Genomic DNA, 112,796 nt, shown 5'->3' with positions numbered 1-112,796 from the left:
AAGCTGCAGGCCGAATTCCTGACCCACCTGCATTCCGATCATATCGACGGGCTGGGTGAAGCGCTGCTGCAGGCCTGGATCGCCGGTTCGCGCGGGGCTCCGCTGCCGGTCTATGGCCCGGAAGGGACCGACAAGGTGGTGGCCGGCTTCAACGCTGCCTATGCACTGGACCAGGGCTACCGTGTTGCCCACCACGGGCCGAAGGTGGCGAACCCGGCGGGTGCGGGCGGCGCGGCGCAGGTGATCGCCCTGCCCGACGGCGTGGACAGCCAGGTGGTGTGGGACCAGCAGGGCGTGAAGATCACCGTGATCCGGGTCAACCACGCACCGATCAGCCCGGCCTTCGGTTACCGCGTCGATTACAAGGGACGCTCGCTCAGCATTTCGGGCGACACGGTCTATTCGCCGGCCTTCGTCACCGCCTCAAAGGGGGTGGACCTGATGTTCCACGAAGCGCTCAACAAGCAGATGATCGCGGCGATGGGCAAGAAACTGGGCGAACGCGGCCAGGCCAACACCGCACAGATCATGACCGATATCCAGAACTATCACGCCAGCCCGGAAGACGCCGCGCGCTCGGCCAAGGAAGCGGGTGTGCAGGCGCTGGTGCTGTATCATCTGGTCCCGCCGGTGCCCGCCACGCTGATCGAGCCGCTGTTCCTGGGCAATGCCCCCAAGCAGTTCGGCGGCACGCTCAAGCTGGGTCACGACGGCATGATCGTCAGCCTGCCGGCGGGCGGCAAGCAGGTAAAATTCAGCGATGCATGGTAGAAGGAAATTCCCAAGTGGCGCGAGTGACGGGGCTCGAACCCGCGACCTTCGGCGTGACAGGCCGACACTCTAACCAACTGAGCTACACCCGCGCAGCCACTTGGGAGAGGCGCCACTAGGCCAGCATCGAGAGGCTGTCAACTGCCTAAGCGCGACTCTTTTTCGCAGGGCTGTGCGGGCTGGCGAAACCATCATGATCGGGCCATTTCCGGGGTGCGATGGCCCGTCCACGGCCACCCCGCTGGCCCTCTGTTAACCATATATTTGCCGCTCTTTGCGACAAGCCGCGTCGTTGTGTCCCGCCGGGGATGCCAATGGGGGCTTGTCTTACGTGAATCACCGTCGCTCGATCCTGAACCTGGCCGTCGCGCTGGCGCTCGCCGTACCCGCGGCCGCGCTGGCCGCCCCGCTGATCGCGCTCGACAGCGCGGTCTATGTGGAAAAGGTCAAGCCCGGCAAGGGCCGCATGCTCCAGCCCGCTGGCCGCCTGACCCGCGGCGACCGGGTGGTCTATGTGGTCAGCTGGTACCGGATGGGCGGCGATGGCGCCTTCACCGTCACCAACCCCCTGCCCCGCAGCGTCTATTACCAGGGCAGCGCCGATGGCGCGGAAGAAGTCTCGGTCGATGGCGGCAAACGCTGGGGCAAGCTTGAGCAATTGCGGATCGGCACCCGGATCGCCACGCCCGAAGACGTGACCCACGTCCGCTGGCACGTTCCGGCCAGCCAGGCCGCGCGCGGATCGGGCGAGATCACTTACAGCGCAATCGTGCGCTGATCAGCAGTTCTCGTATTTCCAGTTCCGCTTTTTCCCATCGGCCAGCCATTCGATCGCCTGGGCAATCCGCTTGTCGCGGGTCTCGGGCCGCTTCGCCTCGCTGATCCATTCGACATATTCGCGCCGGTGTGAGGGCGAAAACCCCTCGAGCGCGGTCTTGGCCGCAGGATTGGCGGCCAGCGCCGCGGCGAATTCGGGCGGGATTGGCAGTTCGGGCTTGGCCACGCGCGCGGCCGACTTGGGCTTGAGCGCGGTTCCGGCCTGATCGATCCGCTGGGCAGCCTCCGCCAGCTTGCTCTTCAGCACATTGTCGTCCGGCAGGTCTTCCAGCCGGGTGATCTTGCCAAATTGCCCCATCGCATCGCCCTGGCGGCCATCGCCGTGGATCATGAAGGCGGCATGGGCCTTGAACGCCGACATCCCGGCCAGGTTCTTACCCTTGTGGAGGAAGTGCGGCATGCCCCATTTGAGCGCCTCGTCGAGGCCTTCGACGGCCTCATGCACCAGCGCGCGCAGGTGGTTGAGGATCGGCTGGGCAAACGGCGCGGCCTTGGCGATGTAGGCATCGACTTTCGGATCACGCGCCATCATGCTCCTCCCTAGTCCGCCAGCAGCAGCACCGGTGTTTCGATCAGCCGCTTGACCGCCTGAACAAAGCTGGCCGCATCCCAGCCATCGACCACGCGGTGATCGCAGCTGATCGACACGTTCATGGTCTTACGCTTCTCGATCCGCTCACCGCCCATGCCATCAGGCACGTACATCGGGCGCTCGACGATCCGGTTGGGGCCGATGATCGCCACTTCGGGGCGGTTGATCACCGGGGTATGCGCCACACCGCCCAGCGGGCCGAGCGAGGTAAGCGTGATGGTCGAGCCCGACAGCTCCTCGCTCTTGGCAGTGCCATTGCGGGCAGCGTCAGCCAGGCGGACAATCTCGCTGGCCAGCTGCCACAGGTTCTTGTCCTGGGCATTGCGGATCACCGGCACCATCAGCCCGGCATCGGTCTGCGCCGCCATGCCCAGATGCACCGCGCCCGAGCGGTGGATCACCCCGGCCTCGTCATCAAAGCGCGCGTTGAGCATCGGGAAATCGGGCAGCGCGCGGCAGATCGCGGTGATCAGCAGCGGCAGCATGGTCAGCTTGGGCCGCGCCCCGCGCGCGGCGTTGAGCTGCGCGCGCATCTGCTCCAGCGCGGTCACATCGCATTCCTCGACATAGGAAAAGTGCGGGATATTGCGCTTCGACGCGGCCATGTTCTCGGCAATCCGGCGGCGCATGCCGATTACCTTGATCTGCTGGTCCACCGCCCGTGACCCCGGCGCGCGGAACCCGCCGCCGGCGTTGTAGGCCAGGAACGCGTCCAGATCGGAATGCCGCACCCGGCCATCCTCGGCCGGCTTCACCTCGCCAAGATCAATGCCAAGCTCGGCCGCGCGGGCGCGAACGGCGGGACTGGCGAGGACCTTGGCGTTTGCGGCTGGCGCCGCCACGGGCTTGGCCTCAAGATCCTCCCCCGCAGGGGGAGGTGCCGAGCGCAGCGAGGCGGAGGGGGCTTGTTGCCCGTTCTGCTCCCCCTCCGTCAGCGGCGAAGCCGCTGCCACCTCCCCCAGGGGGGGAGGATCTTGTGCAACTGGCTCATGACCGGTGCCCTCGGCCACATCACCCTCGGTCTCGATCACCACCAAGGGCGATCCGATCGCGATCATGTCGCCCTCCGCGCCCGCCACCGAGAGCACGACGCCCGAAACCGGGCTTTCCATCTCGACCGTCGCCTTGTCGGTCATGACGTCGGCGATCTTGCCGTCTTCCTCGACCCGATCACCCACCTTGACGTGCCAGGCGACGATTTCGGCCTCGGCAATGCCTTCGCCGATATCGGGGAGGTTGAATGTGAACTTGCCCATCGGATTACGCTTTCAAGAGCCGGTCAACCGCCTCGCCAATGCGGACGGGTCCGGGGAAATATGCCCATTCAAGGCTGTGCGGATAGGGGGTATCGAACCCGGTTACGCGCTCGATCGGGGCTTCGAGGTGATAGAAGCAGCGCTCCTGCACCAATGCCGACAGCTCTGCCCCGAAACCGCAGGTGCGGGTCGCCTCATGCACGATCAGGCATTTGCCGGTCTTCTTGACCGAAGCCTCGATCGTTTCGATGTCGAGCGGGACCAGCGTGCGCAGGTCGATGATTTCGGCATCGATGCCCTTTTCGCGGCAGACCGCTTCGGCAACGTGGATCATCGTGCCATAGGCCAGCACGGTCATCGCCTCGCCCTGGCGCACCACCCGGGCCTTGCCCAGCGGGATCCGGTAGTACCCTTCGGGCACCTCTGCCGCCTCGTGCCGCGACCAGGGCTCGACCGGCTTGTCATAGTACCCGGTGAAAGGCCCGTTGTAGATCCGCTTGGGTTCGAAGAAGATCACCGGATCATTGTCTTCGATCGCCGCGATCAGCAGCCCCTTGGCATCGTGGGGCGTGCTGGGGATCACGGTCTTGAGCCCGGCGACGTGAGTGAACAAGGCCTCGGGGCTCTGGCTGTGGGTCTGCCCGCCGAAGATCCCGCCGCCAAAGGGCGAGCGCACCGTGATCGGGGCAATGAATTCCCCGGCCGAGCGATAGCGCAGCCGCGCGGCTTCGCTGACCAGCTGGTCCAGCCCCGGATAGATATAGTCGGCAAACTGGATTTCGGGCACCGGGCGCAGGCCATAGGCCCCCATCCCCACCGCCGCGCCGATGATCCCGCATTCGTTGATCGGGGTATCGAACACGCGGTTTTTGCCGTACTTTTTCTGAAGGCCAGCAGTGGCGCGGAACACCCCGCCGAAATAGCCGACGTCTTCCCCGAACACGACCACGTTCGAATCGCGCTCCATCATGATGTCGAGCGCTTCGTTGATCGCCTCGATCATGTTGATCCGGCGGCTGGGGGCCTGGGCGAGCGAAAGCGGCGCTTCTTCCAGCGTCATCATTCGTACTCCTTCCAGGTGGGCCACTTGATCCGGCGCTCGCGGATCGCCTGTTCGGCCTGCTCCTGCAGGTGCCAGGGCAGGTCTTCGAACACGTCTTCGAACATGGTGTGGAACGGATGGTGCAGCCCGTGGCCCAGCACGCCGTTCTTTTCGGCATCCTTGGTCGCGGCCTTGACCTGTTCGGCCAGTTCCAGGTCCATCACGGCGTGCTGGTCCTCGCTCCATTCGCCCAGCGCGATCAGGTGCTGCTTGAGCCGCATGATCGGATCGCCCAGCGGCCATTCCTTCTGCTCGTGGGCCGAGCGGTAGGCGCTGGGATCGTCAGAGGTCGAATGGCCTTCGGCGCGGTAGGTGAAATGCTCGATCAGGGTCGGCCCCTTGCCCGCCCGCGCCCGATTGGCGGCCCAGCGCGCGGCGGCATAGACCGCCAGCGCATCGTTGCCATCGACCCGAAGGCCGGCAATGCCATAGCCGATCGCGCGCGCCGCAAAGGTTGAGCGCTCACCCCCGGCAAAGCCGGAAAAGCTGGAGATCGCCCACTGGTTGTTGACCACGTTGAACACCACCGGGGCGTTGAACACTGTGGCAAAGGTGAAGGCAGCGTGGGCATCGCCCTCCGCGCTCGATCCCTCGCCGATCCAGGTGCTGGCGATCCGGGTATCGCCCTTGATCGCGCTGGCCATCGCCCAGCCGGCCGCCTGTGGATACTGCGTCGCCAGGTTGCCGCTGATCGTGAAGAAGTTGTGCTCGCGGCTGGAATACATGATCGGCAGCTGCCGGCCTTTCAGCTTGTCCGCCCGGTTCGAATAGATCTGATTGATCATCTCGACGATCGGATAGCCGCGCGCGATCAGGATGCCCTGCTGGCGATAGCTGGGGAAGACCATGTCTTCGTTGTCCATCGCAAAGGCCGAAGCGACACTGGTCGCCTCTTCGCCGGTGCACTTCATGTAGAAGCTGGTCTTGCCCTGGCGCTGGCCGCGGTACATCCGGTCATCGAAGGCGCGGGTCAGCGCCATCACCCGCAGCATCCGGCGCATGGTTTCGGCGTCCAGCTTGGGATCCCAGGCGCCGACCGCGCGGTGATCCTCGTCCAGCACGCGAATCAGGCCGTGGCACAGCGGGTGCGTTTCCTCGGTCGCGCAGCCTTCATCCGGCCGGGCGAATGCACCCGCCGCAGGGATCTGGAGAAAGCTGTAGTCGACCGGATCGCCCGGACGAAACGGCGGTTCGGGGACATGCAGGCTCAGCGGCGGCAGGTTGCCGCCCGCAGTTCCGGCACTGGCAGGCCCTTTGGCCATGAAGCGCTCTCCCACCTTGCTCAAGCTTTGGAAGCAAATTTTAGATGCGCGACATATTATTTCAAACTGGTTACATCGTCAACCAAACCCTCGGCAGGTTATCGACTGCGGACAGCTGCGGCGCAAGCCTGGCTTGCCAATTCACTCCTTGCAATCGCACCGCAGCTTGCCGATGCTGCGGCCAGCTGCAGCGCAGATCTGCCGCAATAGGGTGAGAAAGCCAATGACAGCAAGAGCATGGGCGATTTCCATCGTTGCATTGTGGGCGGCCTGGCCAGCCCTGGCGCAGGAACCGCAAGGCCCTGAGCAGGCACCGGACGGGTCTGCGGCGGCGCAGGAGGCGCAGGCGCCGCTGCCGGCGCCGACCGCGCCGGCGGCCGGACAGGAACCCGCAGGGCCCTATCCACCCTCGGACGGGCCGATCGGCTACACCGCCGAAGAATATGCCGCGATCGAAAACGATCCTGAACGCGCCTACACCCTGCTGCCCGGCCCGCCCGCCTGCCGCGACCAGTGGCGCTGCCCCAACCCGCTCAAGCTTGACAGTGCCGAGCTGGCCGAGGCGGACTTCATCGACCCGCCCGATGGGCCACCGCCGGTCATCAAGAAGAAGGGTCGCAATTACCGCCCGGTCAGGGTCGGCCGGGGCTATCGCGCGCCCGATGGCAGCGCCCCCTACATGGCGCAATTGCAGCGTCCGCCGCGGCTGCCCCAGATAACCCAGCGCGCGCTGGGCTGGGACGATCGGCTGGCCTGCGGCGGTGCCGTCATCAAGCCGGGGTGGGTCCTGACGGCGGCGCATTGCCTGGTCGATCAGGGCAGCGATATCGTGGCCGGGGGCTATCGCATCCGGCTGGGCCAGAGCGACATTCGCAACGTGCAGAGCGGGATCGGCTATCGGATCGTCCGGACCATTTCCCATCCCGAATACAATTCGAAGACCTACATGAATGATATCGCCCTGATCCAGTACGCCCCGGACGACAAGACCGAGCGCGATCGCCGGGTCTGGGTCCAGACAGTCAAGATCGGTCCCGAAAATCCGAAGACTGTCGCGCTGAACGGAAAGCCGGCCTATTTCTATGGCTGGGGGCTGACCGAAGGGCAAAGCCCCTCGGCCCCGCTGCTCTATGGCAAGGTCAAGATCCAGCCGGATTCAGCCTGTGCGCAGAGCAGGATCGCACTGTGCGGCCTGGGCCTGGATGCCGCCGGATCGACCCAGTGCCACGGTGACAGCGGCGGTCCGCTGATCTGGTTCGACCAGCGCCGGCCGACGCTGGTCGGGGTGGTCAGCCACAATGTCGAACGCGCCGAATGCGGCAAGCAGAAGCAGGCCGGGGTGTTCACCAGGGTCGCCAGCTATCGCGAATGGATCGAACGCTATACCGGGCCGCTCCCTTAGGTTCTGTGGGCCCCAACGGCAACGGGGCCACGCCAGGTCCTGCCCGGCGCGGCCCCGCGTTGACGTCAGTCAGCTTACGGCTTGATCGGATTCCCGTTGGGATCGACCGTGGCGGCGGCGGCGGCATCGGCCGCACCGGCATCGCTGGCAGCAGCGGCAGCATCACTGGCACCCGCCGCAGCATCGCTGGGCGCAGCGGCTTCGCTCGCTTCGGCTGAGGCTTCAGCCGCGGGTGCAGCTTCCTTGTTGCATGCGGCCAGCGAAAGCGTGGCGGCGGCAATCAGCATTCCGGTGGTCAGTTTGCGCATTTCAACATCCTCCTGTTTCCCGGTGGCCGATTATGCCAGCCCCAGCCTTGAAAGCAATTGCGCAAATTCCGGCGCCTGGCGCAGCGGATCGAGCATCGGATCGGTCGCGGCCAGCAGCAGTCCGGCATCGCGCGCGGCGGCGGCCTTGCCCAAACGATCGAGCGCGCCAGCCGCATCGCCCCATTGCGCCAGCACCTGCGCCTGCTGGTAATTCGAATTGCTGCCGAAATCGCGGGTCAGCTGGTCGAGCGCCTGTTGCGCGCCGGCAGTATCACCGGCCTTGCGCTTGAGGATTGCCTCACCCTGGAGCCGGAACAGCGCGAGCGGTTCGGCGGCAAAGGCGCTGGCCGCCTCACCGCTCTGCCCGGCGAGATAGAGCGCTGAACCGATTGCGGAATTGGCGGCGCTAAGCTTGGGATTGAGTTCCAGCGCCTTGCGCATCTGCACAAGCGTTGCGGGGAAATCGCGGCGGGCAAAGGCAATATAGCCGGCAGCGCGGAACGCGCCGGGGTTGAGCGGATCGAGCGTCAGCGCCATCTCGATCGCCTCTGCGGCTTCCGCGGCGCGGCCGGTGTAGGCACAGTAGAGCGCGAACGTGCGCAGCACGTCGGCGTCCCCCCCGCCAAGCTCGCGCGAGCGGTCATAGGATGCCCGTGCGCCCCTGGGATCAAGCCGCCCGTTGTAGATCGCATAACCCAGTGCCGAATGCGCTTCGGCCAGCTGCGGCGCGGCCTTGACCGCAGCCTGCCCCGACGCCACCGCACGATCATAGAGCTGCGGAACTTCGCTGCTCTTGCCGGTTTCGTTGGCGATTACCGCGAGGATCTTCGACCGCGCCGCCAGGGCCGAGGCATAGCCGGGATCGCGCGAAATCGCGGTATCGAACTTCGCCAGCGCAGCCCGATCGCTGGCTTCATCCTCGCTCACCTCGACCAGCGCCTTGCCGCGCAGGTAGGCATCGAAGGCATCGGCGTTGGCGGTGCCGCCGATCTGCTGCAAATCGCCCGATCGGCCGCGCGCGATCGCCTGGGCACTGATTTCTGCAAACAGCGCGCGGGCCACGATCGAGGCAATCTCGACCTGCATCGCCAGCACATCGGCCAGCTTGCGCTCCAGCGTCTGGGTCCAGGCCAGCCGCGCGTCCTTGCCGTCGAGCAGTTCTACCGTCACCCGCACGCGGTCGGTGCCGTGACGCACGCTGCCGCGCAGGATATGCGCCACGCCCAGCTTGCGGGCGATGGTTTGGACATCGGTTACGGCATCGCGGAACTCACCCGCGCTGGTCGGTGCGGCGATCCGCAGCATCTGGTTGCGGGCCAGAGTAGCCCGCAGCTCTTCCGACAGTCCGGCAGAGAAATAGGCATCGCCTGCAGCGCCCAGATTGGCAAAGGGGATGACCGCAATGGCATTTTCGGCCGCACCGCCGGCAACAGGCTTGATCAGACGCCACCCGACCAGCCCGGCCAGTCCGGCCACTGCCACCCCGCCCCCGATCAGCGTGGCCCGGCGCGACAGGCCCTTGCGCGCGGCGGGCCGCGGCACCGCCGGACGGTCTGACAGCGCCTGGATCGCACGCACCACCGCCTGCAGTTCGGGCGCATCGGCCTTGCCGCGCCATTTGCGGATATCGATCACCTGAAACTGGCGGAACCCCAGCGGCGCCTGGCTGCCATCGAGCGACAGCGGCACCAGGCACTGGCGCTCACGCCCGCGCGTGGCCTCATCACGCACCCAGTTCGATTCGACCGAAGTTGCCGACCACAGCACCACCACCGCATCCGCACTTTCGAGCGCTGCCTCGGTGGTCGGCAAATAGACCTCGCCTGCTCCCAGCAGGCCATCCCACCAGACCTTGATCCCGGCCTGCTCCAGCGCGGCGATCACCGGCCTGGCCCGCTTGGCGTCCGCCCGGGCATAGCTCAGGAAGATGCTGGGCCCGTCATGGGCCCGATCAGCCATGCCTTTGCCCACCGTCATGGTGCATTTACTGTCCCCCGCGCGACCCGAAGGCTCAGACGCTGCACGCTACGCGCAAGCGCCGGGATCAACAAGCCCGCCCGCTACACCGCCACCGGAGCCGCGATGTGGTCTTGCGGGGCATAGCCGCTGACCGCGAAGTCCTCGATCGTGTAATCGAACATGCTGGCCGGTCGCCGCGCGATGCCCATGGTCGCCGTGCCCGCTGGCTGGCGCTCCAGCTGCGCCTCGATCAGATCGCCGTGATTGAGGTAGAGGTGGGTATCGCCGCCCAGCCAGACCAGCTCGCCCGGTTCAAGATCGCACTGCTGGGCCAGCATCCGCGTGAACAGCGCCGCGCCCCACAGGTTGAACGGCAGGCCTAGCGCCACATCGCAGCTGCGCTGGTAAAGCACGCAGTTCAGCCGGCCCGAGCCGACATGGAACTGGTAGGTCTTGTGGCACGGCGGCAGGGCCATCCGGTCCAGCTCGGCCACGTTCCAGCCTTCGACGATGTGGCGGCGGCTGCCAGGATTGCTGCGCAGGCTTTCGACCACCTGGGCGACCTGGTTGATCCCCGGCCCTTGCCGGAACAGCCCCTCGCCCGCCGGCTCATAGGTTGGCCAATCGACCCATTGCTTGCCATAGACCGGCCCCAGATCGCCCCACTGTGCGGCGAATTGTTCGTCTTCGGCGATGCGGGTGACGAAATCGTCGAGCGACAGCGCCTCGCCCGTCGCCTTCACATAGTTGGCGTGCGGCCACTCGTTCCAGATCCTGACGCCCTGCAGCACCAGCGGACGGATGTTGGTTTCGCCGGTCAGGAACCACAGGAATTCGCGCGTCGCGGTCTTCCAGTAAACCCGCTTGGTCGAGAGCAGCGGCATCGCCCCGCCCGACAGGTCAAAGCGAATCTGGGCCCCGATCACCGAACGGGTGCCGATTCCCGTGCGGTCGATCCGCTCGTCCCCGCGCTCCCAGATCTGGCGCATCAGATCAAGGTATTGCCATTCCCAGTGGCCAATGCGCCCGGAAGCTGCGGGAGAATCGTGGGGAATCGGCTTGCTGGACATGAAAAGACCCTAGCGCGAGATTGCCCGCTTGCCACCTTCGGAATCGCTCTCTATAGGCGCGCTCCTGCCTTGGGTGCCCTCGGGTACCCACGATCGGTCGGGGAATAGCTCAGCCTGGTAGAGCACTGTCTTCGGGAGGCAGGGGCCGGAGGTTCGAATCCTCTTTCCCCGACCAAATCGTTCTTTAACCGCCGCGTAGCAACTGCACGCCCCAATCGCGTTCGAACAGGTATAGCAGCAGCCGCGCCGCCTCGCCGCGTTCGCCGGTCAGGCCGCCGTCGCGCTCGATCAGCAGGCGGGCATCGTCGTGGGCCAGCGGCAGCAGCCGGGTGATCTGGTCAAGGCTGGCGACCCGGAACGGGGTGTCGCCCGATTGCCGGGTGCCCAGCAGTTCACCCCCGCCGCGCAGCCGCAGGTCTTCCTCGGCCAGGCGGAAACCGTCCTGCGTCTCGCGCATCAGCGCCAGCCGTTCACGCCCGGTTTCGCTCAGTGCCTCGCCGCGCAGCAGCAGGCAGGTGCTCTTGCCCTCGCCCCGGCCGACCCGGCCGCGCAGCTGGTGCAGCTGGGCCAGACCAAAGCGTTCGGCCTGCTCGATCACCATCAGGGTGGCATTGGGTACATCGACTCCAACCTCGATCACGGTGGTCGCCACCAGCAGGCTGGCCTCGCCGCGGGCAAAGCGCTCCATCGCGGCGTCCTTGACCTCGGGCCTGAGCTGCCCGTGGACCAGCACCACCGTATCGCCAAAGCGCTCTTTCAGCGCGGCATAGCGGGCCTCGGCGGCGGCGATGTCCTCGCTCTCCAGCTCGCGGACCATCGGGCAGACCCAATAGGCCTGATGCCCGCTTTCGATGTGCCGGCCCAGTGCGCCGACCACATCGCCGATCCGTTCCACCGCGACCACCCGGGTATCGATCGGCTGGCGGCCCGGCGGCATCTCGTCAAGCCGGCTGACGTCCATCTCGCCATATTGCGCCAGGGTCAGCGTGCGCGGGATCGGGGTGGCGGTCATCGCCAGGCAGTGCGGAGTTCGCTTGCCCTTTTGGTTGAGCATCAGCCGCTGCGCCACGCCAAAGCGGTGCTGCTCGTCGATCACCACCAAGGCCAGGTTCCGATAGGTGACCGCGTCCTGGAAGATCGCATGGGTGCCGACCACGATCTGGATCGACCCGTCCATCAGGCCCATCAGGATCGATTCGCGCGCCTTGCCCTTGTCGCGGCCGGTCAGCAGCGCGATGTTCACCCCGGTGGGCGCGGCCATCCGGCTGAGCGTTTCGTAATGCTGGCGGGCGAGGATCTCGGTCGGGGCGAGCAGCGCGGCCTGCGCACCGGCTTCGACCGCCACCAGCATCGTTTCCAGCGCCACCGCGGTCTTGCCCGATCCGACATCGCCCTGCAGCAGCCGCAGCATCGGTGCGGGCTGGGCGAGGTCGGCCTCGATCTCGGCAATTGCGCGCTGCTGCGCCCCGGTCAGCTCGAACGGCAGTTGCAGCCGCGCGCGCAGCGATCCGTCGCCCGTCAGCGGGGTGCCCTGCTGGCGACGGTTCGAATTCCTCACCAGCATCAGCGCCAGGCTGTTGGCCAGCAATTCGTCATAGGCCAGCCGGTCGCGCGCGCCTTCGTGGCTGCCCTTGTGCGCCAGTTCCAGCGCATCGCGCCAGCTGGGCCATTGCATCTTGGCCAGCAGCCCCGGCTCGATCCATTCTGGCAGGCCCGGCACCCCCGCCAGAGCCTGATGGATCAGCGCCGCAATCCGGTTTTGCGTCAGCCCTTCGGACAGCGGATAGACCGGCTCGACCAGCTGGCCGAGCGACTGGGCGCTGTCATCCGAGACATGGTCGGGATGGACGATCTGCAGCATCTGCCCATACTGGTCGAGCCGCCCGGCAATCCAGCGCGGCTCGCCCAGCGGCAGCTGCTTCTTGCCGGTATACGATGCCCGCCCGAAAAAGGTGATCGCGGCCACGTTGCCGGCTTCATCGCTGGCCAGCACGCGAAACGGCCCGCGCCCCGCCGAGGCGCGGTATTCCAGCGGGGTCAGCTTAACCACGATGTTCTCACCCACGCTTGCCTCGTCCAGATCGGCCACAGCGCGGCGCATGACGAAGCGATCGGGCAAGTGATAGGCAAAGTCGCGCACCCGCCCCAGCCCCAGCCGCTCAAGCGGGCGCGCCAGCCCGGGGCCGACGCCTTTCAGGCTGTCGGCGGCAACGAACAGGGGATTGAGCCGTTCAGGACGCATGGTGGAGTGATAGGTAATCGAACCACTGTCGCCAAATCGAAATTCGTTCGCTCCGCCAGAGGAGCGCGATTGCCGGGATGGACCTATTCAGCCGCCTGCACCCTGGCCCAGGCGCTGCGCACCGCCTCGATGGTGATCGCGGCATCCTCGTCGGTGGTGGCGATCGAGCAGACCGACATGCGCATCACCAGCCGCCCGCGCCACAGCGCGGTGCCCATGAAGGCTATCGCATCGCGCTGGATCTGATCGACCGTCGCCTGGGTCAGCCGGTCGGCCACTTCAGGGCCGTGCTCTTCACCAAAGCGGACCACAAACTGGTTGAGTTCGGGCTGGTTGAGCACGCTGACGCCGGGGATTTCAGCCATGCCGCGCGCCATGACCTGCGCCAGCCGCACGTCCTCTTCCACCATCCGGGCGACCCCCGCACGGCCCAGCCGCCGCATCATTGCCCAGGCCGCGAACCCGCGCGAGCGGCGCGACAGTTCGGGCACATAGGCGCCGGGATGGCGGAAGCTGCGATCATCGCGGGTCAGATAACTGGCCTGCATGTCCATCGCCTGGCGGTGCGCCGCTTCGTGGCGGACGATCACGAAGCCGCAGTCATAGGGCGTCTGCAGCCATTTGTGCCCATCGGTCGCCCACGAATCGCACTGCTCGATCCCGGCCAGCAGATGGCGATGCTGCGCGCTGGCCCGCGCCCACAGCCCGAATGCCCCATCGACATGCAGCCAGCCGCCCGCCGCGTGGACCAGCGGCGCGGTTTCGGCAAACGGATCGCTGACCCCGGTGTTGATCTGCCCGGCCTGGCCGATCACGATCAGCGGGCCGCTATGCCCTTTCAGCGCGCGTTCCAGATCGGCGGGAAGCATCCGTCCCAGATCGTCAGTGGCGATCCTCTCGACCCGCTTTTCGCCCAGCCCCAGATAGCGCAGCCCGGAAAAGACCGTGTTGTGCGCATCGGCGCCCACCAGCACGCGCAGCGGCGGCGCGCCGTAAAGCCCGTCATCCTCGACATTCCAGCCGGCCTTGCGCAGCTGTTCACCGCGCGCGGCGGCCAGGCCCACCGTGTTGGCGATCGTCGCGCCCGAAACCAGCCCGACCGAGCTTTCGGCCGGCAGGTCAAGCAGTTCAAGCAGCCAGCGCGCCGCCACCGCCTCTACCGCCGACCCCGCCGGGGTCATCGGGATCCCCGCGCAGTTCTGGCCCCAGGCCGAAGTCAGCCAGTCAGCCGCGACGCCCGCCAGGTGCGAGCTGCCGTTGACCCAGGCATAGAACCGCGGCGCGACGATCGGGCGCAGGCCATCGCGCGCACCGCGATCGAGTTCCGCGATCAGGTCAAGCGCGTCGCAGCCCTCGTCGGGCACCGGCCGGTCAAACCGGGCGTGGACCTCGCCATAACCCACCGCCGGATTGGCCGGAGCCGCAGCCACGGCGCGGCGGTATTCGGCGGCCAGCCGCGCGGCCAGGTCCAGCGCGGCAAAGTCATTGTCATTCGAACGCACGATGTTCCTCCCTTGGGCCGGTGCCTTGCGGCCCGGTCCCCTCTCCCCTAAGCGCCAGACATGAGCGACACATCCCGAATCAAGCGGCTGAAATTCCGCGCCTGGCATCGCGGCACGCGCGAGGCCGATTACATGATCGGGTGCTTCTTCGATGTCCACCACCAGGGCTGGACCGAAGCAGAGCTGGCCTGGTTCGAGGCGCTTCTTGACGAAGAGGATGTCGAAATCATGGCATGGGCGCTGGGCACCATGGACGTGCCCGAGAAATACCAGGGCGCGCAGATGGATGCGTTCCGCAAGCTCGATTTCGTTGAAATCCCGCGCTGAAGCGCTAAGGCACCGCTTCCGAATCCCCACCCCGCTGGCCGCAAAAACGGCACGCGGGGCAATTGCCGTTGCGTGAGTGATGCCCGATTTCCAGAAAATCCTGTCCGCCAAGACCCCGCTGACGCTGGCCGCGCTGGCCCGGGGCGCGCAGCCGCTGGTGCTGGCCGACCTGGCCCGCGCCGCAAAGGGCCGCGCCGTATTCATCGCGCCCGACGAAGCGGCGATGCAAGGGATCGCCGATACCGCGCAGTTCTTCGCGCCCGAGCTGGACGTGATTGCCTTCCCGGCGTGGGACTGCCTGCCCTATGACCGCGCCAGCCCGGCCCTGTCGGTCAGCGCGCGGCGGCTGGCGGCGCTGCAGAAGCTGCAACTGCCCAGAAAAGGCCCGCAGCTGTTCGTCACCACGATCAACGCGCTGCTGCAACGCGTGCTGACCCCGTTCCGGGTGCGCGAGAACGTGCGGGTGCTGAAAGCCGGGATCGAGATCGGCCGCGAAAGCCTGATCGCGCTGCTGCAGCGGCAGGGCTATTCGCGCACCGATACCGTGGCCGACGCCGGCGAATTCGCGGTGCGCGGGTCGATCTTCGATATCTTCCCCTCGGGGCTCGACATGGGGCTGCGGCTCGATTTCTTTGGCGACGAGCTGGAAACGCTGCGGCTGTTCGATCCCAACACCCAGCGCTCGACCGGAGTGGTTGCCGAACACGTGCTGCTGCCGGCCAGCGAAGTGCTGCTCGACGAGGACAGCATCAAGCGCTTCCGCAGCCGCTACCGCGAGAAATTCGGTGCCAATGCCACCGGCGATCCGCTGTACCAGGCGGTCAGCGACGGACGCCGGCTGGCGGGGATGGAGCACTGGCTGCCGCTGTTCGAGGACCGGCTGGTCAGCCTGTTCGACCACCTCAGCGCTGACGACACCCTGCTGATCGACAGCGCGGCGCTGGGCGCGGCGGAAGAGCGGCTGGGCGATGTGGCCGACTATTTCACCTCGCGCACCGAGAGCAGCGGCAAGGCGGCCGGCTCCTACCGGCCGATGGAGCCTGACGCGCTTTACCTGTCGCGCGGCGAATTCGATGCCGCGCTGGCCGGCCATCCGGTTCACCGCGCCGATATCTTCGCCCAGCCCGAAGGCCCCGGCACGCTCGATTTCGGCTTTTCCGGCAGCCGCTCGTTCGCGCCCGAACGCGCGCGCGGCGATAACGTCTATGAAGCCGCCGCCCGCTTCCTGACCGGGCAGGCCGCGCAGGGCAAGAAGGCGCTGATCGCGGCCTATTCCGAAGGCAGCCGCGCGCGGATCGCGGCGATCCTGGGCGAAGCGGTGCGCCCTGCCCCGGTCCTCGCCGATACCTGGCAGGAAGCGCTGGGGCTCGCCGCCAAGGGATCGCCGGTGGCGCTGGTGCTGCCGTTGGAAAGCGGGTTCTCCAGCGCCGAGATCGAGCTGGTTACCGAGCAGGACATTCTGGGCGACCGGCTGGTCCGCCGCAAGAAGCGCCGCAAGGGTGCCGATGCCTTCCTGGCCGAACTGGCCGCGCTGACCCCGGGCGATCTGGTGGTCCACATGGAACACGGGATCAGCCGCTATATCGGGCTGCAATCGATCCCGGTCGGGCAAAGCCCGCACGATTGCGTTGCGCTGGAATATGCCGGCGGCGACAAGCTTTATGTCCCGGTCGAGAACATCGATGTCCTCTCGCGCTATGGCTCCGATGCGGAATTCGTCGCGCTGGACCGGCTGGGCGGCGAAGGTTGGCAGAAACGCAAGAGCCGCCTGAAAGAGCGGATCCGCGAGATTGCGCACGAACTGCTCAGGACCGCGGCCCAGCGCGCATTGCGCACGGCGCCCGCGCTGCTTCCCGAACAGGGTGCCTATGACCAGTTCGTCGAACGCTTCCCCTGGCAGGAAACCGAAGACCAGGAAGCCGCGATCGAGGATGTGCTGGGCGATCTGGCCGAGGGCAAGCCGATGGACCGGCTGGTCTGCGGCGATGTCGGTTTCGGCAAGACCGAGGTGGCGCTGCGCGCCGCCTTCGTCGCAGCCATGGCCGGACAGCAGGTGGCGGTGATCGCCCCCACCACCCTGCTCGCGCGCCAGCACTACACCAATTTCACCGAGCGCTTTGGCAATTTCCCGCTCAGGGTCGGACGGCTGTCGCGGCTGGTCGGGGATCGTGAGGCCAAGCTGACCAAGGAAGGGCTGGCCGAAGGCACAGTCGATGTGGTGATCGGCACCCATGCGCTGCTGGCAAAAAGCCTGAAGTTCAAGCGGCTGGGGCTTGTTATCGTTGACGAAGAACAGCGCTTTGGCGTGGGACACAAGGAAGCGCTCAAGCAATTGCGCGCCAATGTCCACGTGCTCACCCTTACCGCCACGCCGATCCCGCGCACCTTGCAGATGGCGATGAGCGGGCTGCGCGAACTGTCCACCATCCAGACCGCGCCGGTCGATCGGCTGGCGGTGCGCACCTATGTGATGGAATGGGACCATATGGTGATGCGCGAAGCCCTGCTGCGCGAACACCATCGCGGCGGACAGAGCTTCATCGTCGTCCCCCGGATCGCCGATATGGACGAGATCGAGCAGTGGCTGCGCGATACCGTGCCCGAAGTGCGCTTCGTCACCGCCCACGGGCAGATGGCAGCGGGCGAAGTGGAAGAGCGGATGAGCGCCTTCTACGAAAAGAAGTACGAAGTGCTGCTATCGACCACGATCGTCGAAAGCGGGCTGGACATCCCCAGCGCCAACACGATCATCATCCACCGCGCCGACCGGTTTGGTCTGGCCCAGTTGTACCAGCTGCGCGGGCGGGTCGGCCGCTCGAAGCTGCGCGCCTATGCCTACCTCACCACTCCGGCCGACATGCAATTGTCCGAAGTGGCGGAAAAGCGGCTCAAGGTACTGGGCGATCTCGACAGCCTGGGCGCGGGGTTCCAGCTGGCCAGCCACGATCTCGACATTCGCGGCGCGGGCAATCTGCTGGGCGACGAGCAGTCCGGGCATATCCGCGAGGTCGGGTTCGAACTGTACCAGTCGATGCTGGAAGACGCGATCCTGGCGGCCAAGGCGGGCGATCTGGGCATGGCCAAGGAACGCCACGCGCTTTCGCCGCAAATCACTGTCGATGCGCCGATCATGATCCCCGAGGACTATGTGCCCGACCTGGCGGTGCGCATGGCGCTCTATCGCCGCCTCAACGATGCCGAGGACCAGGCCGAGATCGAGAGCATCTCGGCCGAAATGATCGACCGCTTCGGCCCGCTGCCCGTCCCCACCGCCAACCTGGTCAGGCTGATTCAGATCAAGCGTCAGGCGATCGAGGCGAACATTGCCAAGATCGACGTCGGCGCCAAGGGTACGCTGGTCAGCTTCCACGAGGACAAGTTCCCCGATCCGGCCGGCCTGATCGCCTATGCCGCGCGGCTGGAAGGCACGATCAAGCTGCGCCCCGACAGCAAGATCGCGGTCACCCGCGCCTGGGGCAGCGCCGAAGCGCGCCTGAACGGGCTGTTCCAGCTGACCAAGGGGCTGAGCGCGATTGCGCGGAAGGCGAAGTAAGGACCTGCTTCTTCCCCCTTGATGGGGGAAGGAGCTGGATCTATCCCCGCGCCAGTTCGAGGAATTCCGCCGCGCCCATCGGCTGGGCACGCAGGAAGCCCTGATAGAAGGCGCAGCCCTCGCTCGCGGCCAGCGCGCGCTGGGCTTCGTTTTCGACCCCTTCGGCAATCACCTTGAGGTCAAGCGCCCCGGCCATGGCCAGGATCGCGCGCAGCACCGCCAGGTCGCGGGCATCGCCGGCCACGCCTTCGATCATCGAGCGGTCAAGCTTGAGGTAGTGCAGCGGCAGCAGCTTGAGGTAGCGGAAGTTGCAGAAGCCCGCGCCGAAATCGTCGAGCGCGATCCGCATCCCCTGCCGCGCCAGCTCGCCCAGCGCCAGCGAGGCATGGGCGACATCGGCCAGCAGCACCTGCTCGGTCACTTCCAGCGTCAGCCGCCAGGCGGGAAACTTTGAACGCTTAACCAGCGCGCCGAAATCCAGCGCGAAGGCCGGGCTGGCCAGATCATTGGGCGTGACGTTGAGCGACAGGCGCAGATCCATCGGCCAGTCGCGCGCGCCCTGCAGGGCCAGCCGGGCGATATGCTGCGATAGCTGGGCGACATGGTCGGCCCGCTCGGCAATCGCGAACAGCGCCCCGGCGCCGATCCGCCCCAGGCTGGGGTGGTTCCAGCGCGCCAGCGCCTCGCCTCCGGTCAGCCGATCGTCGCGGCACGAGAACTGCGGCTGGTAGAACACCTCGATCTCGCCGCGATCGAGCGCATGGAGCAGGTCGGCCTCAAGCTGCGCCGCGCTGAGCCCAGAACGGGTCGCCTCGCCATCGGCCCAGACCAGCCGCCGCGCCGACTGGCCCATGGCCTGATCAAGCGTCTGGCCCAACCGGTCGAGCACGGTGGCGGCGTTGTCACCCTCGATCCCGCGCAGCAGCGCGCCGCGCGGGGACAGCCGCATGGTGCCCCAGCTGGTCGCGATCGGCCGGGCCAGCGCTTCGAGCAATTGCCCGGCGGCCAGTTGCCAGCGTTCGCGGCTGCACGGTTCGGTGGCCAGCAGCAGGAATTCATCGCCGCCGCTGCGCGCCGCCAGCCACGCGCCTTCAAGTTCATCGGCGGCAAAGTGCTTGAGCCGCTGCGCCACCTCGCCCAGCACCATGTCGCCCGCCGCAGTGCCATAGGCCAGGTTCAGCGCGTCGAAGCGGCGAAGGCCGATCAGCAGCGCATGCACCTTCTCGCCGTGGCCCAGCCATTCCCCCAGCCGCGCAGCCGCGGCCTCGCGCCCGGCCAGGCCGGTCAGCGGGTCGCTTTTCGCCGCGAAATGATCAGGGTGCATGGCGCTCATCGTGCCCGGCCTTAGCAGCGATTGCCTACCAAAGTGTTTGGCCCGCGCGGATTCGTGCCGTAATGCCTGCGCCGATGCCCAAGCTGCCCCGCCTTGCCCTGCTGGTTTCGGACACCGATCGAGCCCAGGAAGCCGCCGACGCGCTGCGTGCGGAGAACGACTTCGTGCCGTTTGACGAAGCCGATGTCGCGGTGGTGATCGGCGGCGACGGGCAGATGCTCCACGCGCTGCACCAGATGATCGACGCCGGCCGGGTGATCCCGGCCTATGGCCTGAACCTGGGCACCGTGGGCTTTCTGATGAACCGGCCCAAGAGCGCCCGTCCGCTGGCCGAACGCGTCGCCCGGGCCAGGGGGCTGGCGGTCACCCCGCTGGAAATGACCGCGACCACCGGCAGCGGCAAGCAGGAGAGCGTCTGCGCGATCAACGAAGTGTCGCTGCTGCGCGAAACCCGCCAGACCGCGCGGCTCGAGATTTCGGTCAATGCCAAGGTCCGGGTGCCCGAACTGCATTGCGACGGCATCCTGGTGGCGACCCCGGCGGGATCGACCGCCTATAACCTTTCGGCCAATGGCCCGATCCTGCCGCTTGGCTCGGCCATGCTGGCGCTGACCCCGATCAGCCCGTTCCGCCCGCGGCGCTGGCGCGGGGCGATCATCCCCGATCATTACGAGATCGAATTCCGCGTGCTCGACCCTGACAAGCGCCCGGTCGCGGCGGTGGCCGACCAGAAGGAACTGCGAGATATCCTGTCGGTCAAGGTCAAGGTCGCGCGCGACAAGCAGCTGACCCTGCTGTTCGACCCCGGCAAAACGCTGGAAGAGCGAATTTTTGCCGAACAGTTTCAATTTTAGTCCGCAGACCCGCTTGCCAAACGGAATCGCGCTGTTATAGGCGCACCCCTGCCTGACGGGCTGCTCCCCGATAGCTCAGCGGTAGAGTAGGTGACTGTTAATCACTTGGTCGTAGGTTCGAATCCTACTCGGGGAGCCAGATTTTCCAAAATCGCCACAGGCCGATCAGGCCAGCAGCTGCTTCCACAGCAGCTGCCCGCCTGCCCAGATGGTCAGCGCGGCGGTAAGCCAGCGGATCATGCGTTCGGGCAGCAGGCGGATCGCCAGCTGGCTGCCCAGCTGACCACCCAACACCACGGCCACCAGCAGCGGCAGGGCCCCGCCCAGCGCTTCGCCGAACACGCCCGCGCCATGCTTGCTGGCCTGGCCATAGAGCCCGGCGAGTGAATTGATCAGGATGAACAGGCTGGTCGTGGCGGCGATCGCCTTGCCCTGCGCCCAGCGGGTGAAATGCAGCAGCGGGGCCAGGAAGATCCCGCCGCCGATCCCGACCAGCCCGGCCAGATAGCCCAGCGGCGCAGAGGCCAGCCAGACCCAGCGCGCGGCGGGTGCTGGTCCGCTCGCCGCATCATCGGCGCGCGGCAGGAACAGTGCCAGGCCCGCCGCAATCAGGCTCAGCCCCAGCAGAATCAGGAAGGTCGCTTCCCTGATCGGGGTATAGCCGCCCAGGAAGGCCAGCGGCGCGGCAATCGCCGACAGCACCAGCGCGCCCTTCCACGGCACCACCCCGGCCCGGGCAAAGCGGATCGTGCCGCCGCTGACCACCACCACGTTGCAGCACAGGCTGATGATCGGCAGCAGGCGATAGTCGAACCCGGCCAGGCTCAACAGCGCATTATAGGTCGATCCCCCGCCAAACCCGACCGAGGCATAGAGCAGCGCGGTCGCGAAGAAGGCGGGGATCAGCCAGATCGTCATGGCTGGGGCTTAGCCGGCAGCCCCGTGGCAGTGCTTGTACTTCTCGCCCGATCCGCACGGGCACGGCGCGTTGCGCGACAGGCCCATGTCGGCATAGGGATCCTCGCCGGGCTTGGCCAGCATGGCGCTCGCCGCCGAAACCTCGGCTCCGCCCAGTGCGCTGAGCATGGCCGCCGCGCCAGGCGTTGCCCCATCGTTCTCGCCGGTGAAGGGATCGATGTGGCTGGTCAGAAACTCGGGCAGCTCGGGCAACTCAACCGGTTCAGGCATGCGCAGTTCGCTGTTCATCAGGATCTTGGTGACATCGACCCGGATCGCCTCAAGCATCTTTTCGAACAGGCCAAAGGCTTCCTGCTTGTATTCGTTGATCGGGGTCTTCTGGGCATAGGCGCGCAGGAACACCACCTGGCGCAGCGCGTCGAGCGTGGCGAGGTGTTCCTTCCAGTAGTGGTCGAGCCGGTCGAGCAGGATCTGCTTTTCGACCTGCCGCCAAATCGCGCTGTCCTCGCCCACCTTGGCCGCCATCTTGGCATCGGCGGCCTCGGCAATGCGCTGTTCGATATCCTCGGGCTCGATCCCGTCCTGGCTCAGCCAGTCCTGGATCGGCAGGTCGAGGCCCAGCGTTTCAAGCACCCGCTCGCGCAGGCTCTCGATGTCCCACTGTTCGGGATAGGATCCCGGCGGGCAGGCATCGCCGACCAGCGTGTTGACCGTATCGTGGCGCATGTCCTCGACCACGTCTTCCAGCGCTTCGGCATCCATGATGTCGGCGCGCTGTTCGTAGATCACCTTGCGCTGGTCGTTCATCACGTCATCGTATTCGACCACCTGCTTGCGGATGTCGTAGTTGCGCGCCTCGACCTTCTTCTGCGCGGTCTCGATCGCCTTCGACAGCCAGCGCGAACCGATCGATTCGCCGTCGGCCAGGTTCGAATTCATCATCTTCGAAAACAGCGTGTCGGGACCAAAGATCCGCAGCAGGTCGTCTTCGAGACAGAGGTAGAACTTCGACATGCCCGGGTCACCCTGACGCCCCGAACGGCCGCGCAGCTGGTTGTCGATGCGCCGGCTTTCGTGGCGCTCGGTGCCGATCACGCAGAGCCCGCCGGCGGCCAGCACCTGGTCCTTCTCGGCCTCAACCTCAGCCTTGATCCGTTCGATCGCGGCTTCGCGCTCGGCGCCCTCGGGCATGTCGCGCAGTTCATCGTCGATCCGGAATTCCACGTTGCCGCCCAGCTTGATGTCGGTCCCGCGGCCGGCCATGTTGGTGGCCACGGTCACCGCGCCAAGCCGCCCGGCCTGGGCGACGATGTGGGCTTCCATTTCGTGGAAGCGGGCGTTCAGCACGTTGTGCTTGACCCCTTCCTTCTGCAGGAATTCGCTCAGCAGCTCGCTCTTCTCGATCGAGACGGTGCCGACCAGCACCGGCTGGCCCTGCTCGCTGCGTTCCTTGATCAGCTTGGCGATCGCACCAAACTTGTCGTGGGTGTTCTTGTAGAACTCGTCTTCCTGGTCATCGCGCTTGACCGGGACGTTGGTGGGAATGGTCACCACGTTCATCTTGTAGATGTCATGGAATTCGGCCGCCTCGGTGGCGGCGGTGCCGGTCATGCCGCCCAGCTTGGGATACATCCGGAAATAGTTCTGGAAAGTGATCGAGGCCATGGTCTGGTTCTCGGGCTCGATCTGGACCCCTTCCTTGGCTTCGACCGCCTGGTGCAGCCCGTTCGACCAGCGCCGGCCATTCATCTTGCGGCCGGTGAATTCGTCGATGATGATCACCTTGCCGCCTTCGACCACATAGTCGATGTCGCGCCTGAACATCACCACCGCCTTCAGGCTCTGGTCAAGGTGGTGAACGATCTGGGTGTTCTCGACGTCATAGAGGTTCGAGCCGACCAGCAGCCCGGCTTCCTCCAGCCGGCGCTCGGCCCATTCCACCCCGTCTTCGGTCAGGGTGATGTTCTTGGTCTTCTCGTCCATCTCGTAGAGATCGGGGGTGAGCTGCTTCACGACGGCATCGACCGCCATGTACTGGTCGCTCTTGTCGTCGGTCGGGCCGGAAATGATCAGCGGGGTGCGCGCTTCGTCGATCAGGATCGAGTCCACTTCATCGACAATCGCAAAGTTGAATTCACGGTGCACCATCTGGCTGCGCTCGTGCTTCATGTTGTCGCGCAGGTAGTCGAAGCCCAGCTCGTTGTTGGTGGCATAGGTGATATCGCTGGCATAGGCCTCGCGGCGCACGTCCTCGGGCAGGTCGGGAACGATGATCCCCACGGTCAGCCCCAGGAACTTGTAGATCTGCCCCATCCATTCGGCGTCGCGACGGGCCAGGTAATCGTTGACCGTCACGACATGGACGCCCTTGCCCTCGATCGCGTTCAGATAGACCGCCAGCGTCGCGACCAGGGTCTTGCCTTCGCCGGTGCGCATTTCGGCAATCTCGCCGCGATGGAGCACGATCCCGCCAACCATCTGCACGTCGAAGTGGCGCATGCCCAGCACGCGCTTGGATGCTTCGCGCACGGTCGCAAAGGCTTCGGGCAAGATCTGGTCAAGCGTCTTGCCCTCTTCCAGCTGGCGGCGGAACTTGTCGGTCTGGGCGGTCAGCTCGGCATCGCTCAGCGCCTCCAGTGTCGGCTCGAAAGCGTTGATCTGGTTCACGATTTTGAGAATCTTGGCAACGTAGCGGTCGTTGGACGAACCGAAAATGCGCTTAGCAATGGCGCCGATCATAAGAAATTCCTGCAATTTGAATGGGGTATGATTACGGGTGTGCGGCGCCGGAAACGGCGTCGCGGCCTTGTGATCAAGGCGAAAGTCTGGGCGGCGCTATTCGCGGGCGCGGTCAGGGCCCAGGCGCACGGCCGGGGCAAATGCCGACACCAGCGGCAAGGCATCGGGTACCGGAACTTCGGCCCGCACTTCGCGGCGGGGTTCGGGCCGGAACGGCTCAGCCGCCTGGACCGCCACGATCCGCGCGGCCGGCTTGAACCCCAGCGTCGCGCCAATCTCAACCTTGCCGCACAGCCGCGCCTCGGCAGGGGCAACCTGCGCGGCGAGCCCTGCAAACAGGGCGAGAATGGCCAGGACAATCCGGTTCATTGTGGGGCGCATATAAGCCCAGCCATGCTTAACGTCCAGTGGACGCGGTTGATCTTGTTCGCACAAGCTGTTGTAAGGCGGCAAAGGACAGGGGGTTGGCATGAGCGAAGCAGGCATCACGGCGCATCCGGCGCGGATGTTCCAGCTTGACGGGCTGCGCGGCGTGGCCGCCTTCATGATTGTCTTCTACCACCTCGACATCGTTTACGGGATCGGCGGGCCGTTCCAGCGCGGCTACCTGTTCGTTGACCTGTTCTTCCTGCTTTCGGGCTTCGTCCTGGCGGTTTCGACCGAAAAGAAGCTGCTGTCGGGGATCGGCCCGATCGAGTTCACCTGGGCGCGGTTCAAGCGGCTGTGGCCGCTGGTCGCGGTGGGCGCGGGCGTTGCGGTGGTGCGGGCCTTCTATATCGGGATGGCCGATCCCCTGACGCTGCTGTGGTGGCTGGCGCTGGACCTGGCGATGATCCCCAGCCTGACCGGCGCGGGGCCGTTCTATCGCTACAACGGACCGCAGTGGACGCTGTTCTATGAACTGCTGGCCAATTTCCTCCACGCCCTCGCGCTGAAGAAGGTGCCGACCTGGGCGATGGGCCTGCTGGCCGCCGTGATGGGCGGCTGGCTGGTCTACACCGTGCAGCTCCACGGATCGGACACCATGGGCGTCAATGCGCCGACCGCCAAGACCTGGTGGTGGGCGCTGCCCCGTGTGGGCTTCTCCTATGTGCTGGGGGTGTGGATCGGGCGGCTCTACAAGGGCGGGCTGCGCACCCCGTCGCTGCCCTGGCAGCTGGCGCTGGTGCTGCCGGTGGCCGGTATCGCCGCTGTTCCCTACCTGCCGCTGGGCAAGGTCTGGGGCGATCTTGCCTTCGTGATGCTGTTCCTGCCGGTGATGATGTGGCTGACCGCGATGTGCCGCCCGCCGCAAAGCCTGAAAGCGCCGCTCGAATGGCTCGGCAACTTCTCGCTGCCGCTCTACTGTGTTCACCTGACCGTGCTGGTCTGGACCAAGGAACTGGCCGGCAGCAACAGCGGCGCGGTGGCCGCGCTGGCCGTGGCCATTGCGCTGGCGCTGTCGTGGTTCTTCTCGAGAGTGGTCTCGTTCGCGAGCAAGCCGACGGTGGCGAAGGGCTAAGCGCCCTACCCGCGTTATAAGCAGGCAAACAAAAAGCCGCGCCGACCCGAAGGTGGCGCGGCTGTTTTGCGACCCGGCCGCGAGGCGTGCGGCCTGGGGGTCAGTCTTAGTTGACGGCGTCCTTCAGGCCCTTGCCGGCCTTGAACTTCGGCTGCGACGAAGCCTTGATCTTCATCGGTTCGCCGGTGCGCGGGTTGCGGCCGGTCGAAGCCTTGCGCTTGGCAACCGAGAAGGTGCCGAAGCCGACGAGGCGAACTTCGTCGCCCTTCTTGAGCGCGCCGCTGATGGCGTCAAACACGCCTTCGACAGCTTTGGTCGCATCGCTCTTGGTGAGGCCGCTGGCGTCGGCGACTGCGCTGATCAGATCGTTCTTGTTCATGTGGGAACCCCCTACCTTTCTTGATGTTGGAAACTTTGTGATTCGCCTCAAAGATGGCGGCGAATTGAGCGATTTTTCCAGGGCCTGTCAAAGCCAAAAGCCGCGATTCATCGCAGATTATCCACGTTTTTCCGCCGTTCCGGTTCGACCTGGCGGCAAGTGCAACGCAGCAAGGCGCGTGCCGCAATGCAGCACGCGCCCGCTGGCTGAATGATTCGCCTTGACGCTACGGCAATCAGTGCGCGGTGGCGCCGGTCCCGGTCGCCCCGCCCGCGCCGGTGGCGGGCTGGCTGGCCAGGTCGTCTTCCTCGCTCCACTCGATCGGAACCAAGGGTTCGACCAGGGCCCGCGCCAGCACTTCATCGACATGGGAAACCGGAATGATTTCCAGCCCTTCGATGACATTCTGGGGAATTTCCGCGAGGTCCTTGCGGTTGTCCTCGGGGATCAGCACGGTGGTGATCCCGCCGCGCAGCGCGGCCAGCAGCTTTTCCTTGAGCCCGCCGATCGCCAGCACCCGCCCGCGCAGCGTAACCTCGCCGGTCATCGCCACGTCCTTGCGCACTGCAATACCGGTCAGCGTCGAAACGATCGAAGTGACCATGCCGATCCCGGCGCTGGGTCCATCCTTGGGCACCGCGCCTTCGGGCAAATGGATGTGGACATCCTTGCGCCCGATGAGGCTGGGCTTGATCCCATAGGCCGGTGAGCGCGCCTTGACGAAGCTGAAAGCGGCCTGGACCGATTCATTCATCACCTCGCCCAGCTTGCCAGTGGTCTTGATCCCGCCCTTGCCGGGTACGGTAACGCTTTCGATCGTCAGCAGTTCGCCGCCGACCGAAGTCCAGGCGAGACCGGTGACCGCGCCAACCTGGTTCTCTTCCTCGCCCATGCCGTGCTTGAACTTCTGCACCCCGGCAAAGTCGCCAAGGTTGTCCGGCGTGATCATGACCGACTTGGCCTTGCCTTCCAGGATCTGGCGCAGGCTCTTGCGGGCAAGCTTGGCAATCTCGCGCTCCAGCGTGCGGACCCCGGCTTCGCGGGTGTAGTACTGGATCAGCGCGCGCAGCCCTTCGGTGGTGAGCGTGAACTCACCCTTCTTGAGGCCGTGGGCCTTAACCTGCTTTTCGACCAGATGCCGTTCGGCAATCTCGACCTTTTCGTCCTCGGTGTAACCTTCGAGGCGGATGATCTCCATCCGGTCAAGCAGCGGCTGCGGCAGGTTGAGGCTGTTCGCCGTGCAGACGAACATCACGTCCGACAGGTCGTAATCCAGTTCCAGATAGTGATCCTGGAACTTGGCGTTCTGTTCGGGATCGAGCACTTCGAGCAGCGCCGAGGCCGGATCGCCGCGGAAATCCTGGCCCAGCTTATCGATCTCATCCAGCAGGAACAGCGGGTTGCTGGTCCCGGCCTTCTTGAGGTTCGAGACGATCTTGCCCGGCAGCGAGCCGATATAGGTGCGGCGGTGGCCGCGGATTTCGGCTTCGTCGCGCACCCCGCCCAGCGACTGGCGGATGAATTCGCGCCCGGTCGCCTTGGCGATCGACTTGCCCAGGCTGGTCTTGCCCACGCCCGGCGGGCCGACGAGGCACAGGATCGGCCCCTTTAGCTTGTTGGTGCGGGCTTGCACTGCCAGGTACTCGACGATCCGGTCCTTGACCTTGTCGAGCGCATAGTGATCGGCATCGAGCACGGCCTGCGCCGCGGCGATATCTTTCTTGAGCTTGCTCTTCTTGCCCCACGGCAGGCCCAGCAGCACGTCGAGGTAATTGCGGATCACGGTGGCTTCCGCGCTCATCGGCTGCATGGTCTTGAGCTTCTTCAGCTCGGTATTGGCCTTGACGCGGGCTTCCTTCGACAGCTTGAGCTTGTCGATCTTGTCCTGCAGCTCCTGGATCTCGTTGGCTTCCTCGCCATCGCCCCCGCCCAGCTCGCTCTGGATCGCCTTGAGCTGTTCGTTGAGGTAATATTCGCGCTGGGTCTTTTCCATCTGGCGCTTCACGCGCCCGCGGATCCGGCGCTCAACCTGCAGCACGCCCAGCTCGCCTTCCATGATCGAATGGACCATTTCCAGCCGCTTGAGCGGATCGGGCTGGCTGAGCAGCGCCTGCTTGTCGGCCACCTTGGCCTGGACATGCGCCGACACCGCATCCGCAAGCAGCGCGGCTTCGGTGATCTCGGCCAGGTTCTCACCGGCTTCCTGCGGCAGCTTCTTGTTGAGCTTGGCGTATTCCTCGAAGGTTTCGACCACCTGGCGCATCATCGCCGAAACTTCGCTGCCCGAAACGCTGACCGCTTCAAGCGGTTCGACCTGGGCCACCACCATCTCGCCATTGGCGGTCTGTTCCAGCCGCAGCGATTCCAGGCTGGCGCGCTGGCGCGCCTCGACCAGCACGCGCACGGTGCCATCGGGCAACTTGAGCAGCTGGAGCACCGTGGCGACCACGCCGATATCGTACAGGTCATCCTCAACCGGATCGTCGCAGCCGGGATCAAGCTGGGCGAGCAGGAAGATGTCTTTCTCACCCTCGGTGGTCATCGCCGCTTCCAGCGCCGCGACCGATTTTTCACGCCCCACGAACAGCGGGACCACCATGCCCGGAAACACGACGATGTCGCGCAAGGGGAGCAGCGGGAGTAGTTTCATTGCAAATCCGTTCCTGCGGGGTGAATCCCGCCTTTGCCGCGGATATGGGGTCGGCATGGCGGCTGTGCAATGGCCATGACGGCTGTGGCTGTGGAAGGACAGCCGGTTGCCAAGCGGCATTGCCCCGCGCAGACTGGCCTCCGACAGGAAATGCAGGAGGGATTCGGGTCCATGCGCAGCTTCAAGATTGCCCTGGCGGCCAGCGCCGCGGTGTTCGGCCTTTCAGGGCTGACCGCCCTGTCCGCGGCTGAAGCCGAACCGCAGCAGACCGTGATTACCGCTGCCCGGTACCTTGATGTCGCCAGTGGCAAATATGTTGAGTATCCGGCAATCTTCGTTGGCGCGGACGGCAAGATCACCGGGATCGCCGATGCCCGCACCGTGCGCTGGGGGGCGAACGTCAAACATATCGACATGGGCGGCAAGACACTGCTGCCCGGGCTGATCGACATGCATGTCCATCTGGACGGACCGGCCGACATCGGCGGGTGGAAGGGGCTGGAATATACCGACAGCTTCTTTGCGATGACCGCGGTTCCCAATGGCCGGGCGTTGCTCGACGCGGGGTTCACCACGGTGCGCAATGTCGGCTCGGGCGATCGCAACGATATCGGGCTGCGCCAGGCGATCGAGGGCGGCTATGTGATCGGCCCGCGCGTGGTGCCGGCCGGCTATGCCCTGGGCGCGACCGGCGGCCACTGCGATGAAACCGGCCTGCCGCCCAGCATGGAACGCCCCGGCAAGGAAGAAGGCATCGGCGACACCCCGGACGAGCTGCGCCACCAGGTCCGCCGCCAGCGCAAGTATGGGTCGATGGTGATCAAGGTCTGCGCCACCGGTGGGGTCTTCTCGCACAATACCGAGCCTGGCCAGCAACAGCTGACCGTGCCCGAACTGACCGCGATCGCCGATGAAGCGCATATGTGGGGTCTGCGCGTTGCCGCCCATGCCCACGGCGCCGCCGGGATCCGGGCCGCGATCCAGAGCGGGATCGACACGATCGAACATGCCAGCCTGGTCGATGACGAGGGTATCCGCATGGCCGTCCAGCGCCCGCGCCCGGTGTGGTTCGCGATGGACATCTACAACACCGATTACACCCAGGCCGAAGGCAAGAAGAACGGCGTGCTGGAAGACAACCTGCGCAAGGATCGCGAGATCGGCCAGCTGCAGCGCGACAATTTCCGCAAGGCCCACAAGGCCGGGGTGCGGATGGTCTTTGCTTCGGATGCCGGCGTGATGCCGCACGGGCTGATCGGCCGCCAGTTTGCGGTGATGGTCCAGTACGGCATGACCCCGCTCGAAGCGATCCGCGCGGCCACGCTCAACGCCGCCCAGGCGCTGGGCTGGGAAGGTCAGGTCGGCACGATCGCGGTCGGGCGGTTTGCCGATCTCGTGGCCGTGGACGGCGATCCGCTGGCCAATGTCCGCGAACTGGAAAGCGTTGACGGGGTGATTAAGGGCGGCGTGCTGATCCTGCCGGCGCGATAGAAGGATTGCTCGATCCTCTCCATTTTCGCAAAGCGCAAATGGGGAGGTGGCATTTGCCCTTCGGCTTGCGGCTTAGCAGCCGCGCTCAGGATAAACTGCACCAATGGTGCAGCAAATGACGGAGGGGCCTCTGCCCTTGCGCCATTCCCCCTCCGTCTCGTCCTTCGGACGATCCACCTCCCCGTTTGTGGCATTCGCCAAAAACGGGGAGGATCTATAGAACTGTCAGGGCTTGGGCCGCCCCGAAAAACCTGCTGCCGCGCGCAGTTCATCGGCGTTGAGCAGCTTGCCGTCCATCATCACCCAGCGGGTCTGGCGCAGGTCGCCCATCCGCTTTTCCGGATCGCCTTCGACCAGCACCAGGTCGGCCGCCTTGCCGACCCGGATCGATCCGGTCTGCTTGTCCTTGCCAACCAGCCGCGCCGGGACGATGGTGGCGGCGGCCAGCGCCTCGGCCGGGGTGAAGCCGGCCTGGAGATAGATTTCCAGCTCGTGCACCAGCTCGATCCCGAAACCGTCAGTTCCGCTGACAATCGGCACCCCGGCCTTGTGCATGATCCCCAGCAGTTCGACCATCTTGGCCCAGCTGGCGCGATAGTCGGCACGGGTCAGCCCGGCCGGAACCGCGAAACCGCCCGATCGCATCGCGCGTTCGGTGCTGGGCGGCAGGGTGCCCATGAAGGCCGCATAGGACGGTGAAATGTCACCGTTCTCGGGAACATAGAGCCCTTCGAAGGCGACCATGGTGGGATCGGAATAGATCCCCTTGCGGGCCATGGTGCCGATAAGCCCTGACATCGCCGGGCTGCGCAGATCCATATCCTTGGCATAACGGCCCGGCCCTTCGAACCGCGCGATCCCGTTGCTTTCGGGCAGCACGCTTTCGGGTACGCCTTCCATCACGATCCAGTTGATGTGGGTAATCTCGTCATAGCCGTGCCCCACCGCCACGCTGGGCCGGATGCCATGCGGGATATGCCCGTGGACATGCAGCCCCAGCTTATGCGCCTCGGCAATCGCCGCAGGCAGCCAATGGTAATCGAAGGTGCCATAGAACTTGACGCCCTTCATGCCCTTGGCCTTGGCTTCGCGCACCCGCTCGATCGCTTCGGCCTCGCTCGCGGCGACATTGGCGACCTGGGCGGTGTACTTGCCCTTCCCGTCGATCAGGGAACTGGAATAGACGTGCGGCATCAGCAGCTGCCCGGCCGCCGCGCGCTTGCGCCGGTCGATCGTCTTGACATCATCATTGCCGGGATCGCGCACCGAAGTGACGCCCAGCGAAAGCTCCTGCGGGCCGGTGTAATCATCGCCCACGTGCATGTGGTTGTCCCACAGCCCTGGAACCAGCGTCTTGCCCTTGCCATCGAACACCCGCGCGCCCTTGGGCACGCGGACCCTGGCCGCCGGGCCAACCGCGCTGATCGTCTTGCCGGTTACCACCACGGTCTGGTCGTTCAGGAACCGCTTGCCATCGGCATCGAACAGCTTGACGTGGGTGAAGGCAACCGGCCCCTTGGGCAGGTTGACCAGCTTCTTGTAAAGTAGCGGCGCCTGCTTGCCCAGTTCGGCGGTCTGCACCTCCTCCATGCGCTTTTGCTCGCCAGCATAGGCTTCGGGCAGCCAGGCCATGCCGTTGGTCATGGCAAAGAACTTGCCCTGGGCATCGGTCCAGATCGGCGTCGGCGTGTTGTTGAGCCCGAAGACCTGCCACAGCGTAACGGTCTTGGCGCTGGCGCCCGAACCGACCTGCATCGTGGTAAGCTTTTCGGCGCGCGCTTCCCCCCCGGGCAGCAGCGCCAGCCGGTTGCCGGGCGCGGCCACCAGCCGTTCGATCAGCCAGCCATTGGCGTCCATCGGACCGCCGTAGGCCACATAGAACCGGCCCGCCCCGCCAGCAGCCCCGCCCTTGTCCACCGGGCTTTGCCACTGGGCACCGGTGGTGGTCAGTTCAAAGGTTTCGGCAGCATCGCCCTGGGGCGTGACACCCCGGATCGTCATGCTGACGGGCATGCCATCGGCGCCGGGCTTGCCGGCATAGTCGAATTCCCACACCTGACCGCGCAGGTTCATGCTGAAACGGGCCATGCGGGTGCCATCGGGCAATTGCCAGACCCATTCGTCGCCGTGCTTGCCGCCGGTCGATTCGATCACGAAATGCGTGGCATCGGCCGGCGGGGTGGCCAGCTGGTCCTTGGGAACCTGGGTGTGCGCACTGGAAGCCAGCAACACGGCGGCAAGCGACAGAACGGCAAAACGCATAGGAAACTCTCCCCTGATTGCGACCCGTCCGATGGTGCTCCCCCGCTTATCCGGGTGTGAGCGCAATTCGATCAACCGGCGATGCGCCCGGTCGGGCAGCCTACATCCCGGGCAGCTTGAAGCCCGGCGGCAGGCCCATGCCGGCCTGCATCTTGCCCATTTCCGCGCCCGAAACGGCATCGGCCTTGGCGCGTGCGTCGTTGAAAGCGGCGGCGATCAGGTCTTCGAGGATGCCCTTGTCGGCCGGGACCAGCAGGCTGTCGTCGATCGCGACGCCCAGCACGCGGCCCTTGGCGCTGCAGCGGATCTTGACCAGCCCGCCGCCGGCCAGGCCCTCAACCTCGATCTCGTCGAGCTTGCCCTGCATTTCGGTCATCTGCTTCTGGATGGTCTCGGCGGCCTGCTGCGCGGCCTGGAGCATCTCTTCCATCGACTTCACTTCAATGTCTCCACTTGCTGCCCCCGGCGACGCGCGCATCGGGGCTTTCGTCAATCAGTTCGGCCTTGGGAAAGGCGGCAAAGGCGGCTTCGACCATCGGATCGGCCAGCATCTCGGCACGGGCGGCATCGCGCTGGGCCTCGGCGGCTTCACGTAAGGCCGGCTGGGCATCGCCTTCGATCCGGCTGACCTGCCAGCGTTCGCCCGTGGCGCGCAGCAACGCGTCGCGCAGTTCGGCGCTGGGATCGTCGGGATAGCCCGGGACCAGGGCATAGGTCAGCTCACCCGGCCTGAGATCGGCGATCCGGATCCAGTCGTGCATCACCTGGGCCAGCCGCAACTGGCCCGAATGCCTGACCTGTTCGACCAGTTCGGCCCAGGCCACCGCCCCGGCGGGCGCGGCCTGTGCGACTGGGCCGCTGGCCGACGCGGAACCAGACGGCGCGGCAATCGCCCCGCTGGCGACCATTTCTTCCAGCTTTTTGGCCAGCGTTCCGGGATCGGGCAGGTCACTGGCGTGCTGGACCCGCAGCAGCGCCATCTTGGCCGCCACCAGCGGATCGGGCGCGGCGCGCACCTCGTCATGGCCCTTGAGCAGCAATTGCCACAGCCGATGCAGCTGACCCGGCGAAAGCGCCCCGGCCCACTGCTCGATCGCCTCGCGCTCTTCATTGGACATCGCATCGGCGCTGCCCTTGCCCAGCTGGGCCACCGTCACCCGGTGGGTCAGCTCCAGCGCCGAGCGCATCAGCGCCAGCGGTTCCACGCCCAATGCAAATTGCTGATCTACCATGTCGAGCAGGTCTGCCCCCTGCCCGCCCAGCAAGGCGGCGAACAGGCGGCGCTGCGCCGACTTGTCAGCCAGGCCCAGCATGTCGCGAACCTGTTCGGCCGAAACATTGCCCTGCCCGCCCAGATCGGCATGGGCGATTGCCTGATCCAGGATCGACAGGCCATCGCGGACCGAGCCTTCGGCCGCGGCAGCAACCATCGCCAGCGCCTCGCCTTCGGCCTCGACGCCTTCCTTAGCGCAGATATTGGCGAAATGTTCAGCCAGCAGCGGGGCCTGGATGCGGCGCAGGTCGAACCGCTGGCAGCGTGACAGCACGGTGACTGGCAGCTTGTCGACCTCGGTGGTCGCGAACAGGAATTTCACATGCGGCGGCGGCTCTTCCAGCGTCTTGAGCAGCGCGTTGAAGGCATTGCGGCTGAGCATGTGGACTTCGTCGATGATGTAGATCTTGTAGCGGGCGGAAACCGCGGCATAGCGCACCGCCTCGATGATCTCGCGCACGTCGTCCACGCCGGTGTGGCTGGCGGCGTCCATCTCGATCACGTCGATATGGCGGCCTTCGGCAATCGCCTGGCAGGGTTCGCACTGGCCGCACGGGTCGATCGTTGGGCCGCCCTGGCCATCGGGTCCGATGCAGTTGAGCGCCTTGGCGATCAGCCGCGCGGTGGAGGTCTTGCCCACCCCGCGCACCCCGGTCATCAGGAAGGCATGGGCCAGCCGGTCCCGCTTGATCGCATTGCCCAGCGTCTGGACCATCGCGTCCTGGCCGAGCAGTTCGGAGAAAGTCTGCGGCCGATACTTGCGCGCCAGCACGCGATACGGCTGCGCCGGAGCGGACGGCGCAGCCGGAGTAGGCGCGGGTGCGGGCGCGGCTGCAGGTGCGGGTGCCCCGAACATCGATTCCTGCCCCGCAGCCTCAAGTTCGGCTGCGGAAGGCGCTTCGTCTTCAGGCTCGTCGCCGTACATTTCAGGGGAATCGGACATTGCGACGCAGGTTAGGCGTTGGCGCGACGAAAGTCGAAGGGGTTTCAGCCGGAAGTGCTGTGGATTGGCTCAGGCCGGAGCGAAAATTCCGGAATTCGAGAACCGGCGCGCATCCTTCGACAGGCTCAGGACAATCGGGTTGAAGTCGGAATCGCAGAAGGCCGGGATTTGCAGCCCGGCATGGGACAATCCACAGCACTTCCGAAGGAGCCGGCCGACCCGCCGCAACCCGTTGTGGCTGCTTCCTTCCGGACCTGACCAGGTTGGCGAGCGCAAACGTCCGACCGACTCCCGGCGGCGCATATGGCGGCGCTGTCGCGTTTGCGCAAGTCCGGGGTGACGAATCGCAGTATTCGGGGCTTCGACATGCTCAATGGGGGCAGTCGAAACGGCCATTTCCCTCCGGAATGGTCACGGAGCGGGTACTGCGGGCGCCTAATGCGCGACCCAGGCGGATCGCGGGACCCGCTCCGATTTCCTTAAGCTTGCAGCAGTGCGCTGATCGCCTCCGCGATCAGCTTGCAACACCAGCCCGCTCCCCCGGCCCGACCACCCATAGGGTATCCTGTTGCGGGTGGTCGGGCCGGGGGAGCGGGCTGGTGTTGCAAGGACAGGCGCATGCCTGTCCGCACCGGCGTGAGCCGGATATTACCGAAAATTATCGGCGTAGGCCTGGAGCTTGAGCCGGCGCGGCGGGACGCTGTGCACTTCGGCGGCGATCCCGTGCTTGGCGGCATAGGCCTGCGCGGCTTCGAGGCTGGGGAACTTCAGCTGCACCTGCGCCTGGGTATCGCCCGAGCCGGTCCAGCCCATCAGCGGATCGGCCTGGCGCGCTTCGGCGGGCACGAAATCGAGGATCCATTCGCCAAGCCGGGCCTTGCCGGACTGCATGGCGTTCTTCGGGCGCTGATAGATGCGTGCTGACATGCAGGCGCAGTGCGTCGAATCGGGCCGGAAATCAAGTCCGGTTAAACGCGTTCTTGGTCTTCAGGCTCGCTACCTCGGCCCAGGGCTCGTCGGGCCAGCGGTGTTTGGGATAGCGGCCCTTCATGTCGCGCTGGACGTCCCTCCACGATCCGCGCCAGAACCCGGGCAGATCGCGCGTGGTCTGTAACGGTTTGCCGCCCGGATCGGTCAGCTTGAGCAGCAGCGGCTGCGGCGGCTTGCCGAAGGTGGGCTGGGCATCCAGCCCGAACAGCGCCTGCACCCGCAGTTCCACGGATGGCCCGCCCGGATCGTCATAATCAATCGCATGGCTGGTCCCTGCCGGCGAGGCGAACTGCGCCGGGGCCAGCCGTTCCAGCGCCTGCTGCGCCGGGTAGTCGAGCCGCGAGCGCAGCGCTTCGTGAAGCTGCCCCGGATCGAGCTGGTCAAGCCGCCGCCCCAGCAGCGGGCCGAGCCAGTCATCGAGTTCATCGCGCAGCGCTTCATCGCCAAGCGCCGCGATCCCGGCATAGCGTGCCCGGCGCAGCAGCGCCTGGCTGGCCTTCGACAGCGGCAACAGGTCAAGCCCGTCGCTGCGCAGCCGGTCCACCAGGAAGGCGCGGATCGCAGCGGGATCGGGCGCAGGATCGGGACCGCGCGCCAGCGTGACCGCGCCGATCCGGCTTTCGAGCAGCGCCTCCACGCGGTTGTCCGTCGCCACCCAGCGCAGGGTCGAGCGGCGCTCGATCCGGTGCGCCAGCCAGCGGGTCACTTCGGCCTCGTCAAGCGCGATTGCCCCGGTGATCCGCGCGCCCTTGGCCTCACCCTGCGCCTCACCCACCGCCAGCCATTCGGCGCGGGCCAGCGAGCTGGCCGGATCGAGCCGCAGCCCCCTGCCCCCGGCGGTCAGCCAGACCTCACCCGAAGGATCGCGGCGGCGGGCAAGATTGTCGGGATGGGCTTCGGCCAGCAGCACACCCAGCGGCGGTGCATCGCCGGCTTCAGGCTTGACCAGCCGCTGCGCCAGGCCCGCCCAGCGCTCGGCCAGCTTGCGCGAGGCCGCGGCCCGGCTTGAGCCATCCCGCTCCCACCGGTCAAAGCGCTGCGCCAGGTCTTCGCCGCGACCACCCAGCCCGCGTTCCTGCAGCAGCAGCGCCAGTTTTGCTGCATCCTGTGCCGCACCATGCTGCGCAGCATAAAGCAGCATGTGCGCCAGCGCCGGCTCCATCGGCAGGCGCGCCATGTTGCGGCCATGCTGTGTGATCTTCCCTGCAGCATCAAGTGCGGTAAGTGCTTGTAATGCCGCCGTTGCCGCAGCCAACGCAGCAGCTGGCGGTGGATCGAGCCAGGGCAATGCTGCAGGCTCTGCCGCGCCCCATTGCGCCAGGCTGAGCAGCAAGGGGGCGAGGTCGCTGGTGAGCATTTCGGGCGGATCAAATGCTGCACGCCCGGCATGGCTGGCCTCTTCCCACAACCGGTAGGCCACCCCCGGCCCCTGCCGCGCCGCGCGGCCGGCGCGCTGGGCGGCGGCGGCCTGCGAGGCGCGGTGCGTGACCAGCCGGGTCACCCCCGCCGCCTTGTCGAATTCGGCCCGGCGCGACAGCCCGGCATCGACCACCACCGATACGCCATCGAGCGTGAGCGAGGTTTCGGCAATCGCGGTTGCCAGCACGATCCGCCGCCGGCCCGCGGAATCGCGCTTGATCGCAGCGCGCTGCGCTGCAGGTTCGCACTGGCCATGCAGCGGCAGGACCAAAGCCGAGGGCAGCTTTTCGGCCAGCCGCTCGCGGGTGCGCTCGATCTCGCCCACGCCGGGCAGGAAGGCCAGCACATCGCCCTGCTCCTCGCGCCAGGCGGTCAGCACGGCAGAGGTCATCGCCTCCTCGATCCGCTGTTCGGGCCGCGCGCCCAGCCATTTGATCGCCAGCGGGTATGCCTTGCCCGCGCTTTCAACCACGGGCGCATCGTGGAGCATCCCGGCAAAGCGCGTGCCGTCGATCGTCGCGCTCATCACCACCAGCCGCAGGTCCTCGCGCAGTACCGCCTGGCTCTCGATCGCCAGCGCCAGCCCCAGGTCGCTGTCGAGGTGACGTTCATGCGCCTCGTCGAACAGCACGGCGGACACACCTGCCAGTTCCGGGTCGTTCAGGATCGTCGCAACAAAGATCGCCTCGGTCATCACCAGTACGCGGGTTTTGGGACCGCGCTTGCTGTCGAGCCGGGTGAGATAGCCGACGGTTTCACCCGCGCTTTCGCCCAGCAGCTCGGCCATCCGCTCGGCCGCGGCGCGCGCCGCAACCCGGCGCGGGCTGAGTACGATCACCTGCCCGCTGCACCACGGCTCGCCCAGCAAGGCCGGCGCGACCGCTGTGGTCTTGCCCGCCCCCGGCGGCGCGATCAGCACCGCCGAACTGCCCACGCGCAGGGCGTCGAGCAGGTCTGGCAGGACCGCGTGGATCGGAAGCTCGGACAGGACGTTACCCTTCATCGCCGCCCTGAACGCACTTCAGGGTTCGTTTCACCAAACAGCGGGCTTGTCCTTGGGGCACAATGGGCCCTGAAACAAGTTCAGGGTGACGGCGGCGTGGGTGCGGCCGAAGGGTTGGCCTGCACAGGCTCAACTGGAAGCGGAGCCGCAGGCGCTGGATCGGGAGACGCTGCCGGCGCCGATGCCGGAGCCGGAGCCGCAACCGGTTCTGCCTTGGTATCCCCCGACAGCTGGTTGCGGCACTGTTCCAGCAGCTGCGGCCCTGGTCCGCGCCCATGCAGCGCGTCAATTTCGGCCTGGCGCTTTTTCAGGTAATAGGCCCGCGTCGCCGCATAGGGATCGTCAGCCGCCTGCAGCGCCTTGATCTGGCAATCGAACTCCACGCGGCGGTCAAGCGAGCGGATCGTGCCGTTGGGGATCGTGTAATAGGGTTTGTTGAACGGCGCGCCGATGCCCATCGGCAGGACCAAGCCATCGACCGCCCCGCCCACCACATCGCGCAGCGAAGTCGATCCGATGCCCGGCAGATAGAGGTACGGCCCCGGCCCTACGCCATAGAAGCCCAGGGTGTTGGCAAAGCCATTGTGCCGGTGCGGCAGGTTGAACGGCTTGCCCTTGGCCACATCGATCAGCCCGCCCAGCCCCAGGGTGGAATTGATTGCAAAGCGCCCCAGCGTCTCGCCCGCCTTGCCCGGTTTGAGCTGCAGCAGAAAATTGAGCGCCACCACCGGTTCGCCAATGTTGCGGATGAAATTGTGCAAGCCGGCGCGCGCAGGCTTGGGCACCAGTTTCTTGTAAGTTTCGGCTGCCGGGCCAACCAGCTTGTTGTCAACCTGCTGGACCAGTTCGAAGCTGGCCTGGTTGACCGCCTGAGCCGGATCGCTTTTGGGCCGGGCGGTAACGGTGATCGCCTGACCATCGACCGGCTGGGTAGGAGCCGGGGCCGCAACCGGCACCGGAACCGGCGTTCCCGCAGCCGCCTCTGCCGCCGGGACGGCGAGCGGCGCAGGCTCGGGCGGAGCCACAGGAATGTCGATCGGCTGGCCGCTCGCCCAGACCAGCGCAACCGCATGCAATACAGCGCCCAAGAATACCCTCCGCGCGACCCAAGCCAGTCAGTCCTGGCACCAAAACGCTGGCAATCTAACCACTTGCCGCATAGCGCCATGCGGCCAGTCGAAGCTGCGTTGCGGCCAAAGTCACCCCATCGGGTAACGGATCTCCTTCGACACCCGGTTAATCGCCCGCATCACTTCATCAGGCAGTACCAGATCCTTGGCCGCGAAGATCGCGCCAAGTTGCTCTTCGTTCGACACGCCGACGATCGTGGAGGCCACAAAATCGTGCTGCTTGGACCAGGCCACCGCCATGGCGACCGGATCGATCCCGGCCTCGCGGGCGATTTCGTGGAACCGTGCGGTCGAGGCGAGCGAGCGTTCGTTGACGAAGCGCTTGCCCATTTCGGCCTGGCGCCCCTCCATCGCCAGATAGCGGCTGAAACGCGCGCCATCGGGCCGGGCACCATCCTGGTACTTGCCCGACAGCACCCCGCCGGCGATCGGCGAATAGGGGATCAGGCTGACCCCTTCCATTCGGCAGACCTGCGCCAGTTCATCTTCGAAGCGGCGGTTGTTGAGGCTGAAATTGTTCTGGATCGTGTGATAGCGCGCGGTGCCCAGCCGTTCGGCCACCTGGATCGACTTCATCAGCCCCCAGCTGGTCTCGTTCGAGCAGCCCAGCACCCGCACCTTGCCGGCCCGCACCAGTTCATCGAGCACTTCCATCGTCTCGTCATAGGGCAGTTCGTGATCGGGCCAGTGGGTCTGGTAAAGGTCGATATAGTCGGTGCCCAGCTTCTGCAGGCTGTCCTCGACCGCGACCATGATGTTGCGCCGGTCGAGCGCGGTCATCCCTTCGCGCTTGGGGCTGCGGAACCAGACGTGGCTGGGGCCGGAAACCTTGGTGGCCAGCACGATTGCATCGCGCGGCTTGGTCTTGAGCCATTTGCCGACAATCTCCTCGGTCCGGCCGACCCATTTGGGATCGGGCGGCACCGGATAGCCTTCGGCGGTGTCGTAGAAATCGATCCCTTCATCAAAGCACTTGTCGAGGATCCGCAGCGACGTGGCCTCGTCGGTCTGGCTGCCAAAGGTCATCGTGCCCATGCAGATGTCGGATACGACAATCGCGCTCTTGCCCAAACGGCGACGGTCCATGCGGCAATTCTCCCGGAGATTCTGGTTTCGACTTGAAACCGAACGTGCCGGGTTGCGTGGCGCTGGTCAAGGCGGAGTTGGCTAGGCGTACATGGTGCCGCAGACGGGCTTTCCCTCCCCTTGCGGGAAAGCCCGTCCAGAGCTGCCCGATCGCTCAGGCTGCGACCAGCTCGTGCGCGCGGCGCTGGGCGCGGCGGCGGGTGCTGCGGTCCTGCTGTGACCAGGCGACGCGCAGCCCGCGTACCCCGGCGCGGTCCATCGCGTGTTGCCACGAATAGAACTCCTCAAGGCTGAGGCTGTAGCGGTGCATCACTTCGTCAAGGCTCATCAGACCGCTTTGCACGGCAGCCACCACCTGTGCCTTGCGGCTGGCCACCCAGCGGGTGGTATTGGCCGGCGGCAGGTTGTCGCGCGTCAGCACTTCGCGGTCCGGCCCGATAATCCGCAGGGGGCGGGAATTGGTGTATTCGATCATGTTACGGCCCTTCGTTTCGTCTCCAAACGAGTGGCCCCCAAAGCCAGAACACAGTCAGCCCGGCGTGGTTAAATCGGGGTAAATTCCAGCCGCAGCTCACCGCGCCGGAAGGGCGGGTGACGGTGGGTTGTGGCTGGTTGGAGATAAGCGGCAGCAGACCACCCAGAGGATGCTGCTCAGGCCCGGACGGGATGGATCGAACCTTTCCTACACGGCCCCGGCCTGTCATTCTGCAGCCCGTTCTTTGACATCGTGCAGATCACCGACCGATCCCATCACCAAGCCGCGCCCCCAGCGCGGCTTTGGTGCATCCGGGGCATCGCTTTGGGAAATTCATCAGGTGCGCCGGGGATGTGTTTCCTCAACTTGCGTTTTGCGCAAGTCAGGTGCGATTGAGTTAATGTGTTGAAATAACGAATGAAAACACGCCTTGCCCGGCAAGGCAGTGAAAAGTTCGATCAAATGGTATTGAACAAACCGGTTCGAACTGGCGTTCAAAAAGCGTCGGAAATGCCGCTCAGGCCCGGCGGGTGACCGCGAATTCGGCCGCTTCGGCCATGGCGGCGCGGGCTTCGTTGGCGGGGAAGCCGGCGATCGCGTCGATCGCGCGCTGGGCAAAGTGGCGGGCGCGGTCGCGGGTGGCGCTGACGGCATCGTGGCGCCGGATCAGCCGCACCGCATGCGCCAGGTCCTCGTCCGAGCTGCGGTGACCCAGGATCGCGTCCTGCCAGAAGCGGCGTTCCTCATCGGAACCCCTGGCATAGGCCAGGATCACCGGCAGGGTCATCTTGCCCTCGCGGAAATCGTCGCCCTTGCCCTTGCCCATCTCGCCGCTGTCGGAATCGTAATCCATCGCATCGTCAACCAGCTGGAAGGCGATGCCCAGGTTGCGGCCATAGTCTTCGAGCGCGCGTTCTTCCGCCTCGCTCTTTTCGGCAACCACCGCGGCGATCCGGGTAGCGGCGGCGAACAGCGCGGCGGTCTTGGCACCGATGATGCCGAGATAGCGTTCCTCGCTGGTTTCGATCTGGCGAGCGGCAGTCAGCTGATCGACCTCGCCCTCGCTGATCACCGAGCTGGCGTTGGAGAGGATCTTGAGGACCTTCAACGAGCCGTCCTCGACCATCAGTTCGAAGCTGCGGGTGAACAGGAAATCGCCGACCAGCACGGTCGCCGGATTGCCGAAGATCAGGTTGGCGGCGGCCTTGCCCCGGCGCAGTTCGCTGCCATCGACCACGTCATCGTGCAGCAGTGTGGCGGTGTGGATGAATTCGACCGCAGCGGCCAGCTTGTGGTGACGGGTGCCCTGGTAATCGACCAGCGCCGCCCCGGCCAGCGTCAGCATCGGCCGCATCCGCTTGCCCCCGCCCGCGATCAGGTGGCCGGCCAGCGCCGGGATCAGCGGGATCTCGCTCTGCATGCGTTCCAGGATCACCTGGTTGACCGCATTCATGCCGCTGGCAGTCAGCGCCATGATCGGGGCCAGCGAAGGCTCGCTGGCGCGCGGCTTCAGGGGGATCACGTCGGCGCTCATCTTGACGCCGCCTTGCTCACCTTTGCGATCAAGCGCAAGTGCAAAGCGGGCAATGGCCCCTACATAATATGCAATCGCCATTTTGCATGCTAGCGACCGATTCATGTCCGAGACCCAACCCGACCCCGTCCTCGCCGGCTACCGCGCCTCGATCGACAACATCGACGCCGCACTGATCCATATCCTGGCCGAACGATTCCGGATCACCAAGGCGGTTGGCGCCTACAAGGCAGAAAACGCCTTGCCCGCCAGCGATCCGGGGCGCGAGGAGCGCCAGATTGCCCGGCTGCGCAAGCTGGCCGAAGAAGCCCAGCTTGATCCCGAATTCTCGGAAAAGTTCCTGCGCTTCATCATCCAGGAGGTGATCCGCCACCACGAACAGGCGGCGGAGGGGAAGTAGCGGGTCAGCCAGCCCTCGGTAGCCGAAGCTTGACCAGCAGGCCGCCAAGGTCTTCGCTTTCATCTAGCGTCACGCCGCCGCCATAGATTTCGGCGACATCGCGGACAATCGCCAGCCCGAGGCCGGTGCCGGGCTTGCCGGTATCGAGCCGGGCGCCGCGATCGAAGATGCGGGTGCGTTCTTCCTCGGGGATGCCCATGCCGTCATCCTCGACCCAGATCTCGCACCAGCCGGGCTCGCCGGTCGGATCGAGCGTGACAAAGACCGAGCCGCCGCCATATTTGGCTGCATTCTCGATCAGGTTGCCCAGGATCTCGTCAAGGTCCTGCCGCTCGATCGCCACCTGGGCCTCGCGGTTGCCATCCAGGTCGAACCGGGTCCTGTCGTAAAGCACGGTCACCGCGCGCAGCACCGCCTCGACGCTTTCACCCAGGGTGGCGCGGGCCTGCCCGACAGCGCGGCGGCCCACGGCGCGGGCACGGGCCAGGTGGTGATCGACCTGGCGGCGCATCACTGCTGCCTCGCGGATCACCGTATCGGCGAGGTCAGGCGCATGGGCGGTGGCGGCGTTCATCACCACCGTCAGCGGGGTCTTGAGTGCATGGGCCAGATTGCCGGCATGGGTCCGCGCCTCTTCCGCCTGCTTTTCGGTGTGGGCCAACAGCGCATTGAGTTCCTGCACCAGCGGCTGAACTTCCAGTGGCAGCGGCTCGGTCACCCGGTTGCTGCCAACCCCGCGCATCTTCTGGATCGCCCGCTGCACGCCGCGCAAAGGCCCCAGCCCGTACCAGGTCTGCAGCGCCGCCATCACCAGCAAGCCAAGTCCCAGCACGGCAAAGCTGCGGAACAGGATCCGCCGGACCCGCTCGATCTGCTCGTCAAGGTTGCCGCGCCGCTCGGCGACCGAGAACCACCAGACGGTATCGCTGCCCGGCAGGGTGACCGAGCGTTCCATCACCCGCAGGGTTTCGGCGGGGAACTGACGGCTGTCGTAGGTGTGGACCTCCTTGTCAAAGTGCCCGGTCTGGACGTTGAGCGAACGGTCCCACAGCGAGCGTGACGGAAAATCCTCATGCCCCTCGCCGCGGATTTGCCAGTAAAGGCCGCTGTTGGGTTCAAGCAGGCGCTGGTCGCCCAGCGGACGATTGAGGAACACCTCACCATCCAGCCCGACTTCAGCCGAGGCGATCATGCCGTTGAGCATGTAGCTGAGCTGGGCATCGAAATTGCGCGTCACCAGCCCGGTCAGCGTCTGATCAAGCGCGATCCCGCCGCCCAGCAGCAGCACGCTGATCCAGCCGGCTGCGATCAGCATCATCCGGCGCGAGAGCGAGCCGGTATGCAGCGGGGCGCCTTTCGCGGGCGTGGCTGACAACGCCTCGCTCATCGGTTGACCTTATCCGCGGCTGCCCGTCGCAGGGTCATCAAGGCTGTATCCAAGCCCGCGGATCGTGGTGATCACGTCGGCGCCCAGCTTCTTGCGGATGCGGGTCACGAACACTTCGATCGTGTTCGAATCCCGATCGAAGTCCTGGTCATAGATGTGCTCGATCAGTTCGGTGCGGCTGACCACTTTGCCTTTGTGGTGCAACAGGTAGGACAGCAGCTTGTATTCCTGCGCGGTCAGCTTGACCGGTTCGCCATTGAGCGTGACCCGGCCCGAACGCGTATCAAGCCGCACATCGCCGGCGATCAATTCGCTGCTGGTGTTGCCCGAGGCACGGCGGATCAGCGCACGCAGCCGGGCGATCAGTTCTTCGGTCTGGAACGGCTTGGCCAGGTAGTCATCAGCCCCGGCATCAAGCCCGGCAACCTTGTCGGACCAGCTATCGCGTGCGGTCAACACCAGCACCGGGAACTTGCGGCCTTCCTTGCGCCACATGCCCAGCACGGTCAGCCCGTCAATTTCGGGCAGGCCCAGATCGAGAATGACCGCGTCATAGTCTTCGGTCGAGCCCATGAAGTGCCCATCCTCGCCATCAACCGACAGGTCGACCGCATAGCCATTGGCCTCAAGCGTGTTCTTCAATTGCTTGCCGAGGGTCGGTTCATCCTCAACGATCAGGATGCGCATGCGTAAAGTTCCCCAAAAGTCCGGATTTTCAAATGGGCCGAAAGCCCGCGAGCGTCAAGCCGGGGGTCAGCGCGAACGGCGGATCGTTTCACCGGTGCGGGCATCGACATCTACGAAGATCACGTGCCCGTCGCGAATGAACTTGAGCCGGTAGGCCAGCGCCGCCGGATCGTATTCAAAGCCCAGGTACTGCGCGCCCGGCATGGTCGGGATCACCCGGCCTTCGATCTCGCGCGGCGGACGAATGGTGCCGGCACGCAGTTCCTTACGGGCCTGCTGCTGGGCATTGCCACCCGGATCGGCCTGAAGCGGCAGAGGCGATGCGGCCAGCAAGGCGATCAGGGGAAGGAGAAGTCGGTTCATGGTGACTGGCGATCTATCGGAACAGGTTTGAACGGCCCGTGAATGGTTTAGCCGGCCTTGAGCAAGGCAATGTAGCGTTGGCGCAATTCGGCGGTCCGGGTGCCGGGGCCGCCATTGCCGATCGGTTTGCCGTCAACCTCGACCACGGGGGTGACCAGCGCGCCGGCTGAGGAAATGAAGGCTTCGCGCGCAGCAAAGAGCTCATCCGGCGTGAACGGCCGCTCTTCGACCTCCAGCCCCATCGCACGCGCGATTGCAACGACGTTGATCCTGGTCACGCCTGGCAACACACCATGATCGACCGGATGCGAAACCAGCACGCCGCGGGCATTGATGATATGGGCATTGGCGCTGGTCGCTTCGGTGATCACCCCGTTCTCGACCAACCAGGCATCGTCATAGCCGGCGTCGCGCGCGGCTTCCTTGGCCAGCACGGCATAAAGCAGCTGCGTGGTCTTGGCCGAACGCAAGGCCCAGCGCCCGTCGGGATGCAGAATCACCCGCAGTCCCTTGTGCGCAGCGGGGTTGTCGATCAGCGCTGCAACCTGGGTAAAGGCGAACCGAGTGGCCGGGACTGGCTCGTGCGGGGAGAGGAAATCACGATCGGCCGGTGCGCCGCCAGTCACCTGCAGGTAAACACGCCCTTCGCTGAGCGAATTGCGCGCAATCAGTTCGGCAATCACCGTGGGCCAATCGGTCTGATCAGCAATCCGTGCCGTGGCCATCGAGCGCGCCAGCCGCGCCGCGTGGTGCGGCCAGTTGCACGATCGGCCATCGATCACCGGGGTCACTTCATAGACCCCCTGCCCGAACAGCAACGCACGATCGAAGATCGGCACTCTCGCCTCGTCTTCGGGAAGGAACTCACCATTTAGCCAGACGGTGCGCATTGGAAGTTCACAAACCTCACAGGGTTCAGGAAAACAAAAACCGGCCGAATCCCGGTCGCGGCGGCGACATTGGCAGATGGACGCGGGGTAGGAAAGACGCCGCGTCAGGTTCGGCCCGCTTGTCATTGCACCGCACCCGGCCTAGGGCGCCGCGATCATGGCGGCCGCACCAATCCTTGCCTGGGAAGAATTGAGCCTGATCCAGGGGTCGGGCTGGCTGTTCCGTGATCTCGACCTGTTCATCGCCCCGCGCGATCGGCTGGCGCTGATCGGCCGCAATGGCGCTGGCAAGACCACGCTGCTGCGGCTCATTTCGGGCGAGATCGAGGCCGACAAGGGCCGCCGCTCTATCCAGCCGGGCACCAGGATCGTGATGCTGGAACAGGATCCGTTCTTCACCGGCTTTGATACGCTGATGGATTTTGCCCTGTCCGGAAAGGATGCCCCGCCCCGGCACGAGGTAGAGGCGATTGCCGGCCAGCTGGGCATCGATCTGAGCCGCCCGGCGGACAGCGCCAGCGGCGGCGAACGACGCCGCGCCGCGCTGGCCCGCGCGCTCGCCAGCGAGCCCGACCTGCTGCTGCTTGACGAGCCGACCAACCACCTTGATCTGGCTGCGATCGACTGGCTGGAAGACTGGCTGAGCCGCTACAAGGGCGCCTTCGTGGTGATCAGCCACGACCGTACTTTCCTGGAGCGGCTGACCAAGGCCACCCTGTGGCTCGATCGCGGATCACTGCGCCGCAAGGAAATCGGCTTTGGCGGCTATGAGGCCTGGATGGAGCAGATCTATGCGGAAGAGGCGCGGGCCGCCGACAAGCTCGATGCCAAGCTGAAGATCGAGGCGCACTGGCTGGAACGCGGGGTCACCGCGCGGCGCAAGCGCAATCAGGGGCGGCTGGAGAAGCTGTGGGAAATGCGTGCCCAGCGCGCAGCCATGCTCAGCCCCCAGGGCACCGCCAAGCTGGGTCTGGCGGTGGACGATGCCAAGTCCAAGGCCGTGATCGTGGCCGACCGGGTGTTCAAGAAGTTCGGCGATCGCCCGATCATCAAGGACTTCACCTTGCGGATCACCCGCGGCGACCGGATCGGGATCGTCGGCTCCAACGGTGCGGGCAAAACCACGCTGCTGAAACTGCTGACGGGCGAAATCGAGCCGGATTCTGGGACGGTCACCCTCGCCAAGACGCTGCAGGGCGTGCTGATTGACCAGCAGCGCAGCCTGATGCAGCCCGAAAAGCGGGTGCGCGATGTGCTGGCCGAAGGCGGTGACTGGATCGACGTCCGGGGCACTCGCAAGCACATCCAGGGCTATCTCAAGGACTTTCTGTTCGATCCCTCGCTGGTTGATGCCAGGGTCGGCACCCTTTCTGGTGGCGAGCGTTCGCGCTTGCTGCTGGCCCGGGAATTCGCCCGCAAATCGAACCTCCTGGTGCTCGACGAGCCGACCAACGATCTCGATCTCGAAACGCTCGACCTGCTGCAGGAAGTCATCGCAGATTATGACGGAACCGTGCTGATCGTCAGCCACGACCGCGACTTCCTCGACCGCACGGTAACCGTCACGCTGGGGCTGGACGGTTCGGGCAAGGTCAATGTGGTTGCCGGTGGCTATGCCGACTGGGAGAAGCAGCGGCAGAAGCGGAATACCCCCGGCAAGGTCAGCCGTTCCGCCGAGCCTGCCCCACCTTCCCCTCCTCCGCCGCCGAAAAAGGCCAAGCTGTCCTACAAGGACCAGCGCGACTACGAGCTGCTCCCGACCCGGATCGAAGAATTGCTGGCCGCAATCGCGCGCGACGAAGCGGCACTGGCCGATCCGGCGCTCTACACCCGCGATCCGGCGAAGTTTGCTGCGCTGACCAAGGCGATCGAAGCGGCCCGCGCCGAAAAGGACGCTGCCGAGGAACGCTGGCTGGAACTGGCGGAGCAGGTAGAGGGATAACTACCCCTTCGCCAGCCGCTCCTTGATCCGTTGATCGATCCGCATATCGAGCATCGAAAGCGGCATCACGCCCTCCTTCAACACTTCGTGGAACCAGTGCAGCGAGAACTTCGTGCCCAGCGCTGCTTCGGCCTTCTGACGTTGTTTCAACCAGGCCATGTGGCCGATCTTGTACGAACAGGCCTGGCCGATCTGGGTGCAATAGCGTTCGACTTCACGCTGGCAGCGCGGGCGGGCAAAGCCGGTGGTGTGGACCATGTAGTCGGTCGCCTGCTCGCGGCTCCAGCGCTTGGCATGGATCCCGGTATCAACCACCAGCCGCGCGGCACGGAACAGGAAGCTTTGCAGATAGCCGGCGCGCTCGATCCCTGAAAATGCCCCCAGCTCGTCCGCCAGCTGTTCGGCATAGAGCGCCCAGCCCTCACCATAGGCTGACAGGAACATGTTCCGCAGCAGCATCGGCAGATCGCCCGAAAGCTGGGCATAGGAACCTTGCAAGTGATGGCCCGGCGTCCCTTCATGATAGGTCAGCGCGGGCAGTGAGTATTTCGGCCAGTCGCCTGTATCCTTGAGGTTGATCCAGTAGATCGCCGGCCGCGATCCATCGAGCGAGGCACGGTTGTAGTACCCGTTCGAGGCCCCATCCTGGATCTCGACCGGCACGCGCCTGATCTCGAGCGGCTGGCGAGGGATATCGGCGAAGGCCCTGGGCAGGCGCTGCCACATGTCCGCCACCCCGGCATTGAGGCTGTCGATCAGCGCCTTTCGACCCTCGTCAGTGTTGGGATAGAGCTGCTCGGGCCGTTTGTTGAGTTCGGTCAGACGTTCGGCGACGCTGCCTTGGGTCAACCCGGCCTGCTTGAGGATCGCATCAAGCTGGCCGCTGATCTCGGCGACCTGGGCCAGCCCGGCACTGTGGACCTGCTCGGGCGTCATGCTGGTGGTGGTCGCCTGGGCCAGTGCGGCGGCATAGATTTCATCACCGCGGGTCAGCCGCCAGGCGCCGTCCCCGGCGCGGGTTTTGCCGCGCAGTTCGGTCATCAAGGCGATCTGGCGATCGAGTGCGGGATAGACCGCACCTTCGATGATCTTTGCCGCGCGGCCCTGCCAGTCGCCCGCGATCCCCTTGGCCTTGGTCTTGTCACCCAGGTACTGCGCCATCGTGGTTTCAGCAGCGGCGGGCGAGCGCAACTTGGCGATCTGGCCCAGCGTCAGGTTGAGTGACCAGCCTGGGGCAACAAAGCCGCGCGCGGCCTGGGCCCGCTGTTCGGCGCTGTCTTCATCGAGCTGGCGGGCAAAGGCGCTGAGCCGCGCAAGATAGGCCTCGGCATCCGCAGCATCACCGACCGGGTGGGTGGAGGTAAGGAAATCGGGCACTTCGAAGTAGGACCCGCCCTGCTGGAAGATCGGATAGGGCCGCTGGACCGAACCGATATCGAACTTCTGCGCGGCGATGCTGCGTTGCTGCAACTGGAAGATCGCCAGCGCGCGATGACGCTTGCCGGCCTCGCTGAGGCCGACCTCCGGCACTGCCCTGACCTTGCCCAACCATCGCTGGTTGCGCGCCAGGTCGCTGCGCCGCTCTGCTGCGGTGGCCGGCGAAAGCTCGCTACGCAGGTGCGCGAGCTTGCCCTTGTCGAGCCCCAGCGCGGTGGCGAATTCGGGCGAACGGGCAATGCCATCGTTGAAGATCGCATCCAGCAGGCCGTGCAACTGCTTGTCCCCGCCGGCACCCTTACCTTTGGCAAAGCCGGGTTCGGCGGCAAGGGTCAGCGCGGCAGCACCGGTCGAGGCAAGGAATTGACGACGATCCATGGTTTGCTCCCCAGTCCATTGGGCTTTGTGCCAGTCTGGACGGGTTTGTCATCGATCGTCACACCAATCGACGAAGGACTGCCGCACGCCGATGAAGGACTATCGGCCGATCCGGTAGTACCCTGCGACCCGATCGAGCGCGATACCCAGCACCAGCTTGCCGCTGCGGGCCGGCCAGGCCAGCGCGCGCTCGGCACTGGGCAACCCCTCCCCCGCGCAGACCACCCGCCAGAGAATGTCCGACAGCCCGGGTCCGGCCAAAGCAATCGCCCCGCTGAACCGCTCGCGCGCGGCGATCTGACGCTCACTGGGGTTGAGCGAATGATCCGGTCCGCCGCCTTTCACCCGTACCGGATCCCAGCGCATGGTGACCCCCGCTGCCAGTTGCGCCCGTTCGAAATCGCGGCGCAGGCATTCTCCAGCGGCAAACTGCGCGTCGCTGAGGTGACCGCGCGCATAAAGCCAGCCCAGCACGCTTTCCGCAAGGTTGACCGTAACGCTGCGCTTGCCCTTGCCCGGGGTGCGGCGCGAGGGGCCTTCACTGGTAAGTTCGCGCTCGACGAGTTGTTGTTTCATGGCATTTCCCCTTGGCGGTTCGAGTCGCCACAGGCTTGCCAAATCAGCGATATTGTAGGAAAGCGATAAAACCAATTTGGTTACCGGAAGTCTCAGCATGATCAACCGCATTCGCGATATCCGCCGCCAGAAGGGTCTGACCCTGGCCGACGTGGCTGAGCGTTGTAGCCCGCCGACCACGGCCCAGACGATCGGACGGCTGGAAACCGGGATGCGCCAGCTTTCGCTGACCTGGATGAACAAGATCGCCGCAGCGCTGGAGGTTGAGGCCGAGCTGCTGGTGCGCGGTGAAGAAAGCGATGCGCCGAAATATGTCGCGCGCCTGACCGCCGATGGGGCCGAGGCCCTGCCCGCACCGCGCGATGCCATTCTGCCGTCGGTGCTGGGCGGAGAGACCGGGCTGGTCGCGCTCGATATCGAACACGGCGCCGGCGAATATCGCGCCGGCGACCAGTTGTGGCTGCGCCAGCATGGTCCGGACGACTATCCCCGCCTGCTCAACCGCGATGTCCTGGTGCCGCGCCCCGGCGGGCGTTTTGCCTTCGGCCGGATGATCGACCGTGACGATAGCCGCGTGGCGATCCTGGCTCCGGGCGCGGGCACACGGCAGGTTGTGGTCGAACATCCGGCCTGGATCGCGGTGGCCGAAATGCTGGTGCGCAAACTGTGAGCCGATTGCGCGTCCTGTCGATTTCGACGCTCTATCCCAATCCGGCTAACCCCAATTTCGGGGTCTTTGTCGAGCGCCAGATGCAAGCGGTGGCCAAGCGCGGTGATGTCGATCTGGTGATGGTAAACCCGGTCGGCCTGCCGCCCTTCCCGCTTTCGCTCCACCCGCGTTATCGCGCGGTGGCGAATTTGCCTGAGCGTGAGGAGCGCGGCGGGGTGACTGTGCTGCGCCCCCGGTTCCGCCTGCTGCCGGGCATCGGTGGTCGGTTCAATGCGCGCGCCGTGGCACGTGCGGTGCTGCCGCTCGCCCGCCGCCTGCATGCGGAACTGCCGATCGACCTGGTCGACGCGCAATTTTTCTACCCCGATGGGCCGGCTGCGGTGCGGATCGCCAGAAAGCTGGGACTGCCCAGCTCGATCAAGGCGCGCGGGGCCGATATTCATCACTGGGGTTCGGCACCCGGCGTTGCCGGGCAGGTGCTCGCAGCGGGGCAACAGGCCAGCGGCCTGCTCGCGGTTGCCCAGGGTCTGGCAGACGATATGACCGCGTTGGGGATCGATCCGGCAAAGATCACGATCCACCGCACCGGGCTCAACGCCGATCTGTTCCGTCCGCTCGACCAGAAGCTCTGCCGCGATGAACTGGGTCTGCCGCGTCAGGCCAAGGTGCTGGCCTGCGTCGGCGCACTGATTCCCCGCAAGGGCCAGCGCTATGCCATCGAGGCAATGCCCTTGCTGCCCGAAGCGACGCTGGTACTCGCGGGCAAGGGCGAGGATGAGGCCATGCTCAAGGCGCTGGCCAAATCGCTGGGCGTAGAAGATCGCGTGCGCTTCCTGGGCGCGGTGCCGCATGATCGCCTGCCGATCGTGCTCAACGCTGCCGATGTTTTCGTGTTGCCAACCGCCAGCGAGGGCCTGGCCAATGCCTGGGTTGAGGCGCTGGCCTGCGGGACTCCGGTGGTCACTACCCCAATCCCCGGCGCAGTCGAATTGCTGACTGACCCGGCCTGGGGTGCCTTCGCCGCGCGCGACAAGCTGGCGATCGCGATCGAGGTCAGCCAGATCCTGGCCGATCCGCCCAGCCGCGAGGTCGTGCAGGCAGCGACCGCCGGGTTCAGCTGGCAAGCCAACGCGGCAGCGCTCGTCGAATACTGGAGGCGGCTGGCCGCCAGGTAATCAAGTTCCGTTGATCAGGCCTGACCGCGCGCGAGCTTTTCCTGCCGATCCAGCTCGGTTTCGACCGGAACGAAGCTGGCCGCAGTGACCTTGAGCCAGATCAGGATCGGCGCCGCCATGTAGATCGAGCTGTAGGTCCCCACGAAGATCCCCAGCGTGATTGCCGCGGTGAACCCGAAGATCACGTTCGGCCCCAGCAGCAGCAGCGACGCCAGCGTGATCAGCACCGAAAGCGAGGTGACGATCGTCCGGCTGAGCGTTTCATTGACCGACAGGTCAAGCAGCTCTGGCATCGGCATGCGGCGGTACTTCTTCAGGTTTTCGCGGATCCGGTCATAGACCACGATCGTATCGTTGAGCGAATAGCCGATCAGGGTCAGGATCGCGGCAACGATGTTGAGGTCAAACTCCATCTGGGTCAGCGCAAACAGGCCCAGGGTCAGGGTCACGTCGTGGACCAGCGCGAACAGCGCGCCGACCCCGAACTGCCATTCAAACCGGATCCAGATGTAGATCGAGATCGCCACCATCGCCAGGCCAAGCGCAATCATCCCGGTGCGAAACAGTTCGCCTGAAACCTTGCCCGAAACCGAATCCACACCGTCGATCCGCGCATCGGGATGCGCGGCCTTGACCGCAGTGGTGATCTTGTTGGCCATTTCATTGGCCAGCCCGGTGTTCTGGTCAGCCCCTTCGGGCAGCTTCATCCGGATCGAGACCTCGTTGGGCTTGCCAAACTGCTGGATGGTCGGCTCGCCATAGCCCAGCTTGGCCACGCTTTCGCGCAGTTCCCCGACCGGGGCATCCTTGCTTTGAACAAAGGTCACGCGGATCATCTGGCCGCCGATGAAATCGACCCCCAGATTGAGTCCCTTGGTGAAGACCAGGCCCAGGGATGCGGCCATCAGCAGGATTGAAATCACATAGAACGGCACGCGCCAGCGCAGAAAGCCGATGTTGGTGTTGTCGGGAACCAGCTTGAGCAGTTTCATCGGACAGGCCCCTTACAGCACAAGATCGTTGGGCCGCGCCTTGCGCAGCCAGTTGGCGACCCACATCCGGGTCAGCGTAACAGCGGTGAAGACCGAGGTAGCGATACCGATCGCCAGCACCACGGCGAAGCCCTTGACCGGTCCCGAGCCGAAGAAGAACATCAGCACGGCCGCAATCACGTTGGTGATGTTGGCGTCAAAGATCGCGCGGCTGGCTTCCTTGTAGCCCATCTCGACCGCCTGGACGACCTTGCGGCCCCGCGCCCGTTCTTCGCGAATACGTTCGTTGATCAGCACGTTGGCGTCAACCGCAGCACCGATCGTCAGCACGAACCCGGCGATCCCGGGCAGCGTCAGCGTGGCGTTGATCCCGGCCATGATCCCCAGGATCAGCAGCGTGTTGATGATCAGCGCCAGGCAGGTGTAGACCCCGAACCGGCCATAGGTCAGCAGCATGAACAGCATCAGCGCCAAGGTGCCGACGCCCATCGCGATCATGCCCGACTTGATCGAATCCGCGCCCAGATCCGGCCCGACCGAGCGCTCCTCGACCACCTTCAAGTCAACCGGCAGCGCGCCGGTGGCCAGGTTGATGGCCAGTTGCTGCGCGGTTTCGGCCGTAAAGCTGCCGGAAATGCGCGCCTGGCCGCCCAGGATCGGTTCATTGATATTGGGGGCCGAGATCACCTTGCCATCGAGGATGATCGCAAAGGGCTTGCCGACATTTTCGCTGGTCAGCTTCGCGAACTTGGCGCCGCCCTGCTGATTGAAAGCGATTTCGACGATCGGTTCGTTGGTCTTGGGATCGTTGCTGGCCTTGGCGTCGGTCAGCTGGTCACCCACAATGCCGCCCAGCCGGAACACCGCCAGCGGCACGATGCCGTCCTTGGTCGGGTTCGCGAACGGAACCAGTTGGGTCCCCGGCTGGGCGATGCCCTGAGCGCGATCGGCCTGCGTGGCGTTGACATCAACCAGCTTGAATTCAAGCTTGGCAGTCTGCCCCAGCTGGTCCTTCAGCTTCTTGGGATCGGTAAGCCCCGGCACCTGCACCACGATGCGGTTGCCGCCCTGGCGGATGATGGTCGGCTCGCGCGTGCCCATCTTGTCGATCCGGGTGCGGACCTTTTCCACTGCGCCGCCCATCGCCTGATCAATCGCCTGATTGATCCCGGCCTGGGTCGGGGTCAGCACCACCTGCCCCTGGTTGACCTGAAGGTCCCAGTCACGCTGGCCGGTAACCCCGGCCCCATAGGTCAGCGTCTGCAGCGCTTCACGCGCGGCGTCGCTGCGGCCGGGATCGGCCAGGAGGACCGATACCTTGCCATCCTTGGTCGAAACCTCACCCACTTCAATGCGCGGTTCGGCCTTGGCCAGGCGCGAGCGGACGTTCTCCTCCATCTGCTCAAGCCGCAGCTGACGCACCTGGTTCTGGTCCGCCTCAAGCAGAATGTGGCTGCCACCGGCCAAGTCCAGGCCCAGATTGACCTTGGGATCGGGCAACGCCGCGGGCCACGATAGGCCGGCTACCGATGCGATCGATGGCAGGGCCATAGCCGCGCAGGCAAGCGTGATCAGCCAAAGAAAGGCCTGCCGCCAGGGGGGGAAATCGAGCATCTTGGAGCTTTCGCTGGGAGCGCCGCAGCGCTGATAATCAATCGTTCGCGGGGGTCGTGCCGCCCGGCGGGACAACATCGGCAATGGTCGACTTGAGCGCCTTGACCTTCACATTGGGGGCCAGCTCAAGCTCGGCATAGTGTTCGTCAACCTTGACCACCTTGGCCAGGAACCCACCGCCTGTCAGTACCTGATCGCCCTTCTTGATTCCGCCGATCTTGGCCTGCAATTCCTTTTGCCGGCGCATCTGCGGACGGATGATCAGGAACCAGAACACCGCCACCATCAGGATCAACGGCATGAACTGGACCCAGGCCGGCGGAGCTTCGGCGGAAGCGGCGGCAGACGAAAGAAGCGGAATAAGCGAAGTGGTCATGGATCGGCTTTCGGCACCTGATTGCGACACGCACCTGCAAAGGGCAGGCGAATTGCGCGCGCCTAGCAGCTAAGCGCCGCAGGTGCAACGCGCCGCCCCCCGCAGCGCTCCCTCCAGATGGCGCTTGTTCCACAGCCTTCAAGAGGCCGCATGCAAATTGCCAAGTCACGCTTGCCAGAGCCTGCACAGCTGCCTATAGGCGCCACTCCCTGCCCGGCCGCGCGCCGGGCCGAAACGGTCGGGACGTAGCGCAGCCTGGTAGCGCATCACACTGGGGGTGTGGGGGTCGGAGGTTCGAATCCTCTCGTCCCGACCAATATTTCAAGCACTTAGATCGAATTTCTCGAAACCGCATCACCCCAAAATCGCTCTGGTGGTGCGCTGGTGGTGCAGATAGTGCCACGATGTTCTCATCGCGATGCATCGCAGAGCATCGAATATGGACACCACGCCCCCCTTTTTCCGAATTGAACGACGGACTGATTCCCCCTAATCCGAGGGGACGGATGCAGGAGCAGTTGCCCCTCAGCCCCGCCGAGTTCGTCAAAATCCGGGACGGCTTCATTGCGTTTCTCAAGCAACCGGCTGGGACGCCCATAGAGCTGATCATTCCGCAAGAGGTTCTCGGCGCGATGGCTTCGGCGGCGCGACTTGGACGCACGCGCCAGCGTAAACTCGATTTCCTGCGCAGCATCTCGTTCCTGGTTGCATCGACGGGCGCAGTTCTTGGCGCGGTCATGAACCCCAGCATCATTGGCGTCGCGATGCTGTTGGCTGGTGGCGGGGCATTCGTCTGGGCGCACAATCGGAGCAAGGTCCGAAGCGAGCCCGAGATCGACGAGCTGATTGCTGAACCGAATGAGACGCTTCAACGCAACCTGCGTGCGCTTGAAGACTTCAAGGGCCTGATCGCGAACGGGGACATAATCTGCGAGGAACGCTTACCCGACGGCACGGTCAAACCCCTGTCGCCGAAGGCGCGAGCGGCCTTCTTGGCCGATCACGGCTCGCTCCTCGTCGTCAGCCGCGATCAGTCGCTATGGCAGTGCAATCCGCATCGGCCAATTCCGATGAGCGCCTTGTGGGTCAGGCTTGGGGGGCGCGTTGCTCCAGTCTTCGTAACTTCGCGCACGTTGCTGGATACGGCGGATCGCGAGTTGTTCAGTCGGCGGGTCGAGTGGTTCCTCTCGCAAGCCGACAAGGCGGGTTCAAAAGCCAATTCGTTCCGAGCCGCCGTTCAGATCATCGTGGCACTGCGGCGTCCCGATCTCGTAGGCTTAACTTTCGAAGACAAAAAGGAAAGGCTGGCGGCTGAAGGGTTGAGCAACAGCAGGATGGAGAAGCTCCATGCGGGCATCTATCCGGCGTTCAACAATTTTCTGCGCTCGCTGCCGATGCATGAATTTCCGTGAATGTGGAACTGAATTCACTCTGACGCCCCGATTTGCCACGTCCTGCATTCCAGCGAATGAAAGGACCATGCAATGCCTCCGAACCGAGACCAACTTCTGACCGTATCCGACGTGCTCAACGTCACTGGCTTCAAGTCACGCACCACATTGTATCGCCGTGCGCGCAGCGGGGCATTCCCATGCCCCTGCCATATCGGCGCGGGCAAAATCCGGTGGCGCTCGGGCGACATCGAAGACTGGCTGAGCAACCTACAGCCCCGTCGCTATTGACCTGACCAAAAGGCGCAGCAGCCGCGCTTGATTGCTCGGCGACGCGCACCTCCCCTCACCTCCATGAACCCCAGCAATCGCGATTTCGCGAAAGGATGCCCCATGTCTATTTTCCATCGCGCCTTGGATCGGCTCGCTGATTTCATCTGGACTGGCCGCAAGGTCGATCTGCGCTTCACTGCCGAATACCGCACCGCCTGTTACGCGGTGCCGATCATCAAGAAGCTGCTTGCCGAGGGCGCGGACGGCGACGCCTACCGCGTCGCACTCATTCCCTGGCACGAGGCGGAAAGACCGCCGCATGCGACCTATGAAGGCGACACGTCCCGGTGTCGGATCGACGGGCCGTTGCAGGAAGCTGGCACGCATTGGCTTCCGCTTGGCGGACTCATTCTCTCCCCCGGTGTGACCGCACATCTCGATCCGTTCGAGGCTCGGGCGCTGCACGAGAAGATGCAGCAGGCGATTGAAGCCGTCATTCGCACCTGGGTCCGGGACCATGATTTGGCGGCGGGACCATCCGTCCCGGAACATTTCGACAGGCGCAGAGCCGACCGCAAAGCCAAGGCGATGATCGCAGCCTGGGCGTCTGAAAACGTTGCTGCTGCCCTGCCTTTCGACCCCGACAATGCCGACAAATGCTGTTCTGGTGAACACGCGGACGCGCCCTGCAGCGCTTGCCGGAAAGGACCAGGCCGTGACTGATCCAACGCCCCCAAAAGCCGATGTTGCAGGGCTGCGATGCTACGCATCGCAGAAGGATTTTAGCCACAGACCCTACGCACCGTCCGTGCCGGATTTCCGCCAAGTTCCTGGGAGGCCATGCGCGCGCCTAGCCAAGCATCCCCGGGCAATCCCAGCAATTCAGCCAAGTTTGCAGCGCGCGCATGGCGCGCTGCGGGAGGTGCTGCCATGAATCGCATCAAGCTCTCTATTCGCATCCCTGCCGAACAGGAAACCCTGATCCGGCACATCGCCAAGACGCGCGGGATGACCCGCTACCAGGCTTTGCTACGGGTAATCGAAACCGGCCTTTCGTCGATCACGGGAGGTGCGCAAGTGCGCTCGCAACTGGCGAGCGATGAGGCCCTTGCCGGGATCGAATCCCGCCTCGCTTCAATCGAATCCCTCACCGACCGCAGCCTGTTCACGGCCAGCGCGGCCTACGCCTATTCGCGCCGGGCGGCGCTGCGCAATGACAGCGATGCCGACCGGGTTGACGCGGCTACCAGTGATGCAGCTCAGGCCGCCTATCGACGCCAGCGTGCCCTTGCAGCGGAGGCGCTGTCATGAGCCGCGATCACGACAATCTGCTGCGGGGACAGGGCCTGTTTCGGCAGGCCATTTCGGGTTTCATGGCGCGGTGGAAGGCTTACGCCTGGACCACCGCCGGGACCGCCGCGTTGGGCATGTGGTGGAACCTGCAAAGCGTGGAGCCTTGGCAATATATCTGCGCTTACCAGCACGGCCAGGGCAGCCTCGTCACGGTCTTTGCCGGAGGCAGGACCGACCCCGAAATCACCGTCAATGTCGGTGGAAGATCGGGGCACCTGCCTGCAAGCATTCTGGCCAATGATCCGGTCTGGCAGCGCTGCTGGGACGACATCGAAACGCGGATGATACTGGGTGGCTTGCTCGGTGGTCTGTGCGGCCTTGGCTTGTGCTTTGGCCTAGCTGTGTGGATGCGCGATTGGGGCCGCAAGGCGGCGCAGGATCGTGTAGTCGCAGGTACCCGGATCGTCAGCGAACGCGAACTGCGCAGCCTTACAAAGAAGGCCACGGACAAACGCTCGCTCCACATCGGCACGGTCGGCATTCCGGCCTGGCTAGAATGCCGCCACTTTGCGATCCTCGGCACAACCGGCGCGGGCAAGACGACGGTGCTGCGGCAGATGCTCGATACAGTTGAAGCGCGCGGCGAACCTGCCTTGGTCTATGACACCAGCGGCGAGTTCGTGGCGCACTATTACCGGCCCGAACGCGGCGACATCATCCTCAACCCGTTCGACAGCCGCTCTGTCTATTGGTCGCCATTCCTGGAAATTGCCCACCCCGCTGATGCCGATCGCATCGCCCGCCAGCTCGTTTCCGAAACGGGCGAGCGCGATGACGATGTCTGGCTGGAAACCAGTCGCATCCTTGTCGCCAATGTCCTGCGCGTGCTGAGCGCCGAAGGCCGCACCACCCTGCCCGACCTGCTCAACGCTTTGCAGGCCAAGACCAAGGAAGAAATGAAGGTATGGCTCGCGGGAACATCGTCGGCCCGCACCTTCGAGGATGATGCCGACCGCGCCACCGGCTCGGTGCTGTTCATGCTCGCCAAGGCATCGAACCTCCTGCAGTTCCTCTGGCGCGAGCCGGGCGACGCCAGGAGCCTTTCCTTCCGCGAATATTTCGCCGGAGTAGACAAGCGGAACGGCCCCAAGCCGTGACCGCGCGGTCAAATCTGCACTGGCGTTCGCCGAACGCCATGCCGCCGCCACCCGGATCAGGCAGGACGGCATTGTTGAGCGGATTCAAACCGGCAATCTTGTTGTCGCCAGCTTTCGGCACGACACCAGCCGGGCGCAGGACCCCCAGCTCCACACCCATAATGTGATCATGAATGCCACGCGCGACGCCGATGGCAACTGGCGAAGCTTGGAGCCGCGCGCACTCTATCAGCTTCAGAAGGCTATCGGCGCGGTCTACCGGCAAGAGCTGGCTGTTGGCGTGCGGGCGCTTGGCTATGAGATCGAAGCAGGCAAAGACTCGCTGTTCGAGATCAAAGGCGTGTCGCCCCATGTCATCCGGGCGTTCAGTGAGCGCACAGCCCAGATCGAGGCTCGCCTTGCCGAACGCGGCCAGACCACCGCGACAGCATCGCCGGACGAAAAGCAGGTCGCCACCCTCGAGACCCGCGAGGCCAAACGGGAGGTAGATCGGGGCGAACTTGTCCGGGACTGGCGCGCGACTGCCGATGCCGCAGGCTTCAATCAGGAAGGGCGGCAAGCACTGGTAAACCAGGCCGAGACCACTGCCGCACAGGCCGATCACGCCGCGCTGATTTCAGCGCAGGGTGAGTTGCTAGCCCATCGCGCGGTTGCCTTCGCCGCCGAGAAACTCGGCGAGCGGCAGGCAGTGTTCTCCGACGCTGATTTGGAGAAGGAAGCGGGGCGGTTCGGGCTGGGTAAAGTCAGTGCAGCGCAGATCGGCGCGGCCATCGACCGGTCCAATCGCGCAGGCGAACTGGTTCCGCGCACCTTCCTCGATAAGCGCGGGGCGGAATTCGCGGGGTTCACGACGGCGACGAACATTGCAAACGAGCACCGCCTGTTACGCGCCGAGCTTGAGGGACGCGGCGCAGTCAAACCGATGCTTTCGCCAGTTCAGGCGGCGAAAGCCGTCGCGCGCACCGCGCTCCAATCAGACCACCCCTGGAATTCCGGCCAGCGAGAAGCCGCTAGGGCGCTGCTCACCAGCACCAATCGCGTGACTGCCCTGCAGGGCTATGCGGGAACCGCCAAGACCACGACGGTTTTAGCGACGCTGCGCCAATGGGGCGCGAGTAAAGCTGAGGTCTTCACCACACAGCCGCTCGCCATCATGGCGGGCGATCGCATCCAGTTCACTCGGAATGATCGCGAGCTTGACCGCATCAACGGCGGACATGGAACCATCACCGCAATCGACCAGCAGTCGCGCACTGCCACCGTTCGCGGGCCGCGCGGCCAGACCCAGACGCTCAATCTGGACAACACCCGCGACCAGCACATCCGCCACGCCTACGTCGAAACCGCCTTCGCCGCCCAGGGCCGCACCGCCGATCACGTCATCATCCACGCCGACAGCAAGGCAGCCAATCTGGTCGATCAGAAGTCGTTTTACGTGAGTGTTTCGCGAGCACGAGAGTCAGTGGCGATCTATACCAACGACCGGGCAAAGCTGGTGTCTGCGATCAATGAGCGCGCGGGACTTTCTCATACCGCGGTTAGCGAGGCGGCAATTGCAGCGCCCGCCGCTGGCAAGAGCCTAGGTGCGGGTTTGGGCTGAGTGGTCTGTCCTAGTCGAAGGCGTAGGAACCGTCGTTTCAAGGCTGGATCGGGTGTTAGTTCGGAGCAACAGGTGATTGGCGCGGGCATTGATAGAGCTAGCAGGTTCCATGATTGACAAATTCAGCGCAGAGCAGGCAAGCTATTGCGGGCGACCATAGGGGGAAGGTCTAGATGTACGATACAGAAATGGCAGTGGGGATTTCGGTTGTCGCTGCCATACTTGTAGGGTGGCTGGTATCGTTAGACGTCTACGGACTTCTCGTCTCTCAGCGCGCAATATTCAAGATCGAGGCTTACCATAATTCTCGACGAAAATTGGCGTTCCTGCATGCCTCTGTCCATTCTGGCGCATTCTTTGTTTACTCGGTAATTTTGTCGGGACTGATTGATTTTCCGTCTTTGATTGGCCAAACTTTGGCATGGCTAAACATTAATTGGCAATTGCCGTTTGACGGCAAGGCTCTTTCTGCAACTATGGGGCTTTTGTCATCGGTGGTTATCGTGCTCTTTGTCTGGGCGACCTATTCGGCAAAAATTTCAGAAGATCATAGTGAAAAGCTTGACCCGAAGGTGTTAAACGGCCTGCGTTTTGACATAAGAGCGTTTTATTATTGGTGGAAAAATAGAGCAGCGTCAAATTACAGAAAATTTCAAATGGCAATGGCCCTCCTTGTTGCTGTAGATATGCTTGCCGTTACTTCATTCATACGTGTATTTTTCAAGTTTGCGAAAGGCAATTATATACTTTACTTAGCAGGCCGATGATGGCATACAGGCTGCACAAGGAACGCAGCCATGAATATCAATATCACCAACCCCATCTTTCACGACGAAGCCAAGGCTCTTGCGCACCTTGAAGCCTCGCGTTGGGCCGATGGTGTGATCTGCCCCCATTGCGGTTCGGATCGTGTCCACCGCATGGAAGGCAAAACTCAGGCTGGCATGTTCCTTTGCAATGCCTGCCGCGACAAGTTCACCGTGCGCACTGGCTCGGTTATGGAGCGCTCGCACGTTCCTCTGCACAAATGGCTGCTGGCAACTCACATCATGGCAGCGTCAAAGAAGGGTATGAGCGCCCTGCAAATGTCGCGCATGATCGGCGTTACCTACAAGACCGCTTGGTTCCTCTGTCACCGTATCCGCGAGGCTATGGACCAAGCCGATGGTAATGGACCCCTTGGCGGTCCTGAAACCGTTGTAGAGGCCGATGAAACCTACGTAGGGGGCAAGGCCAAGAACCGCGCCACCCGTAAGCCTGCGCCCAAGAAAGCCGTTGTCGCCCTTGTGGAGCGCGACGGTAAAGCCCGTTCGTTCCACGTCGCCAACGTCAACGCCAAGCATCTGCGCGGCCTGATCGTTACCAATGTTGACCGCAACGCCCACCTTATGACCGACGAAGCCCCTGTTTACACCCGCGTTGGCCGCGAGTTTAACGGTCACTCGGTCGTCAATCACTCGGCCAAGGAATACGTTTCGACTGGCGGCTTCAAGCACTCAAACACCGCTGAAAACTTCTTCTCCATTTTCAAGCGCGGCGTGATCGGCACCTATCACCACCTGAGCGAAGCCCACCTTGGTCGCTACTGCCGCGAGTTCGATCTGCGCTACAACACCCGCGAGATGAATGACGGCGAACGCGCTGACCTAATCGTCAAGGGCTTCGTTGGTCGCCGCCTCACCTATCGGCGGACTGCTCTCGCAGCCTAAAACTTGGAAGCCTCCCGTTGAACGCGGCGAACGCCGCAAGCGGTGGACTCGCGGCTAGAGTCGTGCGCTTATGTATCTCACGAAACAGGAGGTTCCGATGAAAGCAGACGATCTAGGTCATCTAAAGAAGGCAACGGCAATCTTAACCGCTTGCGTCGTTCAAACTCTGAATGAATCCGATCCATCCTTTCAAGAGCGGTTCCTAGAACGCCTTGCTCGCGCTTATCGCGAGTTGAAGGACAATACGGACGGGGATGTGCAGAATGAAATGGAATTGCTCGCATGGACCCGAGAGCTCCTTACCGGCTTCAATATGGTGAGCGGGAAAGGAGAGCCGTTCCTAGGCGGCTAGTCCTTCCCCTTCTTTTTGTCGTTCGCGCCTCTATGCGGCTTGTGCGGGGTCGCCAGCATCACCTTGAGCGCCGCCTCGCGGCGGGCTTCGGTTTCAGCTTCGGTGTAGGTTTCAGCTTCAGAGGGCTTGGGCATGAATGATCCTCACTATGCAAATCGCATCGCGCAGATAGGCAACATCTGCGTCCAATGGTCCGCCCTAGAATACCACACAGCCATTGCCATTTGGAACCTTGCCGGGGTGGTAGATCAGGAAATTGGCAAGATACTAACCGCCAATCTCGACCTTAAGCAACGCGTCGGCATGGCCTTCGCTTTGGCGCATACCGTGAATGCTCCGATCCCCTTCAAAAATGCGATCAAGGCGCTTCAGACCGCCCTGCAAAATGAAGATCTAATACACCGCCGCAACCAAGCTGTGCATGGCATACACTTCCAAATCGACGAGCCTGGTGCAGCCGGTATCGAAATGCACAGAGGCAAAGGTGGACGCGTCCAGCGTATCCAGCGGGACAAGGATTTAAACCAACTTGGCGCAAGGCTTGCAGAACTGAGGGACAGCTTCCTACTGGCCCTCACAGCATATGTTGCCAATCTTCACGCGGACGCCGTGGCATCCATCCCCTCGGTCAAAGAGGCGCTAGCCATTATCGAAAACATCGCTTCAACAAACTCGCGCGGCGACGACAAAGGGCCAGAGTAGAACTCTGAATCATATTCAGAGAACAGCGCAACACCCGCGTCTATCACGGACGGTGCGGGCTTCAGCGTAATGTCGGCCTGTCTCGAATCGTGTAGGCCCATAATTCTGCTCACTCAAGTATATAATTGCCTTGCGAAAGATGCGGCTAGCACCCATCCTGATAGTCATGTTACAAATATTCATTTTGAATTTTATTTATCAAATATTGGCATACCGATATTCTTCGACTACCTGATATTTGCGTTATTTATTTTCTCAGTTGTTTTTATTAGATCTTATAGCGCAATTAAAGATGGCATAGAGCTAAACGAATTTGAGAGTGCCAGCGGAGAAATCCCAGAAATTATGCTCAAAAAGCTTAAGGATCGCTTATTTAGAATACGAATTATTGAAGCTTTTCTTGTAATGTTTTGCCTTTCAATGGCAATTCTACACTTTTTTGGCCCGGCCATTGCATTGCCTTCGTCAGTCGTTTCGAGATTACTTATTTTAATCGCCCTCAGCGCGATATTAACAGGAATGCTTATTTTTTATAACGGGGGAAGTGGGGCCATAAGGCAGTGCGTTGAGCGTGGCCTCGTGGCGCCACAAAACGCCTTTGCTGATATGGCGAAGTGGGACGCAACGAGTAAGATTAACAAGCGATTTGTCTGGACCGTTAGTGTAGCCCTACCCGATCCCACCCAGTTTATCATGCCCGGCGTGCAGCCGGTCAGCCTGGGCGAGCGTTTGCAGTTCCAGGCCGGGCTGCCGATGCAGCCGCGCCGGGGCCAGAAGCCGCTCGATATCGGCTTCTGGGATCCGATGCGCGATCTGTTGGTGCTGTTCTGATTGAGGATGAGAAATTGCGGCCCGCCCACGGGCGGGCCGCGCATTCCGATTTACTTTCGGCTCAAGCAGCCAAATGCGAAGGTGACGGCCTTCGCGTGGTTGCAACGCGCGGGCCGACCGAAATCTTGACCCTGACATCGCGGTTAAGCCGGTCGAGGACACGCATCAGCCGATCAACAGTAAACCGGTCGAGCTTGGACTGACGGATGCGCGAAAAATCAGCCGCCGCAATGCCGGTGCGCGCCTCCGCATCGCGAACGGTCAGCCGCTCCTTATCGAGGGTCTTGATCACTTCAGCGGCAAGGATCGCCCGAAGCTGGCGCAGGCTCGCATCGGGCGCGTCGAAGTCAGCAAAGACATTGCCGGACCCGCGCACCAGCTCGATGTCGTCGGTTTGATCGGTCATGCCAGCATCTCCTTCAGCCGCTTGATCCTGTCGCGCACGAGGTCGATCTCATGGCGCGGCGTTGAAATTCCCTTGGTCGACTTCTTCTGGAAGGCATGGACCACCCAGACATCGTCGCCCAGTTGCAACGCGTAAACGACCCGATAGGCGTCGCCACGCTCTTTGATTGCCAGCTCCCAGACTCCGGTGCCAAGTCCGGCAAGCGGCTTTGCCACATCCGGCGTTCCGCCATCTGCCACGATCGTCAATGCATCAAGCGCCCGATCGATCGCACGGGCCGGAAACGCCTCGAAATCCTTCCGCGCCGCCTTGATCCAGGAAATAGTCCGAAGCGTGGGGCGAGGCATCGCCGTTTGTAGTCATATTTGCCTACATCTGTCAAGTCGTGCGATGTCCAGGTCTCTGCCTGACCGCACTAGCTCCTGCCCTTGATTGACGGACCTATGACCGCTTTTCGCCATCCTCGCGCAAGCAAAAAACCGGCGCGTACCGCGCCTGCGGTTTCCACGAATGGAGCCTCCGCTTTTTGGCTTGCGCGCGGACGACGCGCGGCCCCACCAAGGCCGTCAGGACAGTTCGCCTGGCACGATCAGGAGAAGCACCATGCAGAACATCGCCGAATTTCACATCATCGGGCGCATCGGCAAGATCGATGCCGCCAAAGATGTCACCCACATCTCGGTCGCCGCCAACTACAATCGCCGCGACGGCAACGAATGGAAATCCGATCCCCATTGGAACCGCGTTACCTTGTTCGGCAAGCTACGCCGCCTGACCGAGAAAGCAACGACCGGCGACCTGGTGCGGATCACCGGACGGGTCCGCCCGACCAGATATGAAGCCGAGGGCATGACCCGCTACTGCGTGGACATGATCGCCGATGGCTTCGCAGTGCTCGCCAAGGGGAACGGCAAGCTATAGGAAGACTTGCCGTTAGGTTCGAGAAAACCGGGAAGACACGACCGTGCAGCGCGAATGGCTTGGCGTGAAGGGAAGCGGGCGTTAGACACAAAACATTGGATGGAGAATAACTTGTGAACAGGCTTTGGACGCTAATCTGGCCCGAGAATCTCGATGCCGCTGTTGCACTTATCGTCGCCCTAGCAGTTACAGTATATGCCGTGTTAGGCGGCACCAAAGCCGAATATATCTCTGCTGCCATGCTCCTGACGCTCTCATTGATAGCGTTCGGACTTCTGAAGGACAGAGTCGCTAGGTCGAAACAGCAACAAAGTCTTGACATCATTATCGGATCGCAGAAAATTCTGCCCGCAGATCGTTTCTTTAAGAGCAAATCCCCGGAAGACGATGTCATCCGATCCGCTCATTCGTCGATAATCATGATTCAAGAGACTGGGAGTCTCGTCACCGAGCATTCGCAGGCTGGCATCATAGATTTCGTGAATCGAGGTGGGAGCCTGAAACTCGTCGTCTCTTCGCCTTCCCCGCTTCCAGCGTTGAACCTCGCCTTCCGTAACGAAAATCTCCAAAGTGACAGTTCAATACTGAAACGAGCCGACCTTTTTCTAAGTCAGATGTCTTACATATCGTCGAAGGTCGGCCCGAGGTCGGAGAATATTACGGTTCGATACAGTGAGTATGATATCGGCTATACGTCGACCGTATCGGATGGGAGACATCCTTCGTTCGTTTCCAAAGGAATTGTTCGAATTGCTGGATTCAGAATACCATTCGCAAAGAAACTTGATTTCGAAATCGACTCTGAATTTTCCCCCAGAGTCGTGTCTCACTTTTGCGATGAATTTGATACGCTGTTTGAAAGCTGCTCTAAGTTCATACTTTTGAGTGGATCCCCCCGCTCTGGTAAGACTACGATCATCAATAGATTGATCGATCAGCTTCGATCAAGCAATCAGCACGTTTACTCGGTTGTTTCCCGGGAAATCATGCGCGAAGGAGAGCGTGCTGGCTTCGAGATTGTCATAAACGGGGACGAAGGCACAACCAGGCCGTTCGCCCTAAGAAAAGAGGGCGCCCAGAAAGACATAAGTGGTATTCTCAACTATGATTTCGAGACCGCCGTTTGGGACGAGATAGCCGACGACGTCCGGAGAGAATCTAAAGGCGGCAAGATCATCATCCTTGACGAAATCGGCGAGATGCAGATTTCGTCGTCTCGATTCAAAGACGCAATAAGCGAGCTTTTGAAAGATAGCGCATCGACGGTGATAGCGACAATATCCGTTGCATCCAATCCGTTCCTACAATCGGTCAAAGAGCATTATCGCACTAATATCGTGCAACTAAGTGAAGCGAACAGAGATGCCGTCATGGACTCTCTCTTGAGCGAGGTGGCCGCCAGCGTGCGGCGCGCATCTTTTCTGGACGGTCAGGCGCAGTGAGAGACTATTTGAAAAACTTCGTAGGTGAGCAAGCAACCTTCCGCAGCCGGAAGTGGGGCAAACTTACGGTGATATCAGAGACCTTCACCGATGCGATCGATGGCGACCTGGTGGTCATGGTGGGCAATCCGACGCAATCACAGAGTCCGCTAGTGCGAATCCATTCAGAATGCGTTTTTGCCGAGGCTTTCGACAGCGAGCTTTGCGACTGCAAGGATCAACTAGAACTCGCTCTGGGTCGAATGCAGAGCGCCGGTGCTGGAATCCTGTTTTATCTCAGGTTAGACGGCAGGGGGATAGGACTTGCGGCGAAGGTCAAGGCGACCGCGCTTGAAGTCGAGGGAATCGATACGTTCGAATCCCGTCGATTGATCGGCGAGCCTCCAGAATGCCGCAATTTCAGATCCGTTGGTGATTACCTCAAAGGTAAAGGGTTCGAACGCATTCATCTCATGACTAATAACCCTGAGAAGATTGCAGATGTTGAAGCTGCTGGGATTTCGGTAACGCCGGAGCCTCTATATTCTAACAATGCCAGTATCCACATCACCAGACTATACGACACAAAACGGCGAAAGTTTGGTCATAATATTCCTTACAATTCATCCGATAGGCAGCTCAATCTGGATTTAAACGATGAGCAAAATGATAATAACGTTTAGCGGGTTATGCGGGGTTGGTAAGACCGACGTCATTCGATCGGTAGCCAAGCTCATCCCCGCAATGTCCGTATCGCTTGGAGATGCAATCAGAAATGAAATTCGTAGCCGCGGGTGGGAGGCTTCCCCGTCGGTGGAACGGCAAGTCCAGATCGAACTTCGCGAAAAATACGGGCAGGCAGCGGCGGCGATCGCCTTGAAACACTCGATCATTGGCGCCCTCGGATCTTGCGACCTCCTCTTAATTGATTCGGTTTGCAGCCCATCGGAACTGGACCAAATCTCCGGACTAGGAGAGAGAACCTACGCATTCTCCATCCATGCGCACCGTCATCTTCGTCTCGAGCGTCTGGCGAACCGAAATAGTCGATCGATGAGTGCCGAAGACATGATGCTTCGCGACAATCTGGAGCTCTCTGAGTTGGGGAAGGGAGTTACCCTGGGTAGAGCTGAGTATCAATTCACGAACAATACGGATCTGCCCTCGATCACACGCGCCGTCTCAGAACAAATCGCCGCTCTCAAACTCGTGTGAGACGATGTTCGACGGTAACGGCCAGCCTTGGTCAATCTCCAACACGATGCCAAGCGCAACCGATACAATTAATCGGCTTCAACGAACTATCGAGAGAACCTTGGCGCCGCTCAGCGCCGCCTCTCTGGCCTCATCGAGCACTTCGACGGCCTTCAGCTTGAACTCCGGCGCGAGATGAGCGTAGCGGAGCGTCATCGTATAGTCGCTATGGCCCAGCAGCTCGCGGATCGTGTTGAGATCGACGCCACCCATGGCCAGGCGCGAGGCGAAATGGTGGCGCATGTCATGCCAGCGGAATTCGGCAATCTGTGCGTCCTTGAGCAAACGCCGCCATGACGAATTCGCACGATCGAACCGCTCCCCCTGTTCGTTGACGAACACCAGCCCGGAAGTATCCTCGCTCTGCGCGCGCCAGTTGAGCAGGACCGACATGGCTTCGCGGTTGAGCGGGATATGACGCGTCCGGCGTGATTTCGCCGTTGCCCCGGTCACCGTCAGGATACGCCGGTCAAGATTGACGTTCGACCAGGTGAGGTCGAACAGCTCTCCCCGGCGACACCCAGTGTTGATCGACATCAGGATCAGCGGCTTGACGTGATCGGTGAAGACCGAATCGCGCAGGCTGGGTAGCAGCACATAACCGCGCTCTGCCCGCCAGCGGTTGGCCGTGTCGCGTTCGGCGCGGCGACGCTCTTCCCGTTCCTCGATTGCTGCGCGCAGCCGTGCTTCCTCGGCTTCGCTGAGATAGCGAACCTTGAGGCAATCATCGACCCGCGCCTTTCGGACCTTGGCCAGAGGGTTCGCGGGAAGAATGCCCCAATCGACTGCGCGGTTGAAACAGGCCTTGATCGAGGCGATGTCCCGGTTGATTGTCTGGTTGCTGAGGCCGCGTTCGACCTCTTTGGCCCGCCAGCGCTCGACATCGAGCGCCGTAATCTTGTCGAGCGACTTTTTGAGCAGCGCCTTGAATGCGGTCTTGAGCCGATTGAGGTTCTGCGCATGGGCCTTCTGGCTGGACTTTGCCCAATCCGCGTAGTCGCCATCAAGATAGTCGCCAAAGGTGGGCATCTCTGCCTTTGGCTTGCGCGCCTCGATCGGATCGATCCCTTGAAAAACTACAGCGAGGATTGCCCGCGCGCTTTCACGCGCCTCAGTGACACCAAGGACATCGGCACGACCCAGCCAGACGCGCTTGCCCCGAGCGAACTCACAATACCATGACTTCGAACCGCCGGGCGTCACCCGCAAAACCAGTCCCTTGAGGCGGGTGTCGCGATGCTCGACGGGACGCTGCGTCGGTACGATTCTGTCGACAGCCAATTGGGTTAATGCAGCGCGCATAGCGTGACCTCACCGGTTTGCAGAACTTGAAATCCCGTGGTGCTGTGGTGGTGCAAAATGATGAAACGGGGTGGAACAAAACGGAACAATCTGCACCACCACAGCACCACGGAGATACCCAAGAACGCCCGGAAAATCAAGGTTTTCTGTTGATTTTCGGTGCGTTAGCGACCGCCCAATTTTCCGGCTGGGGGTGTGGGGGTCGGAGGTTCGAATCCTCTCGTCCCGACCAATTTTCTCTCCGAAACGGTCAACCCGGCAACTGCCGCAGCAGGCTGATCAGCTGCGCCTGGCGGTTGACCTGCGTCTTGGTGAAGATCGAGCGCAGCTGGACCTTGGCGGTGTTGTAGGCGATGCCCAGCGCTTCAGCGGCTTCGCCCAGCGATTGCCCCTTGCCCAGCATTGCGCAGAGGCGTCCTTCGGCTGGCGTCACGCCCAGCAGCGCGCTGATCGTTTCGGGGTCCTGCAGGCGCTCGTCCCAGGGGCGGGCCAGGAACAGGGCCAGTGCGCCAGCGCCCGAATGGGTCGCGGGCAAGTCAATCGCGCGCGCGGTCACCACCAGATCGCCATGTTCGGGCCGGGCGACACGGAACCGCGCGATTCCCAGTGCGGCCCCGCCGTCCAGCAGTTCGGCAAGCCGTTGCCCCGCTTCCGCAGCGGCAAAGCGTAGCTTGCCGCCCGCCAGCCGCACGCCCTCCCCTTCGCTCAATAGCCGTTCCGCGAGGTGGTTGGCGCTGACCGGGCGCAGTTCGCGATCCAGCACCAGCAGTGCCAGCCCCAGGCCATCGGTGGCACTGCGATAGACGCTGTGCTCGGCCCGGGCGAATTCCAGCCGTTCGAACAGTTCCACCGCAGTGCGCAGGTGCGGAACCAGTTCCTGCAGGCGGGCGCGGTCCTGCGCGGTGAAATTGTCGCGCTCGCTTCTGCGGGTCAGGCGAAAGCGCGCTTCGAAGCGATTGGGAAAGCGCAGGTCAACCGCAAGCACCTGCTCACCCCCGGCAAGCGCGAGATACTCGCGGTATTCGGCCAGTTGCTCAGGCTCGCGCTGCGCCAGAAATTCGGCAAAACTGGTTACCCGGCCATCGGGCAGGTCGCGAAACGGATCCTGGGCGAAGAGGCGCTCCATATATTCGGCAACGCGTGCCGGATCCGCGCCGGGCGAGACAAATGTTCCCGGCAAGGGACGGCCGCGAGCAGCAATGATCAGAGTCGCGAAATCGGCTTGCAGCCAGTCAGCCAGTGCTTCGAGGAAGGATTCCCACGGACGTTCGGCATCGATCCCGCCATAGAGCCTGGCCAGCAGCGATGAATAGCGGGGATCAAGCACGTGCTGCATCCCCGCCCTGATAGCCCAGCTTCACCCCTTGCGGAAATGCGGGATGACCTTTTCCCCGATGTTGCGGATCGTTTCCATGATCACCTCGTGCGGGATTCCGCCCATCTGGAACATGAACAGGATCTCGTCCGCCCCAGCGTCGATCAGCCTCTGGACATAGCGGATGCAATCGTCGGGAGTACCATAGGCATCCTGGGCGATCGTGTAGTTTGACAGGTGCTCATCGCCGACCGGGATCGCCTCTTCGGACAGGTAAGCGATTGTCGCCTGCTTGCCGGCCTCGAGGACCTGGGCGTGCTCGTCCGCGCTGGTATCCTCGTCAACTGTCGGGCGCGGCCCGCCCTGGTACCAGTAGGCGATGCTTTCAGCAAAGAAGCGCTGGCCGCGCAGCCCGATCTTGCGGGCCTTTTCGCGGTCGTCCAGCACGGTTGCGGCGCACAGGGCGGCCAGGTGCTCGGTCGGGCGAAAGCCCACCTGGTCCTCGGCCTTGCGATTGCGGAAAGCCTCGCGGTAGATCGCGTTTTTCTTGGCAATCTCGTCCGGCCCCGAGAAGCCCAGCACCAGCGCACCGATCCCGCGTCCGCCGGCAGCCAGCAAAGTCGCCTCGCGGGTGCAGGCCATGTACATCGGCGGGTGCGGATCCTGGTAAGGCTTGGGATGGATCGGGCGGCGCGGGATCTTGATGAACTCGCCGTCGTGCTCGATTTCATCCTGCACCATGATCTTGGGGATCAGGTACATCGATTCATCAATCATCGGCCCCAGGTCGTTGAGGTCATAGCCGAAAGTTCCGGCCTCCTGCTGGGTCCCGCCCTTGCCCACGCCGAAATGGAGCCGCCCCTGCGAAAGGATATCAAGCGTCGCGATCCGTTCCGCCACCTTGACCGGATGGTTCATCGCTGGCGGCAGGCAGACCACGCCGTGGCCAACGTGGATCCGGCTGGTCGCCCCGGCGATGAAGGCCAGCACCGTTTCGGGCGCGGACATGTGGGCATACTGGGTCAACGCGGTGTGTTCGACGCACCAGATGCAATCAAAGCCATGCAGTTCGGCATACTTGGCCTGCTCGACGATCTGCAGGAACACCGCCTGCTCGTTGGCCCGGCTGGTATCGACCATCTGGGCTTCGTAAATGATCGAGAATTTCATTCAGGTTCTCCCGCTTATATCTTGTTCTATATGTCCTTCAGGACGCGAACTCGAACTCGCTCATGACCGGCTTGGCCATCGCCTCGGCGAATGCATCATAGCTCCAGGGCCAGCTTGCCGGAACGCCTTCATCGTCGAGGTACCAGCTCGAACAACCCGAAGCGAAAATCGTCTTTCGGGCCGCGTCGATCCGCCGCTGTTCATAGTCGGCGAAGGCCTCTGCGGTCGGGACCACTGCGCGGGCTCGGCCGGCCCGCAGCTCTTCGATCAGCTGATCGATATAGTCCCACTGCCGCTCGGCAATGTCGATCAGCGAGAAGTTGCCGACCGGTCCGGTCGGGCCGTTGAGCATGAAGAAGTTGGGAAAACCCGGGATCGTCATCGCATAATGCGCGCTGGGCCGAACCTTCCAGGCCTCGTCGAGCGTCGCTCCGCCCTGCCCGCTGACCGTGGCCGGGCGGATGAACCGATCGGCCTGGAACCCGGTGGCCAGCACCAGCGTATCAAGCGGGTGGAACGTCCCATCCTCCATCCGTACACCCTGCGGCTCGACCCGCGCGATCCGGCCGGTTTCGACATGGACAGCGGGGTGCTGGACTTCCTCGTAGTACCCCCACGAATAGATCAGGCGTTTGCAGGCCGCGCGATAATCAGGGCGCAGCTTTTCGCGCAGTTCCGGGTCGCGAACGCTGGTTTCGAGGTTCTGACGACAGATCTCCTCGATTTCGGCCATCTTGGGTCCGTCGATATCGGTGATCGCGTCGGTAAAGCGGATGATCGCGCCGATGTAATCATCGCTGTAACGGATCGCATCCATCAGCGCGGGATCCTTGCGGAAGCCCGCGCGATCCTCATCGGTATAGTCGAACTGCGGCACCGGCATGATCCACTGCGGCGAACGCTGGAAATGGACCAGCTTGTTCACCACCTTGTTGATCGCGGTAACGATCTGGACCCCGGTCGAACCGCAGCCGATCAGGCCGACGTTTGCGCCTTCGATCGGAGCGCTGTCATCCCACCGGGCGGTGTGGAAGGCAGGGCCGGCAAAGCTGTCCAGCCCCTCGATTTCAGGCAGGCGCGGGTGATGCAGGACGCCGGAAGCGACGATAACCACATCGGCTTCGACCTTCTCGTCGCTGGCCAGGGTCAGGGTCCAGGTTGCGCGTGAATCGTCATAGACCAGGCCGCTGACTTCGCAGCCGAAGCGGATCGCCGGCATGATCCCGTATTTTTCCGCAACCATTTCAAAATACGTCTGAATTTCCGCGCCGGTGGCATAGTAGGAGCGCCATTCGGGATAGGGTTCAAACGAATAGGTATAGGCGTGCGCGGGCACATCGCAGGTCAGCCCTGGATACCGGTTTTCGCGCCAGGTTCCGCCAATTTTCGTTGCCTTTTCAAAGACGGTGAACTGCTCCCCGCGCTGCTTCAGCTTGATCGCGGCCAGGATGCCGGCCATCCCCGCACCAATGATCGCATAGCGCAGCTTGCGCCCTTCTTCTCCCATCGACCTGTCCTTCCGCATACACTCAACGCGCACTTGACTGTCACCACGTTGACACACCAGCATCACCCAAAAGGGTTATGTGCACCGGCACAAGCTGTGGCACAGTCACTTGCGAAAAATGACCGTTGGGAGATGGCGATGGACAAGGACTTTCCGGCAGGGGCCTGCGTGGTGTTCGGCGGCAGCGGGGGGATCGGCCAGGGGGTCGCGCTGGAGTTCGGCAAGGCCGGCAGCGACGTTGCAGTCTGCTATCGCACCAAGCGCGAAGTGGCCGAACGGACCGCGGCGGCGATTGCCGCGACCGGCGCCCGGGCAACGATCCACCAGGTCGATGTGCGCGAGCGGGCCTCGGTCGAAGCGGCGCTGGCCGGGATCATTGCCGAACATGGCCGGATCCACTCGCTGGTCTGGGGTGCCGGTCCGTTGGTCTCGCAGACCCCGCTGGCCGAATGGGACGATGCGATGTTCCGCAATGCGATGGAGGTTGAGGCTTTCGGGTTCTACAACGCAGCCCGCGCGGTGATCCCGCACATGCGCGCGATGGGCGGCGGCAGCTTCGTCCACCTCGGCTCCGCCGGGCACGACTGGTTCCCCAAGCTCGACGGCCTCTCGGTGGTGCCCAAGGCCGCCAACGAAGCCCTGATCAAGGGCATCGCCAAGGAAGAGGGCGAACACAACATCCGCGCCAATACGGTGCTGGTCGGGGTGATCGACGCTGGCATGTTCCACGAACTGTCGGCCCAGGGGGTGTTCGACCAGCAATGGATCGAGGAAACCCACAAGCTGCTGTGCCTGCGCCGCTGGGGTCAAGCCGAGGATATCGGCGCGGCGGCGGTGTTCTTCGCTTCGCACAAGGCCAATTACGTCACCGGGCAGACCATCTCGGTCTCGGGCGGGTTCGGTGTCTGACAGCCTGACCCCCTCCCCGGTCGAGCTGGCCGAGGCGCTTGACCGGATCGCGCTTCAAAAGCTGGCCTGGGCCTATTGCCATGCGATTGACCGGCAGGACTTCGCGCTGCTGCGCAGCCTCTATCACGACGATGCCGAGGACGATCATTCGCCGATGTTCAAGGGCGGGCCCGACGAATACGTTGCCTGGCTGCCCTCGATCCTGGCGCACTGGCAGCTGACCTCGCACGTCATATCCAACATGAACTTCGTGATCGCCGGCGACGCGGCCGAAGGCGAGCTGGTGACCATGGCCTATCACCGCACCGCCGATGGTTCGCGCGAGGTGATCGCCCACGGGCGCTATCTCGATCGCTACCTGAAACGCGATGGCATCTGGCGGTTCCATCGCCGCTCGCTGGTGCTCGACTGGTTCGAGGACCGCCCGGTCCAGAAAGGCGACGGGCCGGGGATCGACGAAGGCGTGGAATGCGGCCAGCCGGGCAGCGGCGATGCGGTGTACACCCGCCTGCCCCTGTTCGCCCGGCAGCGCACCGCGCGCGAGGCCTGATCTGCCCATTTTGGCCGAATTTGCACCATGCCGGGGCGGGCCGGAATTGCCCCGCACCGGCCATCGTGCATAGATCGCCGCGGGAGAAACACGATGACATCGAACCGCTATCCGCACCTGCTCTCGCCGGGCCGCATCGGCACGATGGAGCTCAAGAACCGCATCGCCGTGACCGCCATGGGGATGAGCCTGTCGGAAGAGGATGGCACGGTTGGCGAGCGGCTGATCGCCTACCACGAGGAACAGGCCAGGGGCGGCAGCGGACTGATCATCATCGGTGTGGCCGGGGTGGCCTGGCCGGTCGGCGCGGTCGCCTGGCAGCAGACCGCGATTTCCGATGACAAGTTCCTGCCCGGCCTGACCGAACTGTGCACGCGGGTCCACCAGCACGGCGCCAAGATCGCCGCGCAGCTTCACCATGGCGGGCTGGTTGCGGGCTATTCGGCGCGATGGGGCCATCCGCTGTGGGCACCCGCAATGCCCAAACCACCGGCTGGCGGCGATTTCATGGACTATTTCCTGCCCGAGGAAATGGCCGGCTTCACCGGCATGACCATGCCGACGATCAAGGTGCTGGAACAGGACGATATCGACCAGGTGGTGCGCCAGTTCGCCGAAGGCGCGGCGCGCGCGAAACAGGCCGGGTTCGACGGAATCGAGATCCATTCTGGCCACGGCTACCTGCTGTCGAGCTTCATTTCGCCCAAGACCAACACCCGCACTGACAAGTACGGCGGCAGCCTGGAAAACCGGATGCGGCTGCTGCTGGAAGTGCTGGCCGCCTGCCGCGCTGCCACCGGGCCGGACTTCCCGATCTGGGTCAAGCTCGACAGCCGCGAAGTGGGCAAAGACGGCGGGATCACGATCGAGGATGCCAAGCAATCGGCCAGGATGGTCGAAGCCGCAGGTGCCGATGCGATCACCGTTACCGCCTATCACGATACCATGCAGGCCAAGCTGCATTCGGAATCGAACATCCCGCACATCGAGGACACCAACCTGCCCGCCACGGCCGAGATCAAGTCGGCCGTCTCGATCCCGGTCATCGGCTCTGGCCGGATCGAGGCCGAAACCGCCGATCGCACGATCGGCAAGGGCGGCACCGATTTCGTCGCGATGGGACGCAAACTGCTGGCCGATCCACACCTGCCCAACAAGCTGCTGGCGGGCATGCCGGACAAGGTCCGACCCTGCATCTATTGCTACACCTGCGTCAGCGCGATCTACACCGGCACCCATTCGCGCTGCGCGGTCAATTCCGAGCTGGGCTGGGAATTCGAACGCAAGACCGCGACCGCCGCGCCCAAGCATGTTGCGGTAATCGGCGGCGGCCCGGGCGGCATGGAAAGCGCCCGGCGGCTGGCCGCGCTTGGGCACAAGGTGACCCTGATCGAGGCGAGCGAACGGCTTGGCGGGACCCTACGCTTTGCCGCACTGGCCTATGAACCCAACGAACGCCTGCTGGGCTGGCTGCGCGGCGAAGTGGCCGAGGCCGGGATCGACGTGCGGCTGAACACCAGCGCCACCCCGGATCTGCTGCGCGAACTGGGCGTGGACGAGGTGATCGTCGCCACCGGCGCGGTGCGCGGCATGCCTGATATTCCCGGTAACGACCTCGACCATGTGTTCTCGGGCGATGACATGCGCAAGATGATGTTCGGCGAAAGCTCGGACGCGCTGAAGCGCAAGACTGGCCTGTTCACGCGCCTCGCCACCAAGGTCGGCGCGGCGACCGGGGCAACCGCCAACCTCGATCTGGTCCGCAAGGCGACCCATGCCTGGATGCCGATCGGCGACAAGGTGGTGATCATCGGCGGCGAACTGGTCGGCGTCGAACTGGCCGAATTCCTGATGGAGCGCGGCCGCCGGGTGACCGTGGTCGATGACAGTCCGCGCTTTGGCAAGGGGCTGACCCTGGTGCGGCGGATGCGGCTGCTTTCGGAACTGAAGGAGCACGGCGTTACCCTGGCAACCGGCGCGCAAGACATCGCGATCGGCAAGCAGGCCGTGACCTGGACCGACGGCACCGGTGCGGCGCAGTCCGCACCCGCCGATACCGTGATCGTCGCCAAGGGCGCGGAAGGCGACCTGTCACTGGCCGACAGCCTCAAGGCCGCCGGGTTCACCGTCCACGCGATCGGCGATGCCGGCGGGGTCGGCTACATCGAAGGCGCGATGCGCGGAGCTGCAGAGGTGGTCAGCGCGATCACTGCCTGATGGGGAGATTGGCCATGCGCAAAGCGCTGAAATTCGGGATCGCGGCAATCGCACTGGGGGCGGCCTGGTGGGGCTGGCGCAGTGATCCGGTGCAGGATGCCCTGACCAGCGCCACGGCCAAGGAGGACGGGAGTGTCCCCCTCGCCCCCTATCCCCAGCGGGTCTATTGGGGCGATACCCATCTCCACACCGCCAATTCGCCCGACGCCTTCGGGTTTGGCAACCGGCTGGGCCCCGAACAGGCGCTGCGTTTTGCCCGGGGCGAGCAAGTGACCGCCACCACCGGCGCCACGGCCAGGCTGGCCCGTCCACTCGACTTCCTGGTGATTGCCGACCACTCCGATGGGCTGGGCTTTTCCAAGATGCTGGCTGATGCGCCGCGTTTCCTGCTGCCCGATGACCGGCTGAAGCGCTGGCACGACATGTTCAATGCCGGGCCGGAACAGTCGCAGAAGGCCACCGCCGAGATGATCGACCTTGGCCGCGACATGAAGAACGCGGACAAGATCGCCGATCCCAAGAAGACCGCACAGCAGGCGCAATCGATCTGGCGCGCGTCGATCCGCACGGTCGAACGCTTCAACGATCCGGGCAAGTTCACCGCCTTCCTGGGCTTCGAATTCACTTCGATGCCGAATGGCAACAACCTGCACCGCGTTGTCATGCTGCGTGACGGGTTCGATTTCGGGCGGCAAGTCGTTCCGGCAGTCGCCAGGGCATCGAGCGAGCCCGAAGCGCTGTGGGACTGGATGGATCGCTATGAAAAGCTGACCGGCGGACGGGCGCTGGCGATCCCGCACAATTCGAACATGTCGAACGGGCTGATGTTCGAAATGAACCTGCCCCAGGGCGGACCGATGACCGCTGCCTATGCCCGCCGCCGCGCCGCGCACGAACCGGTGGTTGAGGCGACCCAGATCAAGGGCGACAGTGAAAGCTATGGCCTGCTGTCCCCCAACGACGAATTTGCCGGATACGGCACGCTGGGCTGGGACAAGTCCAACCTCGACATGACCGAGGCGACTACCCCGGCGATGCAGGCCGGCAACTATGTTCGCGAAGCGCTCAAGCGCGGACTGGCGATCGAGGCGGCGACCGGGGTCAACCCCTACCGCTTCGGCCTGATCGGTTCGACCGACAGCCACACCGGCCTGTCCACCGCCGATGAGGACAACTTCTTTGGCAAGCACACCGGCAATGAACCGGTGGCAGGCAAGGACCGGGTCAATCCGGGCGTCAATCTGGGCACCCGGTCCGGCCGGTTCAACTGGAACTACCTGGCGGGCGGCTATGCCGGGGTCTGGGCCCGGGCCAACACCCGTGCGGCGATCTTCGATGCGATGATGCGGCGCGAGGTCTATGCCACCACCGGCCCGCGCATGACGCTGCGGGTGTTTGGCGGCTGGTCCTTCGATGCCGCGATTCTCCAGGGCGATTGGGTCAAGGCTGGCTATGACCAGGGCGTGCCGATGGGTGGTGTGCTGCCCCAGGGCCAGGGCGTGCCCAGCTTCGTTATTTCCGCACTGAAGGACCCGATCGGCGCCAACCTTGACCGGGTGCAGGTGGTCAAGGGCTGGTACGGCGCCGATAGCCAGATGCACGAGAAGGTGTTCGACGTGGTGTGGAGCGATCCGGCCCGGCGCCAGCTGAGCGATGGCAAGCTTCCCCCGGTGGGCAACACGGTCGATCTGGCCAGGGCCAGCTACAGCAATTCGATCGGCGCACCCGAGCTGGCCACCGTCTGGCGCGATCCGGAATTCGATCCGAAATTGCGCGCCTTCTACTATGTCCGCGTGCTCGAAATCCCGACCCCGCGCTGGATCGTTTACGACCACTTGCGGTTCGGCACGAAGATCACGCCCGAGATGCAGCCGATCACCCAGGAACGCGCCTATTCCTCGCCGATCTGGTACGAGCCGAGGACCTGAGCGGGTTTGATCGCTGCGAGCTGTCTCATCAGCACTCAACCGTCACCCCGGACTTGATCCGGGGTCCCGCTGCCAATTCAGCGTCTCGCTCAAACGCGAGGTTGCGGAAAAAGCGGGATCCCGGGTCAAGCCCGGGATGACGGTAGTCGTTGGGAAACAGTTGGCGCTAACAGCGCAGCTCGGTCTTGAGCACCTTGCCGCTTGCATTGCGCGGCAGGTCCTCGACGAAGGCCACGCTGCGCGGGACCTTGTAGTTGGCCATGTTCTCGCGGCTCCAGGCGATCAGTTCGGCTTCGCTGACTTCCGCACCGGGGCGGAGCACGACATAAGCCTTGCCGACTTCGCCCATCCGCTCGTCAGCCACGCCAACAACCGCAACCATCGCGATCGCCGGGTGCTCCGCCAGCAGCTTCTCGACTTCGGCCGGATAGACGTTGAACCCGCCCGAGATGTAGAGATCCTTCTTGCGGTCGGTGATCCGCAGATAGCCGTTCGCGTCCATCGTTCCGACATCGCCGGTGTGCAACCAGCCCTGGGGGTCGATCGCTTCGGCGGTAGCCCGGGGATCGTCGAGATAGCCCAGCATCACCCCCTGCCCGCGCACCAGCACTTCGCCGGTTTCGCCGCGCGGCACTTCGTTGCCTGCTTCGTCGGCAACGATCACTTCGTTGCCGGGGATCGCCGCGCCGCAGGTCTGGGCGATGGTCTCGGCCGGATCGCCCGGGCGGCACGAGGTGATGTTGACGCATTCGGTCATGCCGTAGGCGGTGATGATGTCGCGTATGCCCAGCTCATCGCGGATCCGCTCGACCAGTACCGGCGGCACGGTGGCGGCACCGGTAGTGCCCCCCCGCAATGACGAGCAATCGAACGGCTGCTTTTCCAGCTCGCTCAGCAGCATCTGGAAGATCGTCGGCGGGCCGGGCAGAAAGCTGATCCGCTCCTGCTCGATCAGGCGGATCGCCTCATGCACCTCGAACTGCGCCATCGGCACCGCCACCGCCCCGCTCAGCAGACAGGCGACCCAGCCGACCTTCATCCCGAACGAATGGAAGAACGGGTTGGCGATCAGATAGCGTTCGCCAAACGACAGCCCGGTGTTGCCGATCCACACCCCGCACTGCGGCAGCACGCGCCCGTGGGTCATCAGCACGCCCTTGGGGCTGCCGGTGGTGCCGCTGGTGAACAGGATGTCGGAAATGGTATCGGCATTGATCCCGGCCAGCGCGGTATCGACTGCCGGATCGGTCGCGCTGCCCTCAGCCAGGAAGGTGTCGAACTGGCGGTCGAGCAGCAGCACTTCCTTGAGGTCGGGCAGGTCCTCGTCCGCGATCAGCGCGCGGTAGTCGATCCCCAGGAAGCTCTCAACCGTAAACAGCAGCCGGGTCTGCGTGCGGCGCAGGATATCGCCGGCCTCGCGGCCCTTGAGCCGGGTATTGAGTGTGACCACCGCCGCGCCGCAGCTCATCGCCGCGATCCCCGCGACGATCCATTCGCGGCAGTTGGGCGCCCAGATCGCGATCCGGTCGCCAGCGCTAACCCCGCGCGCCAGCAAGGCCGAAGCCGCGCGGCGGCTTTCCTGCCAGAGCTGCGCAAAGGTCCAGGTCTCGCCGCGCTCGATCACCGCCGGCGCATCGGGCCAGGCCCGCGCGGCAGCCTCGGCCGCATGCGGGATCGTCAGCGGCAGCGGATCAAGCATGCATGTTACCGGGGCCGAAATAGGCCTGCATCAGCGTGACCTTGCCCGCATCGTCAAAGGCAAAGGTATCGATCACGTCGATCGCCATGTCCTTGCCGTCCCAGTTGAGCCGGACCTGCATGGCAAAAGCAGCATGCGCGGCGGCGACGCGGATCGGGCCGGTCAGATGCAGCCTGGCCCCGGTCGCCATCGACTGGGTGTAGAATTCCAGGATCGCGGCCTGCCCCACCTTGGGCGGGCTGCCAATCGGGTCCTCGACCACCGCATTATCGGCAAAGAGCGCCGCGGCCATGGCCGGGTCCTGCTTCTCGAAGGCTTCGACATAGGCATGGACGGCGGCTTGCATCTGTTCGGGCGTGGGCATCGCATTCACTCCGGGAAATAGCGGCTGATGGTATCGACAACGCAGGCCGGTTTGTCGCTACCCTCGATCTCGACCGTGACGCGGACCACCGACTGGATAGCGCCTTTGATCTCCTCGACGCCCACGATCTCACCCACCCCGCGGATCCGGCTGCCGACCCTGACCGGGCTGAGAAAGCGCAGTCGGTCCGCGCCGACGTTCACCGCATGGCTGAACCCGCGCACCTCGATCAGATCGGGCAGGAACAGGTTGACCAGGCTCATCGTCAGATAGCCATGGGCGATGGTCCCGCCAAACGGCCCTGCCTTGGCACGTTCGACATCGACGTGGATCCACTGGTGATCGCCGGTCACCTCGGCAAATCCATTGACGCGGTCCTGGTCGATCAGCAGCCAGTCGGTCGGGCCGAGCTTGGTGCCTTCCTGACCAACGAGGTCGCGGGGGTTTTCATAAATCTTGGCCATGGTCATGCCCGCTGGCTCGAGACCGAGAGTACTTCGCCGGTCATGTAGCTGGATAGGTCGCTGGCCAGGAACATCATCACGTTGGCCACTTCCCACACCTCGGCAGGTCGCCCGAAAGCCTCCTTCGAAGACAGTTCGGCCAGCAGTTCGTCAGTGGTGACTTTGGCCAGGAAGGCATGCATCGCGATCGAAGGAGCTACCGCGTTGATCCGCACGTTATGCTCGGCCGCCTCGACCGCCGAACAGCGGGTGAAGGCCATCACCCCGGCCTTGGCAGCAGCATAGTGCGCCTGCCCCTTCTGCGCACGCCAGCCCAGCACCGAGGCATTGTTGACGATCGCACCCGATCCTTGCGCATACATCGCCGGCAGGAAGGCGCGGGTCATCCGGAACACCGAATTGAGCGTGACGTCGAGCACCCGGAACCACTGCTCGTCGGTCATGTTCACGACATCGACTTCGCCGCCCAGCCCGGCATTGTTGATCAGCACGTCCACCCGGCCCAGTTCCGTCAAAGCCGCGGCGTGAAGCGCATCGACCTGATCCTGACTGGTGACATCGCAGACCACCGTGGCGGGCCGCGCGCAGCCGACCTCTGCCGCGATCCGGTCAGCCGCTTCGCCCAGCCGGCGTTCATGGAAATCGCTAATCAGAACCGTCGCGCCCTCTTCAGCCGCGCGCTTGGCAGCGGCATAGCCGATCCCGGTGCCGGCGGCGGCGGTGACCACCACGGTCTTGCCCTTCAGCAAATTTCGGCCCTCAGGATAGGGCGGAATGGGGGCAGCCATCAGACGTCTCCTCGCGGTTCACGCGGCATGCCCAGACCGCGCTCGGCGATCAGGTTGCGCTGGATCTGGTTGGTGCCGCCATAGATCGTGTCGGCGCGGCTGTAGAGGAACAGGTTGGGCAGCGTGTCCCACTCATATTCGTCGCCCGCCGCCACTTCGCCGGCCTGGCCCAGCACGTCCATCGCCAGCTCGCCCAGCCCGCGTCGCCAGGTCGCCCACTGGATCTTGTAGGTCAGCGCCGCGCCGTCGATCTTCGAATGATCGGTGTTCGACAGCATCCGCAACGCGCCATAGCGCATCAGGCGCAGGCCGATCTCGGCCTTGGCGATCCTTTGGCGGATCAGCGGATCCTTGGCCGCGCCGTTGGCCCGGGCGGCGGCAATGATCTCGTCCAGTTCGTTGCGGAAGGCCATCTGCTGGCCCAGTGTGGAAACCCCGCGTTCGAAGGCGAGCAAGCCCATCGCGATCTTCCAGCCATCGCCCACCCCGCCGATCAGGCTGTCGGCCGGACAACGCGCATCGGTGAAGAACGTCTCGTTGAATTCGGCATCGCCGTTGATCTGGGTGATCCCGCGAATCTCGATCCCGGGTTGGTCGATCGGCATCATCAGGAAGGTCAGGCCCTTGGGTCCCTTCGATCCTTCCTCGGTGCGGGTGACCACGAAGATCCAGTCGGAAATGTGCGCCAGGCTAGTCCAGATTTTCTGGCCGTTGACCACCCACTCGCCATTTTCCAGACGCCCCTTGGTACGGACAGAGGCGAGGTCGGATCCTGCGCCCGGCTCTGAAAAGCCCTGGCAGAAGATCGTCCGCCCGGCGGCGATATCGGGCAGGAAGCGCTGCTTTTGCTCTTCGGTGCCGAAGGTAAGGATCGTCGGCCCGGCCAGTTCGATGCCGATGTGGTTGACCCGGCCCGGAACCCCGGCGCGGGCATATTCCTCGGCAAAGATCACCTGCTCGGCCAGACTTGCGCCACGACCGCCCCATTCGACCGGCCAGCCGATGCACGACCAGCGGTGTTCACCCAGGTGCTGTTCCCATTCCTTGCGGCGTTCGGGGCTGGCGGTCAGCTTGCTGATGCCCTTGATGTCCTTGAACGGGCCAGCCATCTGCGCCTGCAGCCAGTCCGCACATTCGGCGCGGAAAGCCTCTTCGGCGGGTGAGAAACCCAGCTTCATGCCGCTTCTCCCAGGATCATCGTGGCCACCTGCTCGCGGTGGGCATTACCGCTGCCCAGCATCGTTTGCAGTGCGCGCGCGCGTTTGAAGTAGAGGTGTGCATCATGTTCCCAGGTAAAGCCGATCCCGCCATGCAGCTGGATCATGTTGCCGGCGCACATGAACATCGTGTCGGCGGCAAAGCTCTTGGCGGCATGGAGCGCGATTCCCGCCTCGTCCGATTGCTCGTCGACCGCGCAGGCCGCCCAATAGACCGCGCTGCGGGCCTGCTCGATCTCGATCATCATGTCGGCCAGGCGGTGCTTGTAGGCCTGGAACGAGCCGATCGGGCGACCGAACTGGACGCGCTCCTTCGCGTAATCGACCGTGCGGTCAAGACAGGCTTGCGCCCCGCCAAGTGCTTCGGCAGCCGCGCAGATCCAGCCGGCCTCATGCGCGGCCTGCAGCGCAGCCGCGCTATCGGCCAGTGCTTCGCCTTGCGCCGCGTCAAGTGTCACAGTGGCAAGCGGGCGGGTCTGGTCCATGGTGGTGTGGCCCGTGATCGAGACGCCCGGAGCGTCGGCCCGGACGATCCACAATCCCGCCCCGGCGCGCAGCACGAACACTTGCGCCAGGGCACCGTGCGGCACGAACTGGAACGAACCGGTGAGCGTATCACCCGTTGCTGCGACACTGTTGGAGCCCGAGCAGGCAGCGATCACTTCGCCGCCCAGCATGGCGGGCAGCCACTCGGCCTGCTGCGCTGCGGTGCCCCCGGCAGCAATCGCGCGCGCGGCCATCGCATGGCCCAGCAGCGGAATCGCAGCAACCTGAGCCCCGGCGGCTTCAGCCACAATCGCAAATTCGACCATGCCCAGGCCGGCCCCGCCCAGTTCCTCGGGAATGGCGATGCCTGACAGGCCCAGTTCCTGGCAGAAAGCCTGCCACAGCGCGCGGTCGATCCCTTGGCCGGCCATGGCCTTGCGGGTGCGTTCGCTGGTGGCGTTTTCTGCAAAGAAGGCGCGCGCGGTTTCCGCGATCATCGCCTGTTCTTCAGTGAAAGCGAAATGCATTGCTAAATCCTCCCCTTTTGGGGGAGGGGGACCATGCGCAGCATGGTGGAGGGGGAATACCCTCCGCAGCCGATTGCCCCCTCCGTCAGCGCTTCGCGCTGCCACCTCCCCCAAAGGGGGAGGATCTGTGTGGTCTCGATCATGCCGTCCCCCATACCTTGCGCGGCGGTACGCGTTCGGAAATCAGTTTCGCCACCGCTTCGCCGACATCGGCGGGTTCCCACCTGGCGCCCTTGTCCACGCAGGGACCTTCGCGCCAGCCGTCTTCCAGCATGATCTTGCCGCCTTCCAGTTCGAACACGCAGCCGGTGACATCGGCGCTTTCGCTCGATCCCAGCCAGACCACCGTCGGAGCGATATTCGCCGGGTCCATCACGTCGAAGGCCTGGCCTTCAGTCGCCATCTTGTCGGCAAAGGCCTGCTCGGTCATCCGGGTCCGGGCCGAAGGGGCGAGCGCATTGGCGGTGATCCCATAGCGGCCCAGTTCGGCCGCCTGAACCAGCGTCAGCGAAGCAATCCCGCCCTTGGCGGTTGAATAGGCGGCCTGCGCGATCGAGCCCTGCAGCCCCGCGCCTGACGAAGTGTTGATGATCCGCGCATCGGGGTTCACCCCGCCCTTCTGCTTCTCACGCCAATAGTTCACCGCATGGCGCGCCAGGCAGAAATGCCCGCGAAGGTGGACGTGCATGGTCGCGTCCCATTCCTCCAGCGTGGCTGAAACGAACATCCGGTCGCGCACGATCCCGGCGTTGTTGACCACCACATGCAGGTCGCCAAAAGCGTCGAGCGCGCATTGGACGATCCGCCCGGCAGCGTCCCAATCGGTGATGTCCTCGTAATTGGCCACGGCCTTGCCGCCGGCGGCCTTGATCTCTTCCACCACGCCGTCGGCGGCCGAGGTATCGCGGCCCTCGCCGCTCAGCGAGGTGCCGATATCGTTCACCACCACGTTGGCGCCTTCGGCCCCGAAAGCCAGCGCATAGGCCCGCCCCAGCCCGCGCGCGGCGCCGGTGATGATGACAGTCCGATTGTCACAGATACCCATAGTCTATCCCAATGCCTGAAGTGTGTGTGCGCTGCTGTCGCCGACCAGGTCGGTCTGGACGTATTCGCGCCAGGTGAAGTGCCAGCCGCCCGCATCGCGGCAAAGCTGGTCGCGGTAACGGCCGGTGGCGACGATCTGCAACGGATAGCCCGGCGCAGCCTGCAGCACGGTCCATTGGCTCTGGCAGGTCGCTGCGTTGCCGTCGGCGGATAATTCGATGATCGGATTGGTGGTGATGTGCCGGGTCAGCGGCTTGCCGTCATAGGTCTTCACCCATTGCTGCCACATCGCCAGGATCGCCTCGCGTCCCGCGATCCGGTGCCCACCCACAATCACCCCGCCGCGATCAAACAGTGCGGCGGCGCCATCGAAGTCGCCGTCGTCAAAGCGCATCGCGTAGGTGTAGAGCAGGTTGGGTATGGCGATTGCCGCGTCCATCACAGCCGCTCGATAATCGTCACGTTGGCCTGCCCGCCGCCTTCGCACATGGTTTGCAGACCATAGCGCCCGCCGGTGGCTTCCAGCGCGTTCAGCAAGGTCGTCATCAGCCGGGCGCCGGTGGCGCCCAGCGGGTGGCCCAGCGCAATCGCCCCGCCGTGGACGTTGACCTTCTCGTGCGGGATACCCAGTTCCTTCATCCAGGCCATCGGCACCGATGCGAAAGCTTCGTTGCATTCGAACAGGTCGATGTCGGCAATGGTCATGCCGGCCTTCTTCAAGGCATGCTGGGTGGCCGGAATCGGCGCGGTCAGCATCCATACCGGATCGTCAGCGCGAACCGACAGGTGGTGGATCCGCGCGCGCGGCTTCAGCCCATGATCTTTCACCGCCTGCTCGCTGGCGATCAGCAAGGCTGCGGCGCCATCGCAGTTCTGGCTGGCGACCCCGGCAGTGATCACCCCGCCTTCCTGCACCGTCCTGAGGCTGGCCAGCCCTTCGAGCGTGGTGCCCGGACGGATCGTCTCGTCGGCCTCAAGGCCATGGAGCGGGGCGATTTCGCCCTTGAACAGTCCGCCATCGGTCGCCGCCTGCGCGCGCTGGTGGCTGGCCAGTGCGAACTCTTCCATCGCCTCGCGGCTGATCTGCCACTTGGCGGCGATCATCTCGGCCGAGTTGATCTGGTTGAGCAGCCCATCACCAAAGCGTTCGACCCAGCCCTTGGAACCGGTGAAGGGATCGCCGAAGCCATAGGGCTGCCCGGCAAACATCGCCGCCGAAATCGGGATCGCGTTCATCGCCTGGCTGCCGCCGGCGACGACCAGGTCCTGGGTTCCGCTCATCACCCCCTGTGCGGCAAAGTGAACCGCCTGCTGGCTCGATCCGCACTGGCGGTCGATCGTGGTGCCCGGCACATGCAGCGGCATCCCCGCAACCAGCCAGACCGTGCGGCCGATGTCTCCGGCCTGGGGGCCGATCGTGTCGCAGCAGCCCCAGACCACGTCATCGACCGCACCCGCATCGATCCCGGTGCGGTCGACCAGCGCCTTGATCGGGTGTGCGCCCAGATCGGCGGGGTGCAGTTCGGCAAGGCTGCCCTTCTTGCGCCCGATCGGGGTGCGGATCGCGTCGATGATATAGGCTTCGGCCATGGTGTTCCCTCAGGCAAATGTGTGTTCAGGGCCGATCGGCTGGGACCCGCCCAGCACTGCGGCATCGACCCGCTTGTAGTGGTACGACCGGTCGCCCCAGGCCCCGGCGAGCGCCCAGGCGCGCTTCATCCAGAAGTGCAGATCGACCTCATAGGTGTAGCCCATCGCCCCGTGGACCTGGATCGCCACTTCAGCGGTCTGGATCGCAGCATCCGTGGCGGCCAGTTTGGCGTGGCTGACGTGGAGCGGAGCGCTGGAGGCTCCGTCCTGCAAGGCCTGCGCCGCACGCCAGACCACTGGTTTGGCGAATTCAACTGCCACCGCACAACTGGAAAGCTGGTGCTTCAGCCCCTGAAACGCACCGACCGGCTGGCCGAACTGGGTACGGATCTTGGCGTATTCGACCGCTTGATTGAGCATCGCATCGGCCAGGCCCAGCAACTGCGCCGCGCTCATCAGCGCGCCGAGATTGAGCAGGTGATCGTCGGTGCTGCCCGTCGCCGGGAACCGCACAAGGTTGCGCAAGGGATCGACGCTTTGCAGCGGCTTGCCCTCGCCGTCGGCAACCCATGGGTTCAGCACATGCGGCAACGCGACCTTGCGGGTCCCGGCGGCAATTGCGGCAAGCTCCGCGGTTTCGCCCTTCGAAACCAGCCACGGCACTGCAACGAAGGCCGTATCGACCAGCGGCTCGGCCAGACAGGCCCGCCCGCATTCGGCAGCGATCAGCGCGGCTTCCAGCAGACCCATGCCCAGCCCGCCCTGTTCTTCGGGCACGCACAGGCCGGTCAGGCCCATATCAACCAGCCCCTGCCAGATCGCCGGATCGCGGTTGCCCTCTGCATCGAGCCGCCGCAGCACTTCGGGGCCGTGAGTCCCAGCCAGATAGTCGCGCACGCTTTCCGCAAGGGTCAGCTGATCATCGGAAAAACGGAAATTCATCAGCCTGCTCCCACGCGCGGCAGGCCCAGCAGCCGTTCGGCGATGATATTGCGCTGAACCTCGTTCGATCCGGCATAGATCGGGCCGGAAAGCGAGAAGATGTAACCTTCTAGCCACTGGTTGATCTGCCCGTTGCCGAACCGCTTCAGCTCGGCATGGGCGCCCAGCAGCTGCATCGCGGTGCGGTGCATCGCGCGGTCAAGCTCGGACCAGAAGATCTTGTTGAGGCTGGCCTCAGCGCCGATCTTGCCCCCGGCCATGATCTTCGAAGCGACCGCATAGGTGTTGTAGGCATAGGCCTGCGCTGCGCCCCAGGCCTGGACCACTGCTTCGCGCGCGGCGGGCGATGCTTCGGCCTCATGCGCGCGGTACAGCTCGACCAGCCGCTTGGCGGTCGCCTGGAAGCGCCCGGGCGAGCGCAGCATCAGTCCGCGTTCGAACCCGGCGGTAGCCATCGCCACGTTCCAGCCCTCGCCCTCGCCGGCCAGGCAGTTTTCGACCGGCACGCGGACCTCGTCGAAGAACAGTTCGGCAAAGCCGGTGTCGCCGTGCAGCTGGCGGATCGGGCGGCGGGTGATGCCCGGGCTGTTCAGGTCGAACAGGATGAAGGTCAGCCCCTTGTGGCGCTTGCTCTCCGGATCGGTGCGGAAGATGCCAAAGCCCCAGTCGGCAAAGGCAGCGCGGCTCGACCAGGTCTTCTGCCCGGTGATGACGTAATGATCGCCGTCCCGCACTGCCTTGGACTGGATCGCCGCCATATCGCTGCCCGCGCCGGGTTCGGACCAGGCCTGCGCCCAGATCACCTCGCCGCGCGCCATCGGCGGCAGGAAGCGGGCCTTCTGCTCTTCGGTGCCGAATTCCATGATCGTCGGGCCGAGCAGGAATATCCCGTTCTGGTTGGCCCGGTTGGGTCCGCCGGCGCGGAAATACTCTTCCTCGAAGATCAGCCACTGGATGAGGTCGAGCCCGCGCCCGCCGAATTGTTCGGGCCAGGTGACCATGCCCCAGTTACCGCTGGCGAGCGTGCGTTCCCACGCGACATGATGGTCAAAGCCTTCCTTGCACTCCAGCGTGACGAGCGGCTCCTTGGGCACATGCGCTTCCATCCAGGCGCGCACTTCGGCCCGGAAGGCCTGCTGTTCAGGGGTGTAGGCGAGATCCATGGCTCAGAACTTCGCCGCCTTGCCGGTTTCGACAAAGGCGTCGCGGCTTTTCTGGCTGTCTTCGTGCATGTACATTTCGAGCGTGAAGCCCTGTTCCCAGCGATAGCCGCGATCGACATCGCGCGGCTCCAGCCCGTTGAGCGCTTCCTTGGCGATCACCAGCGCCTTGCGGCTCTTGGAGGCGACCACTGCGCAGAAGGCGCGCGCTTCAGTCACCAGATCGGCGCGCGGCACGACCTTTTCGACCGCGCCAAGGCGATAGGCTTCGGCAGCCGGGATATTGCCCCCGGTGAAGAAGGCGGCACGCACCTTGTGCAGCGGCAGCATCCGCGAAAGGTGGCTGGCCCCACCCATTGCCCCGCGATCGACTTCGGGCAGGCTGAAATAGGCATCGTCAGCGGCAATGATCGTATCGGACGCGCCGCAGATCCCGATCCCGCCGCCGATCACGAACTTGTGCACCGCAACCACCACCGGCACTTCGGCATCGCGGATCGCCTTGAAGGTCAGGTAATTGCCGCGGTTGAGCACGGTGATCCGTTCGGGATGCGCCTGCATCTCCTTGATATCGACCCCGCCGCAAAAGCCGCGCGATTCCTCGGCGGCGCGGATCAGCACGCAATTGACCTCCGGGTTGCTGGCCGCAGCAGTGATCATCGCCGGCAGCGACATCCAGGTCTCGCTGTCGAAGGCGTTGACCGGGGCAACGTCGAAAACGATTTCGGCAATCCGGTCCTTGATCGTGGTCGTGATTGGCATGGGTCAGTTCCCCGCACAGAGCGCCGCGATCCGTGCGCGGGCTTCGGTTTCGATAGATTGGAGGAGGTCGGCGCAGCTCGGCAGATCGGTAAGCCGCCCGGCGACCACGCCAGTGGCCATCAGGCCGTGTTCGGCATCGCCTTCGACCACGGCACGCTGGATCATCATCGGTGCGGCGGCGGCCATCATCGCTTGCGCCAGGGGCATTTCGCCGTGGCTGGTCATGGCCCGGGCAGTGCCCAGCACCTGGCCCCAGCTCATCCCGGTCTGGCGCTTCATTTCCAGCCCGGCCTCGATCGCGCGCAGCCACATCGCCGGCTTGCCCGAACCCTCGATCCGCCTCAGCAGCGGGTTGAGGATCATCCGCTGCGGAATGCCATCAACCTTGGTGCTGACCGCGATATCGCCGGTTCCGGCCCTGACATAGGCCGCCTTGGGTGCGGCGGGCACCGGGCTTTCGGCGGTCATCAGGAAGCGGGTACCCATGGCGATGCCGCAGGCGCCATAGGCCAGCGCGGCGGCAAGGCCCCGCCCATCACCAAAGCCGCCCGCCGCGACTACCGGCACATCGACCGCGTCGAGCACCTGCGGCAGCAGCACAGTGGTTGGCACCGACCCGGTGTGCCCGCCACCTTCGCCGCCCTGGACGGTGACCATTTCGCAGCCCAACTGGACCATCTTTTCCGCATGCTTGACCGCGCCGACGGTGGGGATGCACAGGATCCCCTTGTCGCGAAACGCACCGATCATCTTCGCATCAGGCCCGCGCCCGAAACTGACCGCGCGAACCCGATCGGCATTGACCAGGATCAGTTCGACAATTTCCTGAGCACCCGGCTGGAAGCTGTGGAAATTGACACCGAAATTGTGCGGGGTCATGTCCTTCAGCCGGGCAATCGCCTCGCCCAGTTCAGCCGGCTTCATCACCGCCCCGGCCAGAAAACCGAAAGCCCCGGCATTGCTGCTCGCCGCGACCAGTTCAGGAGTCGCGATCCAACCCATTGCCGTCTGGATCACCGGCAGGCGGCAACCCAGGCGCCTGGTCAGCGCGGTGGCAAGCGGATCGGCCAACTCTCAGCCCTCGCCCGATTGCTTCTTGTTCGCCGCCGCAGCCGACTTGCCCGAAACCCCGGCAATCGAATTGCCGTACATCAGATCGTTCTGGGCATGGGCGAAGTGGTGCATGTGGAACACCGCATCCATCGCCTGGCGCTTGCCGCGCAGTTCCTCGACATGGTTGATCGCCTGCTTCGACAGCCAGTTGCCCAGCCGCGGCGCCCCGGCCAGCTTGGCCGCCCAGGCCGCTGCCGCTTCACGCAGTTCCTCGCGCGGGACCACCTTGTTGACCATGCCGAACTGATAGGCCCGCGCCGCCGGCATCCGTTCGCCCAGCAGCAGGAATTCCTTGGCCACGCGCGGCGGCAATTCATAGGCGTGGGCGAAGTATTCGACCCCCGGAATCCCCATCATCGGGCTGACCGGATCCTGGAAGAAGGCATCCTCGCTCGCCACGATCAGGTCGCAGACCCAGGCCAGCATCAGCCCGCCGGCAATGCAGGCGCCCTGGACCATCGCGATCGTCGGCTTGGGAATGTCGCGCCAGCGCCGGCACATGCCCAGGTACTGTTCCTGCTCACGGGTATAGAGCAGCTCGGCGTGCGGCTTGTTGGTGTGCGGGGCCAGCATCAGCCGCTTGTCGAATTCAGTGTGCAGGTCGCGTCCCGGCGTGCCGATATCGTGCCCGGCGGAAAAGTGCTTGCCCTCGCCCGCCAGCACAATCGCGCCGACGCTTTCATCCTCGACCGCGCGCTTGAAGCAATCGTCCAGCGCATAGGTCATCTGCCCGTTCTGGGCATTGTTGAAGCCCGGGCGGTTCATCGTGATCCAGGCCACGCCATCGATCACTTCGTAGAGCACCGGATCGGCGGTTTCGTATTCGGGCGTTGCCGCCTGCGGTTCGACGAGTTCGCGTCCCTTGGTCATGCTGCGGCCTTCCGGGCTGGAGGATTGTCCTTGATCACCGAATTGCGGATGCCATGCGGATCGAGGCTGGCGATGATCGCCAGTTCCTCAGGCCCAGGCAGCGCGGTTTCACCGGTCACGGCGTCGATCAGCGCAAAGCCGGTGGCTTCCTGCACTTCGGCAAAGGTCACACCGGGATGAAGCGAAATCACGCGAACCGCATTGTCCGGCCCGCCAAAGTCCATCACGCACAGGTTGGTGACGATCCGGCGCAGGTCCACCGCCGAATAGTTTCCGCCCGGCACGCGCTTGGCCGGGTTGTAACCGACGCCCGAGACCATATCGACCTCGCCCGGCACAAACACCCGGGCCGTGTGGCTGGGGAAGAAGAAGCTGTTCGGGTGGTAGATCGTGTTCCCCGGAAAGCCCCGCACGCCCAGCATCTGGGTCTTGGGCTGCTGGTGGGTGCCGCCCAGCTGCGACAGGTTGATCTGGCCGAACCGGTCGATCTGGGTGGGCGTAACCATCGCATGGCGGCGCCCGGTCCAGACTGCGGCATCGAAGAAGCGGCTGAACGGCAGGTAGCCAGCTTTCTTGCGATCGTCATAGCCGCGCGGACCCAGCGGCACCGGCTGTTCGACCAGATAGCATTCGCCATCGGTCATCATCAGTTCGGGCGTGTGGGTCAGCTTGGCCAGGCTGGCCGCCAGCCGCGGCACCGGGCCAACGCCGGTTGCCACCACTTCGCCATTGCCGCGGAATGCTTCGCTGCAGGCGAAGACGCAGAGTTCTGCCAGGGTTACGTCGCTCATCAGAATATCGGCAAAGGCAAAGCCTTCACCGCCTCCAGGCCGCCATTCGCAGCCACATAGGTTGCCTCGTCGGACCCGACAAAGCGGTCCGCTACTGCGCTCCAGTCACCCGGATCCTTGGCTGCATCGCTGTAGGCCTTGAAGGCCTTCATGTCCCAGCCATAGTGCGGGGGCATCGAGCTGGGATGCGCGCCGCCGGGGATCTCGGTCACGCCCGAAATGAACGCGCGCTCGACAATGTTCGCCTGCGCGTCTTCGGGATAGTGGTCTTCCATCCGGTCGACCAGTTCCTCGCAAGAGACGTAGGTCTTGGCGGCGGCGCGGGCGAACCATTCGTCATAATAGACGTCCGGCCCGAAGACCTGGACATTGCCGCGCCAGTCGCTGCGGTTGAAGTGGAGCAGCGCGGCATCAAGCTTGAGCGCCGGCATCGCGATCAGCACTTCACCATCGGCATAGGGCGACTGCACGGTCTTGAGCCCGCCGAGTTCGGCCAGGTCGGTGCCCAACCCGACGCGGGTCGGCAGGAACGGCAGGCCAAAGCTGGCCGCCTTGAGGCCCCATTGGAACATACCCTCGTCGAGTTCGAGCACATCGATCTGCCCGGCCTCGCGCGCCTTGCGGAACCACGGCTCGAGCGGGATCGCGTCGAGCGAGACGAAAGCGAAGACCAGCTTCTTCACCTTCCCCGCCGCGCAGAGCATGCCAACATCCGCGCCGCCATAGGCGACCACCGTCAGGTCCTTGAGATCGCTGCGCAGGATCTCGCGGACCAGCGCCATCGGCTTGCGCCGCGGGCCCCAGCCGCCGATCCCCAGCGTCATGCCGTCGCTGAGCTGCGCGACGATCTCCGCCGCGCTCATCCGTTTGTCGAGACCACTCATTCTGCTGCTTGCGCCTCTTTCATTGCCTTCTGCCAGGCCCATTCGTGGCCCCAGATCGAAATCCCGATATGCTTGGTCACTTCCCAGCTGGCCGGATCGATCACCAGGCTGTCGCAGCCGATCTCAAGATCGAAGCCGCCCGGCGTCTGGACATAGAAGCCGACGGTTTCATCGTTGAAATGCTGGCCCAGCGTGGCGCTTTCGGGATAGCCCAGCGCCTTCATCCGGTCGTGCGCCTTGCCGACCTCGACCAGGTCGGGCAGCTCCAGCATGATATGAACCGCGCCCGAGGGCGGGACCGGGCCTTCGCCCAGCGCGATCGAGTGGTGGCGGCCGTTGTCGGCGTGCATGAAGGCAAAGCCCATGCCCGGATCCTCGGCCCCGCCGCCGCCGAAGTAGAAGCGCGGCATGTCGGTTTCGCGGAAGCCCACCACATCGCGGTAGAAGCTGACGCATTCGTCGAAGTTGGGAACCGAGAAGACCGCGTGGCCCATTCCCATATCACCGGTGATGAAGCGATCGATCCCCAGCGGCGAGACGAACGGCTGGGCCGCAATGCTATCGCCGTGATAGAATTCCAGGCCATTGCCGGCCGGGTCGCTGGTGGTGAAGAAGGCGCTGACCCCGCGTAGCGCGGCCTGATCGGCGCTGCCCTGCTCAACCGGGCGGCCCGCAGCGGCAACGGCGCCGGCCAAGGCATCCAGCGCGGCGGCATCGGCCACTTCGTATCCGGCGGCGGTGAAGTGATCCTTCGCGCCCTGCCAGATCCGGAACCGGAACGGGCGCTGGTCGATCCGGAACTGCATAGCCCCGTCGGCCGCATCGGGCGCGCGCATCACCCCTGCCAGTTGGGTGAGGAAATGATCCCACCGTTCGGGCTGGGTGGTCTCGACAACCACATAGCCTAGCGCCTTGATCCCCATGACGGTCAGTTCCCCTTTACCAGGTCGAGAAAATACGGGCGCTCTCCGCCCCCATCGACATTGATCCGTGCCCCGCTGACCCAGCTCGCAAGATCCGAGCAGAGCCACAGCACCGCGCCCGCCAGGTCTTCCCCGGTGCCCATGCGCTGCAGCGGCATCGACTTGCCGACCGCGTCCTGCGCGGCCTGGTCGCCATAGGTGGCTTCGGCATTCTCGGTCTGCATCAGCCCGGCGATGATCGCGTTGACGCGGATGCCGTGCGGCCCCCACTCCTGCGCCAGGCTTTGCGTCAGGTTGAGCAGCCCGGCCTTGGCCGCGCCATAGGCGGCAGTGCCGGGCGAAGGCCGGATTGCCGAAACCGAGGCAATGTTGATCACCGACCCGCCGCCCGCCGCCAGCATGTGCGGATAGGCCGCCTGCGCCATGTACATCGGCGCCTGCAGGTTGAGCTTGAGGATCGAATCGAAAAATCGCGGGCTGGCCGTGGCCGCTTCGGCGGCAGGCGAACCGCCGGCGTTGTTGACCACGATGTCGAGCCGCCCGAAGCGTTCAACCGTCGCATCGACCAGTCCCTTGGCCGCATCGCGATCGCGAATGTCGGCGGCCAGGAATTCGACTCCGGCAGGAAGATCATCAGGGGCATTGCGTCCGCAGACCATCACCTTTGCCCCGACATCGGCCAGCGCGGCGGCGATGGCGCGCCCCAGCCCGCGCGTGCCGCCAGTGACGATCGCCGCCTTACCCGCTAGATCAATGGCAATGGTACCTGACAAGGTGCCGCTCTCCCCGATCCTTCGCCAACAGCAGGAATTGCTGTCCGGAGGATTCGAAAACCGCCATATCGAAAGCCAGAATGCTTTTCAATTGACGATTTGCGTATCGCATGGCAGGAATTTTTACGAATGCTTGGCCTGAAGGCCTTGCCTGAGTCGAAAATCCGGGAGAAACAGCAATCATGGCCAGCGCAGCCCAATCGAGCCCCGCTTCCGCCGCCATCCCCAGCCCCGAAGAGCTTGTCGAGCGCGCCCGCGCGATGATTCCGGTGCTCAGGGAGCGTGCGAGAAAGTGCGTCACCGATCGTGATGTATCGGCCCAGACCGTCGCCGAAATGAAGGCTGCCGGGTTCTTCAAGATCCTCCAGCCCAAGCGCTGGGGCGGCTATGAAATGCACCCCAACGTGTTCTTCGATGTGCAGAAGGCGCTGGCCGAAGGCTGCATGTCAACCGGGTGGATGTACGGCGTGCTGGGTTGCCACCCCTATGAAATGGCGCTGTTCCACAACCAGGCCCAGGAAGAGGTCTGGGGCAGCGACGAGGATATGCTGGTTTCCTCGACCTATCAGCCGGTCGGGCAGGTCAAGACGGTCGAAGGCGGCTTCCGCCTGTCAGGCCACTGGGGCTTTTCGACCGGTTCGGTCCACTGCGGCTGGGTGCTGCTGGGCGCGCTGGTGTGGCCGAATGACGAACCCGGCTCGGGTGCGCCGGATATGCGGACCTTCCTGCTGCCGCGCAGCGACTATACGATCGATACCGAAGCCTGGCAGACCTTCGGACTGCAGGGCACCGGCAGCCATGATATCCATGTGAACGACGTGTTCGTGCCGGACTATCGCACCCACCGCGCGATCGACGGGTTCCTGTGCCAGAACCCCGGCCAGGCCGAAAACACCGGTCCGCTGTATACCCTGCCGTGGGCGCAGGTCTTCACCCGCTCGGTCTCGACCGCAGCCTTCGGCGGCGCGCGCGCGGCGGTCAATGCCGCGCTCAAGATCGCCGAGAACCGGGTATCGACCAACACCGGCAAGGCATCGAAAAGCGATCCGCACCTCCAGTCGGCAATTGCCAGGGCGCATGCCCAGATCCTCGAGATGGAAGCCACTCTGCGGCTCAGCATGGATGACCTGATGGGCTACGCCAATCGCGGCGAGGCGATCCCGATGGAGAAGCGCGCGCTCTATACCTACAATTCGTCAAACGTGGTCCGCCGTCTGGCCGATCTGGTGGACGATATCATGCAACTGCTGGGTGGCCGCGCGATCTATATGCACAGCGAGATCATCCAGCCCTGGCTCGATCTCAACGCCGGCCGCGCGCATGTCGCCAACGATCCGGGTAACCGCTATGGCGATGTGGTCGGCAGCCTGTTTGGCGAACCGCCGACGTTCACATTCCTCTGAGAGATTGCGCATGGCAGAACTGAAGCGGGCGACCTACCGGGTCAGCGGCGACTACGAAATCCACCTGGCCGAAGCGGGTCAGGGTCCGGCGGTGGTGTTCATCCACGGCAGCGGCCCGGGCGCATCGGGCGCTTCGAACTTCCGCCAGAACATCGACGCCTTCGTCGATGCCGGCTTCCGGGTGATCCTGCCCGACATGATTGGCTATGGCGCCAGTTCCAAGCCCGAAGGCGTGGACTATCCGCTGCAGCTGTTCACCGACACGCTCTATGAAGCGCTGATCGCGCACGGGATCGAACGCGCGCATCTGGTCGGCAATTCGCTGGGCGGCGGGGTCGCGATCCAGATGACGCTCGACCATCCCGAATTCGCCGAAAAGCTGCTGCTGATGGCGCCAGGCTGCGTGGCCGAGCAGGCCAGCTATTTCACCATGCCGGGCATTTCGAAGATGGTTTCGAACTTCGGCGGGCCCGATTTCAACCTGGACGAACAGCGCCGGCTGGTCAGCAATCTGGTCCACCCCGATTTCGCCAGCAAGATTCCCGATCAACTGGTCGCCGAACGCTTTGCCGTGGCCCGCACCCAGCCCAAGGACGTGCTGGTGCGGATGAAGACCCCCAACCTGGGGCTGCGGCTGGGCGAACTCGACAAGCCGATCATGGTGATGTGGGGCCTCAACGACGAATTCTGCCCGGAAAGCCACGCACGGCTGTTCCTCGATGCCTGCAGCGATGTGCGCTGCATGACCTTTGGCCGCACCGGGCACTGGGTCCAAGTCGAGCGCGCGGCCGAATTCAACGCCTATGGCGTGGACTTCCTGCGTGGCTGAGGGCTACCCGCTGGTTCCCGAGGAACTGCCCGCCCAGTTCAAGGCCGCCATGCGCCGGCTGGCAGCATCGGTATCGGTCGTGGTGGCACAGGGAGACAACGGCCCGGTCGGCATGGCCGCCACCTCGATCACCTCGCTCACCGTCGATCCGCCCGCCGTGCTGGTCTGTGTCAACCGCGCGACCTCGATCCACGCCTCGCTCAACCCAACGGCCCCGCTTTCGGTCAACCTGCTCTCGCGCCACCAGGCCGACGTTTCGGCAGCCTTTGGCGGCGGGATGCCGCATGATGAGCGCTTCGGCGTGGGCGAATGGCAGATCGGCAAGGACGGCCTGCCCAGGCTGCAGGGCGCGCAGGCGAACCTTAGCTGCGTGATCGATACCATGATCGCCTATGGCACCCATTCGATCGTGATCGCCCGGGTTCTGGAAGCATCGGTCAGCGATGAGGTTGCCCCGCTGATCTACCAGGACGGAGGCTATCTGTGAGCCTGAACGATCAGCTGGCCGAAGAGCTCTATCGCTGTTTGCGCGAACGCCGCACGGTGTCGCCGCTGAGCGCCCGCCATCCCGAACTGACCATCGAGGACGCCTATGCAATCAGCCTGGGTCTGCTCGAACGGCGGCTGGGCGATGGCGAGACAGTGGTCGGCAAGAAGATCGGCGCTACCAGCAAGGCGGTGCAGGACATGCTGGGGATTTCGCAGCCAGACTTCGGCCTGCTGACCGACTGGATGCAGTGCGGCGAGGACGTGGATATCGCGGCCAAGGCCCTGATCCAGCCGCGCGCCGAAGCAGAGATCGCCTTCATCCTCAAGGATGGCCTGGGCGGCCCCGGGGTGACCGCTGCCGATGTGATCAAGGCGACCGAGGCGATCGTGCCCTGCTTCGAGATTGTCGACAGCCGGATCCACGACTGGAAGATCGGGATCGTCGATACGATCGCCGACAATGCCAGCTGCGGCGTCTTCGTGCTGGGCGATACCCGCGCCGATCCGCGCGCGCATGACCTGCCCGGCCTGCACGTGACCGTCACCAAGAACGGCGCCCCGCTGTCTGAAGGCTATGGCAGCGCGGTCCAGGGCGATCCGGCGCAGGCGGTTGCCTGGCTGGCCAACACATTGGGCGCGCATGGCGTCACGCTTAACGCCGGAGACATCATTCTCTCCGGCAGTCTGGTCCCGCTGGAACCGGCGGCGAAGGGCGATCTGTTTGAAATGACCCTGCACGGTGTGGGCAGCTGCACCGCGCGGTTCGTCTGAAGGAAGCACAATGGCACGCGTAAAGGCCGCGATCATCGGTTCGGGCAATATCGGCACCGACCTGATGATCAAGATGATCAAGTATCCCCAGAACATGGAACTGGCCATTGTGGTCGGCATCGACGAGAACTCGGAAGGCCTCGCGATGGCGCGCGAGCGCGGGATCGCGACGACCCATGAAGGGCTGGAAGGCCTGCGCAAGCACCCGCTCTACACGGACATCGGCATCGCCTTCGATGCGACCAGCGCTTATGCTCACAAGGTCCACGACGAGGCGCTGCGCGCCGACGGGATTCAGGTGGTCGATCTGACCCCGGCCGCGATCGGACCCTTCACCGTGCCGCCGGTCAACATGAGCCAGCACCTTGACCAGCCCAACGTCAACATGGTGACCTGCGGCGGGCAGGCGACGATCCCGATGGTGGCAGCCGTTGCCCGGGTATCGGACAAGGTCCACTATGCCGAGATCGTTGCCTCGGTCTCCTCACGCTCGGCCGGGCCCGGCACCCGCGCCAACATCGACGAATTCACCCGCACCACCGCCCGCGCGATCGAAGTGGTCGGCGGAGCCACCAAGGGCAAGGCGATCATCATCCTCAACCCGGCCGAACCACCGATGATCATGCGCGATACGGTGTTCACGCTGTCCGAAGGCGGCAGCGAAGATGCGATCCGACGTTCGGTGGCTGACATGGTGGCCGAAGTGCAGAAATACGTCCCCGGCTACCGGCTCAAGCAGGAAGTCCAGTTCGAGCGCTATGGCGACAACAACAAGCTGAAGATCCCCGGCATGGGCGATTTCACCGGGATCAAGTCTATGATCATGCTCGAGGTCGAAGGCGCGGGCGATTACCTCCCACCCTACTCCGGCAATCTCGACATCATGACCGCCGCGGCCAAGGCCACCGGTGAACTCCTCGCCGCGCGGAGGATGGGGGCATGAGCAAGTTCAACGTCGAAGCGGGCGACAAGCTCTACATCCAGGACGTCACCCTGCGCGATGGCATGCATGCGGTGCGCCACATGTACGGGATCGACCACGTCAAGGCGATCGCCGCAGCGATCGAAGCCTCGGGCGTCGATGCGATCGAAGTGGCGCATGGCGACGGGCTGTCCGGCGCCAGCTTCAACTATGGCTTTGGCGCGCATACCGACTGGGAATGGCTGGAAGCGGTGGCCGAAGTGCTCGACAAATGCGTGCTGACCACGCTGATCCTGCCGGGCCTGGGCACGGTCGAGGAACTGAGGCGCGCTTACGACATCGGCGTCCGCTCGGTCCGGGTGGCGACACACTGCACCGAAGCCGACGTTTCGAAGCAGCACATCGGCATCGCCCGCGATCTGGGCATGGACGTGTCGGGCTTCCTGATGATGAGCCACATGATCGAGCCCGATCTGCTCGCCCAGCAGGCGCTGCTGATGGAAGGCTATGGCGCGCACTGCGTCTATGTGACCGACTCTGGCGGCGCGCTCGACATGGACGGGGTGCGCGCGCGGTTTGAAGCCTATGACCGCGCGCTGAAGCCCGAAACCCAGCGCGGCATGCATGCGCACCACAACCTTTCGCTCGGCGTCGCCAACTCGATCGTCGCGGCGCAGTGCGGCGCGGTGCGGATCGACGCCAGCCTGACCGGCATGGGCGCAGGTGCGGGCAATGCGCCGCTCGAAGTGTTCGTCGCCGCAGCCGAGCGCAAGGGTTGGAACCACGGCTGCGATGTCGGTCTGCTGATGGATGCCGCCGAAGATCTGGTCAGGCCGCTCCAGGACCGCCCGGTGCGGGTTGACCGCGAAACGCTGAGCCTGGGCTATGCCGGGGTCTATTCCAGCTTCCTGCGCCACGCCGAAAAGGCCAGCGAGACCTATGGCATCGACACGCGCGAGATCCTGCTCGAACTGGGCCGTCGCAAGATGGTCGGCGGGCAGGAAGACATGATCGTCGACGTGGCGCTCGATATGCTGAAGGCAAAGAAGCAGGCCACATAGCATGACCGCCCCCCGCTCCCTGTCGCTCGATCATCTGACGGTCGTCGATACGACACCGGCGATGCTGGTCGAAACGGCTGGCCAGGCGGGCTTCTCGGGGGTCTGTATGTTTCTGGAATCGATGGCCGTGCTGCCCGATATGCCGGCCTATTCGCTGCATGACGATGTTCCCGCCAGAAAGGCTACCCGGGATGCCTTGCGCAGCAGCGGCCTCACGCTAGATCTGGTCTATCCTTTCACGCTCGCGGGCCGAACGACCGTTACCGATCTGGAACCCGCGCTGGAGATCGCGGCCTGGCTTGGTGGCAGCCGGGCGAACGTACTGGTCTATGACGCGGATCCGGTCCGCCGGGCCGACAATCTGTGCCGCCTGGCCGAACTGGCCGAAAACTATGCGATCGAACTGGCGCTGGAATTCTATCCTGCTTCACGGGTCCGCACGCTGGATGAGGCGGCTGCACTGCTCGATCAGATCCAGCGCAGCGATATCGGCCTGACGCTCGACCTCCTCCACCTGATGCGGTCTGGCGCAGCGGCTGAAATGCCGAACCCCAGAGTGAGCATCGCGCAGCTTTGCGACGGTCCGGCCGCGATTGCCCCTGACCGGCTTGAATGGGAAGCAAGCCACGAGCGCCAATTGCCGGGACTGGGTGAATTCGACATTGCCGCCTTCGTCGCATCACTTGCGCCGGACTGCCCGATCAGCCTTGAAATACCGAGGCAATCCGCGCTGCGTGCGGGACTGTCACCGCTCGAGCGGGCAAGCCAAGCCTATCAAGCGGCGCGCCAGGCGCTGGACATGCATTCGCAAGCCGGAATGACCAAACTGAAGGATCTCCAGACAAATGCCTGAAGTCTCGCTGCACCGCCCCTACCCCGCCAGCGAAGTTTCCAGCTGGCACTTCGAATGCGATGTCGCGGTAATCGGTTTCGGTGCGACCGGAGCCTGCGCGGCGATCGAAGCGGCCGATGCCGGCGCGAAAGTGCTGCTATTCGAACGCAATTCGGGCAGCGGTGGAGCTTCGGGCCTGTCGGGCGGCGAGATCTACATCGGCGGCGGAGGCGGCACCGATGCGCAGCGCGCCGCCGGGTTCGAGGATTCGACCGAGGATTTCACGGCCTATCTCAAGCTGGCCGGTGGCCCCTGCGCCGACGAGGCCAAGTGCGAACTTTATGGCCGTGAGGCTCTCAATCACTTCGCCTGGCTGAAAGGTCAGGGCGTGCCCTATCGCGGCAATTACCTGCCCGGCAAGCACATCGAGCCAACCGATGACAGCACGCTGATCTGGTCGGGCAGCGAGGCCGCCGCGCCGTTCTGCGACAAGGCCAAGCCAGCCCCACGCGGTCACGTGATCCAGCACATGGGCTGGGGTGGCGGGAGGCCGCTGGTCGATGTGCTTGAAGCAAGCGCGCGGGCCAAGGGCGTCGAGGTGGTGACTGATGCCCGCGCCGTGGCGCTGGTGGCCGATGGCGCGCAGATCGTTGGCGCGGTGGTGCGGATCGACAACCAGAACCGCTTTGTGAAGGCCAGCAAAGGCGTGGTGCTGGCAACCGGCGGCTTCGTCTTCAACGATGACATGCGCCGCAAGTACTGCCCCGAGACGTTCAAGCTGAACGACCCGATTGGCGACAAGGACGATGGCAGCGGGATCCTGCTGGGCCTGGGGGCGGGCGGCGAGGCGGTGCACATGGAACAGTTCTTCACCACCTGTCCGTGGACCATGCCCGAAAGCCACGCCAAGGGTGTGTTCGTCAACGTCCAGGGCCAGCGCTTCATCAACGAGGATTGCTATCACGGCCGGGTCAGCCGCTGCGCGGTCGATCAAGGGGGAGGCAAGGTTTACGTGCTGCTCGACAATGCGCACTTCGTCCAGCCGATGGACTTCGCGCGGATGAGCATCGCGGGCACCGGCGAGACCTGGGAAGAGGTCGAGGCCGAGCTGGAGATGCAGCCCGGCACGCTGGCGCACACGATGAATTTCTACAACGCGCACGCCCGTGAGGGGCGCGATCCGCTGTTCGACAAACGCGCACCGATCCTGACCCCGCTTGACCAAGGGCCGTTCGTCGCGCTCGAGCTCAATTTCGAGAGCAGCTATTTCAGCTTCTTCACGCTGGGCGGTCTGCGCACCAGCGCCCGGGGCGAAGTGCTGGGCCGCGATGGCGCACCGGTGGCCGGACTCTTTGCCGCCGGGCGCTGCACTTCGGGCCTGCCGGCCTGGGGGCATGGCTATTCCTCAGGCCTCAGCCTTGCCGACTGCACCTTCTTTGGGCGGCAGGCCGGTCGGACCGCGGCGCAGGGATAGGGCGATGACCAGCCAGCTCGACCCCAAGGCGCTGATGCAACAGGCTTGCGATGACACCGGCGTGTCCGACTATGGCGACCGCTGGTTCGAAGCACCGCTCGCCCGGCTGGTCGAAGAGGTCAACCGCGACGCCGGGCTGGTCTCACCCGCAAGCAGCGCAGGGGTGCGGATCTCGAGCGCGCTGGCTGACCGGCTCAAGCTGGTCCAGTATTTCAAGGACCATCCCGAGGCAGCCGATGAAAAGGTCGACCTGGCCTGCGCGATCATCGGCCTGCCGCGTACCGGATCGACCATGGTCCACCGCCTGCTGGGCGCCGTACCGGGCCTGACCGCGCTGTGGTGGTGGGAAACCGCCTTCCCGCTGCCCTTCCCCGGCGAAGTCCCAGACAATCCCGCGCCGCGCCAACAGGCTGCGCAGCAGATGGTCGATTGGCTGCTGAACGAATGGCCCGACTTCGAATCGATCGATCCGATGGATGCCATGGCGATCAACGAGGAGGTGGTGCTGCTCGACCGCACCTTCCTCTCGACCACCTACGATTCGATGATGCCGATCCATGACTATGGCTATTGGCAGGCCGAGCAGGACCACGAACCGGCGATCCGTGACCTCTATCGGTTCATGCAGGCGATCCAGCACCAGCGCGCGGGCCGCGGCGAGCCGCGGCGACCGTGGGTGTTCAAGACTCCGCACTATGTGCTGGGCGCGCTGGGCGGGCTGCTCAAGGTCTGGCCGGACGTGAAGCTGGTAATGACCCACCGCCATGTCGGCGAAGTGCTGCCCAGCTATTGCTCGATGTGCGCCTCGCTCAGCGTGGGCAGCTCGGCCACCTACCGCAAGGAACTGGAAGGCGCGCACTGGAGCAAGCGGTTCCGTGACGGGCTCGAACGGCTCGAGGTAATCCGCGCCACTCTGCCGCCCGGCCAGGTGATCGACGTGCGCTATGAAGAGACCGTGCGCGATCCGGTGGGCACCGGCGAACGGCTGCTATCGGCACTCGGCCTGCCGGTCGATACGGCCAACCGCGCCGCGCTCGAGCAATGCGTGGCTGACAATGCCCGCGAGGCCCGTCCGCGCCACAAGTACAGCGCCGCCGATTTCGGCCTGACTGCTGACGGCATCACCGAACAGTTCGCCTTCTATCACCAACGCTATCTGACAGATTGAACGAGGAACGGCTTCCATGATCCTGAAAGACAAGGTTGTCATCATAACCGGCGCTGGTCCGGGCATGGGCCAGGCGATGTGCCGTGGCGCTGCTGCGGAAGGCGCGAAGGTGGTGGTCTCAGCCCGCTCGGTCGATGCGATCGAGCGGCTGGCGGCAGAGATCAATGCCGCCGGGGGCGAGGCGATTGCCGTGCCCTGCGACGTTGCCAGCGACGAGCAGTGCCAGGCGCTGGCCGCAGCCGCGATCGCCAAATGGGGGCGGATCGACGGCATGGTGCACTCGGCCTACTACCACCCGGACTGGGCCTCGATCCTCGATCACCCAATCGAGCAGGTCACCCGCGCGCTTGACGTCATCGCGGTCGGCGGGCTGCGCATGGCCAAGGCGGTGGTGCCGCAGATGAAGGCGCAAGGGTCTGGCTCGATCGTCAACATCACCACGCTCGCCACGCGCAAGCCGATGCCCGGCGAAGGCGGCTATGCCATGGCCAAGGCGGCGGTGAACCAGCTGTCGCGGCAACTGGCGGTGGAGCTGACCGGCACCGGCATCCGCGTCAACACCGCGCTGATGGGCTGGATGGACGGCGTGCCGCTCGACCAGTTTTTCGCCTCGCAAGGCGAAGCCGGAGCGGCATTTCGCAAGCAGCGCGCCAGCGAAATCCCGGTCGGCCACATCCCGCCCGACAAGGACTGCGCCAAGGCAGTCTATTTCCTGCTCTCGGACTATGCCAGCGAGGTCAACGGGGCGATGCTTGACGTCAACGGCGGTGACTGGGTGCCGGCGTGAGCGATCCGGCCCAGGCCTGGAAAGACTATTGCGCGGCGCTGGAACGGGCCGGCGAGGTTATCCTTGCTCCCGATGTGCCCGCCGATCTGCTGACCCGCGCCGAAGGCTTTCGCTATCTGTCACGCCTCTCCAAACTGGCGTTGGAGCAATATGTCGAGGCGAGCGATCCCGACTTTCCGTTCTTCTACCAGCTGAGCCACGCAACCGGGAAGATCGGCGCCGACAATCCCGACAACGAATACTGGAACGCCTCGATCCGGGGGACCAGCGACTACCGGATCACCGGCAAGCGCGGATCGATGTTCTATTTCTCGATCGTCGCCAATGCCATGCGCTATCACATCGACGGCAGCGCCCATGCCACCGGATCGCTGATGGATGGCGAGATCGAATGGGGTCCCGACGGCGAGGTGGAGATCATCGCCTCATGCCAACCGCAACCCGGCAAGAACTGGCTGCGGCTGGAACCCGATGCCAGCGTGATCGTGCTGCGCCAGTCGGCGCTCGACCGCTCCACCGAGCGCGGCGGAGAATTCCGGATCGAGCGGATCGGCGGACCGGCCACTCCTGCCCCGCTCAGCCCCGAACGCCTGTCGCAAGGCCTGGCCGCAGCGGGCCAGTTCGTGAACGGCGTCGCCGCCACCTTTGCCGACTGGACCCGGCTGTTCCGCGCTTCGCCCAACCAGTTCGCAGCGATCGACCAGGCGATGTTCCAGAAGGGCGGCGGGGCCAAGGACATCTACTACGCCCATGCCTACTGGCAACTCGCTCCCGATGAGGCCTGGCTGATCGAGGTGACCCCGCCCGAGTGCTATTACTGGAATTTCCAGCTCGACAACTGGTGGATGGAAAGCCTCGACTACCGCTTCCAGCAGATCACCGTGAACAAGCATTCGGCCCGTTACGAAGCGGACGGTTCGGTGCGGATCGTCTGCGCGGCGCGCGATCCGGGCTGCGGCAACTGGATCGACACCTGCGGCCACGGCGAAGGCACCGCACTGCTGCGTTGGGCTGGAGCAAGCGAACACCCCCTGCCGCGCGCGCGGGTGGTCAAACTGGAGGAGCTGTAATGCTGGACTGGATGAAAGCGGCCAGGAGCCATCTCGACGATCCGGTGATGGGGCTGAACCCCGATGCGATCACCCGGTCCGAAACGATCGAGATCGCCGCGCCCGCAAAAGTGGTGTGGGATGTGCTGACCGACCTGCCGCGCTACAACGAATGGAACCCGTTCTGCATCCGCGCGGTCTCGACGCTGAAGATCGGCGATCCGATCGAGATGACGCTGATCAACTATGCCACCGCCGGCGGGCCGACCGTACCGAACCTTGAATACATCAGCGCGTTCGATCCGGAGAAGCTGCTCAGCTGGGATTTTCCCAACCTCGACTTCTGGCCCTACCCCGCGCGGCGCGACCAGGTGATCGAGGCGACCGGGCCGGAATCTTGCCGCTACTATTCGACCGACGCCTTCCTGGGCGCCAACGGCATCCACGTCCACCGCTTTGCCGGGCCGTGGGTCAAGCGCGCCTTTGACGATAGCGCACTGGCGCTGAAAGCCCGGGCCGAGGCGTTACATGCCGCCGTTTGAGGCGCGGCTGCAGGCGCTGGAAGACCGCGAGGCGATCCGCGAGCTGATCGCGCAGTACGGCCCGCTGGCCGACAGCGGCAATGCCGAAGGAGTGGCGGCCTTGTTCGCAGAGGATGGCGTCTATGCCATCGCCGGGTTTGGCGAAGCGAATGGCCGCGCCGCAATCGCCGCGCTGATCACCGGTGCGAACCACCAGCAACTAATGGCGGATGGCTGCGCGCATGTGCTTGGCCCGGTCGCGGTGGAACTTGACGGAGACACAGCGGTTGCCCGTGGGCATTCGCTGGTTCTGCGTTGGACCGGCGCGGCCTTCGAAGTGCACCGCGTTGCCGCCAATCGCTGGGAGCTCAAACGCAAGCTGGACAGATGGCTGGCCACCCGCCGCGACAATGCGCTGCTGCAAGGCGATGCCGCAGCGCGGGCCTTGCTCAGCCCGCCAGCTGTCCCCCATCGATCGTAAACAGCGATCCGGTGATCTTGCGGGCCCTGTCGCTGGCCAGGAAGACGAACAGTTCGGCCACGTCTTCGGGATCGCAGGAACCGTCGGGCAGCTTGGGCGCGTTGCGCATCACTAGCGCCCAATCGACATCACCCGGCGGCGGCGGGGCGTTGCCCATCGGCGTCTTGACGTGGCCAGGGCAGATCGCATTGATCCGCACGCCCTTGGCGGCCCATTCGATCGCCAGCCCCTTGGTGATCGCCGCCACGCCATGCTTCGACGCGGAATAGGCGATCGTATAGGCAATCCCCTGCAGCGCGGCAGTGGAGGCCGTGTTGACCACGCAGCCACCGCTCTTCGCCAGATGCGGATAGGCCGCCTGACAGATCGCGAAAACGCTGGAGGTGTTGACCTTCAGGATCCGGTCGAAGTCTTCCATGCTGAAGTCCTCGCTCGGCCCCCATTTGAGCATGCCCGAGATGTTGCAGACCGCATCGAGCCCGTCCTGCGCCGCCGCCTCGACCAGCGCCCGGCATGAGGCATAGTCGGTCGCATCGAACGGCTGGATCCGTGGGGCCACGGCCATCATGGCCGCGGTCTCTTCCAGCCCCGCCGCATTGACGTCGCCAATCGTGACCAGCGCCCCTTCGGCGGCAAAGCGGATCGCGGTCGCCCGGCCGATCCCCGAGGCAGCGCCGGTGACCAGTGCGCGTTTTCCCTGAAGCTGCATAACGATCTCCCGATTGCGTAAGATATTTCCGTCATTTCTACGCGAACACCCGTTGCAGCACAATCCGGAATTGGATATCGTTTTCTCCAACCAAAACGATTTACGCGATTGGAGGGAGATGCTGCTTCTTGCCCTTGCCGCTGCTGCGGCCCTGCCCGATCCGGCCCAATGCCAGGCCGCCGCCAACGATCCCGAAGTTGCGCTGGCGCAGAGCGTCGGACTTCAAGGCTTCATCTACGGCTATCCGATAGTCGACATGAGCCGCCAGCGCTTCAACGAAACGCATCGCACCAGCCCAGACCAGCCGGTTGCCGCGCCGGTCAACACGATCGCGGTCTATCCGCACCTGCTGACCCCCAGCACCCAGGGTCAGCTGCGCGCACCCAATTCGGACACGCTGTACCTCAACGCCTGGATCGACCTGGCGCGCGGGCCGGTACTGATCGAGGTGCCCGCGATGGGTCAGCGGTATTACACGCTGGCCTTCATGGACTTTTACTCGGCGCCGCATCACCTTGGCACGCGCAGCAATGGCGGCAAGGCCATGCGCTATGCGCTGGTCGGTCCATCTGGCGGCGAAGTACCGCCGGGCTACGAGGTATTCCGCCTGCCCACCGACACCGCCTGGATGCTCGGCCGGGTGCTGGTCGACGGGCCGCAGGACGAGGCGAAGGCCCAGGAGCTGGCCCGCGCCATCGTGATGAAGGGCGCACCGGGCGAGCCGGTCAGCCAGGCCGCACCCCTGCAGCCGATGGACAGCCTCGCCTACTTCAGCGTGCTCAACCAGGCGCTCAAGACGCTGCCGCGCCAGCCGGGCGAGGAGGCGCTGATGGCGCTGTTCGATCGCGCCGGCTTCGGCCCCTCGGCCAGTTTCGATCCGGCCAAGCTGGGCGAGAAGCAGGCGCTGGGGCTGGGCTGCGCGGTGCGGATCGGGCCGCAGGTGCTGGCCAAGTCGGCGTTCAAGCCCAGCTTCACCAAAACCGGCTGGCTGCAGACCCGCGACCTCAGCAACCCCGGCAACGACTACCTGTTGCGGGCCGAAGTGGTGCGCGGCGGCTATGTCAACGCGCGCGAGGAATCGGTCTATCCCGCCGCGGTGATGGACAGCCAGCACCGCCCGCTGACCGGCACATCAAGCTATCGCATCCACTTCTCCAAGGGCCAGCTGCCGCCGGTTGATGCCTTCTGGTCGCTCACCCCCTATGCCGCGCCGGGGATGCAGCTGACCGAGAACGCCCTGCGCCGCTATTCGATCGGCAGCCGCACCAAGGGACTGAAATTCGCCCCCGACGGCTCGCTGACGCTGACCCTTTCGGCCACCCGTCCGCGCGAAGGTGTGGCGAACTGGTTGCCGATCCCGGCCGGAGCGTTCACCCTGGTCGCCCGGCTCTATCTCCCCCGCCCCGAAGTGCTTGACGGTCGCTATGACCTGCCTCCGGTCGAAAGGATCGAACGATGACCGATACCGCCCTGCTCGCCCGGATCGACCGGCTCGAATCGCTCGACGCGATCCGCCAGCTGCCGGCCAAATACGCGCTGGCGCTCGACATGCGCGACATGGAGGCGATGGTCTCGCTGTTCCCGGCCGACGTCCGCGTCGGCAAGGATGCCAGCGGTCGGCAGGCGCTACGGGCCTATATGGACCGGACCCTGCGCAGCCCTTTCACCGGCACCAGCCACCACATCGGCGGGCACGTGATCGAATTCGACGATCCTGACCATGCCCACGGGATCGTCTATTCCAAGAACGAGCATGAGACTGGCGACGAATGGGTCATCATGCAGATGATGTATTCCGACGACTATGTCCGCCAGGACGGGCGCTGGTACTTCGCTCGGCGGCTGCCGCTCTACTGGTATGCGACCGACCTCAACAAGCCGCCGATCGGTGACAACAAGATGCGCTGGCCGGGGACCGACTGGGCCGAGGGCAACTTCCACAAGCTGTTCCCCAGCTTCGCCGAATTCTGGGCCCGCGAGGGTGACAGCGGCGCACCCGTTGCAGAACCGGCCCCGCTTGAGCAATTCCTCGCCACCATGCGCCGGGGTGCCGCCGCACCCAGGGTCAAGGTCCGCGCGGATTGAGCGCCGATCTGCCCGGAGCGCCCCGGCCCACACGGCGGCGTAACAAGCTTGGCTGCGGCTGCCTGATCGCCCCGCTGGTGCTGGCGCTGTTCGGCGGTACGATCGGGTGGAAGTACCTCAACTGCGAACTGACCGAAGCCGTGCCGATCCCCGGCGCCCTGCCGACCACGGTGACCCTCGCCGCCGATTTCAGCCCGGCGCCGGTCCCGGGCACGGCGGAGGAACATCCGTTCCTGGCGGCAGCTGCCAATGGCACCATGCACGGCGGTGGCTGGCAGTCCGACACCCACCCCGCCGCCGGCCCGTTCGGCACCAATCTGGAGGTCCGCAGCCGCAAATCGGGCAACGGCATGCCGCGCCAGTGCTCGACCTTCGTCTATCGCTCCGACGGCAAGCCGGTGATGATGTGCGGCGGGCTGACCGGCTTCCGGATGGTCCTGCTCGATCCCGACAGCCTTGAATCTCTGGCGCACTACGACCTGCCGATGCGGCCCTCCTCGTTCCAGGCGATGATCAAGCGCGACATGGCGATCATGATGAACGACAGCTCGGGCGGCGCCTACATGTTCCTCGACCGGCAGGACCGGCTGGTCTTCGCTGACAGTCGCCAGGTGGTGCAGCGGCTGGTCGCGAAGCAGGACGGTGCCCAGTGGAGCTGGCAGGTCGAGAAGGAATGGGACCTCAAGCCCTATGTCCCGCACGACTGCATGAACTGGGACAATCCCCTCGCCAGCGGCGAATGCGACATGGTCACCACCGTCATGCCTGATCACCAGGGCCGCTACTGGTGGACCACCCGCTATGGCCGGCTGGGCACGCTCGATCCGCAAAGCGGCGCGGTGGCGCAGATCCGCCTGCCGGGCGAGGAGATCCAGAACGCGCTGGCGATGGACAAGGACGCCATCTACGTCCTCAGCGATCACGCCCAGTACGCCTTCCGTGCCGGGCAGGATGGCAAGCCGCTGCTGCTGTGGCGCACCCCCTATGATCGAGGAACGGGCCGCAAGGTCGGCTCGATCAATCAGGGCAGCGGCACCACTCCCACCTTGCTGGGCGAAAAGTGGATCACCTTTGCCGACAATGCCGATGGGCGGATCCGGATCGTGGTGCTGCGCCGCAAGGATGGCAGCCAGGTCTGCGCGGTGCCGGTGTTTGCCAACGGTGCCAGCGCGACCGACAATTCGATGATCGGCTGGGGCAATTCGATCCTGCTCGAAAACAACGCCGGCTTCACCAGCGCGCACCAGCAGACCGACTGGAACGCGGTAACCGGCGGCGTGGTCCGCGTCGATGTCCGCCCGGACGAAAGCGGCTGCGACGAGGTCTGGACCTCGCCGCTGCGTGCTCCGTCGGTGGTGGGCAAGCTCTCGGCCGGGAACGGGGTCGCCTATTACTACAGCTACACCGTGGGCAAGGACGCCAAGGGGCAGCAGGTGCCCGACTGGGCGCTGGTCGGGCTCGATTTCAGGACCGGACGCGAAGTGCTGCGCATTCCCACCGGGCGCGGCAAGGCCTGGGACAACAACTGGGCCTCGCTCTCGATCGCGCCCGATGGCACGCTCTACGGCGGGACGACCACCGGGGTCTGGCAGGTGCGGGTGAAGCGGTAGCGCCGCTCACAGCCTCCCCCGTGGGGGAGGTGGCAGCGCCCTTCGGCTTGCGGCTTAGCAGCCGCGCTCAGGATAAACTGCGCCTTCGGCGCAGCGCTGACGGAGGGGACTCGCCCCACCCGCCACGGCGCCAGGACGAGAGTCCCCACCACCACCCTGCGGGCGGTCCCCCTCCCCGTGCCGGGGAGGATTTCCCGAGTCGCGGGGGTTTAGTTGATAAAGTGCATCCCCGTGTCGTGCTTTGCATATGCATTTGCATAGGCGAGGCGCGGCAGGTGCCGGGTTCACGGTTTCAAAGAGCCGACGCGAATGTAGCAGGTGGGGGCGGTGTAGGAAAATGCGCGGGTACAGACTTAATTTCTGAGGTAGCGAACTATCTTGTTGAGCATAGGTCAGGATGCAGGAAATAACTGTCTACCAATCTATGTAACACCCATCGGCGAATCGGATTGAATGTTCGACATGTGATTGAGGGACGGAGCTCGGGCATATGGGTAATGCCGAAGGATCAATGTCTGAAGAGAAACGCGGAGAAGAAGCCGACCGCTTCGATTGCATTTTGGCAGCGCCACGATCTTTTCATTTGTTCGTCCAAGGCACCGACGACGAATGGGCACCAACGCTCGAGGAGCTAAATGCTGGAACATACGATCCTCTCAAGTTGAAACGGGTTTCATTCTACGTCGATGTCGGACTTCCGCATGGCAACCCGATGGCCTTCGGATTTGACGGTTCAATGATCATTCCACGCAATCCACATCTGAGAAACGCAGACGATGCCGTTGACGAGTTCAATCGAGTCGTTGCGGCGTTCCTCATTGGCGGTGACGTGCTCCCCTGATTGTTACCATTCAGAGGGAGAGTCTGGCTCTTTCATGATGGTTGTTTGATGGGATGGCAACGTGTCTGGGGGTATGCCCCCAGACACGTTGGCCGGCGATCTCGGCGGG

General features: G+C 64.3%; 107 protein-coding genes, 4 tRNA genes, 1 other RNA gene and 1 pseudogene (1 of these 113 running past the window's edge). 52 read left to right on the top strand and 61 right to left on the bottom strand.

Translation table 11 applies throughout. The features are described 5' to 3' along the window. Positions 1-771, top strand: partial view of an MBL fold metallo-hydrolase gene (locus IT549_RS08115; protein WP_292971800.1) — the 3' portion only. 306 nt of this gene lie to the left of the window's left edge; 771 of the gene's 1,077 nt are visible here — the last part of the coding sequence; its start codon lies off the left edge, out of view; the stop codon is at positions 769-771. Positions 772-786: 15 nt separating this feature from the next. On the opposite strand, the gene IT549_RS08110 is transcribed toward IT549_RS08115, so the two are convergent. Further along, a tRNA-Asp gene (locus tag IT549_RS08110) sits at positions 787-863 on the bottom strand. Positions 864-1,102: 239 nt separating this feature from the next. Between IT549_RS08110 and IT549_RS08105 the strand changes: the two genes are divergently transcribed. Next, complete coding sequence (locus IT549_RS08105; protein WP_292971798.1) at positions 1,103-1,549, top strand: hypothetical protein; 447 nt, start codon at positions 1,103-1,105, stop codon at positions 1,547-1,549. On the opposite strand, the gene IT549_RS08100 is transcribed toward IT549_RS08105, so the two are convergent. From IT549_RS08100 to IT549_RS08085, 4 genes are read right to left on the bottom strand one after another with little or no spacing between them, the layout of a single operon-like run. After that, positions 1,550-2,137: a YdeI/OmpD-associated family protein gene (locus tag IT549_RS08100; protein WP_292971797.1), complete on the bottom strand. Its 588-nt coding sequence runs from the start codon at positions 2,135-2,137 to the stop codon at positions 1,550-1,552. It abuts the gene before it with no gap. 11 nt (positions 2,138-2,148) lie between these two features. Next, positions 2,149-3,456: a dihydrolipoamide acetyltransferase family protein gene (locus IT549_RS08095; protein WP_292971795.1), complete on the bottom strand. Its 1,308-nt coding sequence runs from the start codon at positions 3,454-3,456 to the stop codon at positions 2,149-2,151. 4 nt (positions 3,457-3,460) lie between these two features. Then, positions 3,461-4,516, bottom strand: a complete 1,056-nt coding sequence (locus IT549_RS08090) for an alpha-ketoacid dehydrogenase subunit beta (protein ID WP_292972108.1) — start codon at positions 4,514-4,516, stop codon at positions 3,461-3,463. Then, positions 4,516-5,820, bottom strand: coding sequence for a 3-methyl-2-oxobutanoate dehydrogenase (2-methylpropanoyl-transferring) subunit alpha (locus IT549_RS08085; protein ID WP_292971793.1), 1,305 nt, complete (start codon positions 5,818-5,820; stop codon positions 4,516-4,518). The genes IT549_RS08090 and IT549_RS08085 overlap by 1 nt, the downstream gene beginning before the upstream one ends. A gap of 223 nt (positions 5,821-6,043) precedes the next feature. Here IT549_RS08085 and IT549_RS08080 point away from each other — a divergent pair, with 223 nt between their 5' ends. After that, positions 6,044-7,222: a serine protease gene (locus tag IT549_RS08080; protein ID WP_292971791.1), complete on the top strand. Its 1,179-nt coding sequence runs from the start codon at positions 6,044-6,046 to the stop codon at positions 7,220-7,222. Positions 7,223-7,296: 74 nt separating this feature from the next. Here IT549_RS08080 and IT549_RS08075 read toward each other — a convergent pair whose 3' ends face one another. The 3 genes from IT549_RS08075 to thyA form a co-directional block, all read right to left on the bottom strand. Next, complete coding sequence (locus IT549_RS08075) at positions 7,297-7,530, bottom strand: hypothetical protein (protein ID WP_292971789.1); 234 nt, start codon at positions 7,528-7,530, stop codon at positions 7,297-7,299. Between the two features lie 30 nt (positions 7,531-7,560). Beyond that, positions 7,561-9,489, bottom strand: a complete 1,929-nt coding sequence (locus IT549_RS08070) for a TIR domain-containing protein (protein WP_292971787.1) — start codon at positions 9,487-9,489, stop codon at positions 7,561-7,563. Positions 9,490-9,590: 101 nt separating this feature from the next. Then, a complete protein-coding gene (gene thyA, locus IT549_RS08065) occupies positions 9,591-10,559 on the bottom strand; it encodes a thymidylate synthase (RefSeq protein ID WP_292971785.1) in 969 nt (322 codons plus the stop codon). A gap of 98 nt (positions 10,560-10,657) precedes the next feature. Between thyA and IT549_RS08060 the strand changes: the two genes are divergently transcribed. Then, positions 10,658-10,734 (top strand) — tRNA-Pro (locus tag IT549_RS08060). A 9-nt stretch (positions 10,735-10,743) separates the two neighbouring features. Here IT549_RS08060 and recG read toward each other — a convergent pair. After that, positions 10,744-12,801, bottom strand: a complete 2,058-nt coding sequence (gene recG, locus IT549_RS08055; RefSeq protein WP_292971783.1) for an ATP-dependent DNA helicase RecG — start codon at positions 12,799-12,801, stop codon at positions 10,744-10,746. Positions 12,802-12,884: 83 nt separating this feature from the next. Next, the gene (locus tag IT549_RS08050) at positions 12,885-14,303 is read right to left on the bottom strand and encodes a pyridoxal-dependent decarboxylase (protein ID WP_292971781.1); all 1,419 of its coding nucleotides are present in this window, start codon (positions 14,301-14,303) and stop codon (positions 12,885-12,887) included. 60 nt (positions 14,304-14,363) lie between these two features. Here IT549_RS08050 and IT549_RS08045 point away from each other — a divergent pair, with 60 nt between their 5' ends. Further along, a complete protein-coding gene (locus IT549_RS08045) occupies positions 14,364-14,630 on the top strand; it encodes a succinate dehydrogenase assembly factor 2 (RefSeq protein WP_292971779.1) in 267 nt (88 codons plus the stop codon). 79 nt (positions 14,631-14,709) lie between these two features. Next, a complete protein-coding gene (gene mfd, locus IT549_RS08040; protein ID WP_292971777.1) occupies positions 14,710-18,183 on the top strand; it encodes a transcription-repair coupling factor in 3,474 nt (1,157 codons plus the stop codon). A 40-nt stretch (positions 18,184-18,223) separates the two neighbouring features. On the opposite strand, the gene IT549_RS08035 is transcribed toward mfd, so the two are convergent. Next, positions 18,224-19,516, bottom strand: a complete 1,293-nt coding sequence (locus tag IT549_RS08035) for a GGDEF domain-containing phosphodiesterase (RefSeq protein WP_292971775.1) — start codon at positions 19,514-19,516, stop codon at positions 18,224-18,226. A gap of 74 nt (positions 19,517-19,590) precedes the next feature. On the opposite strand from IT549_RS08035, the gene IT549_RS08030 reads away from it, so the two are divergent. Together IT549_RS08030 and IT549_RS08025 are read left to right on the top strand one after the other, a co-directional pair. Beyond that, positions 19,591-20,370 carry an NAD kinase gene (locus IT549_RS08030; RefSeq protein WP_292971773.1) on the top strand — a complete coding sequence of 260 codons (780 nt, stop codon included), beginning with the start codon at positions 19,591-19,593 and terminating at the stop codon, positions 20,368-20,370. Between the two features lie 64 nt (positions 20,371-20,434). Beyond that, a tRNA-Asn gene (locus tag IT549_RS08025) sits at positions 20,435-20,509 on the top strand. Between the two features lie 26 nt (positions 20,510-20,535). Here IT549_RS08025 and IT549_RS08020 read toward each other — a convergent pair. The 3 genes from IT549_RS08020 to IT549_RS08010 form a co-directional block, all read right to left on the bottom strand. After that, complete coding sequence (locus IT549_RS08020) at positions 20,536-21,288, bottom strand: sulfite exporter TauE/SafE family protein (protein WP_292971771.1); 753 nt, start codon at positions 21,286-21,288, stop codon at positions 20,536-20,538. A gap of 9 nt (positions 21,289-21,297) precedes the next feature. Continuing rightward, positions 21,298-24,027: a preprotein translocase subunit SecA gene (gene secA / locus IT549_RS08015; RefSeq protein ID WP_292971769.1), complete on the bottom strand. Its 2,730-nt coding sequence runs from the start codon at positions 24,025-24,027 to the stop codon at positions 21,298-21,300. Between the two features lie 96 nt (positions 24,028-24,123). Further along, on the bottom strand, positions 24,124-24,396 hold the full coding sequence (locus tag IT549_RS08010; protein ID WP_292971767.1) for a hypothetical protein: 273 nt from the start codon (positions 24,394-24,396) through the stop codon (positions 24,124-24,126). Positions 24,397-24,496: 100 nt separating this feature from the next. Between IT549_RS08010 and IT549_RS08005 the strand changes: the two genes are divergently transcribed. After that, positions 24,497-25,528 (top strand): acyltransferase, encoded by a 1,032-nt coding sequence (locus tag IT549_RS08005; RefSeq protein ID WP_292971765.1) that lies wholly within the window; start codon positions 24,497-24,499, stop codon positions 25,526-25,528. A gap of 106 nt (positions 25,529-25,634) precedes the next feature. Here IT549_RS08005 and IT549_RS08000 read toward each other — a convergent pair whose 3' ends face one another. Continuing rightward, positions 25,635-25,907: an HU family DNA-binding protein gene (locus IT549_RS08000; protein WP_292971763.1), complete on the bottom strand. Its 273-nt coding sequence runs from the start codon at positions 25,905-25,907 to the stop codon at positions 25,635-25,637. A 235-nt stretch (positions 25,908-26,142) separates the two neighbouring features. Continuing rightward, positions 26,143-28,557, bottom strand: a complete 2,415-nt coding sequence (lon, locus tag IT549_RS07995; RefSeq protein ID WP_292971761.1) for an endopeptidase La — start codon at positions 28,555-28,557, stop codon at positions 26,143-26,145. A gap of 171 nt (positions 28,558-28,728) precedes the next feature. On the opposite strand from lon, the gene IT549_RS07990 reads away from it, so the two are divergent. After that, positions 28,729-30,048 carry an amidohydrolase family protein gene (locus IT549_RS07990; RefSeq protein WP_292971759.1) on the top strand — a complete coding sequence of 440 codons (1,320 nt, stop codon included), beginning with the start codon at positions 28,729-28,731 and terminating at the stop codon, positions 30,046-30,048. A gap of 225 nt (positions 30,049-30,273) precedes the next feature. Here the strand turns inward: IT549_RS07990 and IT549_RS07985 are convergent, their stop codons facing one another. The 10 genes from IT549_RS07985 to IT549_RS07940 all read right to left on the bottom strand — a co-directional run bounded on the left by IT549_RS07985 (position 30,274) and on the right by IT549_RS07940 (position 42,163). Continuing rightward, entirely contained in the window at positions 30,274-32,310 is a 2,037-nt protein-coding gene (locus IT549_RS07985) for an amidohydrolase family protein (RefSeq protein WP_292971756.1), read from the bottom strand. 100 nt (positions 32,311-32,410) lie between these two features. Beyond that, positions 32,411-32,749, bottom strand: a complete 339-nt coding sequence (locus IT549_RS07980) for a YbaB/EbfC family nucleoid-associated protein (RefSeq protein WP_292971754.1) — start codon at positions 32,747-32,749, stop codon at positions 32,411-32,413. A gap of 1 nt (position 32,750) precedes the next feature. Beyond that, a complete protein-coding gene (locus IT549_RS07975; protein ID WP_292971752.1) occupies positions 32,751-34,526 on the bottom strand; it encodes a DNA polymerase III subunit gamma/tau in 1,776 nt (591 codons plus the stop codon). Positions 34,527-34,726: 200 nt separating this feature from the next. After that, an RNA gene (gene ffs, locus IT549_RS07970) (signal recognition particle sRNA small type) lies at positions 34,727-34,821 on the bottom strand. A 353-nt stretch (positions 34,822-35,174) separates the two neighbouring features. Then, a complete protein-coding gene (locus IT549_RS07965; RefSeq protein ID WP_292971750.1) occupies positions 35,175-35,453 on the bottom strand; it encodes an ETC complex I subunit in 279 nt (92 codons plus the stop codon). 31 nt (positions 35,454-35,484) lie between these two features. Next, entirely contained in the window at positions 35,485-37,938 is a 2,454-nt protein-coding gene (gene hrpB, locus IT549_RS07960) for an ATP-dependent helicase HrpB (RefSeq protein ID WP_292971748.1), read from the bottom strand. An 80-nt stretch (positions 37,939-38,018) separates the two neighbouring features. Continuing rightward, positions 38,019-39,026: a VacJ family lipoprotein gene (locus IT549_RS07955; protein WP_292971746.1), complete on the bottom strand. Its 1,008-nt coding sequence runs from the start codon at positions 39,024-39,026 to the stop codon at positions 38,019-38,021. A 111-nt stretch (positions 39,027-39,137) separates the two neighbouring features. After that, positions 39,138-40,154 carry an aldo/keto reductase gene (locus IT549_RS07950; RefSeq protein WP_292971744.1) on the bottom strand — a complete coding sequence of 339 codons (1,017 nt, stop codon included), beginning with the start codon at positions 40,152-40,154 and terminating at the stop codon, positions 39,138-39,140. 154 nt (positions 40,155-40,308) lie between these two features. Next, positions 40,309-40,629, bottom strand: coding sequence for a DUF1153 domain-containing protein (locus tag IT549_RS07945; protein WP_292971742.1), 321 nt, complete (start codon positions 40,627-40,629; stop codon positions 40,309-40,311). A 517-nt stretch (positions 40,630-41,146) separates the two neighbouring features. Further along, positions 41,147-42,163, bottom strand: coding sequence for a polyprenyl synthetase family protein (locus tag IT549_RS07940; RefSeq protein WP_292972105.1), 1,017 nt, complete (start codon positions 42,161-42,163; stop codon positions 41,147-41,149). Positions 42,164-42,266: 103 nt separating this feature from the next. Here IT549_RS07940 and IT549_RS07935 point away from each other — a divergent pair, with 103 nt between their 5' ends. Beyond that, entirely contained in the window at positions 42,267-42,563 is a 297-nt protein-coding gene (locus IT549_RS07935; protein WP_292971740.1) for a chorismate mutase, read from the top strand. A gap of 4 nt (positions 42,564-42,567) precedes the next feature. On the opposite strand, the gene IT549_RS07930 is transcribed toward IT549_RS07935, so the two are convergent. The 4 genes from IT549_RS07930 to IT549_RS07915 form a co-directional block, all read right to left on the bottom strand. Then, the gene (locus IT549_RS07930) at positions 42,568-43,950 is read right to left on the bottom strand and encodes a HAMP domain-containing sensor histidine kinase (RefSeq protein WP_292971738.1); all 1,383 of its coding nucleotides are present in this window, start codon (positions 43,948-43,950) and stop codon (positions 42,568-42,570) included. A gap of 9 nt (positions 43,951-43,959) precedes the next feature. Continuing rightward, positions 43,960-44,637 (bottom strand): response regulator transcription factor, encoded by a 678-nt coding sequence (locus tag IT549_RS07925; RefSeq protein ID WP_292971736.1) that lies wholly within the window; start codon positions 44,635-44,637, stop codon positions 43,960-43,962. 66 nt (positions 44,638-44,703) lie between these two features. Further along, the gene (locus IT549_RS07920; RefSeq protein WP_292971734.1) at positions 44,704-45,000 is read right to left on the bottom strand and encodes a hypothetical protein; all 297 of its coding nucleotides are present in this window, start codon (positions 44,998-45,000) and stop codon (positions 44,704-44,706) included. A gap of 47 nt (positions 45,001-45,047) precedes the next feature. After that, a complete protein-coding gene (locus tag IT549_RS07915) occupies positions 45,048-45,890 on the bottom strand; it encodes an aminotransferase class IV (RefSeq protein WP_292971732.1) in 843 nt (280 codons plus the stop codon). Between the two features lie 157 nt (positions 45,891-46,047). On the opposite strand from IT549_RS07915, the gene IT549_RS07910 reads away from it, so the two are divergent. Next, the gene (locus IT549_RS07910; protein WP_292971730.1) at positions 46,048-47,832 is read left to right on the top strand and encodes an ABC-F family ATP-binding cassette domain-containing protein; all 1,785 of its coding nucleotides are present in this window, start codon (positions 46,048-46,050) and stop codon (positions 47,830-47,832) included. Here the strand turns inward: IT549_RS07910 and IT549_RS07905 are convergent, their stop codons facing one another. After that, a complete protein-coding gene (locus IT549_RS07905) occupies positions 47,833-49,647 on the bottom strand; it encodes a DUF885 family protein (RefSeq protein ID WP_292971728.1) in 1,815 nt (604 codons plus the stop codon). Positions 49,648-49,746: 99 nt separating this feature from the next. After that, positions 49,747-50,223, bottom strand: a complete 477-nt coding sequence (locus tag IT549_RS07900; RefSeq protein WP_292971726.1) for a DUF6456 domain-containing protein — start codon at positions 50,221-50,223, stop codon at positions 49,747-49,749. A 97-nt stretch (positions 50,224-50,320) separates the two neighbouring features. On the opposite strand from IT549_RS07900, the gene IT549_RS07895 reads away from it, so the two are divergent. Together IT549_RS07895 and IT549_RS07890 are read left to right on the top strand one after the other, a co-directional pair. Next, on the top strand, positions 50,321-50,893 hold the full coding sequence (locus tag IT549_RS07895) for a helix-turn-helix transcriptional regulator (RefSeq protein ID WP_292971724.1): 573 nt from the start codon (positions 50,321-50,323) through the stop codon (positions 50,891-50,893). Further along, positions 50,890-52,068, top strand: coding sequence for a glycosyltransferase (locus IT549_RS07890; RefSeq protein ID WP_365776485.1), 1,179 nt, complete (start codon positions 50,890-50,892; stop codon positions 52,066-52,068). The genes IT549_RS07895 and IT549_RS07890 overlap by 4 nt, the downstream gene beginning before the upstream one ends. Positions 52,069-52,082: 14 nt before the next feature. On the opposite strand, the gene secF is transcribed toward IT549_RS07890, so the two are convergent. The 3 genes from secF to yajC are packed head-to-tail and all read right to left on the bottom strand — an operon-like array spanning position 52,083 to position 55,050. Further along, positions 52,083-53,060: a protein translocase subunit SecF gene (gene secF, locus IT549_RS07885; RefSeq protein ID WP_292971722.1), complete on the bottom strand. Its 978-nt coding sequence runs from the start codon at positions 53,058-53,060 to the stop codon at positions 52,083-52,085. A 12-nt stretch (positions 53,061-53,072) separates the two neighbouring features. Then, positions 53,073-54,674 (bottom strand): protein translocase subunit SecD, encoded by a 1,602-nt coding sequence (secD, locus tag IT549_RS07880; protein WP_292971720.1) that lies wholly within the window; start codon positions 54,672-54,674, stop codon positions 53,073-53,075. Between the two features lie 37 nt (positions 54,675-54,711). Then, the gene (gene yajC, locus IT549_RS07875; protein WP_292971718.1) at positions 54,712-55,050 is read right to left on the bottom strand and encodes a preprotein translocase subunit YajC; all 339 of its coding nucleotides are present in this window, start codon (positions 55,048-55,050) and stop codon (positions 54,712-54,714) included. Positions 55,051-55,289: 239 nt separating this feature from the next. On the opposite strand from yajC, the gene IT549_RS07870 reads away from it, so the two are divergent. The 11 genes and pseudogenes from IT549_RS07870 to IT549_RS07825 all read left to right on the top strand — a co-directional run bounded on the left by IT549_RS07870 (position 55,290) and on the right by IT549_RS07825 (position 62,825). Then, positions 55,290-55,366: transfer RNA gene (locus tag IT549_RS07870), tRNA-Pro, on the top strand. Positions 55,367-55,556: 190 nt separating this feature from the next. Then, entirely contained in the window at positions 55,557-56,462 is a 906-nt protein-coding gene (locus IT549_RS07865; protein WP_292971716.1) for a hypothetical protein, read from the top strand. 72 nt (positions 56,463-56,534) lie between these two features. Next, on the top strand, positions 56,535-56,732 hold the full coding sequence (locus tag IT549_RS16185) for an AlpA family phage regulatory protein (RefSeq protein WP_365776480.1): 198 nt from the start codon (positions 56,535-56,537) through the stop codon (positions 56,730-56,732). A gap of 63 nt (positions 56,733-56,795) precedes the next feature. Continuing rightward, positions 56,796-57,437, top strand: coding sequence for a hypothetical protein (locus tag IT549_RS07860; protein WP_292971714.1), 642 nt, complete (start codon positions 56,796-56,798; stop codon positions 57,435-57,437). A gap of 207 nt (positions 57,438-57,644) precedes the next feature. Continuing rightward, positions 57,645-58,025, top strand: coding sequence for a hypothetical protein (locus IT549_RS07855; RefSeq protein WP_292971711.1), 381 nt, complete (start codon positions 57,645-57,647; stop codon positions 58,023-58,025). Between the two features lie 116 nt (positions 58,026-58,141). Further along, positions 58,142-59,164, top strand: a complete 1,023-nt coding sequence (locus IT549_RS07850) for a type IV secretion system DNA-binding domain-containing protein (RefSeq protein WP_292971708.1) — start codon at positions 58,142-58,144, stop codon at positions 59,162-59,164. A 10-nt stretch (positions 59,165-59,174) separates the two neighbouring features. Continuing rightward, positions 59,175-59,696 (top strand): annotated as a pseudogene (gene mobF / locus IT549_RS07845) (MobF family relaxase); the annotation flags it as partial. 390 nt (positions 59,697-60,086) lie between these two features. Further along, positions 60,087-60,764, top strand: coding sequence for an AAA family ATPase (locus IT549_RS07840; RefSeq protein ID WP_292972099.1), 678 nt, complete (start codon positions 60,087-60,089; stop codon positions 60,762-60,764). A 173-nt stretch (positions 60,765-60,937) separates the two neighbouring features. After that, on the top strand, positions 60,938-61,531 hold the full coding sequence (locus IT549_RS07835) for a hypothetical protein (RefSeq protein WP_292971705.1): 594 nt from the start codon (positions 60,938-60,940) through the stop codon (positions 61,529-61,531). A gap of 30 nt (positions 61,532-61,561) precedes the next feature. Next, positions 61,562-62,473 carry an IS1595 family transposase gene (locus IT549_RS07830; RefSeq protein ID WP_292971704.1) on the top strand — a complete coding sequence of 304 codons (912 nt, stop codon included), beginning with the start codon at positions 61,562-61,564 and terminating at the stop codon, positions 62,471-62,473. A gap of 97 nt (positions 62,474-62,570) precedes the next feature. Then, positions 62,571-62,825, top strand: a complete 255-nt coding sequence (locus IT549_RS07825; protein ID WP_292971702.1) for a hypothetical protein — start codon at positions 62,571-62,573, stop codon at positions 62,823-62,825. Here the strand turns inward: IT549_RS07825 and IT549_RS07820 are convergent. Beyond that, positions 62,822-62,959 (bottom strand): hypothetical protein, encoded by a 138-nt coding sequence (locus IT549_RS07820; RefSeq protein ID WP_292971700.1) that lies wholly within the window; start codon positions 62,957-62,959, stop codon positions 62,822-62,824. The two genes, IT549_RS07825 and IT549_RS07820, sit on opposite strands and share 4 nt — an antisense overlap. Here IT549_RS07820 and IT549_RS07815 point away from each other — a divergent pair. Together IT549_RS07815 and IT549_RS07810 are read left to right on the top strand one after the other, a co-directional pair. Then, positions 62,958-63,527, top strand: a complete 570-nt coding sequence (locus IT549_RS07815; protein ID WP_292971698.1) for a hypothetical protein — start codon at positions 62,958-62,960, stop codon at positions 63,525-63,527. The genes IT549_RS07820 and IT549_RS07815 overlap by 2 nt on opposite strands. Before the next feature lie 69 nt (positions 63,528-63,596). Then, positions 63,597-64,358, top strand: a complete 762-nt coding sequence (locus IT549_RS07810) for a hypothetical protein (RefSeq protein WP_292971695.1) — start codon at positions 63,597-63,599, stop codon at positions 64,356-64,358. A 61-nt stretch (positions 64,359-64,419) separates the two neighbouring features. Here IT549_RS07810 and IT549_RS07805 read toward each other — a convergent pair whose 3' ends face one another. Together IT549_RS07805 and IT549_RS07800 are read right to left on the bottom strand one after the other, a co-directional pair. After that, positions 64,420-64,764 carry a helix-turn-helix transcriptional regulator gene (locus IT549_RS07805; RefSeq protein WP_292971692.1) on the bottom strand — a complete coding sequence of 115 codons (345 nt, stop codon included), beginning with the start codon at positions 64,762-64,764 and terminating at the stop codon, positions 64,420-64,422. Next, positions 64,761-65,111, bottom strand: coding sequence for a type II toxin-antitoxin system RelE/ParE family toxin (locus tag IT549_RS07800; RefSeq protein WP_292971690.1), 351 nt, complete (start codon positions 65,109-65,111; stop codon positions 64,761-64,763). Before IT549_RS07800 ends, IT549_RS07805 begins: the two co-directional genes overlap by 4 nt. Before the next feature lie 256 nt (positions 65,112-65,367). On the opposite strand from IT549_RS07800, the gene IT549_RS07795 reads away from it, so the two are divergent. From IT549_RS07795 to IT549_RS07780, 4 genes are all read left to right on the top strand, one after another. After that, a complete protein-coding gene (locus IT549_RS07795; RefSeq protein ID WP_292971688.1) occupies positions 65,368-65,685 on the top strand; it encodes a single-stranded DNA-binding protein in 318 nt (105 codons plus the stop codon). Between the two features lie 113 nt (positions 65,686-65,798). Further along, the gene (locus IT549_RS07790; protein WP_292971685.1) at positions 65,799-67,127 is read left to right on the top strand and encodes a nucleoside-triphosphatase; all 1,329 of its coding nucleotides are present in this window, start codon (positions 65,799-65,801) and stop codon (positions 67,125-67,127) included. Continuing rightward, complete coding sequence (locus IT549_RS07785; protein WP_292971682.1) at positions 67,124-67,789, top strand: hypothetical protein; 666 nt, start codon at positions 67,124-67,126, stop codon at positions 67,787-67,789. Before IT549_RS07790 ends, IT549_RS07785 begins: the two co-directional genes overlap by 4 nt. Continuing rightward, on the top strand, positions 67,764-68,321 hold the full coding sequence (locus tag IT549_RS07780; RefSeq protein WP_292971680.1) for an AAA family ATPase: 558 nt from the start codon (positions 67,764-67,766) through the stop codon (positions 68,319-68,321). Before IT549_RS07785 ends, IT549_RS07780 begins: the two co-directional genes overlap by 26 nt. 78 nt (positions 68,322-68,399) lie before the next feature. Here IT549_RS07780 and IT549_RS07775 read toward each other — a convergent pair whose 3' ends face one another. The 4 genes from IT549_RS07775 to IT549_RS07760 all read right to left on the bottom strand — a co-directional run bounded on the left by IT549_RS07775 (position 68,400) and on the right by IT549_RS07760 (position 73,654). Next, positions 68,400-69,641, bottom strand: a complete 1,242-nt coding sequence (locus IT549_RS07775) for a tyrosine-type recombinase/integrase (RefSeq protein WP_292971678.1) — start codon at positions 69,639-69,641, stop codon at positions 68,400-68,402. A 271-nt stretch (positions 69,642-69,912) separates the two neighbouring features. After that, positions 69,913-70,998: a helix-turn-helix transcriptional regulator gene (locus IT549_RS07770; protein ID WP_292971676.1), complete on the bottom strand. Its 1,086-nt coding sequence runs from the start codon at positions 70,996-70,998 to the stop codon at positions 69,913-69,915. Positions 70,999-71,019: 21 nt separating this feature from the next. Then, a complete protein-coding gene (locus IT549_RS07765; RefSeq protein ID WP_292971674.1) occupies positions 71,020-72,147 on the bottom strand; it encodes an LLM class flavin-dependent oxidoreductase in 1,128 nt (375 codons plus the stop codon). A gap of 37 nt (positions 72,148-72,184) precedes the next feature. Beyond that, complete coding sequence (locus IT549_RS07760; protein ID WP_292971671.1) at positions 72,185-73,654, bottom strand: NAD(P)/FAD-dependent oxidoreductase; 1,470 nt, start codon at positions 73,652-73,654, stop codon at positions 72,185-72,187. Between the two features lie 138 nt (positions 73,655-73,792). Here IT549_RS07760 and IT549_RS07755 point away from each other — a divergent pair, with 138 nt between their 5' ends. The 4 genes from IT549_RS07755 (at position 73,793) to IT549_RS07740 (ending at position 79,258) form a co-directional block, all read left to right on the top strand. Then, positions 73,793-74,563 carry an SDR family oxidoreductase gene (locus IT549_RS07755; RefSeq protein WP_292972097.1) on the top strand — a complete coding sequence of 257 codons (771 nt, stop codon included), beginning with the start codon at positions 73,793-73,795 and terminating at the stop codon, positions 74,561-74,563. Then, complete coding sequence (locus IT549_RS07750; RefSeq protein ID WP_292971668.1) at positions 74,556-75,113, top strand: nuclear transport factor 2 family protein; 558 nt, start codon at positions 74,556-74,558, stop codon at positions 75,111-75,113. Before IT549_RS07755 ends, IT549_RS07750 begins: the two co-directional genes overlap by 8 nt. A gap of 93 nt (positions 75,114-75,206) precedes the next feature. After that, positions 75,207-77,330: an NAD(P)/FAD-dependent oxidoreductase gene (locus IT549_RS07745; protein ID WP_292971665.1), complete on the top strand. Its 2,124-nt coding sequence runs from the start codon at positions 75,207-75,209 to the stop codon at positions 77,328-77,330. A gap of 14 nt (positions 77,331-77,344) precedes the next feature. After that, positions 77,345-79,258, top strand: a complete 1,914-nt coding sequence (locus tag IT549_RS07740) for a DUF3604 domain-containing protein (protein ID WP_292971663.1) — start codon at positions 77,345-77,347, stop codon at positions 79,256-79,258. A gap of 166 nt (positions 79,259-79,424) precedes the next feature. Here the strand turns inward: IT549_RS07740 and IT549_RS07735 are convergent, their stop codons facing one another. From IT549_RS07735 to IT549_RS07650, 18 genes are all read right to left on the bottom strand, one after another. Beyond that, entirely contained in the window at positions 79,425-80,957 is a 1,533-nt protein-coding gene (locus IT549_RS07735; RefSeq protein WP_292971660.1) for a FadD3 family acyl-CoA ligase, read from the bottom strand. After that, positions 80,950-81,321, bottom strand: a complete 372-nt coding sequence (locus IT549_RS07730; protein ID WP_292971658.1) for a nuclear transport factor 2 family protein — start codon at positions 81,319-81,321, stop codon at positions 80,950-80,952. Before IT549_RS07730 ends, IT549_RS07735 begins: the two co-directional genes overlap by 8 nt. A gap of 5 nt (positions 81,322-81,326) precedes the next feature. Further along, the gene (locus tag IT549_RS07725; protein ID WP_292971655.1) at positions 81,327-81,785 is read right to left on the bottom strand and encodes a MaoC family dehydratase; all 459 of its coding nucleotides are present in this window, start codon (positions 81,783-81,785) and stop codon (positions 81,327-81,329) included. Positions 81,786-81,787: 2 nt separating this feature from the next. Further along, on the bottom strand, positions 81,788-82,573 hold the full coding sequence (locus IT549_RS07720; RefSeq protein ID WP_292971652.1) for an SDR family oxidoreductase: 786 nt from the start codon (positions 82,571-82,573) through the stop codon (positions 81,788-81,790). Continuing rightward, the gene (locus IT549_RS07715; protein WP_292971650.1) at positions 82,573-83,751 is read right to left on the bottom strand and encodes an acyl-CoA dehydrogenase family protein; all 1,179 of its coding nucleotides are present in this window, start codon (positions 83,749-83,751) and stop codon (positions 82,573-82,575) included. The genes IT549_RS07720 and IT549_RS07715 overlap by 1 nt, the downstream gene beginning before the upstream one ends. Beyond that, positions 83,748-84,803: an acyl-CoA dehydrogenase family protein gene (locus tag IT549_RS07710; protein ID WP_292971648.1), complete on the bottom strand. Its 1,056-nt coding sequence runs from the start codon at positions 84,801-84,803 to the stop codon at positions 83,748-83,750. Before IT549_RS07710 ends, IT549_RS07715 begins: the two co-directional genes overlap by 4 nt. A 139-nt stretch (positions 84,804-84,942) precedes the next feature. Further along, positions 84,943-85,848 (bottom strand): SDR family oxidoreductase, encoded by a 906-nt coding sequence (locus tag IT549_RS07705; protein WP_292971646.1) that lies wholly within the window; start codon positions 85,846-85,848, stop codon positions 84,943-84,945. A 3-nt stretch (positions 85,849-85,851) separates the two neighbouring features. Beyond that, the gene (locus IT549_RS07700) at positions 85,852-86,286 is read right to left on the bottom strand and encodes a nuclear transport factor 2 family protein (RefSeq protein WP_292971644.1); all 435 of its coding nucleotides are present in this window, start codon (positions 86,284-86,286) and stop codon (positions 85,852-85,854) included. Then, positions 86,286-87,437: an acetyl-CoA C-acetyltransferase gene (locus tag IT549_RS07695; protein WP_292971642.1), complete on the bottom strand. Its 1,152-nt coding sequence runs from the start codon at positions 87,435-87,437 to the stop codon at positions 86,286-86,288. The genes IT549_RS07700 and IT549_RS07695 overlap by 1 nt, the downstream gene beginning before the upstream one ends. Before the next feature lie 9 nt (positions 87,438-87,446). Next, a complete protein-coding gene (locus IT549_RS07690) occupies positions 87,447-88,379 on the bottom strand; it encodes an acyl-CoA dehydrogenase family protein (protein ID WP_292971639.1) in 933 nt (310 codons plus the stop codon). Further along, a complete protein-coding gene (locus IT549_RS07685; protein ID WP_292971637.1) occupies positions 88,379-89,542 on the bottom strand; it encodes an acyl-CoA dehydrogenase family protein in 1,164 nt (387 codons plus the stop codon). Before IT549_RS07685 ends, IT549_RS07690 begins: the two co-directional genes overlap by 1 nt. A 3-nt stretch (positions 89,543-89,545) precedes the next feature. After that, positions 89,546-90,301, bottom strand: coding sequence for an enoyl-CoA hydratase family protein (locus tag IT549_RS07680; RefSeq protein ID WP_292971634.1), 756 nt, complete (start codon positions 90,299-90,301; stop codon positions 89,546-89,548). Positions 90,302-90,304: 3 nt separating this feature from the next. Next, positions 90,305-91,372, bottom strand: coding sequence for a nitronate monooxygenase (locus IT549_RS07675; protein ID WP_292971630.1), 1,068 nt, complete (start codon positions 91,370-91,372; stop codon positions 90,305-90,307). A 3-nt stretch (positions 91,373-91,375) separates the two neighbouring features. Beyond that, positions 91,376-92,284: an enoyl-CoA hydratase gene (locus IT549_RS07670; protein ID WP_292971627.1), complete on the bottom strand. Its 909-nt coding sequence runs from the start codon at positions 92,282-92,284 to the stop codon at positions 91,376-91,378. Next, positions 92,281-93,075 carry a ketoacid CoA transferase gene (locus IT549_RS07665; RefSeq protein WP_292971625.1) on the bottom strand — a complete coding sequence of 265 codons (795 nt, stop codon included), beginning with the start codon at positions 93,073-93,075 and terminating at the stop codon, positions 92,281-92,283. Before IT549_RS07665 ends, IT549_RS07670 begins: the two co-directional genes overlap by 4 nt. Then, positions 93,075-93,959 carry a CoA-transferase gene (locus IT549_RS07660; protein ID WP_292971623.1) on the bottom strand — a complete coding sequence of 295 codons (885 nt, stop codon included), beginning with the start codon at positions 93,957-93,959 and terminating at the stop codon, positions 93,075-93,077. Before IT549_RS07660 ends, IT549_RS07665 begins: the two co-directional genes overlap by 1 nt. After that, positions 93,956-94,882, bottom strand: a complete 927-nt coding sequence (locus IT549_RS07655) for a VOC family protein (protein ID WP_292971621.1) — start codon at positions 94,880-94,882, stop codon at positions 93,956-93,958. Before IT549_RS07655 ends, IT549_RS07660 begins: the two co-directional genes overlap by 4 nt. A 5-nt stretch (positions 94,883-94,887) precedes the next feature. Next, entirely contained in the window at positions 94,888-95,655 is a 768-nt protein-coding gene (locus IT549_RS07650; protein WP_292971618.1) for an SDR family oxidoreductase, read from the bottom strand. 182 nt (positions 95,656-95,837) lie between these two features. On the opposite strand from IT549_RS07650, the gene IT549_RS07645 reads away from it, so the two are divergent. Genes IT549_RS07645 through IT549_RS07585 form a run of 13 tightly spaced genes read left to right on the top strand, consistent with a single transcriptional unit; the run spans position 95,838 to position 107,442 of the window. Further along, positions 95,838-97,058: a flavin-dependent monooxygenase gene (locus IT549_RS07645; RefSeq protein WP_292971616.1), complete on the top strand. Its 1,221-nt coding sequence runs from the start codon at positions 95,838-95,840 to the stop codon at positions 97,056-97,058. Positions 97,059-97,068: 10 nt separating this feature from the next. Next, a complete protein-coding gene (locus IT549_RS07640; protein WP_292971614.1) occupies positions 97,069-97,887 on the top strand; it encodes an alpha/beta hydrolase in 819 nt (272 codons plus the stop codon). Further along, on the top strand, positions 97,880-98,374 hold the full coding sequence (locus IT549_RS07635; RefSeq protein ID WP_292971611.1) for a flavin reductase family protein: 495 nt from the start codon (positions 97,880-97,882) through the stop codon (positions 98,372-98,374). The genes IT549_RS07640 and IT549_RS07635 overlap by 8 nt, the downstream gene beginning before the upstream one ends. Next, positions 98,371-99,147 carry a fumarylacetoacetate hydrolase family protein gene (locus IT549_RS07630; RefSeq protein WP_292971607.1) on the top strand — a complete coding sequence of 259 codons (777 nt, stop codon included), beginning with the start codon at positions 98,371-98,373 and terminating at the stop codon, positions 99,145-99,147. The genes IT549_RS07635 and IT549_RS07630 overlap by 4 nt, the downstream gene beginning before the upstream one ends. Before the next feature lie 10 nt (positions 99,148-99,157). After that, complete coding sequence (locus IT549_RS07625) at positions 99,158-100,090, top strand: acetaldehyde dehydrogenase (acetylating) (protein WP_292971604.1); 933 nt, start codon at positions 99,158-99,160, stop codon at positions 100,088-100,090. Then, positions 100,087-101,130: a 4-hydroxy-2-oxovalerate aldolase gene (dmpG, locus tag IT549_RS07620; RefSeq protein WP_292971601.1), complete on the top strand. Its 1,044-nt coding sequence runs from the start codon at positions 100,087-100,089 to the stop codon at positions 101,128-101,130. The genes IT549_RS07625 and dmpG overlap by 4 nt, the downstream gene beginning before the upstream one ends. 1 nt (position 101,131) lies before the next feature. After that, on the top strand, positions 101,132-101,983 hold the full coding sequence (locus IT549_RS07615; protein WP_292971598.1) for a TIM barrel protein: 852 nt from the start codon (positions 101,132-101,134) through the stop codon (positions 101,981-101,983). Next, a complete protein-coding gene (locus IT549_RS07610) occupies positions 101,976-103,436 on the top strand; it encodes an FAD-dependent oxidoreductase (RefSeq protein WP_292971595.1) in 1,461 nt (486 codons plus the stop codon). Before IT549_RS07615 ends, IT549_RS07610 begins: the two co-directional genes overlap by 8 nt. A 4-nt stretch (positions 103,437-103,440) precedes the next feature. Further along, positions 103,441-104,604 carry a sulfotransferase gene (locus IT549_RS07605; RefSeq protein WP_292971592.1) on the top strand — a complete coding sequence of 388 codons (1,164 nt, stop codon included), beginning with the start codon at positions 103,441-103,443 and terminating at the stop codon, positions 104,602-104,604. A 16-nt stretch (positions 104,605-104,620) separates the two neighbouring features. Next, positions 104,621-105,391: an SDR family oxidoreductase gene (locus IT549_RS07600; RefSeq protein ID WP_292971589.1), complete on the top strand. Its 771-nt coding sequence runs from the start codon at positions 104,621-104,623 to the stop codon at positions 105,389-105,391. Next, complete coding sequence (locus tag IT549_RS07595) at positions 105,388-106,461, top strand: DUF1214 domain-containing protein (RefSeq protein WP_292971586.1); 1,074 nt, start codon at positions 105,388-105,390, stop codon at positions 106,459-106,461. The genes IT549_RS07600 and IT549_RS07595 overlap by 4 nt, the downstream gene beginning before the upstream one ends. Then, on the top strand, positions 106,461-106,982 hold the full coding sequence (locus IT549_RS07590; protein ID WP_292971584.1) for an SRPBCC domain-containing protein: 522 nt from the start codon (positions 106,461-106,463) through the stop codon (positions 106,980-106,982). The genes IT549_RS07595 and IT549_RS07590 overlap by 1 nt, the downstream gene beginning before the upstream one ends. Next, complete coding sequence (locus IT549_RS07585) at positions 106,969-107,442, top strand: nuclear transport factor 2 family protein (protein WP_292971582.1); 474 nt, start codon at positions 106,969-106,971, stop codon at positions 107,440-107,442. The genes IT549_RS07590 and IT549_RS07585 overlap by 14 nt, the downstream gene beginning before the upstream one ends. Here IT549_RS07585 and IT549_RS07580 read toward each other — a convergent pair. Beyond that, the gene (locus IT549_RS07580; RefSeq protein ID WP_292971580.1) at positions 107,411-108,151 is read right to left on the bottom strand and encodes an SDR family NAD(P)-dependent oxidoreductase; all 741 of its coding nucleotides are present in this window, start codon (positions 108,149-108,151) and stop codon (positions 107,411-107,413) included. The two genes, IT549_RS07585 and IT549_RS07580, sit on opposite strands and share 32 nt — an antisense overlap. Before the next feature lie 118 nt (positions 108,152-108,269). On the opposite strand from IT549_RS07580, the gene IT549_RS07575 reads away from it, so the two are divergent. From IT549_RS07575 to IT549_RS07560, 4 genes are all read left to right on the top strand, one after another. Continuing rightward, positions 108,270-109,610 carry a DUF1254 domain-containing protein gene (locus IT549_RS07575; RefSeq protein ID WP_292971578.1) on the top strand — a complete coding sequence of 447 codons (1,341 nt, stop codon included), beginning with the start codon at positions 108,270-108,272 and terminating at the stop codon, positions 109,608-109,610. Continuing rightward, complete coding sequence (locus IT549_RS07570) at positions 109,607-110,236, top strand: nuclear transport factor 2 family protein (protein WP_292971575.1); 630 nt, start codon at positions 109,607-109,609, stop codon at positions 110,234-110,236. Before IT549_RS07575 ends, IT549_RS07570 begins: the two co-directional genes overlap by 4 nt. Next, positions 110,233-111,846: a hypothetical protein gene (locus IT549_RS07565; protein WP_292971572.1), complete on the top strand. Its 1,614-nt coding sequence runs from the start codon at positions 110,233-110,235 to the stop codon at positions 111,844-111,846. Before IT549_RS07570 ends, IT549_RS07565 begins: the two co-directional genes overlap by 4 nt. Before the next feature lie 490 nt (positions 111,847-112,336). After that, on the top strand, positions 112,337-112,687 hold the full coding sequence (locus IT549_RS07560; protein ID WP_292971569.1) for a hypothetical protein: 351 nt from the start codon (positions 112,337-112,339) through the stop codon (positions 112,685-112,687). Positions 112,688-112,796 lie beyond the last annotated feature (109 nt).

Source organism: Novosphingobium sp., assembly GCF_020852455.1.
Lineage (GTDB): Bacteria > Pseudomonadota > Alphaproteobacteria > Sphingomonadales > Sphingomonadaceae > Novosphingobium.
This window is presented reverse-complemented; position numbering and strand designations above follow the sequence as displayed.

Bases quoted from the DNA above. Each gene is read 5' to 3' on its own strand.
- IT549_RS07745 (WP_292971665.1), top strand. From the start codon at position 75,207: ATGACATCGAACCGCTATCCGCACCTGCTCTCGCCGGGCCGCATCGGC.
- IT549_RS07985 (WP_292971756.1), bottom strand. From the start codon at position 32,310: ATGCGTTTTGCCGTTCTGTCGCTTGCCGCCGTGTTGCTGGCTTCCAGT.
- IT549_RS07905 (WP_292971728.1), bottom strand. From the start codon at position 49,647: ATGGATCGTCGTCAATTCCTTGCCTCGACCGGTGCTGCCGCGCTGACC.
- IT549_RS07665 (WP_292971625.1), bottom strand. From the start codon at position 93,075: ATGAGCGACGTAACCCTGGCAGAACTCTGCGTCTTCGCCTGCAGCGAA.
- IT549_RS07700 (WP_292971644.1), bottom strand. From the start codon at position 86,286: ATGGACGCGGCAATCGCCATACCCAACCTGCTCTACACCTACGCGATG.
- IT549_RS07660 (WP_292971623.1), bottom strand. From the start codon at position 93,959: ATGAGTGGTCTCGACAAACGGATGAGCGCGGCGGAGATCGTCGCGCAG.
- IT549_RS07925 (WP_292971736.1), bottom strand. From the start codon at position 44,637: ATGCGCATCCTGATCGTTGAGGATGAACCGACCCTCGGCAAGCAATTG.
- IT549_RS07900 (WP_292971726.1), bottom strand. From the start codon at position 50,223: ATGAAACAACAACTCGTCGAGCGCGAACTTACCAGTGAAGGCCCCTCG.
- IT549_RS07605 (WP_292971592.1), top strand. From the start codon at position 103,441: ATGACCAGCCAGCTCGACCCCAAGGCGCTGATGCAACAGGCTTGCGAT.
- hrpB (WP_292971748.1), bottom strand. From the start codon at position 37,938: ATGAAGGGTAACGTCCTGTCCGAGCTTCCGATCCACGCGGTCCTGCCA.
- IT549_RS07760 (WP_292971671.1), bottom strand. From the start codon at position 73,654: ATGGGAGAAGAAGGGCGCAAGCTGCGCTATGCGATCATTGGTGCGGGG.
- IT549_RS08090 (WP_292972108.1), bottom strand. From the start codon at position 4,516: ATGACGCTGGAAGAAGCGCCGCTTTCGCTCGCCCAGGCCCCCAGCCGC.
- IT549_RS07975 (WP_292971752.1), bottom strand. From the start codon at position 34,526: ATGTCCGATTCCCCTGAAATGTACGGCGACGAGCCTGAAGACGAAGCG.
- IT549_RS07585 (WP_292971582.1), top strand. From the start codon at position 106,969: ATGCCGCCGTTTGAGGCGCGGCTGCAGGCGCTGGAAGACCGCGAGGCG.
- IT549_RS07965 (WP_292971750.1), bottom strand. From the start codon at position 35,453: ATGTCAGCACGCATCTATCAGCGCCCGAAGAACGCCATGCAGTCCGGC.
- IT549_RS07580 (WP_292971580.1), bottom strand. From the start codon at position 108,151: ATGCAGCTTCAGGGAAAACGCGCACTGGTCACCGGCGCTGCCTCGGGG.
- IT549_RS07945 (WP_292971742.1), bottom strand. From the start codon at position 40,629: ATGATCGAATACACCAATTCCCGCCCCCTGCGGATTATCGGGCCGGAC.
- IT549_RS08075 (WP_292971789.1), bottom strand. From the start codon at position 7,530: ATGCGCAAACTGACCACCGGAATGCTGATTGCCGCCGCCACGCTTTCG.
- IT549_RS07570 (WP_292971575.1), top strand. From the start codon at position 109,607: ATGACCGATACCGCCCTGCTCGCCCGGATCGACCGGCTCGAATCGCTC.
- IT549_RS07795 (WP_292971688.1), top strand. From the start codon at position 65,368: ATGCAGAACATCGCCGAATTTCACATCATCGGGCGCATCGGCAAGATC.
- IT549_RS07815 (WP_292971698.1), top strand. From the start codon at position 62,958: ATGAATGATCCTCACTATGCAAATCGCATCGCGCAGATAGGCAACATC.
- IT549_RS07765 (WP_292971674.1), bottom strand. From the start codon at position 72,147: ATGAAATTCTCGATCATTTACGAAGCCCAGATGGTCGATACCAGCCGG.
- IT549_RS07655 (WP_292971621.1), bottom strand. From the start codon at position 94,882: ATGGGGATCAAGGCGCTAGGCTATGTGGTTGTCGAGACCACCCAGCCC.
- IT549_RS07855 (WP_292971711.1), top strand. From the start codon at position 57,645: ATGAATCGCATCAAGCTCTCTATTCGCATCCCTGCCGAACAGGAAACC.
- IT549_RS07920 (WP_292971734.1), bottom strand. From the start codon at position 45,000: ATGAACCGACTTCTCCTTCCCCTGATCGCCTTGCTGGCCGCATCGCCT.
- IT549_RS07910 (WP_292971730.1), top strand. From the start codon at position 46,048: ATGGCGGCCGCACCAATCCTTGCCTGGGAAGAATTGAGCCTGATCCAG.
- IT549_RS07640 (WP_292971614.1), top strand. From the start codon at position 97,069: ATGGCAGAACTGAAGCGGGCGACCTACCGGGTCAGCGGCGACTACGAA.
- IT549_RS07670 (WP_292971627.1), bottom strand. From the start codon at position 92,284: ATGACCAAGGGACGCGAACTCGTCGAACCGCAGGCGGCAACGCCCGAA.
- IT549_RS07810 (WP_292971695.1), top strand. From the start codon at position 63,597: ATGTCGGCCTGTCTCGAATCGTGTAGGCCCATAATTCTGCTCACTCAA.
- IT549_RS07610 (WP_292971595.1), top strand. From the start codon at position 101,976: ATGCCTGAAGTCTCGCTGCACCGCCCCTACCCCGCCAGCGAAGTTTCC.
- IT549_RS08010 (WP_292971767.1), bottom strand. From the start codon at position 24,396: ATGAACCGGATTGTCCTGGCCATTCTCGCCCTGTTTGCAGGGCTCGCC.
- IT549_RS07625 (WP_292971604.1), top strand. From the start codon at position 99,158: ATGGCACGCGTAAAGGCCGCGATCATCGGTTCGGGCAATATCGGCACC.
- IT549_RS07690 (WP_292971639.1), bottom strand. From the start codon at position 88,379: ATGAATTTCCGTTTTTCCGATGATCAGCTGACCCTTGCGGAAAGCGTG.
- IT549_RS07850 (WP_292971708.1), top strand. From the start codon at position 58,142: ATGTGGTGGAACCTGCAAAGCGTGGAGCCTTGGCAATATATCTGCGCT.
- IT549_RS08100 (WP_292971797.1), bottom strand. From the start codon at position 2,137: ATGGCGCGTGATCCGAAAGTCGATGCCTACATCGCCAAGGCCGCGCCG.
- lon (WP_292971761.1), bottom strand. From the start codon at position 28,557: ATGAAACTACTCCCGCTGCTCCCCTTGCGCGACATCGTCGTGTTTCCG.
- mfd (WP_292971777.1), top strand. From the start codon at position 14,710: ATGCCCGATTTCCAGAAAATCCTGTCCGCCAAGACCCCGCTGACGCTG.
- recG (WP_292971783.1), bottom strand. From the start codon at position 12,801: ATGCGTCCTGAACGGCTCAATCCCCTGTTCGTTGCCGCCGACAGCCTG.
- IT549_RS08035 (WP_292971775.1), bottom strand. From the start codon at position 19,516: ATGAGCGCCATGCACCCTGATCATTTCGCGGCGAAAAGCGACCCGCTG.
- IT549_RS07590 (WP_292971584.1), top strand. From the start codon at position 106,461: ATGCTGGACTGGATGAAAGCGGCCAGGAGCCATCTCGACGATCCGGTG.
- IT549_RS07895 (WP_292971724.1), top strand. From the start codon at position 50,321: ATGATCAACCGCATTCGCGATATCCGCCGCCAGAAGGGTCTGACCCTG.
- IT549_RS07830 (WP_292971704.1), top strand. From the start codon at position 61,562: ATGAATATCAATATCACCAACCCCATCTTTCACGACGAAGCCAAGGCT.
- IT549_RS07720 (WP_292971652.1), bottom strand. From the start codon at position 82,573: ATGGCTGCCCCCATTCCGCCCTATCCTGAGGGCCGAAATTTGCTGAAG.
- IT549_RS07840 (WP_292972099.1), top strand. From the start codon at position 60,087: ATGCTTTCGCCAGTTCAGGCGGCGAAAGCCGTCGCGCGCACCGCGCTC.
- IT549_RS07685 (WP_292971637.1), bottom strand. From the start codon at position 89,542: ATGGATCTCGCCTACACCCCTGAACAGCAGGCCTTCCGGGCCGAAGTG.
- IT549_RS08030 (WP_292971773.1), top strand. From the start codon at position 19,591: ATGCCCAAGCTGCCCCGCCTTGCCCTGCTGGTTTCGGACACCGATCGA.
- IT549_RS07820 (WP_292971700.1), bottom strand. From the start codon at position 62,959: ATGCCCAAGCCCTCTGAAGCTGAAACCTACACCGAAGCTGAAACCGAA.
- IT549_RS07780 (WP_292971680.1), top strand. From the start codon at position 67,764: ATGAGCAAAATGATAATAACGTTTAGCGGGTTATGCGGGGTTGGTAAG.
- IT549_RS08080 (WP_292971791.1), top strand. From the start codon at position 6,044: ATGACAGCAAGAGCATGGGCGATTTCCATCGTTGCATTGTGGGCGGCC.
- IT549_RS07725 (WP_292971655.1), bottom strand. From the start codon at position 81,785: ATGGCCAAGATTTATGAAAACCCCCGCGACCTCGTTGGTCAGGAAGGC.
- IT549_RS07930 (WP_292971738.1), bottom strand. From the start codon at position 43,950: ATGAGCGAGGCGTTGTCAGCCACGCCCGCGAAAGGCGCCCCGCTGCAT.
- IT549_RS08045 (WP_292971779.1), top strand. From the start codon at position 14,364: ATGAGCGACACATCCCGAATCAAGCGGCTGAAATTCCGCGCCTGGCAT.
- IT549_RS08095 (WP_292971795.1), bottom strand. From the start codon at position 3,456: ATGGGCAAGTTCACATTCAACCTCCCCGATATCGGCGAAGGCATTGCC.
- secF (WP_292971722.1), bottom strand. From the start codon at position 53,060: ATGAAACTGCTCAAGCTGGTTCCCGACAACACCAACATCGGCTTTCTG.
- IT549_RS07740 (WP_292971663.1), top strand. From the start codon at position 77,345: ATGCGCAAAGCGCTGAAATTCGGGATCGCGGCAATCGCACTGGGGGCG.
- IT549_RS07990 (WP_292971759.1), top strand. From the start codon at position 28,729: ATGCGCAGCTTCAAGATTGCCCTGGCGGCCAGCGCCGCGGTGTTCGGC.
- secA (WP_292971769.1), bottom strand. From the start codon at position 24,027: ATGATCGGCGCCATTGCTAAGCGCATTTTCGGTTCGTCCAACGACCGC.
- IT549_RS08020 (WP_292971771.1), bottom strand. From the start codon at position 21,288: ATGACGATCTGGCTGATCCCCGCCTTCTTCGCGACCGCGCTGCTCTAT.
- dmpG (WP_292971601.1), top strand. From the start codon at position 100,087: ATGAGCAAGTTCAACGTCGAAGCGGGCGACAAGCTCTACATCCAGGAC.
- IT549_RS07695 (WP_292971642.1), bottom strand. From the start codon at position 87,437: ATGGCCGAAGCCTATATCATCGACGCGATCCGCACCCCGATCGGGCGC.
- IT549_RS07915 (WP_292971732.1), bottom strand. From the start codon at position 45,890: ATGCGCACCGTCTGGCTAAATGGTGAGTTCCTTCCCGAAGACGAGGCG.
- IT549_RS07800 (WP_292971690.1), bottom strand. From the start codon at position 65,111: ATGCCTCGCCCCACGCTTCGGACTATTTCCTGGATCAAGGCGGCGCGG.
- IT549_RS16185 (WP_365776480.1), top strand. From the start codon at position 56,535: ATGCCTCCGAACCGAGACCAACTTCTGACCGTATCCGACGTGCTCAAC.
- IT549_RS07865 (WP_292971716.1), top strand. From the start codon at position 55,557: ATGCAGGAGCAGTTGCCCCTCAGCCCCGCCGAGTTCGTCAAAATCCGG.
- IT549_RS07940 (WP_292972105.1), bottom strand. From the start codon at position 42,163: ATGAGCGCCGACGTGATCCCCCTGAAGCCGCGCGCCAGCGAGCCTTCG.
- IT549_RS07805 (WP_292971692.1), bottom strand. From the start codon at position 64,764: ATGACCGATCAAACCGACGACATCGAGCTGGTGCGCGGGTCCGGCAAT.
- IT549_RS07935 (WP_292971740.1), top strand. From the start codon at position 42,267: ATGTCCGAGACCCAACCCGACCCCGTCCTCGCCGGCTACCGCGCCTCG.
- IT549_RS07615 (WP_292971598.1), top strand. From the start codon at position 101,132: ATGACCGCCCCCCGCTCCCTGTCGCTCGATCATCTGACGGTCGTCGAT.
- IT549_RS07730 (WP_292971658.1), bottom strand. From the start codon at position 81,321: ATGCCCACGCCCGAACAGATGCAAGCCGCCGTCCATGCCTATGTCGAA.
- IT549_RS07680 (WP_292971634.1), bottom strand. From the start codon at position 90,301: ATGCCAATCACGACCACGATCAAGGACCGGATTGCCGAAATCGTTTTC.
- IT549_RS07575 (WP_292971578.1), top strand. From the start codon at position 108,270: ATGCTGCTTCTTGCCCTTGCCGCTGCTGCGGCCCTGCCCGATCCGGCC.
- IT549_RS07710 (WP_292971648.1), bottom strand. From the start codon at position 84,803: ATGCATTTCGCTTTCACTGAAGAACAGGCGATGATCGCGGAAACCGCG.
- IT549_RS07825 (WP_292971702.1), top strand. From the start codon at position 62,571: ATGAAAGCAGACGATCTAGGTCATCTAAAGAAGGCAACGGCAATCTTA.
- IT549_RS08085 (WP_292971793.1), bottom strand. From the start codon at position 5,820: ATGGCCAAAGGGCCTGCCAGTGCCGGAACTGCGGGCGGCAACCTGCCG.
- IT549_RS07705 (WP_292971646.1), bottom strand. From the start codon at position 85,848: ATGGGTATCTGTGACAATCGGACTGTCATCATCACCGGCGCCGCGCGC.
- IT549_RS07715 (WP_292971650.1), bottom strand. From the start codon at position 83,751: ATGAAGCTGGGTTTCTCACCCGCCGAAGAGGCTTTCCGCGCCGAATGT.
- IT549_RS08000 (WP_292971763.1), bottom strand. From the start codon at position 25,907: ATGAACAAGAACGATCTGATCAGCGCAGTCGCCGACGCCAGCGGCCTC.
- IT549_RS07770 (WP_292971676.1), bottom strand. From the start codon at position 70,998: ATGCAGCACGTGCTTGATCCCCGCTATTCATCGCTGCTGGCCAGGCTC.
- IT549_RS07755 (WP_292972097.1), top strand. From the start codon at position 73,793: ATGGACAAGGACTTTCCGGCAGGGGCCTGCGTGGTGTTCGGCGGCAGC.
- IT549_RS07560 (WP_292971569.1), top strand. From the start codon at position 112,337: ATGGGTAATGCCGAAGGATCAATGTCTGAAGAGAAACGCGGAGAAGAA.
- IT549_RS07835 (WP_292971705.1), top strand. From the start codon at position 60,938: ATGTACGATACAGAAATGGCAGTGGGGATTTCGGTTGTCGCTGCCATA.
- IT549_RS07600 (WP_292971589.1), top strand. From the start codon at position 104,621: ATGATCCTGAAAGACAAGGTTGTCATCATAACCGGCGCTGGTCCGGGC.
- IT549_RS08005 (WP_292971765.1), top strand. From the start codon at position 24,497: ATGAGCGAAGCAGGCATCACGGCGCATCCGGCGCGGATGTTCCAGCTT.
- thyA (WP_292971785.1), bottom strand. From the start codon at position 10,559: ATGTCCAGCAAGCCGATTCCCCACGATTCTCCCGCAGCTTCCGGGCGC.
- IT549_RS07735 (WP_292971660.1), bottom strand. From the start codon at position 80,957: ATGCTTGATCCGCTGCCGCTGACGATCCCGCATGCGGCCGAGGCTGCC.
- yajC (WP_292971718.1), bottom strand. From the start codon at position 55,050: ATGACCACTTCGCTTATTCCGCTTCTTTCGTCTGCCGCCGCTTCCGCC.
- IT549_RS07950 (WP_292971744.1), bottom strand. From the start codon at position 40,154: ATGGACCGTCGCCGTTTGGGCAAGAGCGCGATTGTCGTATCCGACATC.
- IT549_RS08070 (WP_292971787.1), bottom strand. From the start codon at position 9,489: ATGGCTGATCGGGCCCATGACGGGCCCAGCATCTTCCTGAGCTATGCC.
- IT549_RS07645 (WP_292971616.1), top strand. From the start codon at position 95,838: ATGGCCAGCGCAGCCCAATCGAGCCCCGCTTCCGCCGCCATCCCCAGC.
- IT549_RS07860 (WP_292971714.1), top strand. From the start codon at position 56,796: ATGAACCCCAGCAATCGCGATTTCGCGAAAGGATGCCCCATGTCTATT.
- secD (WP_292971720.1), bottom strand. From the start codon at position 54,674: ATGCTCGATTTCCCCCCCTGGCGGCAGGCCTTTCTTTGGCTGATCACG.